The 115,343-nt window shown below is 50.8% G+C and carries 109 protein-coding genes, 3 tRNA genes and 2 pseudogenes (1 of these 114 running past the window's edge); 44 read left to right on the top strand and 70 right to left on the bottom strand.

All coding sequences use genetic code 11. The annotated features are described in order from the left end of the window. From nuoF to lrhA, 6 genes are all read right to left on the bottom strand, one after another. Positions 1–694: the 5' portion of an NADH-quinone oxidoreductase subunit NuoF gene (gene nuoF / locus OGY01_RS02870; RefSeq protein WP_003839356.1), read on the bottom strand. It extends 644 nt beyond the left edge of the window; only the first 694 of its 1,338 coding nucleotides appear in the window; its start codon is at positions 692–694; its stop codon lies off the left edge, out of view. Beyond that, complete coding sequence (gene nuoE, locus OGY01_RS02865; RefSeq protein WP_003028069.1) at positions 691–1,191, bottom strand: NADH-quinone oxidoreductase subunit NuoE; 501 nt, start codon at positions 1,189–1,191, stop codon at positions 691–693. The genes nuoF and nuoE overlap by 4 nt, the downstream gene beginning before the upstream one ends. A gap of 2 nt (positions 1,192–1,193) precedes the next feature. Next, on the bottom strand, positions 1,194–2,996 hold the full coding sequence (nuoC, locus tag OGY01_RS02860) for an NADH-quinone oxidoreductase subunit C/D (RefSeq protein WP_286492353.1): 1,803 nt from the start codon (positions 2,994–2,996) through the stop codon (positions 1,194–1,196). Between the two features lie 85 nt (positions 2,997–3,081). After that, positions 3,082–3,744: an NADH-quinone oxidoreductase subunit NuoB gene (nuoB, locus tag OGY01_RS02855; RefSeq protein ID WP_003028075.1), complete on the bottom strand. Its 663-nt coding sequence runs from the start codon at positions 3,742–3,744 to the stop codon at positions 3,082–3,084. A gap of 15 nt (positions 3,745–3,759) precedes the next feature. Further along, positions 3,760–4,203 (bottom strand): NADH-quinone oxidoreductase subunit NuoA, encoded by a 444-nt coding sequence (gene nuoA, locus OGY01_RS02850; protein WP_003028077.1) that lies wholly within the window; start codon positions 4,201–4,203, stop codon positions 3,760–3,762. Between the two features lie 626 nt (positions 4,204–4,829). Beyond that, positions 4,830–5,768, bottom strand: a complete 939-nt coding sequence (lrhA, locus tag OGY01_RS02845) for a transcriptional regulator LrhA (protein ID WP_045445582.1) — start codon at positions 5,766–5,768, stop codon at positions 4,830–4,832. 926 nt (positions 5,769–6,694) lie between these two features. Here lrhA and alaA point away from each other — a divergent pair. Both alaA and yfbR read left to right on the top strand, forming a co-directional pair. Continuing rightward, the gene (gene alaA, locus OGY01_RS02840; RefSeq protein ID WP_003028082.1) at positions 6,695–7,912 is read left to right on the top strand and encodes an alanine transaminase AlaA; all 1,218 of its coding nucleotides are present in this window, start codon (positions 6,695–6,697) and stop codon (positions 7,910–7,912) included. 84 nt (positions 7,913–7,996) lie between these two features. Then, positions 7,997–8,596 carry a 5'-deoxynucleotidase gene (gene yfbR, locus OGY01_RS02835; RefSeq protein WP_045445585.1) on the top strand — a complete coding sequence of 200 codons (600 nt, stop codon included), beginning with the start codon at positions 7,997–7,999 and terminating at the stop codon, positions 8,594–8,596. Positions 8,597–8,665: 69 nt separating this feature from the next. Here the strand turns inward: yfbR and OGY01_RS02830 are convergent, their stop codons facing one another. From OGY01_RS02830 to yfbV, 4 genes are all read right to left on the bottom strand, one after another. After that, a complete protein-coding gene (locus OGY01_RS02830) occupies positions 8,666–10,498 on the bottom strand; it encodes an SLC13 family permease (RefSeq protein ID WP_045445588.1) in 1,833 nt (610 codons plus the stop codon). A gap of 77 nt (positions 10,499–10,575) precedes the next feature. Further along, complete coding sequence (locus OGY01_RS02825; RefSeq protein WP_075261759.1) at positions 10,576–11,253, bottom strand: sugar phosphatase; 678 nt, start codon at positions 11,251–11,253, stop codon at positions 10,576–10,578. Next, positions 11,246–11,740: a YfbU family protein gene (locus OGY01_RS02820; RefSeq protein WP_045445594.1), complete on the bottom strand. Its 495-nt coding sequence runs from the start codon at positions 11,738–11,740 to the stop codon at positions 11,246–11,248. Before OGY01_RS02820 ends, OGY01_RS02825 begins: the two co-directional genes overlap by 8 nt. Before the next feature lie 82 nt (positions 11,741–11,822). Next, a complete protein-coding gene (yfbV, locus tag OGY01_RS02815) occupies positions 11,823–12,278 on the bottom strand; it encodes a terminus macrodomain insulation protein YfbV (RefSeq protein WP_045445597.1) in 456 nt (151 codons plus the stop codon). Between the two features lie 339 nt (positions 12,279–12,617). Between yfbV and ackA the strand changes: the two genes are divergently transcribed. The 3 genes from ackA (at position 12,618) to yfcC (ending at position 17,778) form a co-directional block, all read left to right on the top strand. Next, on the top strand, positions 12,618–13,820 hold the full coding sequence (gene ackA / locus OGY01_RS02810; RefSeq protein WP_045445600.1) for an acetate kinase: 1,203 nt from the start codon (positions 12,618–12,620) through the stop codon (positions 13,818–13,820). A gap of 76 nt (positions 13,821–13,896) precedes the next feature. Beyond that, positions 13,897–16,041, top strand: coding sequence for a phosphate acetyltransferase (gene pta, locus OGY01_RS02805; RefSeq protein ID WP_045445603.1), 2,145 nt, complete (start codon positions 13,897–13,899; stop codon positions 16,039–16,041). 216 nt (positions 16,042–16,257) lie between these two features. Then, on the top strand, positions 16,258–17,778 hold the full coding sequence (gene yfcC / locus OGY01_RS02800; RefSeq protein ID WP_286492351.1) for a putative basic amino acid antiporter YfcC: 1,521 nt from the start codon (positions 16,258–16,260) through the stop codon (positions 17,776–17,778). Between the two features lie 38 nt (positions 17,779–17,816). Here the strand turns inward: yfcC and OGY01_RS02795 are convergent, their stop codons facing one another. The 5 genes from OGY01_RS02795 to OGY01_RS02775 form a co-directional block, all read right to left on the bottom strand. Further along, positions 17,817–18,770: a transketolase family protein gene (locus tag OGY01_RS02795; protein ID WP_045445608.1), complete on the bottom strand. Its 954-nt coding sequence runs from the start codon at positions 18,768–18,770 to the stop codon at positions 17,817–17,819. Further along, on the bottom strand, positions 18,763–19,593 hold the full coding sequence (locus OGY01_RS02790) for a transketolase (RefSeq protein WP_045445611.1): 831 nt from the start codon (positions 19,591–19,593) through the stop codon (positions 18,763–18,765). The genes OGY01_RS02795 and OGY01_RS02790 overlap by 8 nt, the downstream gene beginning before the upstream one ends. Further along, positions 19,590–20,981, bottom strand: coding sequence for a PTS ascorbate transporter subunit IIC (locus OGY01_RS02785; RefSeq protein ID WP_048220983.1), 1,392 nt, complete (start codon positions 20,979–20,981; stop codon positions 19,590–19,592). Before OGY01_RS02785 ends, OGY01_RS02790 begins: the two co-directional genes overlap by 4 nt. Positions 20,982–21,053: 72 nt before the next feature. After that, positions 21,054–21,326 carry a PTS sugar transporter subunit IIB gene (locus OGY01_RS02780; RefSeq protein ID WP_045445618.1) on the bottom strand — a complete coding sequence of 91 codons (273 nt, stop codon included), beginning with the start codon at positions 21,324–21,326 and terminating at the stop codon, positions 21,054–21,056. Positions 21,327–21,403: 77 nt separating this feature from the next. Then, complete coding sequence (locus OGY01_RS02775; protein ID WP_045445621.1) at positions 21,404–21,847, bottom strand: PTS sugar transporter subunit IIA; 444 nt, start codon at positions 21,845–21,847, stop codon at positions 21,404–21,406. Between the two features lie 249 nt (positions 21,848–22,096). Here OGY01_RS02775 and OGY01_RS02770 point away from each other — a divergent pair, with 249 nt between their 5' ends. Beyond that, positions 22,097–23,116 (top strand): LacI family DNA-binding transcriptional regulator, encoded by a 1,020-nt coding sequence (locus OGY01_RS02770; protein ID WP_045445624.1) that lies wholly within the window; start codon positions 22,097–22,099, stop codon positions 23,114–23,116. A gap of 4 nt (positions 23,117–23,120) precedes the next feature. Here the strand turns inward: OGY01_RS02770 and yfcD are convergent, their stop codons facing one another. Genes yfcD through yfcF form a run of 3 tightly spaced genes read right to left on the bottom strand, consistent with a single transcriptional unit; the run spans position 23,121 to position 25,001 of the window. After that, complete coding sequence (gene yfcD, locus OGY01_RS02765; protein WP_045445627.1) at positions 23,121–23,693, bottom strand: NUDIX hydrolase YfcD; 573 nt, start codon at positions 23,691–23,693, stop codon at positions 23,121–23,123. A gap of 56 nt (positions 23,694–23,749) precedes the next feature. Next, on the bottom strand, positions 23,750–24,301 hold the full coding sequence (yfcE, locus tag OGY01_RS02760; protein ID WP_045445630.1) for a phosphodiesterase: 552 nt from the start codon (positions 24,299–24,301) through the stop codon (positions 23,750–23,752). Positions 24,302–24,356: 55 nt separating this feature from the next. Further along, positions 24,357–25,001, bottom strand: a complete 645-nt coding sequence (yfcF, locus tag OGY01_RS02755; RefSeq protein ID WP_048220981.1) for a glutathione transferase — start codon at positions 24,999–25,001, stop codon at positions 24,357–24,359. A gap of 130 nt (positions 25,002–25,131) precedes the next feature. Between yfcF and yfcG the strand changes: the two genes are divergently transcribed. From yfcG to OGY01_RS02735, 4 genes are all read left to right on the top strand, one after another. Continuing rightward, positions 25,132–25,758 (top strand): GSH-dependent disulfide bond oxidoreductase, encoded by a 627-nt coding sequence (gene yfcG / locus OGY01_RS02750; protein WP_045445636.1) that lies wholly within the window; start codon positions 25,132–25,134, stop codon positions 25,756–25,758. 64 nt (positions 25,759–25,822) lie between these two features. Beyond that, a complete protein-coding gene (folX, locus tag OGY01_RS02745; protein ID WP_045445639.1) occupies positions 25,823–26,185 on the top strand; it encodes a dihydroneopterin triphosphate 2'-epimerase in 363 nt (120 codons plus the stop codon). A 19-nt stretch (positions 26,186–26,204) separates the two neighbouring features. Then, complete coding sequence (locus OGY01_RS02740; protein ID WP_045445642.1) at positions 26,205–27,098, top strand: TIGR01777 family oxidoreductase; 894 nt, start codon at positions 26,205–26,207, stop codon at positions 27,096–27,098. An 83-nt stretch (positions 27,099–27,181) separates the two neighbouring features. After that, a complete protein-coding gene (locus OGY01_RS02735; RefSeq protein ID WP_200010375.1) occupies positions 27,182–27,697 on the top strand; it encodes a GNAT family N-acetyltransferase in 516 nt (171 codons plus the stop codon). Between the two features lie 46 nt (positions 27,698–27,743). Here the strand turns inward: OGY01_RS02735 and hisP are convergent, their stop codons facing one another. From hisP to pdxB, 15 genes are all read right to left on the bottom strand, one after another. Further along, positions 27,744–28,517, bottom strand: coding sequence for a histidine ABC transporter ATP-binding protein HisP (hisP, locus tag OGY01_RS02730; protein ID WP_003028114.1), 774 nt, complete (start codon positions 28,515–28,517; stop codon positions 27,744–27,746). Positions 28,518–28,530: 13 nt separating this feature from the next. Further along, positions 28,531–29,238: a histidine ABC transporter permease HisM gene (gene hisM, locus OGY01_RS02725; RefSeq protein WP_045445661.1), complete on the bottom strand. Its 708-nt coding sequence runs from the start codon at positions 29,236–29,238 to the stop codon at positions 28,531–28,533. Next, positions 29,235–29,921: a histidine ABC transporter permease HisQ gene (locus tag OGY01_RS02720; RefSeq protein WP_045445664.1), complete on the bottom strand. Its 687-nt coding sequence runs from the start codon at positions 29,919–29,921 to the stop codon at positions 29,235–29,237. Before OGY01_RS02720 ends, hisM begins: the two co-directional genes overlap by 4 nt. Positions 29,922–30,108: 187 nt before the next feature. After that, positions 30,109–30,891, bottom strand: a complete 783-nt coding sequence (hisJ, locus tag OGY01_RS02715) for a histidine ABC transporter substrate-binding protein HisJ (RefSeq protein WP_045445667.1) — start codon at positions 30,889–30,891, stop codon at positions 30,109–30,111. 246 nt (positions 30,892–31,137) lie between these two features. Beyond that, positions 31,138–31,920: a lysine/arginine/ornithine ABC transporter substrate-binding protein ArgT gene (argT, locus tag OGY01_RS02710; protein WP_045445670.1), complete on the bottom strand. Its 783-nt coding sequence runs from the start codon at positions 31,918–31,920 to the stop codon at positions 31,138–31,140. 287 nt (positions 31,921–32,207) lie between these two features. Further along, positions 32,208–32,777, bottom strand: a complete 570-nt coding sequence (locus OGY01_RS02705) for a UbiX family flavin prenyltransferase (RefSeq protein WP_286492348.1) — start codon at positions 32,775–32,777, stop codon at positions 32,208–32,210. Positions 32,778–32,872: 95 nt separating this feature from the next. After that, a complete protein-coding gene (purF, locus tag OGY01_RS02700) occupies positions 32,873–34,390 on the bottom strand; it encodes an amidophosphoribosyltransferase (RefSeq protein WP_045445676.1) in 1,518 nt (505 codons plus the stop codon). A gap of 35 nt (positions 34,391–34,425) precedes the next feature. Continuing rightward, positions 34,426–34,914: a colicin V production protein gene (gene cvpA, locus OGY01_RS02695; protein WP_045445679.1), complete on the bottom strand. Its 489-nt coding sequence runs from the start codon at positions 34,912–34,914 to the stop codon at positions 34,426–34,428. Positions 34,915–35,183: 269 nt separating this feature from the next. Then, positions 35,184–35,846: a cell division protein DedD gene (dedD, locus tag OGY01_RS02690; protein WP_045445682.1), complete on the bottom strand. Its 663-nt coding sequence runs from the start codon at positions 35,844–35,846 to the stop codon at positions 35,184–35,186. Continuing rightward, positions 35,836–37,104: a bifunctional tetrahydrofolate synthase/dihydrofolate synthase gene (gene folC, locus OGY01_RS02685; RefSeq protein WP_045445685.1), complete on the bottom strand. Its 1,269-nt coding sequence runs from the start codon at positions 37,102–37,104 to the stop codon at positions 35,836–35,838. The genes dedD and folC overlap by 11 nt, the downstream gene beginning before the upstream one ends. Positions 37,105–37,295: 191 nt before the next feature. Next, positions 37,296–38,210, bottom strand: a complete 915-nt coding sequence (gene accD / locus OGY01_RS02680) for an acetyl-CoA carboxylase, carboxyltransferase subunit beta (protein WP_045445687.1) — start codon at positions 38,208–38,210, stop codon at positions 37,296–37,298. Positions 38,211–38,359: 149 nt separating this feature from the next. Further along, positions 38,360–39,019 carry a DedA family protein gene (locus OGY01_RS02675; protein WP_045445690.1) on the bottom strand — a complete coding sequence of 220 codons (660 nt, stop codon included), beginning with the start codon at positions 39,017–39,019 and terminating at the stop codon, positions 38,360–38,362. A gap of 23 nt (positions 39,020–39,042) precedes the next feature. After that, positions 39,043–39,855, bottom strand: coding sequence for a tRNA pseudouridine(38-40) synthase TruA (gene truA, locus OGY01_RS02670; protein WP_045445694.1), 813 nt, complete (start codon positions 39,853–39,855; stop codon positions 39,043–39,045). Then, positions 39,855–40,868 carry an aspartate-semialdehyde dehydrogenase gene (locus tag OGY01_RS02665; RefSeq protein WP_045445697.1) on the bottom strand — a complete coding sequence of 338 codons (1,014 nt, stop codon included), beginning with the start codon at positions 40,866–40,868 and terminating at the stop codon, positions 39,855–39,857. The genes truA and OGY01_RS02665 overlap by 1 nt, the downstream gene beginning before the upstream one ends. Before the next feature lie 67 nt (positions 40,869–40,935). Beyond that, a complete protein-coding gene (pdxB, locus tag OGY01_RS02660) occupies positions 40,936–42,072 on the bottom strand; it encodes a 4-phosphoerythronate dehydrogenase PdxB (protein WP_048220973.1) in 1,137 nt (378 codons plus the stop codon). 108 nt (positions 42,073–42,180) lie between these two features. On the opposite strand from pdxB, the gene flk reads away from it, so the two are divergent. Beyond that, entirely contained in the window at positions 42,181–43,182 is a 1,002-nt protein-coding gene (gene flk / locus OGY01_RS02655; RefSeq protein ID WP_048222582.1) for a flagella biosynthesis regulator Flk, read from the top strand. Here the strand turns inward: flk and OGY01_RS02650 are convergent. Both OGY01_RS02650 and fabB read right to left on the bottom strand, forming a co-directional pair. Next, entirely contained in the window at positions 43,179–44,357 is a 1,179-nt protein-coding gene (locus OGY01_RS02650) for an MFS transporter (protein ID WP_045445703.1), read from the bottom strand. The two genes, flk and OGY01_RS02650, sit on opposite strands and share 4 nt — an antisense overlap. A 240-nt stretch (positions 44,358–44,597) precedes the next feature. Next, positions 44,598–45,818 (bottom strand): beta-ketoacyl-ACP synthase I, encoded by a 1,221-nt coding sequence (gene fabB, locus OGY01_RS02645; RefSeq protein ID WP_045445705.1) that lies wholly within the window; start codon positions 45,816–45,818, stop codon positions 44,598–44,600. A gap of 159 nt (positions 45,819–45,977) precedes the next feature. Here fabB and mnmC point away from each other — a divergent pair, with 159 nt between their 5' ends. Beyond that, the gene (mnmC, locus tag OGY01_RS02640; RefSeq protein WP_286492345.1) at positions 45,978–47,981 is read left to right on the top strand and encodes a bifunctional tRNA (5-methylaminomethyl-2-thiouridine)(34)-methyltransferase MnmC2/FAD-dependent 5-carboxymethylaminomethyl-2-thiouridine(34) oxidoreductase MnmC1; all 2,004 of its coding nucleotides are present in this window, start codon (positions 45,978–45,980) and stop codon (positions 47,979–47,981) included. A gap of 60 nt (positions 47,982–48,041) precedes the next feature. Here mnmC and OGY01_RS02635 read toward each other — a convergent pair whose 3' ends face one another. Genes OGY01_RS02635 through prmB form a run of 6 tightly spaced genes read right to left on the bottom strand, consistent with a single transcriptional unit; the run spans position 48,042 to position 52,594 of the window. Then, positions 48,042–48,320 carry a YfcL family protein gene (locus OGY01_RS02635; RefSeq protein ID WP_045445709.1) on the bottom strand — a complete coding sequence of 93 codons (279 nt, stop codon included), beginning with the start codon at positions 48,318–48,320 and terminating at the stop codon, positions 48,042–48,044. A 32-nt stretch (positions 48,321–48,352) separates the two neighbouring features. Continuing rightward, positions 48,353–48,901 carry an elongation factor P hydroxylase gene (locus OGY01_RS02630; RefSeq protein ID WP_045445711.1) on the bottom strand — a complete coding sequence of 183 codons (549 nt, stop codon included), beginning with the start codon at positions 48,899–48,901 and terminating at the stop codon, positions 48,353–48,355. Further along, positions 48,901–49,710: a sulfite exporter TauE/SafE family protein gene (locus tag OGY01_RS02625; RefSeq protein WP_045445713.1), complete on the bottom strand. Its 810-nt coding sequence runs from the start codon at positions 49,708–49,710 to the stop codon at positions 48,901–48,903. The genes OGY01_RS02630 and OGY01_RS02625 overlap by 1 nt, the downstream gene beginning before the upstream one ends. After that, on the bottom strand, positions 49,710–50,534 hold the full coding sequence (mepA, locus tag OGY01_RS02620; RefSeq protein WP_045445715.1) for a penicillin-insensitive murein endopeptidase: 825 nt from the start codon (positions 50,532–50,534) through the stop codon (positions 49,710–49,712). The genes OGY01_RS02625 and mepA overlap by 1 nt, the downstream gene beginning before the upstream one ends. 3 nt (positions 50,535–50,537) lie before the next feature. Next, positions 50,538–51,623: a chorismate synthase gene (aroC, locus tag OGY01_RS02615; protein WP_045445717.1), complete on the bottom strand. Its 1,086-nt coding sequence runs from the start codon at positions 51,621–51,623 to the stop codon at positions 50,538–50,540. Positions 51,624–51,661: 38 nt separating this feature from the next. Then, a complete protein-coding gene (gene prmB / locus OGY01_RS02610) occupies positions 51,662–52,594 on the bottom strand; it encodes a 50S ribosomal protein L3 N(5)-glutamine methyltransferase (protein ID WP_045445719.1) in 933 nt (310 codons plus the stop codon). 166 nt (positions 52,595–52,760) lie between these two features. Between prmB and smrB the strand changes: the two genes are divergently transcribed. Continuing rightward, positions 52,761–53,312, top strand: a complete 552-nt coding sequence (gene smrB / locus OGY01_RS02605) for an endonuclease SmrB (RefSeq protein ID WP_286492343.1) — start codon at positions 52,761–52,763, stop codon at positions 53,310–53,312. A gap of 96 nt (positions 53,313–53,408) precedes the next feature. Here smrB and sixA read toward each other — a convergent pair whose 3' ends face one another. The 4 genes from sixA to OGY01_RS02585 all read right to left on the bottom strand — a co-directional run bounded on the left by sixA (position 53,409) and on the right by OGY01_RS02585 (position 58,021). Next, on the bottom strand, positions 53,409–53,894 hold the full coding sequence (gene sixA, locus OGY01_RS02600) for a phosphohistidine phosphatase SixA (RefSeq protein ID WP_045445723.1): 486 nt from the start codon (positions 53,892–53,894) through the stop codon (positions 53,409–53,411). 208 nt (positions 53,895–54,102) lie between these two features. Next, the gene (fadJ, locus tag OGY01_RS02595; RefSeq protein ID WP_286492341.1) at positions 54,103–56,250 is read right to left on the bottom strand and encodes a fatty acid oxidation complex subunit alpha FadJ; all 2,148 of its coding nucleotides are present in this window, start codon (positions 56,248–56,250) and stop codon (positions 54,103–54,105) included. Next, positions 56,250–57,560: an acetyl-CoA C-acyltransferase FadI gene (gene fadI / locus OGY01_RS02590; protein WP_045445730.1), complete on the bottom strand. Its 1,311-nt coding sequence runs from the start codon at positions 57,558–57,560 to the stop codon at positions 56,250–56,252. The genes fadJ and fadI overlap by 1 nt, the downstream gene beginning before the upstream one ends. A gap of 176 nt (positions 57,561–57,736) precedes the next feature. Further along, positions 57,737–58,021, bottom strand: a complete 285-nt coding sequence (locus OGY01_RS02585) for a YfcZ/YiiS family protein (protein WP_045445733.1) — start codon at positions 58,019–58,021, stop codon at positions 57,737–57,739. Positions 58,022–58,392: 371 nt separating this feature from the next. Between OGY01_RS02585 and fadL the strand changes: the two genes are divergently transcribed. Continuing rightward, positions 58,393–59,673 carry a long-chain fatty acid transporter FadL gene (gene fadL, locus OGY01_RS02580; protein WP_045445736.1) on the top strand — a complete coding sequence of 427 codons (1,281 nt, stop codon included), beginning with the start codon at positions 58,393–58,395 and terminating at the stop codon, positions 59,671–59,673. Positions 59,674–59,731: 58 nt separating this feature from the next. Here fadL and mlaA read toward each other — a convergent pair whose 3' ends face one another. Further along, a complete protein-coding gene (gene mlaA, locus OGY01_RS02575) occupies positions 59,732–60,487 on the bottom strand; it encodes a phospholipid-binding lipoprotein MlaA (RefSeq protein ID WP_045445738.1) in 756 nt (251 codons plus the stop codon). A 285-nt stretch (positions 60,488–60,772) separates the two neighbouring features. On the opposite strand from mlaA, the gene OGY01_RS02570 reads away from it, so the two are divergent. Both OGY01_RS02570 and OGY01_RS02565 read left to right on the top strand, forming a co-directional pair. Continuing rightward, positions 60,773–61,714 (top strand): formate/nitrite transporter family protein, encoded by a 942-nt coding sequence (locus OGY01_RS02570; protein ID WP_048220966.1) that lies wholly within the window; start codon positions 60,773–60,775, stop codon positions 61,712–61,714. Between the two features lie 74 nt (positions 61,715–61,788). Next, positions 61,789–61,863 (top strand) — tRNA-Arg (locus OGY01_RS02565). Here OGY01_RS02565 and hpaR read toward each other — a convergent pair. After that, positions 61,823–62,305, bottom strand: a complete 483-nt coding sequence (gene hpaR / locus OGY01_RS02560) for a homoprotocatechuate degradation operon regulator HpaR (protein WP_136345349.1) — start codon at positions 62,303–62,305, stop codon at positions 61,823–61,825. The two genes, OGY01_RS02565 and hpaR, sit on opposite strands and share 41 nt — an antisense overlap. Before the next feature lie 283 nt (positions 62,306–62,588). Here hpaR and OGY01_RS02555 point away from each other — a divergent pair, with 283 nt between their 5' ends. The 12 genes from OGY01_RS02555 to OGY01_RS02500 all read left to right on the top strand — a co-directional run bounded on the left by OGY01_RS02555 (position 62,589) and on the right by OGY01_RS02500 (position 73,895). Next, the gene (locus OGY01_RS02555) at positions 62,589–63,221 is read left to right on the top strand and encodes a fumarylacetoacetate hydrolase family protein (protein ID WP_225761229.1); all 633 of its coding nucleotides are present in this window, start codon (positions 62,589–62,591) and stop codon (positions 63,219–63,221) included. Continuing rightward, positions 63,218–63,982, top strand: a complete 765-nt coding sequence (locus OGY01_RS02550; protein ID WP_048220884.1) for a fumarylacetoacetate hydrolase family protein — start codon at positions 63,218–63,220, stop codon at positions 63,980–63,982. The genes OGY01_RS02555 and OGY01_RS02550 overlap by 4 nt, the downstream gene beginning before the upstream one ends. Then, positions 63,979–65,445: a 5-carboxymethyl-2-hydroxymuconate semialdehyde dehydrogenase gene (gene hpaE / locus OGY01_RS02545; RefSeq protein ID WP_286492338.1), complete on the top strand. Its 1,467-nt coding sequence runs from the start codon at positions 63,979–63,981 to the stop codon at positions 65,443–65,445. Before OGY01_RS02550 ends, hpaE begins: the two co-directional genes overlap by 4 nt. A 1-nt stretch (position 65,446) precedes the next feature. Beyond that, positions 65,447–66,304: a 3,4-dihydroxyphenylacetate 2,3-dioxygenase gene (gene hpaD / locus OGY01_RS02540; RefSeq protein ID WP_045445753.1), complete on the top strand. Its 858-nt coding sequence runs from the start codon at positions 65,447–65,449 to the stop codon at positions 66,302–66,304. Positions 66,305–66,316: 12 nt separating this feature from the next. Next, positions 66,317–66,697, top strand: coding sequence for a 5-carboxymethyl-2-hydroxymuconate Delta-isomerase (locus OGY01_RS02535; RefSeq protein ID WP_045445756.1), 381 nt, complete (start codon positions 66,317–66,319; stop codon positions 66,695–66,697). 144 nt (positions 66,698–66,841) lie between these two features. Beyond that, positions 66,842–67,645, top strand: coding sequence for a 2-oxo-hept-4-ene-1,7-dioate hydratase (hpaH, locus tag OGY01_RS02530; RefSeq protein ID WP_045445759.1), 804 nt, complete (start codon positions 66,842–66,844; stop codon positions 67,643–67,645). Positions 67,646–67,655: 10 nt separating this feature from the next. Further along, the gene (gene hpaI / locus OGY01_RS02525; protein WP_045445762.1) at positions 67,656–68,447 is read left to right on the top strand and encodes a 4-hydroxy-2-oxoheptanedioate aldolase; all 792 of its coding nucleotides are present in this window, start codon (positions 67,656–67,658) and stop codon (positions 68,445–68,447) included. A 69-nt stretch (positions 68,448–68,516) separates the two neighbouring features. Further along, positions 68,517–69,893: a 4-hydroxyphenylacetate permease gene (gene hpaX / locus OGY01_RS02520; protein ID WP_045445765.1), complete on the top strand. Its 1,377-nt coding sequence runs from the start codon at positions 68,517–68,519 to the stop codon at positions 69,891–69,893. Positions 69,894–69,902: 9 nt separating this feature from the next. Then, positions 69,903–70,793: a 4-hydroxyphenylacetate catabolism regulatory protein HpaA gene (hpaA, locus tag OGY01_RS02515; protein WP_045445768.1), complete on the top strand. Its 891-nt coding sequence runs from the start codon at positions 69,903–69,905 to the stop codon at positions 70,791–70,793. 174 nt (positions 70,794–70,967) lie between these two features. After that, on the top strand, positions 70,968–72,530 hold the full coding sequence (hpaB, locus tag OGY01_RS02510; protein ID WP_045445771.1) for a 4-hydroxyphenylacetate 3-monooxygenase, oxygenase component: 1,563 nt from the start codon (positions 70,968–70,970) through the stop codon (positions 72,528–72,530). A 19-nt stretch (positions 72,531–72,549) separates the two neighbouring features. Continuing rightward, positions 72,550–73,062 carry a 4-hydroxyphenylacetate 3-monooxygenase reductase subunit gene (locus tag OGY01_RS02505; protein ID WP_045445773.1) on the top strand — a complete coding sequence of 171 codons (513 nt, stop codon included), beginning with the start codon at positions 72,550–72,552 and terminating at the stop codon, positions 73,060–73,062. Between the two features lie 293 nt (positions 73,063–73,355). After that, positions 73,356–73,895 (top strand): DUF2058 domain-containing protein, encoded by a 540-nt coding sequence (locus OGY01_RS02500; RefSeq protein WP_048220880.1) that lies wholly within the window; start codon positions 73,356–73,358, stop codon positions 73,893–73,895. Between the two features lie 115 nt (positions 73,896–74,010). On the opposite strand, the gene pgtA is transcribed toward OGY01_RS02500, so the two are convergent. From pgtA to pgtC, 3 genes are read right to left on the bottom strand one after another with little or no spacing between them, the layout of a single operon-like run. Next, complete coding sequence (pgtA, locus tag OGY01_RS02495; protein ID WP_045445779.1) at positions 74,011–75,258, bottom strand: two-component system response regulator PgtA; 1,248 nt, start codon at positions 75,256–75,258, stop codon at positions 74,011–74,013. After that, positions 75,248–77,242 carry a two-component system sensor histidine kinase PgtB gene (gene pgtB / locus OGY01_RS02490; RefSeq protein WP_286492809.1) on the bottom strand — a complete coding sequence of 665 codons (1,995 nt, stop codon included), beginning with the start codon at positions 77,240–77,242 and terminating at the stop codon, positions 75,248–75,250. Before pgtB ends, pgtA begins: the two co-directional genes overlap by 11 nt. An 11-nt stretch (positions 77,243–77,253) precedes the next feature. Then, on the bottom strand, positions 77,254–78,408 hold the full coding sequence (gene pgtC, locus OGY01_RS02485) for a phosphoglycerate transport regulator PgtC (protein ID WP_190284579.1): 1,155 nt from the start codon (positions 78,406–78,408) through the stop codon (positions 77,254–77,256). A gap of 461 nt (positions 78,409–78,869) precedes the next feature. Here pgtC and pgtP point away from each other — a divergent pair, with 461 nt between their 5' ends. Next, positions 78,870–80,261 carry a phosphoglycerate transporter PgtP gene (pgtP, locus tag OGY01_RS02480; protein WP_045445785.1) on the top strand — a complete coding sequence of 464 codons (1,392 nt, stop codon included), beginning with the start codon at positions 78,870–78,872 and terminating at the stop codon, positions 80,259–80,261. A 117-nt stretch (positions 80,262–80,378) separates the two neighbouring features. On the opposite strand, the gene OGY01_RS02475 is transcribed toward pgtP, so the two are convergent. Continuing rightward, positions 80,379–80,621, bottom strand: a complete 243-nt coding sequence (locus tag OGY01_RS02475) for a YfdY family protein (RefSeq protein WP_048220878.1) — start codon at positions 80,619–80,621, stop codon at positions 80,379–80,381. Between the two features lie 439 nt (positions 80,622–81,060). On the opposite strand from OGY01_RS02475, the gene lpxP reads away from it, so the two are divergent. Then, positions 81,061–81,981, top strand: a complete 921-nt coding sequence (gene lpxP / locus OGY01_RS02470; protein ID WP_045445791.1) for a kdo(2)-lipid IV(A) palmitoleoyltransferase — start codon at positions 81,061–81,063, stop codon at positions 81,979–81,981. A 41-nt stretch (positions 81,982–82,022) separates the two neighbouring features. Here the strand turns inward: lpxP and OGY01_RS02465 are convergent, their stop codons facing one another. Beyond that, positions 82,023–82,622, bottom strand: coding sequence for a lysozyme inhibitor LprI family protein (locus OGY01_RS02465; protein ID WP_048220877.1), 600 nt, complete (start codon positions 82,620–82,622; stop codon positions 82,023–82,025). 357 nt (positions 82,623–82,979) lie between these two features. Here OGY01_RS02465 and ypdK point away from each other — a divergent pair, with 357 nt between their 5' ends. Next, the gene (gene ypdK, locus OGY01_RS02460) at positions 82,980–83,051 is read left to right on the top strand and encodes a membrane protein YpdK (RefSeq protein WP_010723117.1); all 72 of its coding nucleotides are present in this window, start codon (positions 82,980–82,982) and stop codon (positions 83,049–83,051) included. Positions 83,052–83,117: 66 nt separating this feature from the next. Here the strand turns inward: ypdK and alaC are convergent, their stop codons facing one another. Next, complete coding sequence (alaC, locus tag OGY01_RS02455; RefSeq protein ID WP_045449736.1) at positions 83,118–84,356, bottom strand: alanine transaminase; 1,239 nt, start codon at positions 84,354–84,356, stop codon at positions 83,118–83,120. Between the two features lie 387 nt (positions 84,357–84,743). Here alaC and OGY01_RS02450 point away from each other — a divergent pair, with 387 nt between their 5' ends. The 3 genes from OGY01_RS02450 to OGY01_RS02440 are packed head-to-tail and all read left to right on the top strand — an operon-like array spanning position 84,744 to position 88,069. Beyond that, positions 84,744–86,441, top strand: coding sequence for a sensor histidine kinase (locus OGY01_RS02450; RefSeq protein ID WP_136345336.1), 1,698 nt, complete (start codon positions 84,744–84,746; stop codon positions 86,439–86,441). A gap of 14 nt (positions 86,442–86,455) precedes the next feature. Then, positions 86,456–87,190, top strand: coding sequence for a two-component system response regulator YpdB (ypdB, locus tag OGY01_RS02445; protein WP_045445801.1), 735 nt, complete (start codon positions 86,456–86,458; stop codon positions 87,188–87,190). A 24-nt stretch (positions 87,191–87,214) separates the two neighbouring features. After that, entirely contained in the window at positions 87,215–88,069 is an 855-nt protein-coding gene (locus tag OGY01_RS02440; RefSeq protein WP_048220876.1) for an AraC family transcriptional regulator, read from the top strand. Positions 88,070–88,099: 30 nt separating this feature from the next. On the opposite strand, the gene OGY01_RS02435 is transcribed toward OGY01_RS02440, so the two are convergent. The 11 genes and pseudogenes from OGY01_RS02435 to glk form a co-directional block, all read right to left on the bottom strand. After that, positions 88,100–88,696 (bottom strand): dienelactone hydrolase family protein, encoded by a 597-nt coding sequence (locus tag OGY01_RS02435; RefSeq protein ID WP_286492335.1) that lies wholly within the window; start codon positions 88,694–88,696, stop codon positions 88,100–88,102. 69 nt (positions 88,697–88,765) lie between these two features. Beyond that, positions 88,766–89,254 (bottom strand): TrmO family methyltransferase domain-containing protein, encoded by a 489-nt coding sequence (locus tag OGY01_RS02430; protein ID WP_048220874.1) that lies wholly within the window; start codon positions 89,252–89,254, stop codon positions 88,766–88,768. 785 nt (positions 89,255–90,039) lie between these two features. After that, positions 90,040–90,687, bottom strand: coding sequence for a formate dehydrogenase-N subunit gamma (gene fdnI / locus OGY01_RS02425; protein ID WP_225761235.1), 648 nt, complete (start codon positions 90,685–90,687; stop codon positions 90,040–90,042). Beyond that, positions 90,680–91,563, bottom strand: a pseudogene (gene fdxH / locus OGY01_RS02420) (formate dehydrogenase subunit beta). Before fdxH ends, fdnI begins: the two are co-directional and overlap by 8 nt. A gap of 12 nt (positions 91,564–91,575) precedes the next feature. Further along, positions 91,576–92,112: pseudogene (locus tag OGY01_RS02415) on the bottom strand (molybdopterin dinucleotide binding domain-containing protein); the annotation flags it as partial. A 60-nt stretch (positions 92,113–92,172) separates the two neighbouring features. Then, positions 92,173–94,668 carry a phosphoenolpyruvate--protein phosphotransferase gene (gene ptsP, locus OGY01_RS02410; protein WP_286492333.1) on the bottom strand — a complete coding sequence of 832 codons (2,496 nt, stop codon included), beginning with the start codon at positions 94,666–94,668 and terminating at the stop codon, positions 92,173–92,175. Positions 94,669–94,691: 23 nt separating this feature from the next. Beyond that, positions 94,692–95,732 (bottom strand): aminopeptidase, encoded by a 1,041-nt coding sequence (gene ypdE, locus OGY01_RS02405; RefSeq protein WP_045445823.1) that lies wholly within the window; start codon positions 95,730–95,732, stop codon positions 94,692–94,694. Continuing rightward, the gene (gene ypdF / locus OGY01_RS02400) at positions 95,732–96,814 is read right to left on the bottom strand and encodes an aminopeptidase (RefSeq protein ID WP_286492331.1); all 1,083 of its coding nucleotides are present in this window, start codon (positions 96,812–96,814) and stop codon (positions 95,732–95,734) included. Before ypdF ends, ypdE begins: the two co-directional genes overlap by 1 nt. Before the next feature lie 17 nt (positions 96,815–96,831). Then, positions 96,832–98,079, bottom strand: coding sequence for a PTS fructose transporter subunit IIC (locus OGY01_RS02395; protein ID WP_045445829.1), 1,248 nt, complete (start codon positions 98,077–98,079; stop codon positions 96,832–96,834). A 19-nt stretch (positions 98,080–98,098) separates the two neighbouring features. After that, positions 98,099–98,425, bottom strand: a complete 327-nt coding sequence (locus OGY01_RS02390; RefSeq protein ID WP_045445832.1) for a PTS fructose transporter subunit IIB — start codon at positions 98,423–98,425, stop codon at positions 98,099–98,101. A 190-nt stretch (positions 98,426–98,615) separates the two neighbouring features. Then, on the bottom strand, positions 98,616–99,581 hold the full coding sequence (gene glk, locus OGY01_RS02385) for a glucokinase (protein ID WP_045445835.1): 966 nt from the start codon (positions 99,579–99,581) through the stop codon (positions 98,616–98,618). Positions 99,582–99,785: 204 nt separating this feature from the next. Between glk and OGY01_RS02380 the strand changes: the two genes are divergently transcribed. After that, positions 99,786–101,021, top strand: a complete 1,236-nt coding sequence (locus OGY01_RS02380) for an ion channel protein (protein WP_045445838.1) — start codon at positions 99,786–99,788, stop codon at positions 101,019–101,021. Here the strand turns inward: OGY01_RS02380 and OGY01_RS02375 are convergent, their stop codons facing one another. Next, positions 101,022–102,674 carry an alpha-keto acid decarboxylase family protein gene (locus tag OGY01_RS02375; protein ID WP_286492329.1) on the bottom strand — a complete coding sequence of 551 codons (1,653 nt, stop codon included), beginning with the start codon at positions 102,672–102,674 and terminating at the stop codon, positions 101,022–101,024. 181 nt (positions 102,675–102,855) lie between these two features. Here OGY01_RS02375 and mgrA point away from each other — a divergent pair, with 181 nt between their 5' ends. The 6 genes from mgrA (at position 102,856) to OGY01_RS02345 (ending at position 109,413) form a co-directional block, all read left to right on the top strand. Further along, entirely contained in the window at positions 102,856–103,854 is a 999-nt protein-coding gene (mgrA, locus tag OGY01_RS02370; RefSeq protein WP_286492327.1) for an L-glyceraldehyde 3-phosphate reductase, read from the top strand. A 128-nt stretch (positions 103,855–103,982) separates the two neighbouring features. Next, on the top strand, positions 103,983–104,309 hold the full coding sequence (ypeC, locus tag OGY01_RS02365) for a DUF2502 domain-containing protein YpeC (protein WP_045445847.1): 327 nt from the start codon (positions 103,983–103,985) through the stop codon (positions 104,307–104,309). Positions 104,310–104,585: 276 nt separating this feature from the next. After that, complete coding sequence (locus OGY01_RS02360) at positions 104,586–105,791, top strand: PfkB family carbohydrate kinase (protein ID WP_045445849.1); 1,206 nt, start codon at positions 104,586–104,588, stop codon at positions 105,789–105,791. 45 nt (positions 105,792–105,836) lie between these two features. Further along, the gene (locus OGY01_RS02355) at positions 105,837–106,799 is read left to right on the top strand and encodes a sugar ABC transporter substrate-binding protein (protein ID WP_045445852.1); all 963 of its coding nucleotides are present in this window, start codon (positions 105,837–105,839) and stop codon (positions 106,797–106,799) included. Positions 106,800–106,880: 81 nt separating this feature from the next. Then, complete coding sequence (locus tag OGY01_RS02350) at positions 106,881–108,407, top strand: sugar ABC transporter ATP-binding protein (RefSeq protein WP_045445855.1); 1,527 nt, start codon at positions 106,881–106,883, stop codon at positions 108,405–108,407. A 13-nt stretch (positions 108,408–108,420) separates the two neighbouring features. After that, complete coding sequence (locus OGY01_RS02345) at positions 108,421–109,413, top strand: ABC transporter permease (protein ID WP_045445858.1); 993 nt, start codon at positions 108,421–108,423, stop codon at positions 109,411–109,413. A 49-nt stretch (positions 109,414–109,462) separates the two neighbouring features. On the opposite strand, the gene OGY01_RS02340 is transcribed toward OGY01_RS02345, so the two are convergent. Both OGY01_RS02340 and OGY01_RS23735 read right to left on the bottom strand, forming a co-directional pair. Next, positions 109,463–110,701 carry an Nramp family divalent metal transporter gene (locus tag OGY01_RS02340; protein WP_045445861.1) on the bottom strand — a complete coding sequence of 413 codons (1,239 nt, stop codon included), beginning with the start codon at positions 110,699–110,701 and terminating at the stop codon, positions 109,463–109,465. Beyond that, complete coding sequence (locus OGY01_RS23735; protein WP_420808581.1) at positions 110,698–110,772, bottom strand: hypothetical protein; 75 nt, start codon at positions 110,770–110,772, stop codon at positions 110,698–110,700. Before OGY01_RS23735 ends, OGY01_RS02340 begins: the two co-directional genes overlap by 4 nt. Before the next feature lie 273 nt (positions 110,773–111,045). Here OGY01_RS23735 and nupC point away from each other — a divergent pair, with 273 nt between their 5' ends. After that, entirely contained in the window at positions 111,046–112,248 is a 1,203-nt protein-coding gene (nupC, locus tag OGY01_RS02335) for a nucleoside permease NupC (RefSeq protein WP_045445864.1), read from the top strand. A 140-nt stretch (positions 112,249–112,388) separates the two neighbouring features. On the opposite strand, the gene OGY01_RS02330 is transcribed toward nupC, so the two are convergent. Next, a tRNA-Ala gene (locus tag OGY01_RS02330) sits at positions 112,389–112,464 on the bottom strand. A 38-nt stretch (positions 112,465–112,502) separates the two neighbouring features. Next, positions 112,503–112,578, bottom strand: a tRNA-Ala gene (locus OGY01_RS02325). Positions 112,579–112,799: 221 nt separating this feature from the next. Here OGY01_RS02325 and OGY01_RS02320 point away from each other — a divergent pair. Together OGY01_RS02320 and OGY01_RS02315 are read left to right on the top strand one after the other, a co-directional pair. Continuing rightward, positions 112,800–113,162, top strand: coding sequence for a YfeC-like transcriptional regulator (locus OGY01_RS02320; RefSeq protein WP_045445867.1), 363 nt, complete (start codon positions 112,800–112,802; stop codon positions 113,160–113,162). A 1-nt stretch (position 113,163) separates the two neighbouring features. Beyond that, a complete protein-coding gene (locus OGY01_RS02315) occupies positions 113,164–113,556 on the top strand; it encodes a MerR family transcriptional regulator (RefSeq protein ID WP_045445869.1) in 393 nt (130 codons plus the stop codon). A 56-nt stretch (positions 113,557–113,612) separates the two neighbouring features. Here the strand turns inward: OGY01_RS02315 and gltX are convergent, their stop codons facing one another. Next, complete coding sequence (gene gltX / locus OGY01_RS02310; protein ID WP_284096360.1) at positions 113,613–115,028, bottom strand: glutamate--tRNA ligase; 1,416 nt, start codon at positions 115,026–115,028, stop codon at positions 113,613–113,615. Positions 115,029–115,343 lie beyond the last annotated feature (315 nt).

Here is a 115,343-nt window from a genome sequence, read left to right as displayed (position 1 = left end):
CGTTGGCGAGAATTGCCGGCACGTTACATAAGGTTTCGACGTTGTTAACGCAGGTCGGCTTACCCCATGCGCCAGAGCTTGCCGGGAACGGCGGCTTCGAGCGCGGATTAGCACGGCGACCTTCGAGGGAGTTAATCAGTGCGGTTTCTTCACCACAGATGTAACGCCCTGCCCCGGTGTGCACGAACAGTTCGAAGTCGAAACCGGTGCCCATGATGTTCTTGCCAAGCAGACCCGCTTCGGTTGCTTCGGCAATCGCACGGCGCAGATGCACAGCCGCTTCAATATATTCACCGCGCAGGAAGATGTAACCACGGTACGCTTTCAGCGCAAACGCAGAGATCAACATACCTTCCACCAACAGGTGCGGCAGTTGTTCCATCAACAAACGGTCTTTATAGGTACCCGGCTCCATTTCATCCGCGTTACACAGCAGGTAACGGATGTTCATGGATTCGTCTTTCGGCATCAGGCTCCACTTCAGCCCAGTGGAAAAGCCCGCGCCGCCGCGCCCTTTCAGGCCAGCGTCTTTTACCTGGTTGACGATTTCATCCGGTGACAGCCCGGTCAGGGCTTTACGCGCACCTTCGTAGCCGTTTTTGCTACGGTATTCGTCCAGCCATACTGGCTGTTTGTCATCACGCAGACGCCAGGTCAGCGGATGTGTTTCGGGAGTACGGATAATGTCTTTCATTTATACCGCTCCAGCAGTTCGGGGATGCCTTCCGGGGTCAAGTGAGCGTGAGTGTCCTCATCGATCATCATGTTTGGCCCTTTATCGCAGTTCCCCAGGCAACAGGTTGGCAGCAGCGTAAAGCGACCGTCAAAGGTCGTCTGCCCCGGCTTGATGTTGAGTTTTTTCTCAAGCGCGGCCTGGATCCCCTGATAGCCGTTGATATGGCACACCACGCTGTCGCAATAGCGGATCACATGGCGGCCAACTGGCTGGCGGAAGATCTGGCTGTAGAATGTCGCAACACCTTCAACGTCGCTTGCCGGGATACCCAGCACGTCAGCGATCGCATAGATCGCCCCATCCGGCACCCAGCCACGCTGCTTCTGAACAATTTTCAGCGCTTCAATGGACGCCGCACGCGGGTCTTCGTAGTGGTGCTTCTCGTGCTCAATCGCTTCACGCTCAGCCGCACTCAGCTCAAAAGCCTCGGTTTGTGGTTGTTGATTCTCGTGCATAATTAGCGGTCCACATCTGACATAACAAAATCGATACTACCCAGATGGACGATCAGGTCGGACACCAGGCTGCCACGTACCGCTACCGGAATCTGCTGCAGATGCGCAAAGCTCGGCGTACGGATACGAGTACGGTAACTCATGGTGCTGCCATCGCTGGTCAGGTAGTAACTGTTGATACCCTTGGTCGCTTCAACCATCTGGAAGGACTCGTTCGCCGGCATGACCGGACCCCACGATACTTGCAGGAAGTGGGTGATCAGGGTTTCGATATGTTGAAGCGTGCGCTCTTTCGGTGGCGGCGTGGTCAGCGGGTGATCCGCTTTGAACGGGCCTTCCGGCATGTTGTTGAGGCACTGCTCAAGGATGCGCAGACTCTGACGCAGTTCTTCAACTTTCAGCATTACGCGGGTATAGCAGTCGGATACACCACCACCAACCGGCACTTCAAAGTCAAAGTTTTCGTAGCCAGAGTACGGACGTGATTTACGCACGTCGAAATCAACACCTGTCGCACGCAACGCGGCACCGGTACAACCCCAGTCCAGCGCTTCTTTCTTGCCGTAAGCGGCAACGCCCTGCGAACGACCTTTCAGGATGGTGTTACGCAGCGCCGCTTTCTCGTAAGAATCCAGACGCTTCGGCATCCAGTCCAGGAAATCACGCAGCAGTTTGTCCCAACCGCGCGGCAGATCGTGCGCAACACCGCCAATACGGAACCAGGCCGGGTGCATACGGAAACCCGTGATCGCTTCCACCACGTCATAGATTTTTTGACGGTCGGTAAAGGCGAAGAATACCGGAGTCATTGCGCCGACGTCCTGAATAAACGTCGAGATATACAACAGGTGGCTATTGATACGGAACAGTTCGGAAAGCATTACGCGAATCACGTTGACACGATCCGGTACGGTAATGCCCGCCAGTTTTTCTACCGCCAGCACATAAGGCATTTCGTTGACACAGCCGCCGAGATATTCGATACGGTCAGTGTACGGAATGTAGCTGTGCCAGGACTGACGTTCACCCATCTTTTCAGCACCACGATGGTGGTAACCGATGTCAGGCACACAGTCGACAATTTCTTCGCCATCAAGCTGCAGAACAATACGGAATGCACCGTGAGAAGACGGGTGGTTAGGACCGAGGTTGAGGAACATAAAGTCCTCATTTTCGGTACTACGCTTCATGCCCCACTCTTCAGGTTTGAAGGTCAGTGATTCCATTTCCAGATCCTGCTTGGCTTTGGTCAGCTCAAACGGATCGAATTCAGTGGCACGCGCCGGGTAATCTTTACGCAGCGGATGTCCCTGCCAGGTATGAGGCATCAGCAGGCGCGTCAGGTGCGGGTGGCCTTCGATATCGATGCCAAACATTTCCCAGGTTTCGCGCTCATACCAGTTAGCGTTCGGGAACAGTTTGGTGAAAGTCGGTACGCGTAGATCGTTTTCAGACAATGCCACCTTGAGCATGATATCGCGATTGCGTTCAATGGAGATCAGGTGATAGAAAACGGAAAAATCCGCGGCAGGTAACCCTTCGCGGTGCGTACGCAGACGTTCGTCCATGCCGTGTAAGTCAAACAGCATGACGTAAGGTTTCGGCAGTCTCTTTAAGAAATCGCCAACTTCCAGTAATTGTTCACGCTTGACCCAAACAACGGGTACCCCGGTGCGAGTCGCCTGAACGGTAAAGGCATCCGGCCCAAAACGGTTGCGCAGTTCGCCAATGACCGGGTCATCGAGATGATCCCGTGTCTGCCATGCAGGTTCTTGCGCGGTTAAGTCGGTCATATTGTTCACCATTGCAAATGGTCCGTGGTGGTCGGCAGTGCTTCGCGCTATTTATGTAGTAATAAGCGAAGGAAGTGCTGCTGCCGACAGGCGCATATTAAATCTCGTCTGGTGTACGAAGATTCGTTACAGCAATACGTTCGCCGCGCTTACGCTCGCGCTCTGACTGCATATTGGCGCGATAAACGCCCTGATCGCCAACCACCCAAGAGAGCGGACGGCGTTCTTTGCCAATGGAGTCTTGCAGCAGCATTAGCGCCTGCATATACGCTTCCGGGCGCGGCGGACATCCCGGGATGTACACATCTACCGGAATAAATTTATCAACGCCCTGCACGACAGAGTAGATATCGTACATACCGCCGGAGTTAGCGCATGCGCCCATGGAAATAACCCATTTTGGTTCCAGCATCTGATCGTAGAGGCGCTGAATAACCGGGGCCATTTTGGTAAAGCAAGTTCCGGCCACAACCATCAGGTCAGCCTGACGCGGAGAAGCACGCAGTACTTCCGCACCAAAGCGGGCCACATCATGCACGGCGGTAAACGAGGTCACCATCTCAACGTAGCAGCAGGAAAGGCCAAAGTTGTATGGCCAAATTGAGTTTTTACGGCCCCAGTTAACCATGTCATGCAGTTTGCCCATGAACACGTTTTTGTTAACTTCTTGCTCCAGGGGGTCGGTTACGATCTCCTGTTTTTGCAGGGGGTAACGGTCGTTCTCACCGTTAGGATCTATGCGGGTGAGCGTATAATCCATCTTAATGCCTCGCGGTTAGCGTTGACGATTAGCGATACTGTTCGTTTCCGGGTTCATACGCTCGCGGCGTGAACGCGCGGGCGTCCAGTCCAGCGCGCCAATACGCACCAGATAAACCAGACCTGCCAGTAACACAAAAATAAAAATTGCAGCTTCCACAAAGCCAATCCAGCCGCTTTCACGGATAGAAGTTGACCATGCGAACAGATACAGCGCTTCAACGTCGAAGATAACGAAGAACATGGCTACCAGATAAAACTTGGCAGACAGGCGCAGGCGGGCGGTGCCGACCGAGTCGATACCTGATTCAAACGGCACGTTTTTAGATCTCGCGCGCGCGCGACCACCTAAAAACCAGCCGCCAACAAGCATCAGGCAGCACAGGCCAATGGCAACAATAAGAAAGATAGCGAATGCCCAGTGATGAGCGATGATTTCAGTGGATGTTGACATACTCATTGCTTACTCATCAAAAGTAGCGCCAAATTCTCTGCTCTTTTCGGCAGATGAACGCCACATCGATTCATGGGGAGGAATAAAAAAAACCTTACAATCACTGTAGAAAATCATTTAAACAGCCAATTGATGGGGTTTTTTACTCCTTTCTATAACCTTTTGTCAACTTTAACAAAAGTTCCCTCACATTATTTTACACCAATCCAATTTCATTAACATAAAGTGCTATTTAGACTAATTTCGATCGTTTCATTAGTCATTTTCAATGTTGTTGAATCGTGTCCGTAGTGAAGTAAAAAAGATAATACTGCTCTATTTTGACAGGATTTCACTCAGATGCCTCCCCCTAAATGGGAGTATTTTCTTGATCTGTGACACGCTTTTGTTAATTCACCATAAAAAACAGCAACAATTTCTCTAGTTTTTTAACATAGAAACAGATGACACTCCTGTTGTTTGTTTTTCATTCAATTTTAAGGCAAGTTTTTTACCGGCTGATTTTGTTAAGTTTTAGTATACAAAATGGTATCAAGCGCCATTATTTGTATAAAAAAAGAGCCGCTGGATGTTTTTTCACCATTAGCGGCTCTTTTTTACACTTACATTTTATAACGATTATTTGTGACACATTACTCAAAGTCACCTTCAACGATCAGCGAATCATCTCCCCCTTCGGGAGTAAACTGGTTGTATTGCCAGGGGTTTTGATATGTCTGCATCGACTTAAAGATAACCTGAGCCAATTCATTTTTCGTGGTGGGATCGCAGCACAACAGGTATTCCGTTTCAGGTAACGGCGGTAGCCCGTCCACAGCCCCGAGAACGCGCAGGTCCGGACTCATCATTTCTACCGGACGAGCAGTGACGCCCAGTCCCGCTTTCACCGCAGCACGAACCGCTGGTAATGTTGATGCTACATAGGCCAGACGCCACGGGATCTGTGCGGCATTCAGTGTCTCCAGTACGATATCCCGAAACGGACTAGGATCGTCGAGCAGAACCAGAGGAACTGGTTCGCCTTTTTGCAGGATATACTCAGCCGCGCAATACCAGTGTGTCGGTGAGGTGCGCAGATTCAGGCACTCAAAATCACCTGGACGGTTGGTGGTGACCACCAGATCCACTTCCTGCGACTTCAACATATCCACCATGTAAGCGTTACGCTTCACTCTCACATCAAGAGCAAGCTTCGGATATACCGAGCTTATTCGATTGAGCAGGAAAGGCAGTATTGTATCGGCCGATTCATCGGAAGCGCCGATAGTTAACACTCCCTGAAGATTGTTAAACATTAATGATGAGCAGGCCTCATCATTAAAACGCAGTATTTTTCTGGCGTAACCCAAAAGCTGAATACCATGTTCAGTCAGCAGTTTGTTGCGACCATGGCGCGCGAACAACTCTTTCCCCACTAGTTGTTCAAGGCGTTGCATTTGCTGACTCACCGCAGACTGTGTGCGACATACCGCAGCAGCCGCAGCCGCGAAGGTATTCAGGTCGGCAACAGCAACGAAGGTTCTCAGCAGATCGAGGTCGAGGTTAATTATCGGACGATTTGCATTTATCATAATTTTTCACTTACTCGCGGGTCATACCGGGTTAATGCTGTGCATTCAGAAACAAACAATTCCATTTGTAATGTGCTTCCCTCGCAGTTTCACTTAGTGTAACCAAGTGAAAATAAGGATGTATTTGGTGTACAAACGAAACAATTCTCTTTCTGCGCTTTATAATATCCGGGACTCTAATCGGAATATAGTAACGAGAAACAGTCAATTTTTTAGCTTTTGAATGATTCTGACTAATGGGGAAACATGTAAATTTTGTAAATATTGAAAATAGTTAGCAAACATTAATTTACACATTAAAAGCCAAATTTTCAGTATGTTAGAAACAATCAACCAACATGAGAATTATCGCAAAACACGTACCGCACACCATTTCATGAGACTTATCTTAACCTAAAACCACTATATTTATAAGTGTTATCGTGAATAATTCGAAGCAAAATGGTGTTATCTTGAACTTGCGCTTTTACTATTATTAACGCATTCAATAAATGCTGTTTAAATATTAAATAATAATTAATTAAGACTGACACTATTCATTAATTATACTTAACAATAGATTCACACCCTGCCGTTGGCGGATCATACCGATAACAGTCGGACAGCATCAGGACTCAGTATTTTCGAATTACGCCATTTGAGTGATGAGACGATTGCAGACCGCCTGGCCCATCTAACTATTTTTAACCAGACAAATCACCACCACCAAAGGATAACTACAAAATAAAAACCCATTAAATACATTATTAATAGAATTAAGCACTATAATTAATATATTAATTAGTCGTTAACAGTGAATTATAACTTCATGCCGGATCGAAATCTTCTACTAAAGACCCTTCAAAACTCACCGTCGTGGGAGTACATTGTTCTGTGCTGACTTCCACGGCAGGGAGTGGCATTCACAGCTAAAAAGGTCAAGATTCATGTCCCCCATTGAAAAATCCAGCAAATTAGAAAATGTCTGTTATGACATTCGTGGCCCGGTTCTGAAGGAAGCAAAGCGCCTGGAAGAAGAAGGCAATAAAGTTCTAAAACTGAATATCGGCAACCCCGCGCCATTCGGATTTGAAGCGCCAGATGAGATTCTGGTTGATGTGATCCGCAATTTACCAACAGCGCAGGGATATTGCGACTCCAAAGGCCTTTATTCCGCCCGTAAAGCGATCATGCAACATTACCAGGCTCGTGGAATGCGCGATGTTACCGTCGAAGACATCTATATTGGTAACGGCGTTTCCGAGTTGATAGTCCAGGCGATGCAGGCGTTGTTGAACAGTGGGGACGAAATGCTGGTACCTGCGCCCGATTATCCGCTGTGGACAGCTGCGGTATCGCTCTCCGGCGGTAACGCCGTGCATTACCTGTGCGATGAGTCTTCAGACTGGTTCCCGGATCTGGATGATATTCGCGCCAAAATCACCCCACGCACGCGTGGGATCGTCATCATCAACCCGAACAACCCCACCGGTGCCGTTTATTCCAAAGAACTGCTGATGGAGATTGTTGAGATTGCGCGCCAGAACAATCTTATTATCTTTGCCGACGAAATTTACGACAAGATCCTCTATGATGACGCCGAGCACCATTCGATCGCCGCAATGGCTCCGGACCTGCTGACCATCACCTTTAACGGCCTGTCAAAAACCTACCGTGTTGCTGGTTTCCGCCAGGGCTGGATGGTGCTGAATGGACCGAAGAAACATGCCAAAGGGTATATCGAAGGTCTTGAAATGCTGGCATCTATGCGTTTGTGCGCCAACGTTCCTGCACAGCATGCCATCCAGACCGCACTGGGAGGCTACCAAAGCATTAGCGAATTCATCATGCCGGGCGGACGCCTGTATGAACAGCGCAATCGTGCCTGGGAATTGCTGAACGATATTCCCGGCGTCTCCTGCGTCAAACCGCGCGGCGCACTGTATATGTTCCCAAAAATTGATGCGAAGCGGTTCAATATTCATGACGACCAGAAGATGGTGCTCGATTTCCTGCTCCAGGAAAAAGTCCTGCTGGTACAGGGAACCGCATTCAACTGGCCGTGGCCGGACCACTTCCGTATCGTAACGCTGCCGCGTATTGACGATATCGAAATGTCGCTGAGTAAATTCGAACGTTTCCTGTCAGGCTATCGTCAATTGTAATAACGTTGAGCGCCGCCGGGATTTGCATCCGGCGGCACTCTCTGCGCACAATACCTTTACTGAAGTCACTGAGTAAGGGTCGTTATGAAGCAGAGCCATTTTTTTGCCCACCTCTCCCGTCTGAAGCTCATTAATCGCTGGCCATTGATGCGCAACGTGCGCACCGAAAATGTGTCTGAGCATAGCCTGCAGGTTGCGATGGTTGCTCATGCGCTGGCCGCTATCAAGAATCGTAAATTTGGTGGTCAGGTTAATGCCGAACGCATTGCCCTGCTGGCGATGTACCACGATGCTTCCGAAGTGCTGACCGGTGATCTCCCTACCCCGGTTAAATATTTCAACTCGCAAATCGCTCAGGAATATAAAGCCATTGAGAAAATTGCCCAGCAGAAGCTGGTCGATATGGTCCCAGATGAGCTGCGTGATATTTTTGCGCCATTAATTGATGAACACGCTTACAGCGATGAAGAGAAATCTATTGTTAAACAGGCCGATGCCCTTTGCGCTTATCTGAAGTGTCTGGAGGAACTCTCGGCCGGTAACAACGAATTTTTGCTGGCGAAAACACGACTGGAAAAAACACTGGAGTCACGTCGTAGCGAAGAGATGGATTATTTTATGGATATGTTCGTGCCAAGTTTCCACTTATCTCTTGACGAGATTAGTCAGGATTCTCCGCTATAAGACGCGTTGCCAGATAGCGTAAAGGCGTTGTTGGCCCGGTAGCGCAACGCCACCGGGCCATACCATCCGTCAAAACGGGAACAGCATCGGGATCATTACTACGCACACCGCCATGACAATAACCGTAAATGGCACACCAATCTTCACGAAGTCGCTGAAAGTGTAGTTTCCCGGTCCCAGCACCAGCGTGTTGACCGGTGAGGAGACCGGCGTCATAAAGGCCGCGGATGCCGCCATCGCAACCCCCATCGCAAAAGGATACGGCGAAACCCCCATAGACTTCGCTGCCGCCAGCGCAATTGGTGCCATCAGAACTGCCGTCGCGGTATTTGAGATAAATAATCCAATGGTTGCACACAGTACGAACAGGCAACCCAGCATCATGTACGGGCCATACCCTCCACCGACATCCATCAACCCTTTCACCACCAGATCGACACCGCCTGTTTTTTGCAGGGCCAGCGCAAAAGGCATCATCCCGACAATCAAGATAATACTCGGCCAGTGAATCGCTTTATACGCGCTCTCAGCATCAATACAACGGAATTTGCCCATCAGCAGGCACGCGATGAGAGCGGCAACCGTGTTTGGTATTTCATCGGTCAGCATCAGAGCGACCATAAGAACCAGGCAGAAAATCGCATGCGGTGCCTGACTGTGTGCCGGGGAAGCTTCACTCACTTCCACTGGCATATTCAGCACCACAAAGTCACGCCCCTTTTTCCCCATCAAGGCAATGACCTTCCAGTTTCCCACTACCAGAATAATATCCCCCATCAGCAGCGGCTCATCCACAACCGCCCCGGCAAGCGCAGTACCATCACGCTTTAATCCAACAACATTCAGCCCATAACGGGTACGAAATCCTATTTCCCGTACCGTTTTACCAATTAACTCCGATTCCGGGATCAGTGAAATCTCAGCCATGCCAACATCAAGCGCCTGTTCGGAGAAATATTCACCACGCAGCACCATTGGCTCCAGCAGTTGTTCGCTACAAAATTCACGCAAATCCACATCGGCAGCGGACATGTCTATCAACAAAACATCACGCGCCCGAAACTCAGAAACCCCGTTAACGTCCACGATAACGCGACGAAAGCGACGCCAGCGTTCAACGCCAATCACATTCGCCCCGTAACGTTCACGTAATTTAAGGTCATCCAGGCGCTGGCCAATCATCGGCGATCCAGGACGAATAGCCAGCCGACGGGCACGCCCGGTGAGGCGATATTCTTTAATGAGATCGCGAAAGGTCCGGCGTTTCCATCCGTCACCCTGCTGCCCGGCAACGTCCCCTTTGAGCATAAAACGCATCAACAGCATATAAATAATGCCGAGTACGAGAACAACCAGCCCCAGAGGCGTAACGCTGAAGAAACTGAAGCCGTTAAGCCCTTCACGCAGCAACTCACTGTTAACGACTAGGTTAGGTGGTGTTGCCACCAACGTCATCATCCCGCTGATCAATCCGGCAAAGCTCAGCGGCATCATCAGGCGTGAGGGGGATATTTGCATGCGCATGGATACGCTTAAGACAACCGGAATAAAAATGGCGACCACGCCGGTAGAGCTCATAAATGCCCCGAGACCGGCAACGGTTATCATCAACAGCACCAGCATTTTGACTTCGCTACTGCCGGCGACCTTAACCAACCAGGCCCCCATCACCGTCGCCACCCCGGTACGCACCAGGCCGTCGCCAATAATAAATAAGGCCGCTATCAAAATAACGTTAGGATCGCTAAAACCGGAAAAAGCTTCTGTGATGCTCAGTGTTCCACTCAGAACAAAGGCAATAATAACCAGCAAAGCGACCGCGTCCATACGCACTCTGCCAGTTGCAAACAAAACGACGGCGATAGCCAACAATGAGAGAACCCATACCAATTCACCGTTCACAACATATCCTTGTTAAATGAGAGGGATAGACCGATTCTGCCATAAAAAAGCCCCAACAATCTGGGGCTAAATCACGATCAGGTATTTCTTACAACGCTCACATTTCCGTTAGGTTGTTTGGTCACGGAAATATGTTCCAGACTGGTCAGCGAAAAGTCGACCTCATCCAGACGCGGTGTGTCTGCGGGGGCATTCACGGCAATAACATGACACCCTGCCGCCAGACCAGAGAGCACACCAGCTGGCGCATCCTCTACAACAGCACACTCTCGCGGTGCAAGGCCGAGCAGTTGCGCTCCCAAAAGATATGCATCTGGCTCCGGCTTACCTCTTTTTACCCGTTCGGCAGTGACAAACACTTCAGGGGCCGGCAGACCCGCGACACGATGACGTGCCCGCGCCACCGGCATTGATCCGGAGGTCACTATCGCCCACGGGATCCCCGCTTTATTGAGGTGATTCAGTAAATCAACCGCCCCGGGTAGTGCGATGATCCCGTCAGTCTCAGTCGCCTCTATTTGCTCCAGGCGCGTAAACTCCGCTGCGATCTCCGCTTCGGATTTCCCGACCATAAAGTGCCGCAGAGAGGTTATCGCCTGCTTGCCATGAATAAAGCCCAGCACTTCGTCGTGATCAAGGCCAAAACGATCGGCCCAGTTACACCATGCACGTTCTACTGCTGGTAAGGAATCGACAAGCGTTCCATCCAGATCAAACAGAAAGCCTTTGCACTGCACGCTCGCCCCCTCAGGCATTAATGATTTGGTTAATTTCGTTCGCGCTCAGGTGATACTGACGTGGGCAAGAGTGCCAGACATTCAGCATGCGCTGATATTTTTCCCACATTGGCGTCTGGGCGTTGAAGCCATGCGTACCCGCATCAAAATGGGTATAACGCCCTTCTACATTGACCATAAAACGAACGTATCCCAGGAAGCGCGCTTCCGTTGCGGCATCAAAGCCGAGGAACGTGACGCGACGTTCGTCAATAGTCTGCGCGTCTTTAAGGTTAGTCCAGGAGACGTGCAATGCATGATACATCTCCATAATATCGATAATTGTGCGACAGGTTTCTTCCGTCAGCTCGCCAAACTCACGATCAAGCTCGCGCATCTGTAAACCGTAACCGCGTTCAATAATCGTCTGCAAACGACGATAGCGTTCGGCATTACCAGGATCGAGCATAGTCATCATTTTGTACTGGTTGGACAAAATAAGACGTTGAGCGTTGGTCATTTCCATTTGGGACTCCTGTATCACTACTGCTGCAATGAAAAAAAGAAGGCATCTTGTGCCTTCTTTTATATGCGTAATCCGGGGTCAATTACAAATCATCAAGAAAAGTTTTATCCAGTTGTTTGAAGGCGCGCTTAAGCGTGTCAGCTAGCGCCTGATAATCCGGCTTTCCTTCCACCGGTGCCAGCGCTTGTCCGGCCTCTTGTAATTTTCCCCGAACCTCATAGAACCAGTTGAGTATGGATGGTGGCAACGGCGTGACAGAACGTTTACCTAACCACCACATACCCTGCATCGGCAGGCTAAGCGCAAACAATGCGGTCGCCACAGCCGGTCCCAACTGCCCCCCCAGCGCAATTTGCCAGCATAAGGTAAATACGGCGATAGGCGGCATAAAACGGGTAGCATAACGCGTCATGCGAATCACGCGGTTCTCAACAAATACTGGCGCAAGGCGCTTTTCCATCGGCCACGTCTTTGCGTAGTGCTGCCCCCGGCGAAACAAACTGAAAAAATTTACGGAGCGATTATCCGGTGTCGACATGGCGGTTACCTCAACTTCACATATAAAATTTAAAAAATTTGTGCAAAACAACAACTACAGAGGACATCGTTCAAAACATTTTGTCTTCGATACCCACAATCAGGTATCCTGTGTCGGCCTGTAAGGCCTTTAGTCCAAAATCATTGAGTCGTCAAACTGGCATACAGTATGCCATTGGCTGAAAATTACGCAAAATGACATAGACTCAAAGGTATTTATTCCATCGTGCCCAAAAAGACAATGGCGCATGATGTTAATCATAAACGTCGGTGTCATCATGCGCTACGCTCTATGACTCCCTGACGTTTTTTTAGCCACGTATCATAAATAGGTACTTCCATGTCGAGTAAGTTAGTACTGGTTCTGAACTGCGGTAGCTCCTCACTGAAATTTGCCATCATCGATGCAGTAAACGGTGAAGAATACCTTTCTGGTTTAGCCGAATGTTTCCATCTCCCAGAAGCACGTATCAAGTGGAAAATGGACGGCGGTAAACAAGAAGCGGCTTTAGGTGCAGGCGCCGCTCACAGTGAAGCGCTGAACTTCATCGTTAACACTATTCTGGCACAAAAACCGGAATTGTCTGCGCAACTGACCGCAATTGGTCACCGTATCGTACACGGCGGCGAGAAGTATACCAGCTCCGTGGTTATCGACGATTCCGTTATCCAGGGCATCAAAGATTCTGCCTCTTTCGCACCGCTGCATAACCCGGCTCACCTGATCGGTATTGCTGAAGCGCTGAAATCCTTCCCGAATCTGAAAGATAAAAACGTGGCTGTGTTTGACACTGCGTTCCATCAGACTATGCCGGAAGAATCTTACCTCTACGCCCTGCCGTACAGCCTGTACAAAGAACACGGCGTTCGTCGTTACGGCGCGCACGGTACCAGCCACTTCTTCGTAACTCAGGAAGCGGCAAAAATGCTGAACAAACCGGTTGATGAACTGAACATCATCACTTGCCACCTGGGCAACGGCGGTTCTGTATCTGCTATCCGTAACGGTAAATGTGTTGATACCTCCATGGGTCTGACCCCGCTGGAAGGTCTGGTGATGGGTACACGTTCCGGTGACATCGACCCGGCGATCATCTTCCACCTGCACGACACGCTGGGCATGAGCGTTGACGCTATCAACAAAATGCTGACTAAAGAGTCCGGCCTGCTCGGCCTGACCGAAGTCACCAGCGACTGCCGTTATGTTGAAGACAACTACACCACCAAAGAAGACGCTAAACGTGCAATGGACGTTTACTGCCACCGTCTGGCGAAATACATCGGTTCTTACACTGCGCTGATGGATGGTCGTCTGGATGCGGTTGTCTTCACCGGTGGTATTGGTGAGAACGCAGCGATGGTTCGTGAACTGTCTCTGGGCAAACTGGGCGTTCTGGGCTTTGAAGTTGACCACGAACGTAACCTGGCCGCACGTTTCGGCAAATCTGGTTTCATCAACAAAGAAGGTACCCGTCCTGCGGTGGTTATCCCAACCAACGAAGAACTGGTTATCGCGCAAGACGCGAGCCGTCTGACTGCCTGATTTCACACCGCCAGCCTAGCTGGCGGTGCTGTTTTGTAACCCGCCACATGTCGGCGGTAACGAAAGAGGATAAACCGTGTCCCGTATTATTATGCTGATCCCTACCGGAACCAGCGTCGGCCTGACCAGCGTCAGCCTTGGCGTTATCCGCGCAATGGAACGCAAAGGCGTTCGTCTGAGCGTCTTTAAGCCGATTGCTCAACCGCGTGCCGGTGGCGATGCGCCAGACCAGACCACCGCTATCGTACGTGCTAACTCTTCTTTACCAGCTGCTGAGCCGCTGAAGATGAGCCACGTTGAATCTCTGCTCTCCAGCAATCAGAAAGATGTGCTGATGGAAGAGATCATCGCGAATTACCACGCGAACACCAAAGATGCAGAAGTCGTACTGGTTGAAGGCCTGGTCCCAACCCGTAAACATCAGTTCGCACAATCTCTGAACTACGAAATCGCGAAAACGCTGAATGCGGAAATCGTATTCGTTATGTCTCAGGGTACTGACACCCCGGAACAGCTGAACGAGCGTATTGAACTGACTCGCAGCAGCTTCGGCGGCGCAAAAAATACCAACATCACCGGCGTTATCGTTAACAAACTGAACGCACCGGTTGATGAGCAAGGCCGTACTCGCCCGGATCTGTCCGAGATTTTCGACGACTCTTCCAGAGCGAAAGTGATCAAAGTTGATCCGGCTAAACTGCAAGAGTCCAGCCCGCTGCCGGTTCTGGGCGCGGTGCCATGGAGCTTTGACCTGATCGCTACTCGTGCAATCGATATGGCGCGTCACCTGAACGCTACCATCGTTAACGAAGGCGATATCAACACCCGTCGCGTGAAGTCTGTGACTTTCTGCGCACGCAGCATTCCACACATGCTTGAGCACTTCCGTGCTGGTTCTCTGCTGGTGACTTCTGCCGATCGCCCTGATGTGCTGGTTGCAGCATGCCTGGCGGCAATGAACGGCGTTGAAATCGGTGCTCTGCTGCTGACTGGCGGTTACGAGATGGACGCGCGCATCACCAAACTTTGCGAACGTGCATTCGAAACCGGCTTGCCGGTATTTATGGTGAACACCAACACCTGGCAGACCTCTCTGAGCCTGCAGAGCTTCAACCTGGAAGTTCCGGTTGACGATCACGAGCGCATTGAGAAAGTTCAGGAATACGTTGCTAACTATATCAACGCTGACTGGGTTGAATCCCTGACTGCGACCTCTGAGCGCAGCCGTCGTCTGTCTCCGCCAGCGTTCCGCTATCAGTTAACCGAACTGGCTCGTAAAGCCGGTAAACGCGTTGTTCTGCCGGAAGGCGACGAACCGCGTACCGTTAAAGCGGCAGCCATCTGTGCTGAACGTGGTATCGCAACTTGCGTACTGTTGGGTAACCCGGATGAAATCACCCGTGTTGCAGCCTCTCAGGGCGTTGAGCTGGGTGCTGGCGTAGAAATCGTTGACCCGGATGTGGTTCGCGAAAGCTACGTTGCTCGTCTGGTCGAACTGCGTAAAAACAAAGGGATGACCGAAACCGTTGCCCGCGAACAGCTGGAAGACAACGTGGTTCTCGGTACCCTGATGCTGGAACAGGACGATGTTGACGGTCTGGTTTCTGGTGCTGTTCACACCACAGCGAACACCATTCGCCCACCGCTGCAGCTGATCAAAACTGCACCGGGTAGCTCTCTGGTATCTTCTGTGTTCTTCATGCTGCTGCCGGATCAGGTATACGTTTACGGCGACTGCGCGATCAACCCGGATCCGACTGCAGAGCAGCTGGCAGAAATCGCAATTCAGTCTGCAGATTCCGCAGCTGCTTTCGGTATCGAACCGCGCGTAGCGATGCTTTCCTACTCCACCGGTACTTCTGGTGCAGGTAGCGATGTTGAGAAGGTACGTGAAGCAACTCGTCTGGCGCAGGAAAAACGTCCAGACCTGATGATCGATGGCCCGCTGCAGTACGATGCCGCTGTTATGGCTGACGTTGCGAAATCCAAAGCGCCGAACTCTCCGGTTGCGGGTCGCGCTACCGTGTTCATCTTCCCGGATCTGAACACCGGTAACACCACCTACAAAGCGGTACAGCGTTCTGCCGACCTGATCTCCATCGGGCCGATGCTGCAGGGTATGCGCAAGCCGGTGAACGACCTGTCTCGTGGCGCGCTGGTAGACGATATCGTCTACACCATCGCACTGACCGCGATCCAGTCGTCTCAGCAGCAGCAGTAATCTGCTTTGTACGCCAGATGGTGACGTGAACGCGTCCAGTCTGGCCTACAGATAGTGGTTCTTTAAACCGGAAATAGCTGATATTTCCGGTTTTTTTATGCCTGTTATTCCAATTAGTAATTTCTGAAATATTTGCTTAACTGCGCTGCATCAATGAATAACTATTCTCCTGTTTGCATACTTAGCCTCTTTGCTTTGCAACAGGGATAGCTCTTCATGTCTGCAGTAACAGAATCACAACCCGCTAAGAAATGGGCAATGCCCGATACGCTGGTGATCATATTTTTCGTTGCCATTTTAACCAGCCTGGCGACCTGGGTTGTACCCGTCGGCATGTTCGACAGCCAGGAGGTGCAGTACCTGGTTGATGGGCAGACCAAAACCCGGAAAGTGGTCGATCCCCACTCGTTTCGTATACTGACCAACGATGCGGGTGAAGAGCAGTACCATCGGGTTAAGTTTTTCACCACCGGCGATGAAAGTCCCGGACTGATGAACTTTCCGTTTGAAGGTTTAACCTCCGGCTCAAAATTTGGCACTGCCGTTGGCATCATTATGTTTATGCTGGTAATTGGCGGCGCATTTGGCATTGTTATGCGTACAGGAACCATTGATAACGGCATCCTGGCGCTTATCCGTCATACGCGGGGTAACGAGGTCTTGTTTATCCCGGTGCTGTTTATTCTCTTCTCATTAGGTGGTGCTGTATTTGGCATGGGAGAAGAGGCTGTCGCTTTTGCCATTATCATTGCACCGCTCATGGTACGCCTGGGTTACGACAGTATCACCACTGTGCTCGTTACCTACATCGCCACCCAAATTGGCTTTGCCAGCTCGTGGATGAATCCGTTCTGTGTGGTTGTCGCGCAAGGCATTGCGGGTGTACCGGTGCTCTCCGGCTCTGGCCTGCGTATCGTGGTATGGGTCGTTGCGACCCTGATTGGTCTCACTTTCACCCTCGCCTACGCATCACGCATCAAAAAGAATCCTCTACTTTCACGCGTTCATGAATCCGATCGTTTCTTCCGCGAGCAGCAGGATGACGTCGTGGAGCGGCGTTTCACTCTGGGCGACTGGCTGGTATTGTTAGTACTCACCGGCGTGATGATTTGGGTTGTCTGGGGCGTGATTGTCAACGCATGGTTCATTCCTGAAATCGCCAGCCAGTTCTTCACCATGGGTCTGGTGATAGGCATTATTGGCGTTATCTTCCGGCTCAATGGTATGACGGTCAACATTATGGCCTCGTCGTTTACCGAAGGTGCGCGGATGATGATTGCCCCTGCCCTGCTGGTTGGTTTTGCCAAGGGTATTTTACTGCTTGTGGGCAATGGAGAGGCGGGGGATGCCAGTGTGTTAAATACTCTCCTGCACAGTATTGCCAACGGTATCAGCGGTCTCGACAATGCTATCGCTGCATGGTTTATGCTGCTATTTCAGGCAGTATTTAACTTCTTTGTCACCTCCGGCTCAGGCCAGGCGGCGCTGACTATGCCGTTATTGGCGCCTCTCGGTGATTTAGTCGGTGTAAACCGCCAGGTTACCGTTCTCGCTTTCCAGTTTGGTGATGGTTTCAGCCATATTATCTATCCAACATCCGCGTCACTTATGGCGACATTGGGCGTTTGCCGGGTGGACTTCCGCAACTGGTTGAAAGTGGGAGCAACGCTGCTGGGGCTGCTGTTTATTATGTCCAGCGTGGTGGTGATAGGCGCACAGATAATGGGATATCATTAAAAATAAGCCCCTTGTCACCTATGACAAGGGGCGTTCCTTCACATTAATGATTTCGCTGCCTCAACAATCGCCGCGGCGGTGAGTCCATATTCTTCCTGTAAAAAATCCTGTGTCCCAACCTGACCATAACGTTCTTTGACACCAACCCGACGCATCGGTACCGGGCACGTTTCCACCAGCACTTCAGCCACTGCTGACCCCAGTCCATTATGAATACTGTGGTTTTCACAGGTCACAATTCGTCCCGTTTTCTCGGCATAGTTCTTCACCAACATCCTATCGATAGGCTTCAGAGTAAACATATCGATGACTGCCGCATTTACCCCTATGTGCTCCAGTTGTCGTGCGGCTTCCAGCGCTTCTGCAACCATAATCCCGTTGGCTATTAGCGTGACATCTTCGCCTTCGCGTAGAACATTCCCTTTGCCGATCGTAAATGTCGATCCTGGCGCGTAGATACTCGACGCCTGCTTACGGATTGTGCGTACCCAGTAGAAGCCCTCAAGCTCCAGAAGCTGGCGTAAGATATCGTCGAACATCACCGCATCCGTCACTTCCAGTACCACCGAATGCGCCAGGCCGCGCACAATCCCCATATCTTCAAAGGACATGTGCGTACCTCCGTTGTGACAAGCGGTAACCCCGGCATCTGAAGCGATCACCTTCACGTTATTACGCTGATAGTCCAGTGACATAAACAGCTGATCGAAACAACGACGGCTGGCAAATGCAGTGAAAGTGTGCACAAACGGTTTACGCCCCGTTAATGCCAGTCCAGCGGCAGTACCAATCACATTGGCTTCCATGATGCCGCAGTTAATAACGTGCTGCGGGTAATCCCGCGCCACACTGTCCATTGCCATCGAACTCATCAGATCGGCTTCAAGAGCAATAATCGGGCTTCCTGCTGCCACTTCTTTCGCCACGAATCCGGCATATACCTTACGCATCTCTACGTTATCTTTTTGCCCTGCGGGCGCGAGCTTAATCATGCGTGGCCTCCAGATGATGAACGGTTTCATTCAACGCCTGTCTCATTTCTTCCGTCAGACGCAGGTGATGGGAATTGCTGAGATGTTCCAGATATGGCACACCCTGTCCTTTGATACTGTCGAGAATAACAATCCGAGGTCGAGTCTCTTCATTCAGACGCGACTGCACTGCAGTCAGCAGGCCTGCAATATCATCCCCTTTCACCGTGATCGCCTCAAAACCAAAGGCCGTGAATTTGTCCTCCAGGCTAAACGGGCGAATGATGTCATCCAGTTCGCCATCTAACTGTTGTTTATTCCAGTCAACAAACACCGTCAGGTTATTCAGCTTATGGTGCGCAATAAACTGAAACGCCTCCCAGCACTGACCTTCGTTCAGTTCGCCATCGCCAACAATGCAAAATACCCGATTCGGACGCTTTGCCAGCTTATGGGATAACGCCATCCCAGCGGCGATAGATATGCCCTGTCCTAACGAGCCAGTGGTAGCGTCTACACCACGCGTTTTAAGCCTGTCCGGATGGCTGGGCAAACGAGTACCGTTTTGGTTCAGCGTGCTCAATTCTTCAATCGGGAAATACCCCTTGATCGCAAGAGTACTGTACAGTGCCGGCCCCGCATGACCTTTGGATAAGACGAAATAGTCACGTTCCGGCCAGTCCGGATCGGCGGGGTCGATTTTCATCACTGCACCATACAGGACGGCCAACGTTTCCACGACCGACATACTGCCGCCGAAATGGCCAAACCCCAGATGCGTCAGCGATTTCAGCGTGGCGATGCGGATCTCTTTCGCCAGTTGTGTAACTTCATTCACATTCATGATTTGGCTCCATTATTTTCCGGCGCATTACCCGCTGCCGTTCTGTTTTTAGCGAACACGTTCCAGGCAACCAGTAACGCAAAGAGCGCGACAACCAGACCAGTGATAGCGAGAGGGGACAAATAGCGAGCAAGGTTGCCAAGGACAATGCCTACCACACCAAAGTCAGCATCTGAAAAGGTCGTGTTGGCAAAGCCGATTGCACCCAGTACAGGTAGAAGAAGTACGGGCAGGAAAGTGATTAGCAGGCCATTAGCAAAAGCACCAATCATTGCCCCACGACGCCCACCGGTGGCGTTACCAAATACCCCCGCAGTTGCCCCAGTGAAAAAGTGTGGCACCACGCCCGGCAAAATTAACACCAGCTTCATCTGCCCAAGCAAGAACAGCCCCACCAGACCACCGAGAAAGCTGAACAGAAAACCAATTAATACAGCGTTAGGGGCGTAGGGATAGACTACCGGACAGTCAAGTGCAGGGCGGGCATTAGGCACCAGTTTTTCAGAAAAACCGGTAAAGGCCGGCACGATCTCCGCCAGAATCAGGCGCACCCCTTGCAGAATGATAAACACCCCTGCAGCAAAGGTAATTGCCATGATGATGGCGTAAACCAAATAGTTCTGCCCACCACTGAAGGTACTTTCAACGTATTCCCGCCCGGCGCTAATTGCCATAATCAGGTAGATGATCATCATGGTCAGGGAAATAGAGATAGAACTGTCACGCAGAAAGCTTAAATTCTTCGGCAGATTCATCTCTTCTGTTGAGCGAGAGCCTTTACCGCACACGCTTCCAATCCAGCCTGAGAGCACATATCCCAACGTGCCGAAGTGACCGAAAGCAATCTCATCGTTGCCTGTGATACGGCGCATATAACGCTGCGCCAGTGCAGGGAAAAAGGCCATGACCAGCCCGAGAATCAGTGACCCCGTAAAGACCAACCCCGCCCCGTCAAATCCTGCCACAGTCAGGATTACGCCGATCATACAGGCCATATAAAAGGTGTGATGCCCAGTCAAAAAGATATATTTCAATCGAGTAAAACGGGCGACAATAATATTGGCCACCATCCCAAATGCCATAATAAGCGCCGTCGAGGCACCGTATTTTTCTAGCGCAATAGAGACAATCGCTTCGTTATTGGGAATAATACCCTGGATATTAAAAGCGTGCTCAAACATCCCGCCCAATGGATTTAATGAACCAACCAACACGGTAGCCCCACCACCAAGCACAATAAATCCAAGAATAGTTTTAATGGTACCTTTAACAACATCAGAAAAAGCCTTTTTCTGCGCAACCAGGCCAATTAAGGCAATTAATCCTACCAGCACAGAGGGTACTTTCAGTATATCAACAACAAAATTTAGCGTTTCAAGGATAAACATATCCACCTCGCTTTATGCACATGGGCAGTCAAACTGCCGAAATGCAGTCTGAGTGATTACGCACATATACAGTTATTGTTTATCGAACCATGCGCATAGCTGCGCTTCGAGTTCATTGATATCGATAATATTATTAATCACTACCAGTTGTGCTTCTGGTACGCTGGCGCTGGCAGCAATATCTTTAGCCATGACGAACAGGTCGGCGGCCCCTGGCGTGGCGGAGGAGAGATCGGAGTGTTCGACTTCCGCCTCAATATTGAGTTTTTTGAGGACTTTTTTAATATTCATTTCAACCATAAAACTGCTGCCCAGGCCAGAGCCACAAATAGCCATGATTTTCATTGTTATCACCTTTTTAGTAGAGTACACCCGCATCACGCTCACGCGTAATGTTTCATAACATTCAATCTGGACTTAAATCAGAAGCGTGAAATAATTTTTTTAATTTCCTCCCGTGTTGTAGCACTATGTAATTGCGCAAGTTCTTTATCACTTGAAAATAACTCAGCAAGGGCAGAAATCATGGCAATATGGCTGTGTTTATCTGGAGCGGCCAGCATAATAATAATATCAACTGGATCAAACTCTCCTGCACCAAATGAAACACCTTGCTTTAATTTCAGCAGCGACAAACCTAAGTCTTTCGCTCCTTCTTCTGGCCTGGCATGGGGCATCGCAAGACCCGGAGCCAGCACATAATAAGGGCCTAACTTATGGTGCTGCGCGACAATGGCAGTGAGGTAATCAGACGTAATGACTCCCGCATTCAGCAAGGGTCTGGCACAAAGCTCCAGAGCCTGCGGCCAATCCTCTACGCTTTCGCACAGCATAATGGTTCTATCCGTTAACCAGGTACTCAGCACTTTTCCTCCTTAGCATTCGCTTAATATGGACAAACTTTATTCAACCACTGAAACCATATCTGCGATCGTAGTCACAAAGATAGCGCTATCAAAAGATATCGTTCGGTTATGTGATAGCGCTATCAAAATACGATTACTGAGTGAAATCACAGCAAAAAAAATGATTTAAGGCGTATACTGCCCTTTACGCGAAGCAAAGAATGACAATAAAAAAACAGCTCAACTGGTTGTAATTAAGCAGGAATTTGTATGTCTCTAACTCGAAAACGGCGTAGTACAGGAAAAGTGACCATCGCCGATGTTGCTCAGCTTGCTGGTGTTGGCACTATGACCGTCTCCCGTGCATTACGCACCCCTGAACAGGTATCCGATAAACTCAGAGAAAAAATTGAAGCGGCGGTGCATGAGCTCGGGTATATGCCTAATCTTGCGGCAAGTGCGCTGGCATCAGCTTCATCACGCACAATTGCCATGGTGGTGCCTAATCTGGCTGAGGCAGGTTGTTCAGAAATGTTCGCGGGGTTGCAGGAAATTTTACAGCCAGCCGGATACCAGATAATGCTGGCAGAGTCCCGCAATCGTCTTGAGCAGGAAGAAAAACTACTGGAAACACTGCTTGCCTCAAATATTGCAGCCGCAATATTGCTTAGCGTCGAACACAACGACACCGTGCGGCACTGGCTGAAAAATGCGTCTATTCCGGTTATGGAAATCGGTGCCATTCGTAGCGACCCCATCGATATGAATATCGGCATTGATAACGTCGCGGCTATGTTTGAACTGACTGAGATGCTGATTCAGCGTGGCTACCAGAACATTGGCCTGTTATGTGCCAATCAGGAGCAGTGGATTTTTCAGCAACATTTACAAGGCTGGTATAAAGCGATGTTGCGTCATCATATGTCACCAAATCGGGTGATTAATGCCGCATTACCCCCGGTTTTTTCTACCGGAACGTCACAACTTCCCGAATTTATTCTCGCCTGGCCGGAGCTGGACGCGCTGGTCTGTGTGTCAGATGAACTGGCCTGCGGCGTATTGTACGAATGTCAGCGGCGACGTATTAAAGTTCCTGATGATCTTGCTGTCGTGGGGTTCGGCAATAGCGATGTGAGCAAAGTCTGCCAACCGCCACTGACAACAATGGCTGTACCACATCGTAAGATTGGTCTTGAGGCCGGACGCGCATTGCTGGCGAGAATTCAGGATGGAAACTGGAGCGATCAAAAACAGATCGCCTCCAGTTTATGCATGCGAGATAGCTGTTGAGGTTCTACTCCGCCTCTTCCTGCTTTTCTTGTTGGGTCTCTGACGACTTAGTCGCGGACTCATTCTTGGCGTTGCGGGTCATCCACAACGCCAGCGCCTTCAGTGAATCCGGCGTGAATTCGTCGCAGCGCGCCGTAATTTCTTCCGGTGTCAGCCAGCAAACCTCGCTAACCTCTTCTTCCTGCAACGCGAACGGCCCATGAGATACACAACTAAACAACGCCCCCCAAACCCGACAATTTTTATCTTCAAAATAAAACTGCCCGTGGTCGGCAAACGGTACGCCCGCGATGCCTAACTCTTCTTCTGCCTCGCGACGGGCCGATTCGAGAAGTTGCTCATCTGCCTGAACGACGCCACCTGCTGTGGCATCCAACATGCCAGGCAAAAAGTCTTTTGTCTCGGTGCGGCGCTGAACCAAAATTTTACCCATACCATCATGCACAACGATATACGTTGCACGATGACGTAAGCGTTCCGCCCGCATCTGTTCCCGGCTGGATTGTGCGATGACTTCGTTGTCTTCATTCACAATATCCACCCATTCCGTACTTGCCAAACGACGCTGTTCCACCATCAGGAAACCTTCTTTTTTCTAGCGCTCTTACGGCGCGTTTACGTTTGTGGGGTAAATTACGGATTAATCTCGACCTGCGCAATGATACTTTGATCATTGAGTGCCATTACTCTGAGAACATTATCATCCAGAATCCCGTAGCTTGCCGTAAAACCCCCTTTCGGGATGCTGACCGAACCAGGGTTAAAGTGATAAATCTCCCCACGCTGTTCTGCAACCGGCAAATGAGTATGCCCATAAACCAGCACATCTCCGGCACTCAGGGGCGGAAGATTTTCCGGGCCAAAAAGATGTCCGTGCGTCAAAAAGAGGCGCTGATTATCTGTCAGAATTTGCTGCCACGGTGCAGTTATCGGAAATTGCAGGAGCATCTGATCCACTTCGCTGTCACAGTTGCCACGCACCGCAATAATACGCGATGCCTGCTCATTCAAACGCTCGGCAACCTGCGCCGGCGCATAGCCTTCCGGCAACGCATTACGCGGCCCGTGGTTTAAAACATCACCCAATATCACCAGCCATTGCGCACCGCTTTGGGTAAACCTCTCGAGTACGCGCTCCGTGGCTGGCAACGAACCATGAATGTCCGATGCGAACATCAGTTTCATCACTCACTCCTCGTTGAAAATTACCTTTCAATGATACTGGATTACGCCCCGATGATCAGCAGGAACGCTTCGCGGAAAGCGCGATAAAACGTTGTACCGATGCACGCTGCCACTGGAACGCTGCATATTCCGCTAACTGCTCAGGAACATCATCTCCGTTAAGGACCAGACGATTAAGCATGAGCGCTAAATCGCAATCTGCAATACACCATTCACCAAATAAATTCTGTTTCCCATGGGCCAGTAAGTTGCCCGCTGTGGCAAACAATTTTTCCGCACTCGCCTTCCCCGCTTCACTCAACGGCGGTTTTTTTACACCGGCAAAGACCACGTCCGTTGAACGCTCTTCACGAATCGGCATGAGATCGCTACGGATCCAGGCCTGAACCTGGCGGGCGCGAGCGCGTTTCTGGATATCGTGAGGGTAAATCCGCTCCCATTGCGGCGGCGCGAAGCTCTCTTCAAGAAACTCGGCAATTGCCGATGATTCACTCAGTTCAAAACCGTCGATCTCGAGAACCGGTACACGGCGCGTGAGCGCATACCCTTGCCATGAAGGCTGTAAGTGTTCGCCATGGTTGAGATCTACTGTTTTCAGCGTAAAAGGCAGCCCTTTCTCTTGTAGAGCAACATATACGGACAACACGTACGGGGAGAAAAAGTTTGCATCTGACCACAGCGTAATTGCAGGTTTGCTCATAATATCCTCAGAGATGTATTGGCTTACTTTCAAAATATAGAGTCTTTCTCACTCTGTCACTTGATGAAAACTCACGCTCGTCAGCAGGTTCTATACTTGTAGTGACCAGGTGACAAAACGGACGCTGAAAATGATCGACCTCTACTACACACCAACGCCCAACGGACATAAAATCACGCTGTTTCTGGAAGAGGCGCAGTTGAAGTACCGTTTAATTCATGTGGATATCAGCAAAGGTAATCAGTTTCATCCCGATTTTCTGGCTATTTCGCCAAATAATAAAATTCCTGCAATTGTCGATCATGCCCCGGAAGATGGCGGAAGACCGATCAGTCTGTTTGAATCTGGTGAAATTTTGCTCTACCTGGCGGAGAAGAGCGGAAAGCTGCTAAGTGGTGAATTGCGAGAACGCCATACCACGCTACAGTGGCTCTTCTGGCAGGTCAGCGGATTAGGTCCTATGCTTGGCCAAAATCACCACTTTAATCACTTCGCACCGCAGACGATCCCTTATGCCATTGAACGATATCAGGTTGAGACCCACCGATTGTATAACGTGATGAATAAGCGTCTGGAAACTTCACCCTGGCTGGGTGGCGATCATTATAGTATTGCGGATATTGCTTGCTGGCCCTGGATTAACGCCCACCAGCGGCAACGTATCGATCTCGATACTTATCCGGCAGTCAATAACTGGTACGAGCGTATCCGTACGCGTCCCGCCACGGAACGCGCGATGCAGCAAACAGCTCAGTGAGAAGAAGTAACGCGATTAGGTTCTCGTGTATCATGCAGAGGTTCATACATGGAGGAAACCTGCAATGTCACAACCTGACGCTATTATTCGTATAAAAAACCTTCGTCTGCGCACCTTTATTGGCATCAAAGAAGAGGAGATCCTCAACCGGCAGGATATCGTCATCAACATAGCCATCCACTATCCGGCAGACATAGCCCGTACCAGTGAAGATATCAACGATGCGTTGAATTACCGCACGATCACCAAGAGCATAATTCAACATGTGGAAAGTAACCGCTTCTCATTATTAGAAAAATTAACTCAAGATGTGCTCGATATCGCACGCGAACATCACTGGGTCACTTATGCTGAAGTAGAGATCGATAAACTTCACGCATTGCGTTATGCCGACTCCGTTTCCATGACGCTGAGCTGGCAGCGCTAATCGTTACCCGGGAGGCGACATGCAGATTCTGATTACTGGCGGTACTGGCCTGATTGGACGCCATCTGATCCCCCGTCTGCTGGAATTGGGGCATCAGATAACCGTAGTGACACGTACCCCCGATAAGGCCCGCCAGATCCTGGATTCACGGGTCACGATTTGGAAAGGGCTTGAGGACCAACACAACCTCAATGGAATTGAAGCTGTCATTAACCTTGCCGGTGAACCTATCGCGGATAAGCGCTGGACTGCTGAGCAAAAAGAGCGACTGTGCCAGAGCCGCTGGGTTATTACACAGAAACTGGTCGATCTAATCAGGGCCAGCGACACACCACCAGCGGTATTGATATCGGGTTCCGCGGCAGGATATTACGGTGACCTTGGCGAGGTAGTCGTCACAGAAGAAGAGCCACCGCATAACGAGTTTACCCATAAGTTGTGCGCTCAATGGGAAAACATTGCCAGCAGTGCGCAAAGCGACAGAACACGCGTGTGTTTGCTACGTACAGGGGTTGTGCTGGCTCCTGCTGGCGGGATCCTGGCAAAAATGGTTCCACCATTTCGTCTTGGCCTGGGCGGTCCTATCGGTAACGGACGCCAATATCTTGCCTGGATCCATATTGACGATATGGTGAACGGTATTATCTGGCTGCTGGATAACGATCTGCACGGCCCCTTCAATATGGTTTCACCATACCCGGTACGTAACGAGCAGTTCGCCCACGCGCTGGGTCATGCCCTGAACCGACCTGCTATCGTGCGCGTCCCTGCGACGGCCATGCGGTTACTGATGGGGGAATCATCGGTGCTGGTCCTCGGCGGGCAGCGAGCGTTACCCAAACGCCTGGAAGCCGCTGGTTTTGCATTTCGCTGGTATGATTTGGAAGAAGCGCTGGCGGATGTCCTTCGATAATCTCTGCTGACTGTTCACTGTCGCTATTGTGGTGGTAAGGTTATAAAACTGACTACCTCAATGGCGACATTAATAGCGACTTTATGGCGATAATAACGACTCCCCGACTTATCCTCTCTGCATATCAACTCTCTGACTGGTCATTTTTCCTCAGGCTGCGTGAAAGCCCGGAAATAATGCGTTATATGGCTGACATCTCCACGGCAAAAGAAACGCGCTTACTGTTTGCCAGACGCCTTTCCGCTAAGCATTCCTTCGTTATCCGTGAACATAATAACAATACGCCGTTGGGCGATATTGGCTTACAAATTAGTCATCTTTATCCTCAGGAAGCAGATATCGGCTACGCCGTCGTCCCACAGGCACAGGGAAAAGGTATCGCCAGCGAGGCAGTCCGTGCTGTGTGCGATTACGCCTTTCAGCAGGCAGGAGTCACCGCGATAAACGCATATGTGTTAGCCGAGAATACGGGGTCAGTACGCATTTTGGAAAAGACAGGTTTTGTACTCACCCAGGTACTCGAGCAAGCATACGAAGTGAATGGCATACGGTATGACGACTGTGTCTATCGTCTGGAGTGTCCAGCACGGGGTTTATAAGCCCGGAAGTGAGGTGCCCCCGGGCATTTTGGACGGTACAGCAGTACTACTTCAATGACCCTTTCAGGAACTGCTGCAAACGTGGACTCTGCGGGTTGCCGAATACCTGCTCCGGATCGCCTTCTTCTTCGATTTTCCCCTGATGCAGGAAAATAACGTGCGTGGAGACATGCCGGGCAAATCCCATTTCATGGGTGACGACCACCATGGTTTTTCCCTCTTCGGCCAGTTGCTGCATAATGCGCAGCACTTCACCGACCAACTCCGGATCAAGGGCTGAAGTCGGCTCATCAAATAGCAGCACTTCCGGCTCCATTGCCAGCGCGCGAGCAATAGATACACGCTGCTGTTGCCCACCGGACAGATGTACCGGATATTTACCCTGGGCGCGTTCATCAATACCGACTTTGGCCAGATACTTCACCGCGCGATCGCGAGCTTCCTGTTTGCTTAAACCTAACACCTGAATCGGCGCTTCCATGACGTTTTCCAGCACCGTCATATGGCTCCACAGGTTGAAGTGCTGGAAGACCATAGTCAGTCGCGTACGTAACAGACGAAGTTGGTTTTTATCCGCCACCTTGAGTTGACCGTCTTTGTCGCGTACCAGGCCAATATTCTGACCACTGACCACAATTGACCCAGCGCTCGGTTTTTCGAGAAAGTTAATGCAGCGCAGGAACGTACTTTTACCGGAACCTGACGAGCCAATAATACTGATAACATCACCCGCGTTGGCCTGCAGCGATACCCCTTTCAGCACTTCATGTTCGCCGTAGTGCTTATGTAAATCGATAACGTTTAATTTATTTTCAGACATCGTGTTACTCGAATCATTTAGAGGAGACATGCTGCAACCAGCGTTTTTCCGCTTTACGGAACAGACTGATCAGGACATACGAAATCATCAAATACAGTACGGCGGCAATACCGAATGCGGTAAACGGCTGGTAAGTTGCCGAGTTGATATCGCGGGCGATTTTCAACAAATCCGGCACCGTCGCCGTAAATGCCAGCGCCGTTGAGTGCAACATTAAAATGACTTCATTGCTGTATGCTGGCAGCGCAATACGCAATGCTGAAGGCAAAATAATACAGCGATACATTTTAAATGAAGAGAAGCCATAGGCACGCGCGGCTTCAATCTCGCCATGAGGTACCGAACGGATTGCCCCGGCAAAAATCTCTGTGGTATAGGCACAGGTGTTTAGCGTTAGCGCCAGCACGGTACAATTAAGGCCACTGCGGAAAAACGCGTTGAGGAAGTCTGTCCCTTTAACGATTTCCAGCGTGTACATTCCGGAATAAAACACCAGCAACTGAACGTAAAGCGGTGTTCCACGAAAAATATAGGTAAATAGCCAGATGGGAAACTGGATAAACTTATTGCTGGAAACACGACCAATCGCCAAAAACAGCGCCAGGATGCCACCCATTACCACAGATGAGATCAGCAACCACAGCGTTATCGCCACGCCGGTGAAGCGATAGCCGTCGGTCCATAGCAGGGATTTCCAGTACTCCTGAATAATCTCAATCACAGGTCAGCCCTCTTCACACCCACGGAGTAGCGGCGCTCAAGGTACAGCAGCACACCGTTAGAAACAGTGGTAAACACCAGATAGATAGCGCCGCACACCACGGCAAAGTAGAACGGCTCCCAGGTGCTCTTACCCGCAAGCTGAGTGGCTTTCACCACGTCTTCAAGTCCGAGCAGAGAAACCAGCGCCGTGGCTTTAAGAATAACCTGCCAGTTATTACCAATTCCCGGCAATGCATAGCGCATCATCGCCGGAAACATAATGCGGCGGAATATCTGTGAACTGGTAAAACCGAATGCAGTTGCCGCTTCAATATGGCCTCTGGGCACAGCCATAAACGCACCGCGAAAGGTTTCGGTAAAATAGGCCCCGTAGATAAAACCGAGCGTGATAATACCCGCCACCATCGGATCGATATCAATCTGGCTGATACCAATTGCGTCGGTTATGGTGTTAAGCGCAATCTGCAACCCGTAGAATATGAGCAGCATTAAGACAAGATCGGGTACTCCACGTATTAACGTCGTGTACCCTTCGAAAATTAGCCCCATTGCCCGACTTTGCGAAAGCTTAGCTCCCGCGCCGACAAGACCTATCAGGACCGCCAGCACTACTGAGCTGAGAGCCAGCTCGAGCGTAACAATCGCGCCCTGTAAAATAACACCTGAAAAGCCATACAACATGCTGCCTGTCCTGTTGTGTGTGGTGAAGTAATGAGCCTCTTTTGATATGTTGTCTCGACACGTTTTATGCCTGATGTCGCTTCGCTTATCAGGCCTACATGCTTTCGTCGTAGGTCTGATAAGGCGCAGTCGCCATCAGGCAATAAGTCGATCAACAATCTACGGGCTTTATCAGCACCTGCGGTGATTAACCGCCGTAAACATCAAAATCAAAGTACTTTTTCGCCAGTTTCTCGTAAGTACCGTCAGCACGCATTTCTGCAAATGCTTTATTCAGTGCTTCGCGCAGTTCGTTATCGTCTTTGCGCAGCCCCATTCCGGTACCCACGCCGAACAGTTTCTCATCTTTCACAGACGGGCCACCGAATTTGTAATCTTTACCTACAGGTTGCTTCAGGAAGCCTTCACTGGCAGCGACTTCATCCTGGAACGCGGCGTCGATTCGTCCGGCAGTCAGGTCAGAATAGATATTGTCCTGCCCCTGATAGGAGACAATTTCAATGCCTTTTGGCGCCCAGTGCTCGTTACCGAATGTTTCCTGGGTAGTGCCCTGCAGAACACCGACACGCTTGCCTTTCAGCGACTCGATTGTCGGCTGGATATCAGAATCTTTAGCAACTACCAGACGAGAATCCGCTGCATAAAGTTTGTCGGTAAAAGCAATTTCCTGCTGACGTTTTTCAGTAATGGAAAGCGAAGACATGATAGCGTCGATTTTCTTCGCTTTTAACGAAGGGATCAGCGCATCCAACGGGTTTTCCACGAAGGTACATTGTGTATTAATGCGTTTGCAGAGTTCTTTTGCCAAATCAATATCAAAACCAACCAGTTCACCCTGCGCATTTTTCGATTCAAACGGGGCATAAGTAGGATCGGTACCGATACGGACTTTTTGCGGAATGGCTGCAAATGCTGCGGTGGCGCTGGAGAAAGCCAGGACCAGAGAAAGAGACAACACCAGTTTTTTCATAACTATCCTCAACAGACTGTCTTTTATAGGGGATCTTTACAGGACCAGGTGCAGTTATCGTGCCATTAATCAGGCCGACAAGGCAAAGCATTCTACCTTGCCGGCAATATTTTTTTGCATGAAAAGCGCTTAAGTATGCAATCATGCTCATTAAGACAGCGATAAAAGCACCAAAACAGTGCACTGGATTTATTATGCACCGTAATGGTTAGCCTCTATGGTGCAATCAATTCCCGTTTCAGCGTATCAGTCGCCGTAGACATTAAAGTTAAAATACTTTTTCGCCATTTTGTCGTAGGTGCCATCCTGACGCAGCTCACCCAACGCTTTATCAAAAGCAGCTTTCAGTTCCACATCATCTTTGCGTAAACCAATTCCGGTTCCGTCACCGAAATACTTTTTATCTTTTACCGAAGGACCAGCAAACACATAGTCTTTACCTGCTGGCTGTTTCAGGAAGCCTTCGCTGGCAGCAACTTCATCCTGCAATGCCGCATCGAGGCGCCCTGCTGTCAGGTCAGAATAGATAAGGTCCTGGTTCGCGTAGGCGACTACATCCACGCCTTTGCTGCGCCAGGTGTCATTGGCATAGGCTTCCTGTGTGGAGCCTTGCAGTACCCCAACGTGTTTACCTTTCAGAGAATCCAGAGTCGGCTGGATTGGGGAACCTTTCGCCGCGATCAGACGTGAGTCTGCTGCGTAGAGTTTGTCTGAGAAAGCAATCTCTTGCTGGCGTTTCTCGGTGATAGAAAGCGAGGAGATGATGGCATCAATTTTTTTCGCTTTCAGCGATGGGATCAGCGCATCAAAGTCACTGGCAACCCAGGTACATTTGATTTGCATACGCTTACACATCTCATTTCCGAGATCGATATCAAACCCGACAAAATCCCCTTTCGCATCTTTAGAGGAAAAAGGGGCGTAGGTTGTATCTGTACCAATACGAACTGTCTGCGGAAGTGCTGCGTAGCTGGCCGCGGTTGCGGAAAGTCCTACCAGCAAAGACAAAGCAAGAACCGTCTTCTTCATACATAACCCTCAAGTGGCGTAATTTTATTATGTTTTACGTTGTGTTGTGTGTTTGCAGACTTTTTCATGCAGGTCTTATGCCATTTTCGCGTCGATGAGGATATTCGACGTTAAATATGTTAATAAAACGTTGCAATATTGTCCTGATTTTGAAGATAGCAGGTATGACGGTTGAACCGCAGCGTTTCGTTGAGTTTTAACGAATTAAATGTTGAGGATATGATCGCGGTTACAAAATTGCCCTGAAACAGGGCAACGAATACAGAGTTGCACGCTGACAGAGCAGCTTATGCCCCCTGCCAGCGGGTAAACAGGTCCTGAGGGAGAGAGATATCAAACTGGTCTAACACACGGTTAACCGTTTGATTAATCACGTCATCAAGCGTCTGAGGGCGATGGTAAAACGCCGGTACGGGCGGCATAATCACAGCACCAATTTCCGCCGCCTGCGTCATGAGACGCAGATGTCCCAGATGCAGAGGTGTTTCACGCACGCACAGCACCAGATGGCGGCGCTCTTTTAGCACAACATCAGCTGCACGGGTGAGCAGCCCATCGGTGTAGCTGTGGACAATGCCAGATAGCGTTTTAATTGAACATGGCAGGATAACCATTCCAGCCGTCTGGTACGAGCCGGATGAAATACTGGCGGCGATATCACGCGCATCATGATTTACATTCGCTAATGCCTGCACGTCGCGTACAGAGAGGTCCGTTTCAAGTGCCAGCGTCTGTCGCGCCGCCTGGCTCATCACCAGATGGGTTTCCACATCAGCAACGTCACGCAACACCTGCAACAAGCGCACGCCATAAATTGCGCCGCTTGCGCCGCTGATCCCTATGATGAGTCGTTTCATGTTTAACCGCCCTTTCTTGTTTCAGGGCTGACTTTGCAGGATTTTACGGGGAGTTGCAAGCAAGGGAACTTCTCCCCCTTGCTTGCTGTAGAGCATTAGCCTTCGTTGTGCATCTCGAGGTTTTCAGCTTCGTTCTGACGCAGTACTGCTTTGGCGTCATCATTACGCAGGGAATCAAGAAAATCGAGGTACTTCTGGTCGACGTCTTTAGTGACATACACACCGTTAAACACCGAGCATTCAAACTGCTGAATATCCGGGTTCTCAGCGCGCACGGCTTCAATCAGATCGTTCAGATCCTGGAAGATAAGACCGTCAGCACCAATTATCTGGCGGATCTCGTCCACTTCGCGCCCGTGAGCAATTAGCTCCGTCGCCGTTGGCATGTCAATACCGTAGACGTTCGGAAAGCGGATTTCCGGTGCGGCAGAGGCCAGGTACACCTTCTTCGCCCCGGCTTCACGCGCCATCTCGATAATCTGTTCTGAGGTGGTGCCGCGCACGATAGAATCATCCACCAGCAACACGTTCTTATCACGGAATTCAGCACGGTTAGCATTCAGCTTACGGCGTACAGATTTACGGCGCAACTGCTGACCCGGCATGATAAAAGTGCGCCCCACATAGCGGTTTTTCACAAAACCCTGGCGATACGGTTTGCCAAGAATACGGGCTATTTCCAGCGCGATGTCACAAGAGGTTTCCGGAATCGGGATGACGACGTCAATATCCAGATCTTCCCACTCGCGGGCAATTTTTTCGCCAAGCTTAGTCCCCATATTCACACGGGCGCTGTAGACGGAAATTTTGTCGATGAAAGAATCGGGACGCGCAAAGTAGACGTATTCGAACAGACACGGATTACTGACCGGATTATCCGCACACTGACGGGTAAACAACTGGCCTTTTTCAGTGATATACACCGCTTCGCCAGGTGCAACGTCACGCAGGAATTCAAAACCAAGCGTATCCAGCGCCACGCTTTCGGAGGCAACCATGTATTCGGTACGACCATCGCCAATATCGCGTTTGCCAAGCACCAGTGGGCGAATACCGTTAGGATCGCGGAAAGCGACCATCCCGTGACCGATAATCATCGCCACGCAGGCATATGCGCCGCGGATCTGGCGGTTAGTTGCGGCGATAGCCGCAAAAATATTATCGGCTTCCAGCGGATAGTGACGGAAGTTATCCAGCTCGCTGGCGAAAATATTCAGCAGAATTTCAGAATCTGAAGTGGTGTTGATGTGGCGACGCTTTTCTTCAAACAGCTTTTTACGCAGCTCATGCGCATTGGTCAGGTTGCCATTGTGGGCAAGCGTAATGCCATATGGTGAGTTGACGTAAAAAGGTTGAGCTTCGGAGGCGCTGGAGCTGCCAGCCGTTGGGTAACGCACATGGCCAATGCCCATATTGCCCTGCAAACGCTGCATATGGCGAGCTTCAAAAATGTCGCTCACCATTCCGTTTGCCTTTCGCAAACGGAAGCAGTTGTTGGCATCAATGGTGATGATGCCAGCGGCATCCTGACCACGATGCTGGAGCACCGTTAACGCGTCATAAATCGACTGGTTTACCGGCATAACACCGGCGATACCGACAATACCGCACATACGTCTTTTCCTCGTTAAGCCACATCTCAGAACCGTTAGGGTCTGGGCAAGAAACTTGACGAGCTTTGCAGATAGTCAAAGAACCATCTGATGATGAAACTGAACTGCGGGATCAACTGTGACTTGCTCCAGTCTTCACTTTTCGACACACCGGTAAACGTATCGAGAAAAAACAGAATGGCGGCGACGATCAACGCTCCTCGCAGAGCACCAAAGCAGATCCCCAACACCCTGTCGGTACCCGACAGGCCTGTTTTCTCCACCAGTTGGCCTATCACAAAATTAACGATAGCGCCGACGATAAGTGTCGCGATAAACAGTATCGCGATAGCAATCCCATTTCGAACCAGTTCGTCTTCAAAGCCCGTAAACCAGACAGACAGGTAAGTGTAGTAATGGCTGGCGACAAAGAAAGCACAACCCCAAGTCACCAACGATAATGCTTCACGAACAAAGCCACGGATCAGGCTAACCAGACAGGAAAAACCAATCACCGCGATAATGGCGTAATCAATCCAGACCATAAGTGTCCCACGATTTTACGCCCTGTCGTCCTGTTCGGGGCGCATTCTAACAGAAAAAGAAAACGTTTGCGTAGGGATTTCCTTTCCACGCGTAAATAAAAATGGCGCTGAAAAAATCTTCAACGCCATCGAACTTTTTGCCTCTTCGGGCACTGCCGGATGGCGGTGCAAGCACCTTATCCGGCTCACAACACAGCAACACTGTAAGCCTGCCAGCACACCGCCATCAGGCACAATCCCGTGCAGGATAGCGATGCTGGCACCACGGTTTAGTTCGGGGTGTAACCCATCACGACCCCACTCAAACCGGAGATCTTTTGCAGTTCGCCGAGCGAGTTTTTCAGCTTATCTCTGGAGGCGTCAGGCCCGACAAGAATGCGGGTTATTTTACCCTGTACTGGCGTTGACGGGGAAGTATATACCCGGAAGCCAGCTCCCCGAAGTTTACCAACGATCTCATTGACCTTATCGGCGTTTTTCAGCGCACCGAGTTGCACGACGTACGCTTTCCCGGTTGGGGCCGGAGCCTCCGCAACTGCTGGTTTAGGCGTTGGCGCAGGTGCAGGTGCGGGTGCAACAGGCTGTGGTTGCGGCTTCGGTTTTGGTTTCGGCTGTTCGACAGGCGCAGGTATGGGATCAAACTCCGCACTGTTTGCCGCAGTCAGGCGTGACGGATCCAGTGACGGCGCAGCAGCATCACCTGCACGCACCTCTTCTGCCGCGCCTTCTGGCGGTTGCGTCGGCAGCGCCTGCGTTGCCGCAGGCATCATGTCTGGCTCATCGCGATCGCCAGGTTTAGGCACCAGAGGGATCGCCGCAAACTCATCCTGATAATGTTTTTTTTGCCCGTCAAGCAACCCGGGAAGCACAATCACCCCAAGCGCCACCAGCACAATTGTGCCAACTAATCGATTCTGAAACTTACTCGCCACCGCTTCTCCCCACGTCTATCACTTCCATGACATGTGCGACAGTGTGAAACGATCCACACACCAACACGGTATCTTCTGGTTTTGCATCTGCCAGCGCAGCATGCCATGCCTGAGCAACGCTGCCATAGGCTTCGCCTTTGCCCAAATGCTCCAGCAGTTGTTCTGCTGTCGCGCCCCGCGGACCTTCCAGGGGAGCACAATACCAGGCGTCAACCACGCTTTTCAACCAGGCCAGCGTACCTGCAATATCTTTATCATGTAGCATACCGATAACCGCCAGTACGCGCCCGTTTTTCACTAACTTTTTCAGACACCCGGTCAGATATTCCGCCGCATGAGGATTATGGGCGACATCAAAAATAACACGTGGCGACTCGCTCACAATCTGGAAGCGTCCCGGCAAAATAGCCAACTCGATACCTTCACGAATCGCCTGCTCGCTCACATTAAGTCCACTTGCCCGCAGGGCAGCCAGTGCAGTTGCGGCATTTGGTTGTGGAACCTGTGGTAACGGCAGGTGCGCCAGCGTACCGTGACAGTCCGTAAAGGACCAGTCATTGTCCGTTACAGCATAGCGCCAGTCCACGCCATATCGTTGCAAATTCGCTCCGGTCTCTTGCGCGACATCTGCAATGGTGTAAGGCATTTCAGGTTCGCCAACAATAGCCGGTTTTTCGGCACGGAAAATGCCGGCCTTCTCACGACCAATACTTTCACGATCAGGTCCCAGCCAGTCAGTATGGTCGAGCGCAATACTGGTAACCACCGCGACATCAGCATCGACAATATTCGTGGCATCCAGACGCCCACCCAGGCCAACCTCCAGAATCACCACATCAAGCTGTGCCTGTTTGAACAGCCACAGCGCCGACAGCGTGCCATATTCAAAATAGGTCAGGGAAATGTCACCGCGTGCGGCTTCAATCTCAGCAAATGAGGCTGTGTGGGCCGCTTCCGGTAACTCATTTCCCTGCACACGAACACGTTCTGTGTAGCGCACCAGATGGGGAGAGCTGTACACACCGACTTTATATCCGGCTGCCGTCAGTACGGACTCCAGCGTGCGGCAGGTTGTACCCTTACCGTTGGTTCCCGCCACCGTGAAGATGAATGGAGCCGGTTTAAGAATACCCAGCCGCGCCGCAACCTGGCTGACACGCTCAAGGCCCAAATCGATGGTTTTACTGTGCAGGTTTTCCAGATAAGAAAGCCACGACGCCAGGGGCGACGTGGCTTGAGGGATACGTTTATTGTCCATGATTTATGTAATTCGCTACGGTGAGAAAAGAAAAAGGCAGCGCCGACCGGCCCTGCCCTTTTATACTCGTCGCCTTTCAAGTTGCAGGGATATTGGCTGCACTCGCTCACCCGAATCACTTACTAGTGTAAGTTCATCGGAATTCACTCTCTTGCCGCCTTCCTGCAACTCGAAATCCATAGAGTAAACTATCAGGCCTCTGATTCCTGATCGGGTACCGGAGGTACCACCACGCCTTCACGTGGCTCATCCGGATTCGGCGCAGGAAGATTCATTAGCTTCGCCAGGATGCTCGCCAGTTTCAGGCGCATTTCCGGGCGGCGAACGATCATATCGATAGCGCCTTTTTCAATCAGGAACTCACTGCGCTGGAATCCCGGCGGCAATTTCTCACGTACGGTTTGCTCGATAACACGCGGACCAGCAAAGCCGATCAGTGCTTTCGGTTCAGCAACGTTGAGATCGCCCAACATCGCGAAGCTTGCTGAAACCCCACCCATGGTTGGGTCGGTCAGTACAGAGATGTACGGTAAACCACGTTCCTGCATTTTCGCCAGTGCAGCAGAGGTTTTTGCCATCTGCATCAGTGACATCAGCGCTTCCTGCATACGCGCACCGCCGGAAGCGGAGAAGCAGATCAGCGGGCAGTTGTCTTCCAGCGCCTGTTCAACGGCACGGACAAAACGGGCACCAACCACAGACCCCATGGAACCGCCCATAAAAGCGAATTCGAATGCTGCAGCAACGACCGGCATACCGTGAAGTGTACCTTTCATTACCACCAGCGCATCTTTCTCGCCGGTTTCTTTCTGCGCAGAAGCCAGTCTGTCTTTGTATTTCTTGGAATCACGAAACTTCAGCACGTCTTTCGGCTCAAGCTCGCTACCCAGTTCCACAAGAGAACCTTCATCTAACAGGCTATGCAGGCGATTGCGCGCCGACATGCGCATATGATGGTCACACTTCGGACAGACCTCAAGATTACGTTCCAGCTCAGCACGGTATAAAACCTGACCGCAGCTATCACACTTGGTCCACACCCCTTCAGGAATGCTTGCCTTGCGGGTGGGAGTAATGTTGCTTTTAATTCGTTCAATCCAGCTCATTGGTGACCTTTCTGCCTGAACCTTAGTCAGCTTTGTTATAAGGGGCGCATAATGCCATTTTTGCCCCCAACAGACCATGAATGTTGCACATTAAAACATAACAGCCCGAAACTTTGGATAAAAAAGTGGTCGAACCGCTGAGTTACTTTCTATTTTGCAGCACGTGACGCAGCACGCTTGTGACGAATCACTTCAATAACGCCGGGCAATACGGAGAGGACGATAATCGCCACAATCAATAATTTCAGGTTCTCCTGTACCACCGGCAGATCGCCAAACAGATAGCCTGCATAGGTAAACAGCAATACCCACAGCAGCGCGCCTGCGACGTTATACATTGCAAAATGGCGGTAGGACATATGCCCCATACCTGCCACAAACGGCGCAAATGTACGCACGATAGGGACAAAACGCGCCAAAATAATTGTTTTGCCACCATGACGTGCATAAAACGCATGGGTTTTATCCAGGTAGCTGCGGCGAAAAATTTTGGAATTCGGATTGCTAAAAAGTTTTTCGCCGAACAGTCGACCGATAGTGTAGTTCACCGCATCGCCAACAATCGCCGCCACAATCATTAACGCCACCATCAGATGAACATTCAAATCATTGGTTGGCAACGCAGAGAGCGCTCCGGCGACAAACAGCAGAGAATCGCCCGGCAGGAACGGCGTCACTACTAGTCCTGTTTCACAAAACAGAATCAGAAACAGAATGGCGTAAACCCAAACACCGTATTCCGCTACCAGTTCAGCCAAATGCACATCTATGTGCAGGATAAAATCGATCAGAAAGTAAATCAGGTCCATATTTATGCCTTTTACGACTCGAATTAGTCCGCCAGGAACAGCGGGCCCATTGGCGGTTTAGGCAGGTCAAACCGATCTGGATAATCTACCGCAACCAGATACAGTCCTTCCGCCTTCGCCGTTGCCGCTGCCAGCGTTCTGTCCTTCGCCGCTAACAACTCTGCTATCCAGCTCTCCGGCTGGTTGTGGGCACCTACTTCCATCAGGCTACCGACAATATTCCTGACCATATGATGTACAAAGGCATTTGCTTTGATATCGACCACCACATATGGGCCGTGACGCGTGACGTTGATGTGCATCACGTTGCGCCACGGTGTGCGCGACTGGCACTGCACTGCCCGAAACGAAGTGAAATCATTCTCACCAATCAGACACTGAGCCGCACGATGCATACGTTCAGCATCCAGCGGTTCATAGTAATGCGTCACACCGTTCCCCAGAACCGCCGGGCGTAACCGATGATTGTAGATGATGTAGCGATAACGGCGAGCCGTGGCGCTAAATCGTGCATGAAAATCATCCGGCACAGCCTTCACCCAGCGCACGGCAATGTCACCAGGTAAATTCGCATTTACACCCAGTGTCCATGCCGCATCTTTACGTTGCGCGGTGGTTTCAAAATGCACCACCTGCCCCGTTCCATGAACGCCTGCATCCGTTCGCCCCGCACAAAATACATTAATGCGTTCATTGGCGACTTGTGAGAGCGCTTTTTCCAGTTTTTCCTGAACGCTACGCACTTCGTTCTGGCGCTGCCAGCCATAATATTTGCTGCCATCATACTCTATACCCAGCGCAATTTTATGTGTTGGCAGTTGTTGCAGGTCAGACATTAGTACAGATACTCCTGCACCAGTTTTTCAGCAATTTTTACCGACATTAACGCGCCACCAAAGCGCACATTATCGGCTACAGACCAGAACTGAATCTGCTCCGGCATACCATAATCGTTATGTACGCAGCCGACCGAAAGATGGGGAGTACCAGAAGCATCGCCAACCTGAGTAGGATAATCCGTCTCTTCCGACAGAACGATGTCTTCGCCGCGGGTAAACGCATCACGAGCCTCTTCTGCCGCCAGCGGCCGCAGGGCTTCAAAGTTCACCATTTGTGCATGGCCGTAAAACACTGGCGACTGCACTATGCTTGCGGAGACCAGCAGACCATCGTCCTGCATAATTTTCCGCACTTCATCGACGATCCGACGTTCTTCACGCACGCTGCCTTCACGATCCGGCAGTAATGGCAACATATTGAACGCCAGTTGACGCCCGAAGAAATCATCGTCATCGACAGGGATCCCGTTGAGCAGCTTCGCACTCTGCCCTGCCAGCGCATCCACCGCCTTTTTACCGCGTGCAGAAGCTGAAATAATATTGGTGACCGTTATACGAGAAAGCCCACCGTCATCAATCAGTGGTTTCAGCGCAGTCAGCAACTGGCTGGTCAGACTATCCGGGACGGCAATCACATTGCGGTTGCGATAATCCGCCAGTACGAACGGGTTAACATCCGGTACGACCAGCGGGACATCCGGCTCAAGAGCAAACAGCCCGCTACTGTCAATAACCAGGCAACCTGAGTTGGTTGCTTCTTCCACCCACGCGGCTGTTGCCTCCACTCCAGCAACAAAAAATGCCAGTTGCGCTTGTGTCCAGTCAAAATCAGCAACATCCTGAACAACGATCGATTTACCATTAAAACGCAGGTGCTCACCGGCGCTTTCGTTACGTGCCAGCGCATAAATCTCACCGACCGGGAACTGGCGTTCAGCCAGTGTATCGAGCAGGGCTTCGCCGACGGCGCCCGTTGCGCCCAGAATGGCAATATTCCAGCCTTCAGACATGGTGATTTACTCCAGAAATACATAAGCGTCCCTGTCGTATTATTCGACAGGGAGCATTAAGAAGACATTAATGTGCCGGGTGATGAACAGCGTTAAAACCCAGCTTACACAACAAGGTAGCTGCAGCAGCGTCATCACACATTACGTATAAAGACGACCATTCACGGCGCTCAAGGTAATTCTTACGCAGTTTATCAAACTCACCCGGAATTCCAGCGACTTTACGCAGCGGCGCATCATCGCGGCGCACATCATACACTAAATGCACCAGCCTTTTCAGCGTTGGCTGATCTAACGGACCATGCAATGTGATACGACCGAATTCCGGCGCGGGTAACAGGGTGTTCAGCGCTACGTGCTGTTCGCGACCAATAAACTTGCTGTAGGCCTCAAAGACCTGCGTGGTCCCGCGCGCTTTTCCTTCAAGGGTATAACCGGCAATGTGCGCCGTGCCGATGTCGGCTTTCTCCAGCAACGCCACATTCAGATCCGGCTCACCTTCCCAGACGTCCAGCACAACGCTCAACGACTGCCCGGCATTCAGACGATTCAGTAATGCGCCATTATCAATGACCGGCCCACGGCAGGCATTAATCAGGATGGTTCCCGGCTTGAGTCGGCTTATGAGCGCCTCATCAGCCAGATGCAGCGTCTTGTACGGACCGTCTTTAAACAGCGGCGTATGGAAAGTCAGTACATCAGCTTGCTCAACCAGTTCCTCCAGCGAACGAAAGTCGCCCTCATCCCCCCGGTCAGCACGCGGTGGATCGCAAAGCAAAGTACGAATTCCCAATGCTTCCAGTCGCGCTTGCAAACGCGCCCCCACATTACCGACACCCACGATACCTACGGTCCTATCGCGTAATGCAAAACTGTCGCGTTCCGCCAGCATCAACAGCGCAGAAAAGACATATTCAACCACTGCAATGGCATTGCACCCAGGCGCTGCGGAAAAGCCGATCCCCGACTGCGCAAGCCAGGCTTCATCCACATGATCAGTACCTGCAGTTGCCGTCCCGACAAATTTTACGGGTTTTCCGCTGAGCAGTGATTCGTTTACTTTCGTCACCGAGCGCACCATTAAGGCATCCGCATCTTCGAGTTCTGAGACGGGAATCGGGCGACCGGGAACCGCTTTGACCTCCCCCAAACGACTGAACAGTTCGCGGGCATAGGGCATATTTTCATCAACGAGGATTTTCACGTCTTTCGCACCTGTTTGAGAACGAGAGTTAACCGGGCAAGTGTGCCATAATCTCGCCGCCAGGCATACTGCGAGACCTGGTTAGCTCAGATTTAAGGAATAGAGATGATGCAGCCCATTTCTGGTACTCCCGCGCGCCCTCCCGGTGAAGGCCCAAATGCCCCTGCCGTTGCGGGTGAGCAACCGTTATCCACGCAGCAACGTACTGTGCTGGAACGACTTATCACGCGTTTAATTTCACTCACTCAGCAGCAAAGTGCCGAGGTATGGGCTGGAATGAAGCACGATCTGGGGGTCAAAAGTGATACACCGTTGCAGTCGCGTCACTTTCCTGCCGCTGAGCAAAACCTGAACCAACGGCTTGGCATTGCTCAGCAGAATCATGCTAACCGTCAGGTACTGTCACAACTCACAGAATTGCTGAGTCAGGGGAATAATCGCCAGGCTGTGAGTGATTTTATTCGCCAGCAGTACGGACAAACAGCGCTCAGTCAACTCACACCAGAACAGTTAAAAAATGTGCTGACACTGTTACAGCAGGGGCAACTTTCGATCCCGCAGCCACAACAGCGCCCGGCAACCGATCGCCCTTTGCTCCCGGCAGAGCACAACACGTTGAATCAACTGGTGACAAAACTGGCTGCGGCCACCGGAGAATCCGGCAAGCTAATCTGGCAATCCATGCTGGAACTGTCCGGCGTAAAAAGCGGAGAACTGATCCCCGCGAAGCAGTTCACCCATCTGGTGACCTGGCTGCAAGCGCGTCAGACGCTAAGCCTGCAAAATGCACCAACGTTGCAAACGCTTCAGGCAGCGTTGAAACAACCGCTGGAACCGAATGAGTTCGCGGCGATAAAAGACTACGCGCAGCAGACCTGGCAGATCCAACCGCAAACAATTTTGACCACTGTGCAGGTACAGGATTTGCTCAATCAGATCTTCTTGCGGCGCGTAGAGCGGGACAAAGAATTAAACGATCCTCGACATCTTCAGCCGATTTACAGCCCGTTCGCACCGGTGATTGAAAACATTAAATCACTGTCGGCGCGACCGGGACTGATGTTTGTGGCGTTGATGATTGCATTAGCCATTTTCTGGCTCGTCACTTAACCTTTTCGCAAGGTAAGCAGCGTAACGACAATTCCGACCACCGCGGAAATCGCCCCGGCAAGAAATACCGAGGGATAGCCATAAGCGGTGGCCAGAACCCCAGCTAAAGGACCGCTTACGCCGTAGGAGATATCCTGGAATGCGGCGTAACCACCCAGCGCCGTACCACGAACCTGTGCAGGAACACGCTTCACGACCTCCACACCCAGTGCCGGGAAAATGAGCGAACACCCTGCCCCGGTTAATGCCGCCCCCAACAAAGCAAACCAGGCCGTTGGTGCCAGCCACAGCAGTACCAGACCCGCTGTTTCAACTAGCAAAGAGACAACCGCGACCTTAACCCCGCCAAACCTGTCCGGCATCCAGCCAAACAGAATACGCATCAGCACAAAAGCACCACCAAACGCGGTCAGGGTGAATCCTGCCATGGTCCAGCCGTTGCTGACAAAATAGAGGGAGATAAAGGTGCCAATCACCGCAAAACCAACGCCTTGTAGCGCCAGACCCACACCAGGTTTCCAGATAAGCCCCACAACGCTCCACAAAGAAGGCCGTTCTCCAGCGTGAGCAGGCACTTTACGGACGGTACCGTTGAATGCCCATGCCAGCAGCGGTAATGCCATCGTGGTTCCCGCCAGCGCGGCGAAACCAAAGTGGCTGTGGATCAGCAGCCCCAACGGTGCACCGGCGGCCAGTGCGCCGTAAATCGCCATCCCGTTCCACGACATCACCTTACCAGAACGCGTTGGCCCAACCAGCCCCAGCCCCCAGGTCAGGGTTCCGGTAAGTAACTGGCTTTCACCAAAACCGAGGATCAGACGTCCCACAATTAACAACGCGAACTTAACGGGAACAGAGACTGGTAATAGCGCAGCCAATAGCCACGCCGCGCCCGCCAGCGCACAGGCAAACATCCCCTGTAGCGCAGAACGTTTGGCACCATACTGATCGGCTAACCGTCCCGCGTAACCACGCGTTAATACCGTCGCCAGAAACTGAACGCCCACAGCAATGCCAACCATGGTGTTGCCATAGCCCAACTCATGGTGGACAAACAGCGGGATGACAGGCAAAGGCAGGCCGACCGTCATATAGGTCAGGAAAACTGCAAAAGCGATACGAAATAGCGAAACATTCGCCGAAGATGTTTTTTCTTGTTGGGTTACTGCTGTCATGCGTTACTCCAGAATGCAGAGTAAGGCGAGGAAATGCCACGCCCCCTCTACCTGACTATCAGGATTAAGGTGCGTTGGATAACGTTAAACGCTTACGCATTATCATGAGGATAATGTTGAGCGGGGAGTCTGCCTGTAAATTGCCCCCATTGTCAATGCCATAAAAAAGGGAGCCTGTTGGCTCCCTTTTAACCCGATCAGCGAAACGCCATCAGGCAATGACTGGTGTTAGTACCAGACTTACGCTTTCAGCTTACGCATCACCAGCGTGGCGTTAGTCCCGCCAAAGCCGAAGCTGTTGGACATAACGGTAGTCAGTTCTTGCTCAGTCGGCTTGGTTACGATGTTCAGACCAGCAGCTTGTTCGTCCAGCTCTTCAATGTTGATGCTTGGCGCGATAAAGCCATGTTCCAGCATCAGCAGAGAGTAAATAGCTTCCTGCACACCCGCAGCACCCAGGGAGTGACCGGTCATTGCTTTGGTTGCAGAGATTGCCGGGCTGTGATCGCCGAACACTTCACGGATTGCACCCAGCTCTTTCACGTCGCCTACCGGAGTAGAAGTACCGTGTGAGTTCAGGTAGTCGATTGGTGTATCAACGCCGTGCATCGCCATCTGCATGCAGCGCACTGCGCCTTCACCTGACGGAGCAACCATGTCTGCGCCATCAGAAGTTGCGCCGTAACCGACGATTTCCGCGTAGATGTGTGCGCCACGAGCCAGAGCGTGTTCCAGCTCTTCGACAACAACCATACCGCCGCCGCCTGCGATAACGAAACCATCGCGGCTTGCATCATAAGTACGGGACGCTTTGTCCGGAGAGTCGTTGTATTTGGTAGACAGCGCGCCCATTGCGTCGAATTCGCACGCCATTTCCCAGCACAGCTCTTCGCCGCCGCCAGCAAAAACGATGTCCTGCTTGCCCAATTGAATTTGTTCAACAGCGTTGCCGATACAATGTGCAGACGTCGCACAGGCAGAGCTGATGGAGTAGTTTACGCCGTGGATTTTGAACGGTGTTGCGAGGCAGGCAGAAACGCCGGATGCCATCGCTTTAGTCACCACATACGGACCAACGGCTTTCAGACCACGCGGGCTACGCATTGCGTCAGCGCCGAAGACCTGAAAACGCGGGGAGCCGCCGCCAGAACCTGCAATCAGGCCAACGCGCGGGTTGTTCTGGTAAACTTCTGCAGAGAGGCCAGCATCAGCAACTGCCTGCTCCATAGAAAGGAATGCATAGATGGATGCGTCGCTCATAAAGCGCACAACTTTGCGGTCAATGAGGCCAGTGGTATCCAGTTTTACGTTGCCCCAAACGTGGCTACGCATGCCGGAGTCCTTCAGCTCCTGAGAGAAAGTGATCCCTGAACGTCCTTCACGCAGAGATGCCAGGACTTCCTGCTGGTTATTACCGATGCTGGAAACGATGCCCAAGCCAGTAATCACTGCACGTTTCATTCAATACCTCTGTAGTTCGCACTATTTTAAAGTTTCGAGTGGCACAATAGCGTACACTTGTACGCCGAACAAGTCCGATCAGCCATTTAATGTGGAAATTTGCGCAGTCAGGCACTCATCGTTAAGATCGGGACACAGCCTGCCAGACGAGTAACTTACGTGAAACAATACGCTATACAACCTGCCGACCTCGAATTCAACGCTGAGGGTACACCTGTTTCCCGAGATTTTGACGATGTCTATTTTTCTAACGATAACGGGCTGGAAGAAACTCGTTATGTTTTTCTCGGCGGTAATCATCTCGCAGAACGATTTCCCACTCATTCACGGCAATTATTTGTAGTAGCAGAAAGTGGTTTTGGTACCGGACTTAACTTCCTGACGCTATGGCAGGCATTCGCCACTTTTCGCGACGCACATCCTGACGCTATCCTGGAAAGGTTACATTTCATCAGTTTTGAAAAATTTCCTCTGACGCGTGAAGATCTGGCCTTAGCCCATCAACACTGGCCTGAACTCGCACCATGGGCAACAGCGTTACAGGAGCAGTGGCCACTACCACTGGCGGGTTGCCATCGGCTGCTTCTTGATGAGGGGCGAATTACGTTGGATCTCTGGTTTGGCGATATTAACCAACTCATCAATACACTGGATGAATCTTTGAATCAGCAGGTCGATGCCTGGTTTCTGGATGGGTTCGCGCCGGCAAAAAACCCTGATATGTGGACGCCAACGCTGTTTAACGCAATGGCCAGACTGGCTCGCCCTGGCGGCACGCTGGCGACCTTTACCTCCGCTGGTTTTGTACGTCGTGGGTTGCAGGAAGCAGGTTTCAGCATGCGTAAATGCAAAGGTTTCGGTCGCAAACGCGAAATGTTATGTGGGGTTATGGAGCAAAATATTGCCCCCCCTTCCCCGGCGCCGTGGTTTGCACGCACAGGTACTAAAAAACGTGAAACGGCTATTATTGGCGGAGGTATTGCCAGCGCCTTGCTGTCGCTGGCTCTGTTGCGTCGCGGCTGGCAAGTGACGCTCTATTGTGCTGACGACAAACCAGCACAAGGCGCTTCTGGCAATCGTCAGGGGGCGCTCTATCCTTTGCTCAATAAACATGATGCGGCTATTAATCTTTTTTTCCCTGCTGCCTTTACCTTCGCACGACGTTTGTATGACGCGCTACCCGTAGATTTCGCACACGACTGGTGCGGGGTGACTCAGTTAGCCTGGGATGAGAAAAGCCAACAGAAAATCACCCAAATACTGTCACTTGACTTACCCGACGCACTCGCGGTCGCGGTTGATGCAAAACAGATCCTGCAAACGGTGGGCGTGGATACCGAATGTGATGGCATTCAGTATCCTGCCGGAGGATGGCTGTGTCCTGCGCAGTTAACTGCTGCTGTGCTGGACTATGCCACAACGCTGGGATTACGCACGCACTACCAGCACGATCTGGTTTCACTGTCGCATCAGGCGGATAGCTGGCAGTTGCAGTTCGCTACTGGCGAAACCGCTACGCACGAAGCGGTGGTGCTGGCAAATGGCCACCGCATTAACCGCTTTAATCAGACGCAGCCGTTACCGGTTTATTCCGTTGGCGGTCAGGTGAGCCATATTCCTACCTCGCCTTCACTCTCTGCTCTGCGTCAGGTGCTGTGCTACGACGGCTATCTCACACCGCAAAATCCGGTGAATCAGCATCATTGTATCGGGGCGAGCTATCATCGCGGTTGTGAAGAGACGGTTTATCGCGAGGACGATCAGCAACAAAATCGCCAGCGTTTAATCAACTGTTTGCCAAATGCCGGATGGGTGAAAGAGGTGGATATCAGTGACAATGCCGCCCGCTGTGGCGTTCGCTGCGCCACACGCGATCACTTACCGATGGTCGGCAATGTACCGGACTATCACGCCACGCTCAGTCAGTACGCACATCTTGCAGAAGACAAAGAGACTGCTGCGAGTGCGCCAGTTTACCCTGACTTATTTATGCTGGGCGCACTGGGTTCGCGAGGACTGTGTACCGCCCCGCTGTGCGCAGAAATCCTTGCGGCGCAAATGAGTCATGAACCTATCCCGATGGATGCAGGAACTCTGGCTGCGTTAAATCCGAATCGTTTATGGGTGAGAAAATTATTGAAGGGAAAAGCAATAAAGTCATGAGGTAATGATTGTGCCGGATAAGACACTCCTGCGTCAGCATCCGGCACAATCCACCGTAAATTATTTTACTGTGGCCTTCTGGAACAGAGCATCCCACATCTCTTTCACTAGCGCCTGGTCACGAGGCGAGAGTTCGCCAGCACCGATAGCTTTTTCCAGGCTGCTGGTGACATTGGCGTACAATGCCTCAGCGGAATGGTCCTCGCCACCGTCCAGTTCAGCAACGGCCAGCGTCAGGTGCCCACGCAAATACCCACTGGCAAAAAGCTCATCATCGCTGGCGTGCTCTACCATATCGTCGATTAATGCCAGAATGCGTGATTCAAACTCCGCGATCATCTTCTTTCCTCATTGTAAACGTGGCATCGGCTTCAGTTGAGCGCTTCGGGCCACGGGAATTGTTCCGCCTTAAGCTCAGGCGTGTGATAATAATTTTGTAACGCTTTAATGAAGCGCGCCGGACGTTCGGGGATCCCCTTTTCCAGATACTCCATCACCTGGGCATGAACACGACGCTGGAATACCACGCGATCCGGCTCAAAGTCCCCTTCCAGGTTGTCGCAACTGACGTTAAACGGATACCCCGCCGCCATGCAAAACAACCAGTCAAATGCCTGTGGCTTCACTTCTACATCTTCAAACTGACACTGTGTTTTCGCATCCCGCCCGTCCGGGCAGTACCAGTAACCAAAATCAACCAGCTCACGACGCGCTTTTCCAGCAATACACCAGTGTGAAATTTCGTGTAACGCGCTGGCGTAAAAACCATGGGCGAAAACAATACGGTGATACGGTAATTCCGCATCAGCTGGAAGATAGATGGGTTCATCGTCGCCTTTAATCAGACGGGTATTAAATTCATCGGCAAAGCAGCCGTTAAAAATATCAATTAACTGTTGGTAGTGATGGGTATTGTTCATTAGTTCATCCCCAGCCAGTGGAGAATCTCCTGTCCATGATTATCGTAAATTAGCTTGGCACTCATCACTGCAGAGACAATGACGATCATTGGTCGAATGAGCTTCTGTCCCTTACTAAGCACCAGTCGAGATCCCATCCGCGCACCAAGAAACTGGCCGATAAGCATCACAAAACCGGTCGCCCAAATCACTTTGCCGCCAAGGGCGAACAGTAACAGCCCACCGAGATTAGAGGTGGCATTGAGTACTTTGGCATGCGCCGTTGACTTCGCCAGGTTGTAGCCACACAGCATGACGAAGGACAGTGCGTAAAACGACCCGGCTGCCGGCCCAAAGAAGCCATCATAAAAACCGACACAGCCCCCGGCAACCAGTGCAAACGGCAAGCCATAAAGCCGACGCTGCCGGTCTTCTTCGCCCAGTTTAGGCATCATGAGAAAGTAGAGGCCAATACAGAGCACCAGAACCGGCAGGATTTGGCGCAAGATGTCCGACTGCATATGCTGAACCAGCAACGCGCCGCTCATTGAACCGATAAAGGTCATGGCGATATTGAGCTTCTGCTCCGCCAGATTGACCACGCCACGACGAATAAAATAGAGAGATGCGGAGATCGATCCCCCACAGGCCTGAAGCTTATTAGTTGCCAGCGCTTGTGCTGGCGGCATGCCTGCCGCCATTAACGCAGGGATAGTGAGTAAGCCACCGCCCCCCGCCAGCGAGTCAATAAATCCAGCCAGAATTGCCACAAAAAAAAGTACGCCCAACAGCAGCGGAGACACCATAAACAGATCGGCGAAAATATCCATTAGAGTACATGCTCGTCCAATAGCGCCTGGCAGGAAGGCGGCAACGGAGGCGGTGTCTTCTTCTCAGGCTTTGTTGTTCCAGGTTTAGGAGGTTCGAACCAGCTTTGCAGCTCCGCGCCACAGCCATCACCTGGTGGAGGTAAAGGTTGGTCTTCGCACTCAAGACTGTCGGCAGGGCAACGTAACCGCACATGCATATGAGCACGATGCTGGAACCACGGTCGCACTTTACGCAACCAGTCCCGGTCAGTTCCCGCATCCAGACAAAGTTGCTGTTTAATCGCCGGATTCACGAAAATACGCGTTACATCATTATCTTTTGCAGCCAGCCTGATCAGGCTGAAAATCTCCGGCTTCCACAGTGACGATACAACACGTTTACCATCCTGAGAGACCAGATCCAGCGCCTGTGGTCGCAGCAGTTGCGACTGCGTCCAGCGCGTTTTTGGCAGTTGCAGGAAAATATCGACATCCAGTCCTGTCTGGTGACTGGCGTGCCCACCATTGAAACGTCCGCCAGCAGGCATTCCCATATCACCAATTAACACCGTGCCCAGCTCCAGATTATTGGCCTGGGTACTCAGACGCTGAATAAACCTCACCAGATCAGGATGACCGAAATAGCGCCGTTGATCGGTGCGCATCACCTGATAATGTTCTGATTGCACGGGCAGTGTATCTGCCCCGACAATGCAACCATTCGAGAAAGCACCGATCGACTGTGCGCTACCCGCAACCGGGTGGGTAATTTTCTGCCAGGGCGTCGCCGCCAGACAGGCGGAGCTGGCGAACAGAGCCAGTGCCGCAAGTGCCGTTTTTTTCATGTCTTACCAGCGTGGAATGTCAGTCTTCACATCCGCATTTTGCGCCCGCTGACGCAGCAGGTGATCCATCAGTACAATCGCCAACATCGCTTCTGCGATCGGCACTGCGCGGATCCCAACGCACGGATCGTGACGTCCTTTGGTTACCATTTCGACTTCTTCGCCAAATCGGTTAATAGTGCGCCCAGGAACGGTAATACTGGAAGTCGGTTTCAGCGCCATATGTGCAACAATTTGTTGCCCGCTGCTGATCCCCCCCAGGATGCCACCAGCATGGTTGCTCTGGAAACCTTCTTTGGTGATTTCATCACGGTTCTGACTACCACGCAGTGCGACAACGTCAAAACCATCGCCAATCTCCACGCCTTTTACCGCGTTAATGCTCATCAGCGCATGAGCGATGTCTGCATCCAGGCGGTCAAAAACAGGTTCACCGAGGCCCGCTGGCACACCACTGGCGACAACGGTCACTTTTGCCCCGATGGAATCACCCTCTTTTTTAAGCGCGCGCATCAGTTCATCCAGCGCTTCAATTTTATCCGGATCGGGGCAAAAGAACGGGTTAAGTTCCACCTGAGACCAGTCTTTAATCTCCAGGGGAATATCGCCCATCTGGGTCAGACAGCCGCGAATTTCGACACCAAATTTTTCCGCCAGGTATTTTTTGGCTATAGCCCCGGCCGCCACGCGCATCGCCGTTTCGCGAGCGGATGAACGCCCGCCGCCACGGTAATCACGCAAACCGTATTTCTGCTCGTAGGTATAGTCAGCATGACCCGGACGGAAAACATCTTTAATCGCGCCGTAGTCCTGCGAACGCTGATCGGTATTTTCAATCAACAAACCGATGCTGGTCCCGGTGGTTACGCCTTCGAACACGCCAGAGAGGATTTTCACCTGATCCGGCTCACGGCGCTGGGTCGTGTAACGCGAAGTTCCTGGACGGCGTCTGTCGAGATCGTGCTGCAGATCGGCTTCGGTCAGAGAAATACCAGGCGGAACACCATCAACAATACAACCGAGCGCCAGCCCGTGTGATTCGCCGAAGGTCGTTACGCGAAAGAGTTGTCCAATTGTGTTTCCTGCCATCACGGCTCCGTTATGAATGTTGTGTTTGTGCGCGTGTATTAATCTTTATAGATGCTGAAGTGTTCGCGAGCGGCAATCAGCTGCTCTTTAGTCAGCATAAATACGCCGTCACCACCGTTGTCGAATTCCAGCCAGGTAAACGGTACATCCGGGTATTGTTCCATCAGATGTACCATGCTGTTTCCGACTTCACAAATCAGAATACCGTTATCCGACAGGTAGTCTGGGGCGTTACCCAGAATGCGACGGGTAAGTTTCAGCCCATCACTACCGGATGCCAGACCCAGCTCCGGCTCGTGACGATATTCGTTAGGCAGATCGGACATATCTTCTGCGTCGACATACGGTGGGTTGGTCACAATCAGGTCATACTGGACTTTCAACAGGTCGCGGAACAGATCGGAACGGATCGGCGTGACGTGATGGATCAAGCCATGCTCTTCAATATTGTGTTCAGTGACTGCCAGCGCATCAGTGGAAATGTCCACAGCATCCACTTCAGCTTCCGGGAAGGCATACGCACAGGCGATAGCAATACAACCACTGCCGGTACACATATCCAGAATATGCTGCGGCTGTTCGTTGATAAGACCAGCAAAGCGATTGTTGATAAGCTCGCCAATCGGTGAGCGAGGAACCAACACGCGTTCATCGACATAGAATTCATGTCCACAGAACCAGGCTTTGTTGGTCAGGTAAGCAACCGGGATACGTTCGTTGACGCGACGAATAACACGCTCAACAATACGGTGGCGCTCGCTGGAAGTCAGACGCGCAGTACGCATATCTTCAGGAATATCCAGCGGCAGGTAAAGAGACGGCAGCACCAGCTGTACCGCCTCATCCCATGGATTATCCGTGCCATGGCCATACCAGATATTCGCCGCGCTAAAACGGCTGACCGCCCAGCGCAACATGTCCTGAATGGTATGCAGTTCACTCACTGCTTCATCAACGAAAATTTTATCCACGTATTCCTCCAGGGCATGCTCGCATTAAATTCGGCGGCTAGTTTGCCACGAAGACGGCGATAAATCAGCATTCACACAGAGCCTGAGCGTTAAAATTGCGTTTTAAGCGATCGGATGCCTGCCGAGTCGGGTTAAACTAACGAAAAATAAAAGATGAGACTCTCGAATGAAAAAGAAAACATCGCTTAGCGAGGAGGATCAGGCGCTGTTTCGCCAGCTGATGACCGGCACTCGCCAAATAAAGCAGGACACTATAATCCATCGGCCACAACGTAAAAAAATTACCGAAGTTCCGGTCAAGAGACTGCTGCAGGAACAGGCTGATGCCAGCCACTATTTCTCTGATGAGTTTCAACCGCTGCTGAATACGGACGGTCCGGTGAGGTACCTGCGTGCCGATGTCAGCCATTTTGAGCTGAAGAAAATGCGCCGTGGCGATTACTCCCCGGAGCTGTTTTTAGATTTACACGGACTGACGCAGCAGCAGGCTAAGCAGGAGTTAGGCGCGCTTATTGCCGCCTGTCGTCGTGAACATGTGTTTTGCGCCTGCGTAATGCACGGTCACGGCAAGCACATTCTTAAGCAGCAAACGCCACTATGGCTGGCGCAACACCCGCATGTAATGGCCTTCCATCAGGCGCCAAAAGAGTATGGCGGTGATGCCGCACTACTGGTACTGATTGAAGTGGAAGAGTGGTTGCCGCCAGAACTTCCCTGACCAACAGAAACAGAAAGAGCCGCATCTGCGGCTCTTTTTATTTTTCCAGATGGCGACTTCGCCTTATGCGGCTTACGACACCTGACACGACTTCGATTAAATCGCTTTTGCCATTTTCAAATTACACGGGCTCATTTGCCAGTTGAAAATGCCTTTACCGCTCTCATCAAGCGTTACGCTGGCAATCGCAGATGTGGTAAACATCGGCGGTGTTTCACCAGGGCAAAGCTCAGACACGAGGTATCCCACTAAAGGCAAGTGAGAGATCACCAGCGCCGTTGCGATACCTTCGTTGGCCAGTGCCTGCAAATAGGCGCTGACCAGACCGACATCGCCACAGGGAGTCAGCTCCGGCAAAACATCCACACTAGCTGGCAGGTTCATACACTCCCCTACCACATCCAGCGTCTGTTCGGCTCGTAGAAACGGGCTCACCAGAACACGTTCGATATCCACTTTTTGACCTTTCAGCCAGTTCGCCATCAGGCGAGATTCGTCACAACCACAGGAGGTTAAGGGACGAACCGAATCACTGGCGGCATCGAGGGCCGCGTCGCCGTGACGCATGATAAAAACTTGCATATTGCACCGCTTTTGTTAACCAGAATCACCAACACGTTGACGCAAAGCCCCTATTGGCCGTCGCAACTATGTGGTGGCCGGCATTGTGCCTTATCCATTCACTGAATGAAACGCTGTTTTTTACCTCAACGGCGTAAGTATAGTCAATCTTTGTTTACATTTTGAGCACGACCCATACATTCAGTGCGGATTCATCCTACCTTTGACCTCAAGTATTCAGGTCAGTTTCCCCATACTTCCAGAAACCTTCACCACGTTCCGCCATCTGCAATAACTGCTCACACGGTGTAAACCGGGAGCCATATTGCGTAGCCAACCGTTGCAGAGTTGCAACCACTTCACCCGCCCCGAGAGAGTCCATATACCGGAACGGGCCGCCGAGGAATGGCGGGAATCCAATACCAAATACAGCGCCGATGTCACCATCACGCGCACTGCGGATAATCCCCTCACCGAAACAGCGCGCTGCCTCGTTGAGCATTAACATGACGCATCGCTCTGCAATTTGCGAGGCGGTATGTCGACTCTGCCCCTGCGCACCAATAAGCTCATAAATGGCAGGGTCAACCTGTTTTTTGCTTTTACGCCCTTTCGCACCATAAAGATAGAAACCTCTACCATTTTTTCTACCTTTGCGATCGTCATTCAAAATTGAAGCGACAACATTTGCAGGTGCGCTAAAACGTTCACCGTAAGCGGCTTCCAGCACTGGTATAATTTTAGTGCCTGTATCTATTCCGACCTCATCCAAAAGTTGGATTGGTCCTACCGGGAAACCAAATTTCACCAGCGCGGCGTCAATATTATCGACACGCTCACCTTCGGTCAGCATACGAATCGCTTCGTTGATATAAGGCGCTAAAATACGGTTAACGTAAAACCCGGCCTTGTCCTGAACCACAATCGGCGTTTTGCCCTGTTTTTTCGCTAATTTAACGGTCGTGGCAATCGTCTGCTCAGAGGTCGTGGCATGCGGAATGACCTCCACCAGCGGCATTTTTTCCACCGGGCTGAAGAAGTGCAAGCCAATAACCTGCTCCGGCCTGGCGGCATTTGCAGCAATGTCGCCAATCGGTAAAGATGAAGTGTTAGAGGCAAAAATAGTATGAGGGGCACAATTCTTCTCAACTTCTTCCACCATCTGTTGTTTTAACAACAGATCTTCAAACACGGCCTCAATAACAACATCGCGATGAGCAAAACCGTGAAAATCGGTTGAACCCGAAATCAGCGCCAACTGTTTGTCACGTTCACCCGCTTTGATATGCCGGCGGCGAACTTTTGTATCAAGTTGATCCCAGCTGTACTTCAGGGCGTGATTGATTCCTTTAGTATTGATATCTTTAATGCGCACTGGCAAACCGCCCTTACAGGCTGTCACGTACGCAATACCACCGCCCATCAGACCGCCTCCCAGGATCCCAACACTGTTCAACGAGCCGGGCCGGGCATCGCTACCAGGATCTTTTTTCACTTCAGTGTTAGCAAAAAAGATATTACGCAATGCCTGTGACTGCGACGTCATCGCCAGCTCACCAAACGCACGGGCTTCAGCGTCGTACCCGCTACTGCTCCCCTGAGCCAGGCCAATTTCTATTACCTCGAGGATTCGATCCGTCGCGGGGTAGTTGCCTGACGTTTTTTGCGCCGTTTTTTTACTTACCATACGAAACAGCAGCGTCCGACCCAACGGCCCAGCTAAAATTCGTTCGCGCACAGGCAAGTTTCGGTGCGCCAGACTGTCCTTTTTAGCCCGTTCAACGGCCGCTTCAAGCAGAATAGTCTGCGGCACGACTTCATCCACTAATCCAACTTTCAGCGCCTGTTTTGCACGTAACTGTTTACCCGTCAGGATCATGTCCAGCGCGGTGCTTACGCCAATCAGACGTGGTAATCGCTGCGTACCGCCAGAACCCGGCAGCAAACCCAGTTGAACTTCTGGCAGCCCCAGTACAGTTTTTGCGTCATCAGTACAGATGCGACTGTGGCACGCCAGAGCCATCTCGAGTCCGCCCCCAAGACACGCACCGTGAATGGCGGCGATAACCGGGATCGGCAACGCATTAATTTCCGCCATAATCTGCTGCCCCTGACGGGCCAGTGTTTCAGCTTCCTGCGCGCTGCGGCAGTTACCAATCATGTTGATATCCGCCCCGGCGATAAAATTATCGGGTTTCGCTGAAATGAACACGACACCGCGCAGATCTTTGTTTTCGCGAATTTGTTTCAGGATGGCCCTAACCTGAGTAGCAAACTCAGCTTTCAGGGTATTCATTTTTTCTCCGGGCACATCAATGGAGACAACCGCCACGTTATCCAGACGTACATGTAGCGTAAAAGCCGATGTCATTTCCATTATTCTGCCTCCAGAACCATTGCTGCACCCAGACCACCTGCCGCACACGCGGTCACTAAACCAAATCCACCGCCACGACGTCGTAACTCATGGAGGGTTTGGGTGATCATCCGTGCACCGGTGGCGGCAAAGGGGTGCCCGTAAGCAATAGAGCCGCCCAGTACATTAAATTTGCTGTCATCCACTTCACCTGTCGCATGCGATCGACCCAGTACTTCCCGGGCAAAACGTTCACTACCCAGAAGCTGGATATTCGCCAGTGTTTGAGCGGCAAAAGCTTCGTGCATGTCGATAAGCGTCAGGTCGGCCATTGTCAGACCCGCCCGCTCCAGAGCCAGTGGCGTTGACCATGCCGGACCAAGCAGCATGTCCTGCCAGACATCGATGGCAGTGAAGGCAAAACTGCGCAAATAGCCCAGTGGCACCAGACCCAGCTCTTTTGCCCTCGATTCCGTCATCAAAATCACGGCGGCCGCACCGTCAGTCAGCGGCGTACTGTTTGCTGCCGTTACGCTGCCATGTTTTCTGTCAAACGCGGGGCGCAATTTCGCGTAATCCGCCAGTGTAGAGTTACCACGAACGTTGTTATCTTCTGAAATGGGATCTTTAAACGGTGGGACATAGGCGGTCATCACTTCCTCCGCCAGCTTACCTTCCGCCCAGGCCTGAGCAGCTCGCTGATGGGAACGATGCGCCAATGCATCCTGTTGCTCACGCGTAATGCCATAGGTTTTTGCCATTTGTTCAGCCGTGTCCCCCATGCGTAAGCCAGTGGAATACTCAGCGACAGCTGGTGGAACCGGCATCAGATCACGCAAACGCAGTCGGGAAAAGAGTTTAAGGCGCTGACCGGTGGTTCGGGCTTTATTGACATCCACCAGCACCCGCGCCAGCTTTTTACTCACGCCAATAGGCAGGACTGACGAGGAGTCCGCGCCGCCGGCAATTCCCGCACGAATCGTGCCCGCCATCAGACTTTCCGCGACATTCGCCACCGCCTGGAAACTGGTAGCACAGGCTCTGCTTACGCTATAAGCATCCGTATGAACATTCATTCCGGTGCCCAGCACGATTTCCCTGGCAATATTGGGCGCTTCAGGCATTTGTACTACCTGACCAAAAACCAGTTGCTCAATGACATCTGCAGGTATTTCGCTACGTGCCAGCAGCTCACCTACGACCATTTTCCCCAAATCAACGGCGGGAATGCCATGAAACGCAGTCGCCTGACGGGCAAATGGCGTGCGCAGCCCGCTTACAATGGCGATGCGATCGCCCTGACGGGTAACCAGCGGTAAAGCCTGACTCATAACACTCCCCTGTAAAAAATAAAAATAAGTGGTCTGACCTGATCACAGTCTTAACCAATTTTTTACATTTAGCCAAGCGGAGAGAAAAGAAAGTGGGAGCTATGACACAGTGAATAATCACTGGTTGTTACGAAAATGCCCTTGTCTGGAGGTGACAAGGGCATTTGAAGAAGGGATTAACGCAGACCCAGCTGGAAGATCAGGGTTTCGGCCTCACAGGCGAAGACAAAATCGATATCCAGACGTACACCTTCAGCCTCTTCAGTAAAAGTAGAGGTGATTTGGCAAGGTTCAGATTCTACACCACGGGCCTTCTCGGTCAGAGCGGCCAGCGTTTCTTCTGCCTGAGCGCGATTCGCGAAAACACGGCTGTATGACGCGGTGCAATCGGAGTTGTCCATGATGGTGCCAACATCCATACAGCAGCAAACCGGGGTTTCATCAGCACTGCATTTACTCATTGTAGATTTCCTCTGTATTCGCACCTGAGGTGCCAGATAAACGATGGGGATATTTTACGCTCCCATTATTCACCTCTCCAGTCGTTAATTGTGCGAAATGAGATAAGTGACCGAAATCACACTTAAAAATGATCTAAAACAAAAATCGCCCAAACAGGTGAGTGCGCATCTCCGCATTTTTGCCAGCTGGATCGCGTTTTTAAGATCATAATTGAAAAATTTTATAAACATACTTGCAACATTCTATCTGGTCAGACCTATACTCACGCCACTGGTCTGATTTCTAAGTAGTACCTCAGACCCTACACTTCGCGCTCCTGTTACGGCATGTAACATTGTTTGTATAAAAATAAATCGATGAGGTTATGGTCATGAGCCAGAAAACCCTGTTTACAAAGTCTGCTCTCGCAGTCGCAGTGGCAATTATCTCCACACAGGCCTGGTCTGCAGGCTTTCAGTTAAACGAATTTTCTTCCTCTGGCCTTGGCCGGGCATATTCGGGTGAAGGCGCTATCGCAGATGATGCAGGCAACGCCAGTCGTAACCCGGCACTGATTATGATGTTCGATCGCCCCACTTTCTCAGCGGGTGCGGTGTATATCGATCCTGACGTTAATATTTCAGGTAAATCACCGTACACCGGTCGTAGTACCGACGCGGATAATATCGCCCCTACGGCTTGGGTCCCCAATGCTCACTTTGTGATGCCTATTAACGAACAGTTTGGTTGGGGGGCTTCTGTTACATCAAACTACGGCCTGGCAACTGAATTTAACGACAGCTATATCGTTGGTGAATACGGTGGGAAGACCGACCTGAAAACGGTCAACCTTAACCTGAGTGGTGCCTACCGTCTGAATGATAGCTGGAGTTTCGGTGTCGGCTTTAATGCCGTGTATGCCGACGCAAAAATTGAACGTTATTCCGGTGAGCAGACCGCCGCATTGCCGAAGGTCAGCAACAAAATTGCCAGCCTGAAAGGGGACGAATGGGGTTATGGCTGGAACGCCGGCATCTTGTATGAGCTGGATAAAAATAACCGCTACGGTTTAACGTATCGCTCTGAAGTCAAAATTGATTTCGATGGCGATTACAAAAGCGGCATCCGCACCCAGGCAAATGCTTTACCTGGTGCAGGCACCGCGTTCCCATGGGGAACAACCAATGCTACCGTCCCAGGCTCTCTGACACTTAACCTGCCGGAAATGTGGGAACTGTCTGGCTACAACCGTGTCGCACCACAGTGGGCTATCCACTACAGCATGGCTTATACCAGCTGGAGTCAGTTCCAGGAACTGAAAGCGACAGGTTCAAATGGACAGACCCTGTTCTATAAAGAAGAAGGCTTTAAAGATTCTTACCGCATCGCGCTGGGTACCACATACTATATGGATAAAAGCTGGACCTTCCGTACCGGTATTGCCTATGACGATAGCCCGGTTCCTGCGAGCAAGCGTTCCATCTCCATTCCAGACCAGGATCGCCTGTGGCTGAGTGCGGGAACGACTTATGCATTCAATGACGATGCCTCTATCGACGTCGGCGTTTCTTATATGCACGGACAGAAAGTGACCGTCAAAGAAGGCCCGTATACTTTCGACTCTGAAGGTAAAGCCTGGCTGTTTGGTACCAACTTCAACTACGCATTCTGATTCTCTTCAGACGTAAAAAAGGTGAGCTTTTTAGCTCACCTTTTTATTTGTCTCATTCCTACTCGGAATCAATGTCTTTTAAGTCATCCTGAATGTCTTTCGCGTTCGGGTTTTCTTCTGGTTTGAGTTTCCCACCGTTAGCGATAAAGTCATGACGCTGGAAGTAAGCTTCACGCACCATGATGTAAGGATCAGAAGACTGGCGCAGCAGGCCGTCGGAATCGAGCAGTTGCGCGCGGGTTTCAATCCCTTCGATTGTCCATTTACCCACCGACAGCGGCCAGGTCAGCCAGGACAGTACCGGATACAGGGTATCGACCATATCACCACCATCATCACGAACGGTGAAACTTCCGTAGAACGGAAGCTGCATATACGGTCCGTAACCGACGTCATAGTGGCCTAATGTACTACCGAAACGATGTGGTTCAACGCGCTGCAGTTTTGGATTCGCCATACCCGCAACATCAATAAACCCACCCATACCTAACAAGGTATTCAGGAAGAAACGGGTAAAATGCACCATTCCCTGATAGGGGTCGCCTTGCAGGAAATAGTTGACCATTACGGCTGGTTCTTCAAGGTTGCCAGTAAAGTTGCTTAAACCATTTCGTGCCGGCTGAGGAACATAATCACGCCAGGCGACTGCCACCGGTCTAACAACATACGGATCCAACACATTAAAGTTGAAGTTGTACATGGTGCGGTTGAACCCTTCAAACGGATCCGAGCGCCCTTGCTGTTCTGTACCGGAGCTCGCACACCCCACCAAAAGTGTGGTTCCCAGCGCAAGCGCCGACAGGCGAAGCTTCATAAGTGTCTCCCTGTATATTATGGCTATCGCTGATTGCCATCCGTGACGGAACGATAACGTATCCGCCTGTATAGATGTGAGCGATTGTAACAGCACGTCAAACGATGTCTATATACCCTGTCTTACTGATTTGATCATAGCCTGGTAACACAGACACCGGGCCTTCTATTCTATCGAACCCGATAAAAACAAACGTTACCATTTTTGCGATTTCAGATTTTCTCCCGCGAATAACAGGATAAAACCGCTACGCTTTAGCTATACGTGCTTTTTCAGGATCCTGGTATGAATGACATCGAAAAAGAAAAAATCGATCGACACAGTGACGAACTCGAAGTTGAAAGCGAAGAAAAAATGAGTGGTAAGAAAATCGAACTCGATGAGGATCGACTTCCCTCCCGCGCAATGGCAATTCACGAGCATATCCGCCAGGACGGAGAAAAAGAGATGGAACGTGACGCGATGGCGCTGCTGTGGTCAGCTATTGCGGCCGGGTTGTCGATGGGCGCCTCATTACTGGCAAAGGGTATTTTTCACGTACAGCTTGAGGGCGTTCCCGGTGGATTTTTACTGGAGAACCTGGGCTATACCTTCGGGTTTATCATCGTAATTATGGCTCGCCAGCAGCTCTTTACCGAGAATACCGTTACTGCCGTATTACCGGTAATGCAAAATCCCACCATCGGTAATTTTGGCCTGTTGATGCGCCTGTGGAGCGTAGTGCTACTAGGTAATATTCTCGGCACAGGGATTGCGGCGTGGGCGTTTGAATATATGCCAATTTTTGATGAAACCACCCGCGATGCTTTCGTCAAAATTGGTATGGATGTGATGAAAAACAGCCCCGGAGAGATGTTTGCTAACGCAATTATTTCCGGCTGGCTAATTGCAACGATGGTCTGGATGTTCCCCGCAGCAGGAGCGGCAAAGATTGTGGTCATTATCCTGATGACCTGGCTTATTGCACTGGGTGATACCACGCACATCGTCGTTGGCTCAGTTGAAATCCTTTATCTGGTCTTTAACGGTACGCTGCACTGGGGAGACTTCGTCTGGCCCTTCGCCTTACCGACGCTTGCCGGAAATATCTGTGGCGGGACATTTATCTTCGCACTAATGAGCCACGCACAGATTCGCAATGACATGAGCAATAAGCGAAAGGAAGAGGCCCGAATGCAGGCCAAACAGCGAGAGCAACAGCAGAAAAACCAGAAAAAACAGTCTTAATGGCGACTGTTTGAGCAGTCGGGCGGCCTGAGACTTACCGTTGGAAGTAAAAAACGCTATACTCGTGCCGCTTCGTCCCCTTAGTTAAATGGATATAACGAGCCCCTCCTAAGGGCTAGTTGCAGGTTCGATTCCTGCAGGGGACACCAGAGACTCCTCTTCACTATCTCCCCCAGTCCCATTACCCAGCGTAATAAACTCTTGCAGTAGCGCGGTAAGTTGTCGCATTTTTTCGACAGTAAATTCAGCTTCGATCAGGCGATAGGCCTCTTCCACCTCGGACCTCGCCCTTTCATACAGCGTCGAACCCGCAGGCGTGAGCGAAATGTACAGCTTACGCTGATCGTTCACCGGCTTTAAGCGCAACACCAGACCATCGCGTTCCATGCGGGTCAGAATACCGGTCAGGCTCGGGCGTAAAATACAAGCGCGAAAGGCCAGATCGTGAAAATCCATCGACGGGTTTTCGGCAAGGATACGCACGATACGCCACTGCTGCTCGGTAAGATTATGGCGTTTAACGATGGGGCGAAAGTGTGTCATCGCCGCTTCCCGCGCCTGCAGCAGCGCGATAGTTAATGAATCATGCATGACTTACCTCTGAACCTCATACCTGTTTGTTAATAAGTTAATAAATAGCGTTAATTGCACCAGATCGCAACCAGCTTCTGTCCCTGAAAAGTACAACACAACACACAAAATAATTTATCCATTGATTTATATGGAATAAATTTTATTTGTGTAAATTTATTGTTAATCCGCTCACAAAACATTCACTTCTGTTTGCCAAACCTTTCCACAAAGCATAAAAGATAATCGTTAACATATTAATGAATTTTCTTTGATTCCTTAATCCATACCAGAGGAGTGGTAAATGAAAGGTACCATCTTCGCCGTAGCCCTTAACCATCGCAGCCAGCTTGATGCCTGGCGCAATGCGTTTCAGCAGGCTCCCTACAAAACGCTGCCGAAGACCCCGGTCTGGTTTATCAAACCGCGCAACACCGTTATCGGTAACGGCGAGACCATCCCCTACCCGAAGGATGAAACAGTACAGAGCGGGGCGACCGTGGCGCTGATTGTCGGCAAAACCGCCCACAAAGTAGCCGCAGAAGAAGCTGCTGCTTATATTGCAGGATACGCGCTGGCTAATGACGTCAGCCTGCCGGAAGAGAGCTTCTATCGCCCGGCAATTAAAGCCAAATGCCGCGATGGTTTCTGTCCGATTGGCGCTCTCGCTACGCCGAGTAACGTCGATGAACTGACCATCATCACTGAAATCAACGGTCGCGAAGCAGATAGCTGGAACACCGCAGACCTCCAGCGCTCCTCTGCCGAGCTACTGAGCGCCCTGAGCGAATTCGCCACCCTTAAACCCGGCGACGCTATTCTGATCGGGACCCCGCACAACCGCGTAACGCTGAGACCCGGCGATCGCGTACGCATTCTCGCCGAAGGCTTCCCGACGCTGGAAAACCCGGTGGTTGCTGAAGGAGAGCTGGCATGAAACAAGCACGTATTGAGTGGCAGGGACAACATCACGATGTTCAGGTTGATGAACGCGGCCAGGTACAGTTAGAGAACGGCAAGCTGCTAAATGAGGGCGAATTCCGCTGGCTCCCCCCCGCCGACGGCACGCTGTTCGCGCTGGGTCTGAACTACGCCGATCACGCCAGCGAGCTGGAGTTTAAGCCACCAACCGAACCATTGGTGTTTATCAAAGCGCCAAACACCTTTATCGGCCACCAGCAGGAGTCGGTGCGCCCGGACAACGTCGAGTACATGCACTACGAGGCTGAACTGGTCGTGGTGATCAGCAAAACCGCGCGTAAAGTCAGTGAAGCCGACGCCATGGAGTACGTCGCCGGATACACCGTATGCAATGACTACGCCATCCGCGACTATCTGGAAAACTACTATCGCCCCAATTTACGGGTAAAAAGCCGCGATACCCTGACGCCGATAGGTCCCTGGATCGTCGATAAAGCGGATATTCCAGACCCACATAATCTGGCACTGCGCACCTGGGTCAACGGTGAACTGCGCCAGCAAGGCACCACCGCCGATCTGATCTTCAGCATTCCATTTCTGATCGCTTACCTGAGCGAGTTTATGACCCTGCAACCTGGCGACATGATCGCTACCGGCACCCCGAAAGGGCTGTCGGACGTGGTACCAGGTGATGAAGTGATCGTCGAAGTGGAGGGCGTCGGCCACCTGGTCAACCACATCATCAGCCAGCAGACATATGAGGAGAAGCTGTCATGAAAAAGATTAACCACTGGATCAACGGCAAAAATGTCGTGGCCACCGAGTATTTCCACACCACTAACCCGGCGACCGGCGAGGTGCTGGCGGAAGTGGCCTCCGGCGGTGCAGACGAGGTGAATCAGGCAGTTGCGGCGGCAAAAGAGGCATTTCCGAAATGGGCCAACCTGCCGATGAAAGAGCGTGCGCGTCTGATGCGTCGTCTGGGCGATCTGATCGACCAGAACGTGCCGGAGATCGCTGCCATGGAAACCGCCGATACCGGTTTGCCTATCCACCAGACCAAAAACGTACTGATCCCGCGGGCGTCGCATAACTTCGAGTTCTTCGCCGAAGTATGCCAGCAGATGAACGGCAAGACCTATCCGGTCGACGACAAGATGCTGAACTACACGCTCGTGCAACCGGTCGGCGTCTGCGCGCTGGTGTCACCCTGGAACGTGCCGTTTATGACCGCCACCTGGAAGGTCGCGCCGTGCCTGGCGCTAGGCAATACCGCAGTGCTGAAGATGTCTGAGTTATCACCGCTGACCGCTGACCGCCTGGGCGAGTTGGCGCTGGAAGCCGGTATTCCGGCGGGCGTACTGAACGTGGTTCAGGGCTATGGTGCGACGGCGGGCGATGCGCTGGTTCGCCACCACGACGTACGCGCGGTGTCGTTTACCGGCGGAACCGCCACCGGTCGCAATATCATGAAAAATGCCGGGCTGAAAAAATATTCCATGGAATTAGGTGGGAAATCGCCGGTGCTGATTTTTGAAGATGCTGATATTGAGCGTGCACTCGACGCCGCACTGTTCACTATCTTCTCGATCAACGGTGAACGCTGCACCGCTGGCTCGCGTATCTTCATTCAGCAGAGCATCTACTCCGAGTTCGTTAAACGCTTTGCCGAACGCGCAAAACGTCTGCGCGTCGGCGACCCGAACGATCCGAACACCCAGGTGGGCGCACTGATTAGCCAGCAGCACTGGGAGAAAGTCTCCGGCTATATCCGCCTTGGTATTGAAGAAGGGGCGACCCTGCTGGCAGGAGGCCCGGATAAACCCACTGACCTGCCTGCACATCTGAAAAACGGCAACTTCCTGCGACCAACTGTGCTGGCGGACGTCGACAACCGCATGCGCGTGGCACAGGAAGAGATTTTTGGCCCGGTAGCCTGTCTGCTGCCGTTTAAAGACGAGGCGGACGGTCTGCGCCTGGCCAACGATGTGGAGTACGGCCTCGCCTCTTATATCTGGACCCAGGACGTCAGCAAAGTGCTGCGTCTGGCACGCGGCATCGAAGCCGGAATGGTGTTCGTCAACACCCAGAACGTCCGCGACCTGCGTCAGCCGTTTGGCGGCGTGAAGGCTTCCGGCACCGGCCGCGAAGGCGGCGAATATAGCTTTGAAGTGTTCGCTGAAATGAAAAACGTCTGCATCTCGATGGGCGACCATCCGATCCCAAAATGGGGAGTCTGATATGGGAAAGTTAGCATTAGCAGCAAAAATCACTCACGTGCCGTCAATGTATCTCTCTGAACTGCCGGGTAAAAACCACGGCTGCCGTCAGGGAGCTATCGATGGGCACAAGGAAATCGGCAAGCGGTGTCGTGAGCTGGGCGTCGATACAATCATCGTTTTTGATACCCACTGGCTGGTCAACAGCGCCTACCACATTAACTGTGCTGACCATTTTCAGGGCGTCTACACCAGTAACGAACTGCCGCATTTTATCCGCGACATGACTTACGATTACGACGGCAACCCGGCGTTGGGCCACCTTATCGCCGACGAAGCGGTCAAGCTCGGCGTGCGTGCCAAAGCGCACAACATCCCAAGCCTTAAGCTGGAGTACGGCACGCTGGTTCCGATGCGCTACATGAACAGTGATAAACATTTCAAAGTAGTGTCGATCTCCGCGTTCTGCACCGTCCACGATTTCGCCGACAGCCGCAAACTGGGCGAAGCCATTCTGAAAGCGATTGAGAAATATGACGGCACCGTGGCAGTTCTGGCCAGCGGCTCACTGTCACACCGCTTTATCGATGACCAGCGCGCCGAAGAAGGGATGAACAGCTATACCCGTGAGTTCGACCACCAGATGGACGAGCGCGTAATCAAGCTGTGGCGCGAGGGCAAATTCAAAGAGTTCTGCGACATGCTGCCGGAGTACGCCGACTACTGCTACGGCGAAGGCAATATGCACGACACGGTGATGCTGCTCGGTCTGCTGGGCTGGGACAGCTATGACGGCAAAGTAGAGTTTATTACCGAGTTATTCGCCAGCTCCGGTACCGGCCAGGTCAACGCCGTATTCCCACTGCCCGAACAGGCATAAGGAGGATTCAGAATGCCGCATTTTATCGCCGAATGTACCGATAACATCCGCGAACAGGCCAACTTACCGGGACTGTTCGGCAAAGTGAACGAAGCGCTGGCGGCGACCGGCATCTTTCCCATCGGCGGCATTCGCAGCCGCGCCATCTGGCTGGATACCTGGCAAATGGCAGACGGTCTGCATGATTACGCCTTTGTACACATGACGCTAAAAATCGGCTCCGGACGCAGCCTGGAAAGCCGTCAGGACGTGGGCGATATGTTGTTTACGCTGATTAAGGCCCATTTCGCCACGCTGATGGAGAGCCGCTACCTGGCGCTGTCGTTTGAAATCAGCGAGCTGCACCCGACGCTGAATTACAAACAAAATAACGTACACGCATTGTTTAAATAGTACGCCTTTTCGCCCGGTGGGGCTGCGCTTACCGGGCCTGCAAAAGGCAAAAAAATACGAAGCAATATCAAACCGTAAGCCGGATAAGACACACCTGCGTCTTATCCGGCGCAGCAGCACCGAATGACGTAACAGGAAGCAATTATGCTTGATAAACATACCCATACTCTAATCGCCCAACGGCTGAACCAGGCGGAAAAACAGCGCGAACAGATCCGTGCTATCTCGCTGGATCACCCGACGATCACCATTGAAGACGCCTACGCTGTGCAGCGCGAATGGGTAAACATGAAAATCGCCGAAGGTCGCGTGCTGAAAGGACATAAAATCGGCCTGACTTCAAAAGCGATGCAGGCCAGCTCACAGATTAGCGAACCGGACTACGGCGCACTGCTGGATGATATGTTTTTCCACGACGGCAGCGATATTCCTACTGACCGCTTTATCGTCCCACGCATCGAAGTCGAACTGGCCTTCGTGCTGGCAAAACCATTGCGCGGGCCAAACTGCACCCTGTTTGACGTCTACAACGCTACCGACTATGTGATCCCTGCGCTGGAGCTGATCGACGCCCGCTGCCACAACATCGACCCGGAAACCCAGCGTCCACGCAAAGTCTTTGACACGATTTCCGATAACGCTGCCAACGCCGGGGTGATCCTCGGTGGTCGCCCCATTAAACCCGACGAGTTGGATCTGCGTTGGATCTCCGCCCTGCTCTATCGCAACGGCGTGATCGAAGAGACCGGCGTCGCTGCTGGAGTGTTGAATCACCCGGCCAACGGCGTGGCCTGGCTGGCGAATAAGCTGGCACCGTACGACGTCCAGTTGGAAGCCGGGCAGGTTATTCTCGGCGGCTCCTTCACTCGTCCGGTACCCGCGCGCAAGGGCGATACCTTCCACGTCGACTACGGCAACATGGGCGCGATTAGCTGCCGCTTTGTTTAAGGGGAACATAATGAATAACGCTTTTAAAGAAGCCTTAAAAGCGGGCCGTCCGCAGATTGGCCTGTGGCTGGGGCTAACCAGCAGCTACAGCGCTGAACTACTGGCCGGGGCCGGATTCGATTGGCTGTTGATCGATGGCGAACATGCACCGAATAACGTGCAAACGGTATTGAGCCAGCTTCAGGCGATCGCTCCCTACCCCAGCCAACCGGTGGTGCGACCATCGTGGAACGACCCGGTACAGATTAAACAACTCTTGGATATCGGTGCGCAAACCCTGCTGATACCGATGGTACAGAACGCCGACGAAGCCCGGCTGGCGGTGAAAGCCACCCGCTATCCGCCCGCTGGCATTCGCGGCGTCGGCAGCGCGCTCGCCCGCGCTTCGCGCTGGAACCGCATCCCGGATTACATCCATCAGGCCAACGACGCGATGTGCGTACTGGTGCAAATCGAAACCCGTGAAGCGCTGAAAAACCTGCCGCAGATTCTCGACGTTGACGATGTCGATGGCGTGTTTATCGGCCCGGCAGATCTTAGCGCCGATATGGGTTTCAGCGGCAATCCGCAGCATCCGGAAGTACAGGCAGCCATTGAACACGCTATCGCACAAATTCGCGCTGCGGGTAAAGCACCAGGGATCCTGATGGCCAATGAACAGCTGGCAAAGCGCTATCTGGAGCTTGGCGCACTGTTTGTAGCCATCGGTGTCGATACCACCCTGCTGGCACGTGGCGCAGAAGCCCTCGCCATGCGATTCGGATTGGAAATAAACGCGCCAGGTTCATCAGGCGTCTACTAATGCCAGGTGGCACAGCGCCCCCCGGCAACCCGCAGTACCCTACATAATTCCCATTAGAGGAAAATGATAATGAGCGACACATCATCTGCCATCCCGGAAAAGTTTGATCCGGCAAATCAGCACAAGCAGCTGACTGCGCAACAGCAGTCGGTTATTAACAAATTGTTTCGCCGCCTGATCGTATTTTTGTTCGTGCTGTTTATCTTTTCATTTTTAGATCGCATCAATATTGGATTTGCCGGATTAACCATGGGGCAGGATTTGGGCCTTAACGCCACCATGTTTGGCCTTGCTACCACCCTGTTTTATGTCACCTACGTGATTTTCGGCATCCCCAGCAACGTGATGCTTAGCATCGTCGGCGCTCGCCGCTGGATTGCCACTATTATGGTGCTGTGGGGCATCGCCTCCACCGCCACCATGTTTGCCACCGGCCCGAACAGTCTCTATCTCCTGCGTATGCTGGTGGGGATAACCGAGGCCGGTTTCCTTCCCGGTATTCTGCTGTACCTGACTTTCTGGTTCCCGGCCTTCTTCCGCGCTCGCGCCAACGCGCTGTTTATGATTGCCATGCCGGTCACCACCGCACTGGGGTCAATCGTCTCCGGTTATATTCTGTCGATGGACGGTATGCTTGATCTGCGCGGCTGGCAGTGGCTGTTCCTGTTGGAAGGCTTCCCGTCAGTGCTGCTCGGTATTATGGTCTGGTTCTGGCTTGATGATTCACCGTCGAAGGCAAAATGGCTGACGTCAGAGGACAAAAAGTGCCTGCAGGAGATGATGGATAACGATCGACTCACGTTGGTACAACCGGAAGGGGCGATCAGTCATCACGCCATGCAGCAGCGCAGCCTGTGGCGGGAGGTGTTTACGCCAATCGTGTTGATGTATACGTTAGCCTACTTCTGTCTGACCAATACGCTCAGCGCCATCAGTATCTGGACACCTCAGATCCTGAAAAGCTTTAACGAAAGCAGCAGCAATATCACCATCGGCCTGCTGGCGGCGATCCCGCAGATTTGTACTATCCTCGGGATGATCTACTGGAGCCGCCACTCCGATAAACATCGAGAACGTAAGCATCATACAGCCCTGCCGTTTCTGTTTGCCGCTGCGGGCTGGCTGTTAGCTTCTGCCACCGATCACAACCTGATCCAATTGCTGGGGATCGTGATGGCTTCTACCGGATCGTTTAGCGCAATGGCCATTTTTTGGACCACTCCGGATCAGTCGATCAGCCTGCGCGCCAGAGCTATCGGTATCGCGGTAATCAACGCTACCGGCAATATCGGATCGGCAATCAGCCCGTTGATGATCGGCTGGCTGAAGGATGTTACCGGCAGCTTCAGCAGCGGCTTGTGGTTCGTTGCCGCCCTGCTGGTCATTGGTTCGGTGATTATCTGGCTTATTCCGATGAAAGAATCGCGTCCTCGCGCGACGCCGTAAGGAGCCACTATGTGCCAGAGCCCTGTCGCCAATATCGATATCAACAAAGAGTACGATGAGAGTCTGGGGACGGAAGATGTGCATTATCAGTCGTTTGCCCGCATGGCCGAGTTCTTCGGCCGCGATATGCAAGCGCACCGTCATGACCAGTATTTTCAGATGCACTTCCTCGATACCGGGCAGATTGAACTGCAGCTCGACGATCATCGTTACTCGGTTCAGGCACCGCTGTTTGTCCTGACGCCACCCTCGGTGCCGCACGCCTTTATCACCGAGCCTGATAGCGACGGTCACGTGCTGACAATGCGGGAGGATCTGGTCTGGCCGCTTCTGGAAGTACTTTACCCCGGCACGCGGGAAGCTTTCGGCCTGCCGGGTATCTGCCTGTCGCTGGCCGATAAGCCCGACGAGCTGGCGGCACTGGCGCACTACTGGCGGTTGATTGAACGCGAATCAACCTCGCAACTGCCGGGACGTGAACACACTCTGACGCTGCTGGCGCAGGCGGTGTTCACCCTGCTATTACGTAATGCGAAACTTGACGATCATGCCGCCAGCGGGATGCGCGGCGAGCTAAAACTATTCCAGCGTTTTAACCAGCTTATCGATACCCATTATCACCAGCACTGGACGGTGCCAGCCTACGCCTGTGAGCTGCATCTTACCGAATCAAGGCTGACCGATATCTGCCGACGCTTCGCTAATCGCCCGCCCAAGCGACTGATTTTCGACAGGCAGCTGCGCGAGGCCAAGCGGCTGCTGCTGTTTTCCGATAGCGCGGTAAACGAGATAGCCTGGCAGTTGGGTTTTAAAGACCCGGCTTATTTCGCCCGTTTTTTCAACCGTCTTGTCGGCTGTTCACCAAGCGCGTTCAGAACAAAAAAAATACCGGTGTCGTGATTCCCCTCGCCCTAACAAACTAAACGACACCCGGATCACAGAACGCTATCTCACCTGAAAAGTACCCACTGTTGACTTAAAAGTCTCTTCACGAAAACCTCGTTAACCGCCTTAATTGAGCAACAAAAACAAAACATAAATTTAACACTCTGATTAATACTGAAGAGGTCCCCTATGAAACCTGAAAATTTCCGTGCAGACGTTAAACGCCCGTTAACCGGTGAAGAGTATTTGAAGAGCTTGCAGGACGGTCGCGAAATCTATATCTACGGCGAACGCGTTAAAGATGTGACCACACATCCAGCTTTCCGCAACGCCGCCGCTTCCGTTGCCCAGATGTACGATGCGCTGCATAAACCCGAGTTACAGGACACCCTGTGCTGGGGTACCGATACAGGCAGCGGCGGCTACACCCACAAGTTCTTCCGCGTCGCGAAAAGCGCCGACGATCTGCGCCAGCAGCGCGACGCCATCGCCGAATGGTCACGTCTGAGCTACGGCTGGATGGGCCGCACCCCGGACTACAAAGCCGCATTTGGCTGTGCGCTAGGCGCGAACCCAGGATTTTATGGTCAGTTTGAACAGAACGCCCGCAACTGGTACACCCGTATTCAGGAAACCGGCCTGTACTTTAACCATGCCATCGTCAACCCGCCTATCGACCGCCATAAGCCAGCCGACGAAGTGAAAGACGTCTACATCAAGCTGGAGAAAGAGACCGACGCCGGAATCATCGTCAGCGGCGCGAAAGTCGTGGCCACCAACTCAGCGCTGACTCACTACAACATGATTGGCTTCGGATCTGCACAGGTGATGGGCGAAAACCCGGACTTCGCGCTGATGTTCGTCGCGCCAATGGATGCTGAAGGGGTCAAGCTTATCTCCCGCGCCTCCTATGAGCTGGTGGCCGGAGCAACCGGATCGCCATACGATTATCCCCTCTCCAGCCGCTTCGACGAAAACGATGCGATCCTGGTGATGGATAACGTGCTTATCCCATGGGAAAACGTACTTATTTATCGCGATTTTGACCGCTGCCGTCGCTGGACGATGGAAGGTGGCTTCGCGCGTATGTATCCGTTACAGGCCTGCGTACGCCTGGCGGTGAAACTTGATTTTATCACCGCCCTGCTGAAGCGCTCGCTGGAGTGCACCGGTACCCTGGAGTTCCGTGGCGTACAAGCCGAGCTTGGCGAAGTGGTAGCCTGGCGCAATATGTTCTGGGCGCTGAGTGATTCGATGTGCGCCGAAGCAACGCCGTGGGTCAATGGCGCGTATCTGCCGGATCATGCTGCGCTGCAAACCTATCGGGTGATGGCGCCGATGGCCTACGCCAAAATCAAAAACATTATTGAACGCAGCGTAACCAGCGGTCTGATCTACCTGCCGTCCAGCGTACGTGATCTCAACAACCCACAGATAAACGAATACCTGGCAAAATACGTGCGCGGTTCGAACGGCATGGATCACGTCGAGCGCATTAAGATCCTCAAACTGATGTGGGACGCTATTGGCAGCGAATTTGGCGGTCGGCATGAGCTGTATGAAATCAACTACTCCGGCAGCCAGGATGAAATTCGTCTGCAGTGCCTGCGTCAGGCCCAAAGCTCCGGCAACATGGACAAAATGATGGCGATGGTGGACCGCTGCCTGTCTGAATACGACCAGAACGGCTGGACAGTACCACACCTGCACAACAATACCGATATCAACATGCTGGATAAACTGCTGAAGTAACCAGCAGCGGGAGGTCACAATGCAATTAGATGAACAACGTCTGCGTTTTCGCGATGCCATGGCCAGTCTGTCGGCCGCCGTTAACGTCATCACCACCGAAGGCGAGGCGGGCCGTTGCGGTATCACCGCCACAGCGGTCTGTTCGGTGACCGATACGCCACCATCACTAATGGTCTGTATCAACGGCAATAGCGCGATGAACCCGGTGTTTCAGGGCAACGGTAAGCTGTGTATCAACGTGCTGAACCACGAACAGGAAGTGATGGCCCGCCACTTCGCCGGGATGACCGGTATGGCGATGGAAGACCGTTTCAACCTTTCATGCTGGCAGAAAGGCACACTGGGCCAGCCGGTTCTGAAAGGCTCGCTGGCGAGCCTCGAGGGTGAGATTAGCCAGGTGCAGACCATCGGCAGCCATCTGGTCTATCTGGTGGAAATCAGGAACATTACCCTGGGCCAGCAAGGACACGGTCTGATTTACTTTAAACGCCGTTTCCATCCGGTGAAGATGGAAATGGAAATGGTGGTGTAGTTTCCGCCGCCTTAGCCCTCTCCCACCGGGAGAGGGTACTGTATGGCATCCTTCACAAACCCCACGCCTTATTTATCACTCAGTTTCCAGTCATCTCAATCACATAATTACGCCTACTCGCCCTCATACCTGACAGCGTACTCCGGCAAATGGGATTGAGGTGAGAAGATCTGCAGGTTACCTGGCTCTGGCCTCCGCTTCAGAAGCGGACTGGCGAAGCTACCGCATCTGGCATCCCGTCGAACGTTGAGGTTATAATCCTGACAACGATTTTATTGGATTCAGAAACGAACATGACAAAACTCACCCTACAAGAGCAGATGCTGAAAGCTGGCTTAGTCACCAGCAAAAAAATGGCGAAAGTGCAAAGAACGGCTAAAAAATCGCGTGTTCAGGCTCGCGAAGCCAGAGAAGCGGTAGAAGAAAATAAAAAAGCGCAAATTGAGCGTGATAAACAGCTTAGTGAACAGCAAAAACAAGCTGCCTTATCTAAAGAATATAAAGCGCAGATTAAGCAGCTAATTGAGATGAACAGAATTACCATTTCTCATGGCGATATTGGCTATAACTTTACCGATAATAATCTTATTAAAAAAATATATGTTGACAAGGTTACCCAAACCCAGTTGATCAAAGGACGTCTTGCCATTGCACGTCTGGTTGCTGAAAGTGACCGCGATAGCGAATACGCGATTATACCAGCAGTTGTGGCTGATAAGATTGCGCAGCGCGATGCAAGCTACATTGTATTAAATTGCGAATTGAGCCAGGAAGCGAAAGACGAGGACGATCCGTACGCTGATTTTGTCGTGCCTGATGATTTGATGTGGTAAACCCAATACTCAGATATTAATTCGCAAATCTGGCATATTTTGGTGATCATTAAAACGATCACCAAAATATGCCAGAAGATAGAACCAGAGACCGGCAGGTCAAACCAACAATACGTTAAAACTTATAGTGTTCTTTGCTAAGTCCATATTTCCTCATCCGCAAATACAGTTTCTTACGCGGTATTTGCAGATACTCTGCCACCTCATTAATTCGCCCCTGATGAATATTTAACGCTTCGGTTATTATTTGCCGTTCGTACTCTTCGATCCGACGGTCCAGGGGTGTCGGTTCAGACATATGCATCTGCGGATTGGCGGTTTCTGCCAGTGGAAGCAATCCAACGGCAAAAAGCTCCGCGGCATTCGCCAGTTCCCGGACATTACTTAGCCATGCTCGACGCCGCATAGTTTTCAATAGCTCGGTGTCTACCTGTGGAACAGGATGGTTCAGCCGCAGGCAGGCTTTATGCAGGTAGTGGCGAAACAATGGCTCGATATCGTCCGGGCGCAATGACAGTGGCTGGCAACCAATTTGCGTCATGGCAAAACAATAATAGAGCTCCGCGACAATTTGGTTTGTTGCTGCCAGTTCTACCAGCGATGTCGCCCCAATGCCAATTAAGCGAAAAGGACGCTGATCCTGACTTTGCAGGTGAACCAGATGGTGTTGTTGTTCGCGCGTCAGACACTCAAGATGGCTCAATACCAGCGTCCCTCCCTGCGCCCTGGCGATGAGTTCATTAAGTTGATCCGCTTTCCCGGATGTCAGCTCTTCCCGAATAAATGGTCCCTGGGCGTTACGCCCCAGTTGATGCAAATACCGTGCACCCGTCATGCGACCCGTACCAGGCTCACCATAAAACCAAACGGCAATATCTGTTTCTGCCAGTTGTTGTAAACGCTGCCGATACTGATTTGCCCAGTCACTGTACCCGACCAGTTCAACCTGTAGCTTTTGCTGGCAATAGTGACGACGGGCAATCACCGATTGCCGGTGCCGCAAGGCCTCCTCGACCTGCACCAGCAGTTTGCCGGGATCGATCGGTTTTTGCAGGAAATCCCATGCGCCTTTTTTCACCGCATCCACCGCCATCGGCACATCGCCATGTCCGGTGATCAACAGAATTGGCAGTTGATTATCATCCTGATGAAATAGGGTCATCAGATCGATCCCGGAACACCCCGGCATACACACATCACTTAATACGACCCCAGGCCAGTCAGCCGGTACCCAATTTCTTGCGTCAAAGGGATTATTACAGGCTTGTACGCGGTAACCCGCCTGTTCAAGCAACAGCGTGTAAGCGTCAAGTACATCGGCATCATCATCAATTAGCAGAACAGAATATTCATCACTCAACATCTTTTATATCCGTCAGGTTGAATTGCAGTACTACGCAGGCATTGCGCCTCAACGTCGACGCCAGGCGCAACTCGCCTTTCATCTGCGTCATCAACGATACACAAATCGATAAGCCAATCCCGAGTCCAACATCCTTACTGGTGGTGAACGGCTTCAAAAGAGACGGCAGCAACGCCACAGGCCAGCCGGGACCATTATCACTGATAATTACGCTCAGCGTGTCGCCCTGCACTTGCCAGGACACCTCAATTTCGGCGGCTATCGGGCAGGCATCCAGCGCATTTGCCAGCACGTTAACCAGCACTTGCTGAATTCTCACTTCATCACCCAGTACCCATACGGTTTCTTCAGGCAGTGTAAGCGTGCCCTGCTGTGGCTTATGCCGCATAGCTAACAGCTCCCAGGCTGCACTGAGATTTTGGCGCAAATCGACCGGATGTAGCGGAGCTCCCGGTTCAGCCCGCCGCGCAAACTGCCGCAGTGAGCGGATAATGGCATCAATACGGGTAATCAGCCCTTCTGCTTTGGTTAAGGTGCTCCTTGCCTGGGCTAACTGACCTTGTTCGATAGCCCTTCCCGCGGTAAACAGATACATCGACAGCGCGTTCAGCGGTTGGTTAATCTCATGCGCCAGCGTGGTCATAGTCTGGCCGACCACCGCCAGTTTTGCCGTCTGAATAAGCTCGTCCTGCGTCGCGCGTAAATCGGACTCAATCTCCTTACGCTCCGCGACTTCCTGCTCAAGCTGCCTTTTTTGCGTCCCAAGCTGACCCAGCGTGTGACGCAGTAAACGCGCGATGCGTCCTAACTCATCACGCCCATAAACCGGGATGGTCGCATCGGTTCTACCCAGACCTATTTGCACCACAGCCTGATTGAGCGCAGTAAAACGCTTCACCAGTCGCGAGCGGATAAAATAGTGGTTTAATCCCCAGGCCAGCAGCAGCGCCAGAAGAGTCGCCAGCAGAATAATTCCACCGCTGACGCGAACAATCTGCTCCAGCCGCTGGTTAAACATCTGCATTTGCTGATGGCTGCTACCCAGTTGTGCTTCAAGCAGCGTTCTGAAGCGTCCGAGCGTAGCTTCTCTGGCGTGACTGGCATCCACGAGTGCTTTCTGCGCGGCGACATAGTCGCGCATGGTATCGGGCATTTTATTTTTCATCATCCCGATCTCCAGCAATTCATCGATAGTTTGCCGCAACGTTATCGTACTGGGCCAGTCATCAAGGGTTCGAATATTTTCATCTGCCGTTTTCTTCAGATTCTCCAGATAGCGAATGTGAGTCTCCACCAGCATTCCATCATCGCTACCTGACTTCAGCTCATTCAGCCTGTCGCGCAAGTCATCAACGATTTGATTCTCAATTCTCGCCAGTGTGTAGACCTGCTGCTGTTCATTTTGCACTTCCCTGGCGCGTTTCAGATATTGAGCCTCATCACCGTTCTTCGCTTCAATCTGATCCAGCAGTGTTCCTTGCTGCCAGGTAAAATCCTGCACCAAGGAATTCAGCTCCGTCGTAAAATCATCATGCAGCCAGTCAATGCGCGCGGAAAGTTCGCTAACTTTTTCGCGAACCAGGAACATGTTGTAGAGCACCCTGTCCAGCTCCGCCATCAAAGCACGGCTGTCCTGCAAAATAACGACCAGTTGCTGTTGCTCCTCTGACTGTAACCCCAGGCTCAACGCCTCAATCTTATCCAGATGCTGAATTATCTGGTTGCGCAGTTGTAGTCTTACCGTTGTGTTGGGTGCCAACAGGAACTCATTAAGCTGATCAACCACCAGATTGAGATTCCCTTCAATCAAAAAAGCGGAATGGACACGCGGAAAATAGTCATTAAGCGAATAACGGATCTGCGAACTCTGCTCGTGCCAGGAATACAAACTGACACAGCTCACGCTTAACGTCAGCAGCGCTCCTGTCAGGAAAGCGCCTCGCAGACTGCTGCTGATGCTGAGCTGGCGAAGGCGTTGTAATATCGAGCCGGTTTTCATTTTAATTCTTCCAGTTTCGATATGGCCTGACGCTGATTTTTAAGAAACCAGAGTTGCCACTCCATCATCTGCTGTTCCGCAAAGCTTTTATTATCAAACCGGGCAAGCCATGCTTCATCTTCGCTACTCTGCGGATCGATCGGAACACTGGTCAACAACGCTCTAATTTCAGGTAGCGGGTGTTTCAGGCGCGCTTCCGCACTGTATAACGCCCGCCAGGCATCCTTCAGTTGCGCGAGACGGAAACTAATAGCGGTATCAAACATCCGCTGTACCAGCTGTTGTCGTTTCAGGATAAGACGATAATTTAACGGTGACTGATTCAACAGGAACGCCTGCTGACTCGCGCGCGGGTTATCAGCAGCCAGCTGCGTTACCGGATATTTCCCCGTATTGGCATCCGCGAGGATCCTTTGTCCTTCCGGACTCAATAGATAGCGAATGAAGCGGCGTGCTTCATTCGCGTGCTGACTGTTCTTCAGCACGGCCACGTAAGTAGGCGAAACCGCAGAATGCGGGAAATAGGTAAAGGCCAGATGCGGATCGTTAAGCAGCAAATTAGCGTAGTTATCAATGACCGGCCCAGCGACGCCCAGTCCGCTCTTAATTTTGTCTGCGACACCAAAACTCCGTGACGAAATTGTCACCAGATTTCCGGCACTTGCCAGCAACGTCGCCCACCCCTGCTCCCACCCTTTTTGCTGAAGCAGTGATTCTATCATCAGGTGATTGGTATCGGAGCGCGACGGGCTACTCATCAGCAATGCCCCCTGATATCTGGGGTGCGTTAAGTCCCCCCAGTCAGTCGGGGGCGGCAGGTGTCGCGCAGCCAGCGCAGAACGGTTAATCAGCAGACCAAAGCCCGATATTGCCACCGCCACGGACGTTGAGCGGATCGACTCTGGTACCAGCCGCTGGCTTTCCGGTAGCGCATTATCAAAAGGTGCAAGCTTTTGATGCTCCTGAAGATGCTGCAAAAGCATGGGAGATGAAGTCAAAATAAGATCGACATTTTCCGCATTCGCGGTATCAAGCAGTTGCTCAAGAGAGGAACTGGTCCGGTTGAGCGTACGAATCATCACTGACCCAGGCTCCGTTTGCCAGCGCTGGATAATCCAGGCCGTGGCCCCTGGCGAGAACGTTGTCGCCATTACCAGCTCTTTCCCCTGCGCAAGGCTGGCCGCCGACAACGGTATAAAAAAGAGCGAGATGGCAAAAATCCATCCCCGACAGAAAAACCTGTTTGTGATCCCGTTCATAAATACCAACATATTCGAAAAATAATATTGAGACAAAAGTTACCCGTTTGATAGCACCGCGAAGGGAGGATAAGATTGTTATCAAAATAACCAATCAGTAAGCTAAAACATGAGCAAAGAATACCTTAAAACACCTGTCAATTTTGTTAATACCCGCACACGCTGATAATAAAAACCAACTGAAAATAACAAAAATAAAGACCACTTAATTTAAATGGGTCAAATCCAGTCGCATTCCAAACAAAATGAGTCAATATTGACACATTTCATCAACTTGAGTTTCTTCATCATCTATTTCACTCTTCTCGCCGAACCTCCCTGATATTCACATCAATATAAATTTAGGTGATGATATGTTTTCAATATTCAAGACAGGGCCATCGGCAAATAAAGTCCCGACGGAAAAAATCCACGAGACATATAGTCGATACCGAATGCAAGCTCTACTTAGCGTATTTCTCGGTTATCTTGCGTACTATATTGTACGTAATAACTTCACGCTCTCCACTCCATATCTGAAAGAGCATCTGGATCTCAGCGCAACGCAGATTGGTTTACTCAGCAGTTGCATGCTTATTGCTTACGGGATCAGTAAAGGCATTATGAGTAGCCTGGCTGATAAGGCCAGTCCTAAGGTCTTCATGGCATGCGGCCTGATACTGTGCGCGATTGTGAATGTAGGGTTGGGATTCAGCACCGGATTCTGGATTTTTGCCGCGCTGGTTGTCTTCAACGGATTATTCCAGGGGATGGGTGTTGGCCCATCGTTTATTACCATCGCAAACTGGTTCCCGCGTAAAGAACGTGGACGCGTTGGCGCATTCTGGAATATCTCTCACAACGTTGGCGGTGGTATTGTCGCGCCTATTGTTGGCGCAGCCTTTGCCATTCTGGGCAGCGAACACTGGCAAAGCGCCAGTTATATCGTCCCTGCCTGCATTGCTGTACTGTTTGCCTTTATTGTTCTGATGCTGGGAAAAGGTTCACCGCGCGAAGAAGGTTTGCCAACGCTGGAACAAATGATGCCGGAAGAAAAAGTGGTGCTCAATACCCGGCACGTTACCCAGGCTCCGGAAAATATGAGCGCCTTCCAGATTTTCTGTACCTATGTTCTGCGTAATAAGAATGCCTGGTATGTTTCACTGGTTGACGTGTTTGTCTACATGGTGCGCTTTGGCATGATCAGTTGGCTGCCTATTTATCTGTTAACCGAAAAACATTTTTCGAAAGAACAAATGAGCGTTGCTTTTCTGTTTTTCGAATGGGCAGCAATTCCTTCCACGCTACTGGCAGGCTGGCTCACCGATAAACTGTTTAAAGGCCGTCGTATGCCGTTGGCAATGATTTGTATGGCGCTGATATTCGTCTGTCTGATCGGCTACTGGAAAAGCGAATCCCTGCTGATGGTAACCATTTTTGCCGCAATTGTTGGTTGCCTGATTTATGTTCCACAGTTCCTGGCATCCGTGCAAACCATGGAAATCGTCCCCAGCTTCGCAGTTGGCTCTGCCGTAGGATTACGCGGATTTATGAGCTACATTTTTGGCGCTTCACTGGGAACCAGCCTGTTTGGTGTGATGGTTGACAAAATGGGCTGGCATGGTGGTTTTTATCTGCTGATGGGCGGGATAGTGTGCTGCATCCTGTTCTGCTATCTGTCTCACCGCGGTGCGCTAGAGCTGGAGCAACAGCGAAAAAATGCCCAGCAAGAAGAAGCGTCATTACAGCTTGCTGATGCCCGCTAATCCACTTTAGATCGGCAAAAAAGTGCCAGCAATGCTGGCACTTAAGAATCATCGCATGAAAGATCAGAAAAACCATCAACGTGATACTAATTTTATTTTCAATCGTGTCGCATCAAGCTAATGCTTACTGTCTCCCACCATAAAGCGAATGATCAGACCACATGTTGGGGCAAGAAAAAGAAATAACCCAGTGACCATTTCATCACCGGTAGTCAACCACATGGTAACGAAATATATTAATGCCGAAAGGATGGCCATACCGATAAAAGAACTGATTGACGCCCAAACGCCCATAACCTGCCAGATGTAGCAGCTGACGCTCAGAATACACAATACGAGAAAGGTCCAGAAATAGAGCATAGCGGTACCTCCTGTCTGCCGTAAAACTTCACGTAAGTCCTTACGCTCCTTGTATTTATATTCTAAGACAATTCCTATCGGCACGCAATTCAGGCAACAATTATGTAACAATGATTGAATCATCCCTTGTTGAATGTAGTTTCATCGTATTTTATTTAACCATCATAAAAACAACGCATTATATCTGGCTTCATTGTTCTTCTTGTCCACCTGAAAACATTTACTCTTCTTGATTATTTATCTCTGGCTGACATTAATCTCCAGGTGGTACATTATACGTCCGATCATTAATGCTCCCCGTGGTTTTGTCCTGACTCAGTTTTACACTCTTTACAGGAACCATCGTCGCTCATGGTGGCCTAACGATCAGTATCAGAGTGTACCGCTGTAGATAAAGAATCTTCGCGATACAACATTTTCGTATCAACAGCAGGTGCTTATGTTCCCCCAATGTAAATTTTCACGCGCGTTTTTGCATCCGCGTTACTGGCTCACATGGTTTGGTGTCGGTGTGCTCTGGTTACTGGTGCAACTCCCCTACCCGGTTTTGTGCTTTCTGGGCACTCGCACCGGTACGCTTGCACGCCCGTTTTTAAAACGTCGTGAATCTATTGCACGTAAAAATCTCGAACTCTGTTTCCCGAATTTATCCCAGCAAGAGAGAGATAAACTGGTCGAAGAAAACTTTCGCTCACTTGGGATGGCTTTGCTTGAAACAGGTATGGCCTGGTTTTGGCCTGACAGCCGGGTACGTAAATGGTTTGACGTTGAAGGGCTGGATAACCTGAAACGTGCTCAAACTCAAAACCGTGGCGTGATGGTAGTAGGCGTACACTTTATGTCGCTGGAGCTGGGTGGTCGCGTAATGGGACTTTGCCAACCGATGATGGCAACCTATCGCCCACACAACAATAAGTTAATGGAGTGGATACAAACTCGTGGACGTATGCGCTCAAACAAAGCCATGATCGGCAGAAATAATCTGCGAGGCATTGTCGGTGCACTGAAAAAAGGAGAGGCCGTATGGTTTGCTCCCGATCAGGATTACGGTCGCAAAGGAAGTTCATTCGCCCCATTCTTCGCGGTGAAAGATGTAGCAACGACCAATGGTACCTATGTACTGTCACGGTTGTCCGGTGCCGCAATGCTGACTGTCACGATGGTGAGAAAAAAGGATAACTCCGGTTACCGTCTGTTTATTACGCCAGAGATGGAAGGCTACCCGGCTGATGAGAACCTGGCGGCGGCTTATATGAACAAGATTATCGAAAAAGAGATCATGCGAGCACCCGAGCAGTATCTCTGGATCCACCGTCGTTTCAAAACAAGGCCCATGGGCGAAGCTTCGTTATATATCTAAAAAGAAAGGCCATTCGGCCTTTCTTTTTTTCTGCGACGGAATTACCTGACACCCCATTTGTTCTGTAATTCAGACATCCGCTGGCTATATTCGCGGGAGAGACAGGCAGGCTTATCCTGCTCTTTCCAGCACTCGTTGCGTCCTTTTATCCAACCGCGCTGCTCCGCTTTCAACATCGGATCATTCTTCGATTTAACCAGCGCCTGCTGGTATACAGCATTCAACTTCACATCCATCGCGGAAAGTGACGGGCTGTGGCAAATAATCTCTTCCATGCTTCCCTTGTCGACTGCAGAACATGAAAAGGTCGGGCCAGCATTAGATGATTTTTTTACCGGAGCATAACTCTTATTATCTTCCGGCAGACAGACCCCGTGTTTACGATTAGGACCAGTCCAGGAAACATCCGGGTTCCCGTCATCTTTACGGGAAATGGAGACGGTATTTTTACCGCTTTTTGCCTCCCAGTAATTTTCATTGAATGTTTTAACGATCGCTTTTTCGCCGTTAATCCAAACATTACCTGTACCGTCACTATTCACGCCACCAATACTTGCACAGCTGAAATTCAGTGCCAGCGGAGCCGCTGCCATCGACGTCAGTGGCGTAATAATGAGTGCTAACATCATTAGTCTGGTCATATCTAACCTTTCTTATCGAAATTTTCGCAAAAAATATCCGCATTTATATCATGGGGATATGAGAATTATCTGAGTAAACATTGCGTCGCCCAATAGCAATTCATTACAGATAGAAATCAAACTGTCGCCGAATCACGACACTCGTAAGTTACTAAAATTAAATAAAAAAATGCCTCTTGTCTCACCTCATTTTTAGGCGTACATTAGCGCCGTCTGGAGCATTAAAGCTCAGAATTCTGAGGTGATGCAGCGTAGAAAACGAGGGGTATTCTCTGGTTTGCTCACAGTGGCATCAGCTCTCTGTCAGGTAAGTGTATGTTCATTTAGGCGTGCTTTTGGTACGCGGAGAGATGAAAAGTGAAATATTTCTTTATGGGCATTTCATTTATGGTCATCGTTTGGGCCGGTACTTTTGCCCTGATGATCTAAATAAAAAGATGCAGCAAAAAAACAGGAGCCATCAGGCTCCTGTTTGCTTTTGTATCTGAACGATCTTTAGTCAGCGTTTTCAGTTGCTGATTTCGTACCGGCAGGCAGTAAGCCATCCGCACGGAACATCGCTTTAATTCCTCTGATCGCCTGGCGAATACGATCTCGGTTTTCAATCAATGCAAAACGCACGTGAGTATCGCCATAGTCGCCAAAGCCAATCCCCGGCGAAACACATACTTTTGCTTCGTTCAGTAGTTTCTTGGCAAATTCCAGTGACCCCATAGCGGCATATTGCTCCGGGATTTTCGCCCAGACGTACATCGACGCTTTTGGCATTTCTACCATCCAGCCAGCTTCGTGCAGCCCTTTGACCAGTACGTCACGGCGCCGCTTATACTGCTCAGCGATATCCCGCACACACTGCTGGTCGCCTTCCAGCGCAGCAATCGCCGCAACCTGTAATGGCGTGAACGTGCCGTAATCGTGATAGCTCTTAATGCGTGCCAGCGCGTTAACCAGCGTTTTGTTGCCAACCATAAAACCAATGCGCCAGCCCGCCATGTTATAGCTTTTCGACAAAGTGAAAAACTCAACCGCTACGTCACGCGCCCCCGGAACCTGCATGATAGACGGCGCTTTCCAGCCATCATAAACAATATCAGCATAGGCCAGGTCGTGAACCACCAGCACGTCGTAACGTTTAGCCAGTGCAACCACTTTTTCGAAGAACTCCAGCTCCACGCATTGCGCAGTCGGGTTGGACGGGAAACCCAGAATCATCATCTTCGGTTTCGGGTAGCTTTCGCGGATCGCACGCTCCAGCTCATTAAAGAAGTCGACCCCTTCCACCAACGGCACAGAACGCACCTGTGCTCCGGCAATCACAGCACCATAAATATGGATTGGGTAACTTGGGTTTGGTACCAGAACTGTATCACCGTGATCCAGTGTCGCCAGCATAAGATGCGCCAGCCCTTCTTTGGATCCAATGGTCACAATGGCTTCGGACTCAGGATCGATATCAACGTCATAGCGTTCCTGATACCAGCGGGAAATCGCCCGACGCAGCCGTGGAATACCGCGAGAAGTTGAATAACCGTGCGTATCCGGGCGCTGAGCCACGGTGCACAATTTTTCGACAATGTGAGGAGGCGTAGCCCCATCCGGATTCCCCATGCTGAAATCGATAATATCTTCGCCACGCCGACGCGCAGCCATCTTCAGTTCAGCAGTGATGTTGAAAACGTAAGGGGGAAGGCGATCAATACGCGTAAAGCGACGTTCAGGGCGGGAGTCAGCCATAATATCCTCAGGATTAACGTTAGCGCCCGGACCGTCCGAGCGACGCTGCCACGATGGTGGCACGTTTAGAAAATAGCCTGAATAAATTCCTTCTGTCGAGAGGCAAACAAAAATATTTTTTACTACATAAAAGAGGAACTGAAAAAATAAAAAGGGAAATGGACAGTTTTGACTAATTGACAAAATCACCATCCATTAACATTTTGATGTTATAAATTTTACCTCGTAAATCAACCAATCCTCGATATGTATTGTAAACTCACCTCTTCTTTACAATCCCCTTTTAATATTATGGTTTTTCCTCATTAGACGGGTCTTACGGGTATGCTGGTCATCCAGCCTCAGGTTACCTATCATAGAGGTTTAATCCTTTCGCAAGAGTCACCCGTGCACGAAATATTCAATATGCTGCTGGCGGTCTTTGATCGGGCAGCGCTGATGCTGTTTTGTCTGTTTTTCCTGATTCGTATCCGCCTGTTCCGCGAACTGTTGCACAAGTCTGCACACTCCCCGAAAGAGCTACTCGCCGTTACCGCGATTTTCTCCATGTTTGCTCTGTTCAGTACCTGGTCCGGCGTACCGGTAGAAGGTTCTCTGGTTAACGTACGTATTATCGCTGTAATGTCAGGGGGAATTCTGTTCGGTCCGTGGGTCGGCATCATTACAGGTGTTATCGCGGGTATTCATCGCTACCTGATCGATATTGGCGGCGTAACCGCCCTTCCGTGCTTTATTACCAGTATTCTGGCGGGCTGTATTGCTGGCTGGATCAACCGTAAGATCCCCAAAGCGCAGCACTGGCGCGCAGGTATTTTAGGCGGGATGCTGTGCGAAACGCTGACCATGATCCTGGTCGTCGCATGGGCCCCCACCACCGAACTGGGGCTGGATATTGTCTCAAAAATCGGTATCCCAATGATCCTTGGCAGCGTCTGCATTGGCTTTATTGTCATGCTGGTACAAAGCGTTGAAGGAGAGAAAGAGGCCAGCGCCGCAAAGCAGGCCAAGCTGGCACTGGATATCGCTAACAAAACCCTGCCACTCTTTCGTCATGTGAACAGCGAATCGTTACGTCAGGTGTGCGAAATTATTCGCCATGACATTCATGCAGATGCGGTCGCAATTACCAATACCCAGCACGTTCTGGCCTACGTTGGTGTTGGGGAACTAAACTATCGCGACAATGATGATTTCGTCAGCCCCACCACTCAACAGGCGATAAATTACGGAAAAATCATCATAAAAAACAATGATGAAGCACATCGTACACCAGAAATACACTCCATGCTGGTGATCCCTTTATGGGAAAAAGGTGTTGTGACCGGCACGCTGAAGATCTACTACTGTCACGCTCACCAGATCACCTCCTCGTTACAGGAGATGGCAATCGGTCTGTCGCAAATCATCTCCACTCAACTCGAAGTATCCCGTGCAGAGCAACTGCGCGAAATGGCAAATAAGGCAGAGCTACGGGCGTTGCAAAGTAAAATCAATCCCCATTTCCTGTTTAATGCGCTAAACGCTATTTCCTCATCCGTGCGGTTAAATCCGGACACCGCACGTCAGCTCATTTTTAATTTGTCACGTTATCTTCGCTATAATATTGAATTAAAAGACGATGAGCAGATTGATATCAAAAAAGAGCTGTATCAAATCAAAGATTACATCGCCATCGAACAGGCCCGTTTTGGCGACAAGCTGACTGTTATTTATGATATTGATGAAGAGGTCAGTTGCTATATCCCCAGCCTGCTGATTCAGCCGTTGGTAGAAAACGCCATCGTCCATGGCATTCAACCCTGCAAGGGGAAAGGCGTGGTTACTATCAGCGTCGCGGAGTGCGGTAATCGGGTCCGGATCGCCGTCAGGGATACAGGCCATGGTATTGATCCGAAAGTTATTGAACGGGTCGAATCCAACGAAATGCCGGGCAATAAAATTGGTCTGTTGAATGTACATCACCGCGTGAAGCTGCTCTACGGCGAAGGATTACATATCCGCCGCCTGGAACCAGGCACAGAAATAGCGTTCTATGTGCCCAATCAACACTCGCCCGCCGCAGCACCGGCTACCTTATTGCTTTAACCAGGAGTGAAGTTGTGAAAGTCATCATTGTTGAAGATGAATTCCTGGCCCAACAGGAACTTAGCTGGCTGATAAAAGAGCACAGCCAGATGGAGATTGTCGGGACGTTTGACGATGGTCTGGACGTGCTGAAATATCTGCAGCATAACCGCGTCGACGCTATTTTTCTGGATATCAATATTCCCTCGCTGGATGGCGTACTACTTGCGCAAAATATCAGCCAGTTCGCGCATAAACCCTTTATTGTGTTTATTACCGCCTGGAAAGAGCATGCCGTTGAAGCGTTTGAGCTTGAAGCGTTTGACTACATTCTGAAACCATACCAGGAATCGCGGATCGTTGGCATGCTACAAAAGCTGGAGGCGGCCTGGCAGCAACAGCAAGCAGGTACGACGCTCACCAGTCCCGTAACACGTGAAAATGACACGATCAACCTGATCAAAGATGAGCGGATCATCGTGACTCCAATCAACGACATTTATTACGCTGAAGCCCATGAAAAGATGACCTTTGTCTATACACGACGCGAATCGTATGTCATGCCGATGAACATCACCGAATTTTGCAGCAAACTGCCCGCTTCACATTTTTTCCGCTGTCACCGTTCCTTCTGCGTAAACCTCAACAAAATTCGCGAGATCGAACCGTGGTTCAATAACACCTACATTCTGCGGTTAAAAGATCTGGAATTTGAAATCCCGGTCAGTCGGAGTAAAGTGAAAGAGTTCAGACAGTTAATGCATTTATAGCGCTTATCCTACAGAGATAGAGTGATGAAAGAACCAGGCTTGCCCGCAGACCAACAGTTTTTTGCCGATCTGTTCAGCGGCCTGGTGTTAAACCCACAGCGGTTGGGTCGCGTATGGTTTGCCACTCAGCCAGCCAATTTACCGACCAGCAGTTTGTGCATTGACCTCCCGCGCCTCGATATCGTGCTACGTGGGGAGTACAGCAATCAACTGGAAAAAAAACAGCACAGTCTGCCGGAAGGCGACATGTTGTTTATCCCTGCCAGAGCGGCCAATTTACCCGGAAGCGATAAACCGGTTATGTTGTTGAGTCTGGTGTTTTCTCCGGCGTGGCTGGGGTTGTCTTTTTACGACAACCGCACCGCCTCACATTTGCGTCCGATTCGCCGCATTGAGTTGCCACATCCACAGCGTGGTGAAGGTGATGCAATGCTTACTGCTTTAACCCATTTGAGCCGCTCTCCTCAGGCACAGGATATCATTCAGCCCCTGGTGCTCAGCTTGCTGCATCTGTGCCGAAGCGTGGTCAATACCCGGCCGGACACACAGCGACCGCGCTCAGAATTTCTCTATCACAGCATGTGTAACTGGGTACAGGACAACTATACTCAACAGTTGACCCGGGAAAGCGTGGCACAATTTTTCAACATCACTCCGAATCACTTATCCAAGCTGTTTACCCAGCACGGCACGATGGGATTTGTCGAGTATCTCCGCTGGGTCAGAATGGCGAAGGCACGCATCATCTTACAGAAGTATCATCTGCCAATTAGCGAAGTGGCACAGAGGTGCGGATATCATGACAGTGACTATTTTTGCCGCCTGTTCCGGCGTCAGTTTGGCATAACTCCAGGAGAATACAGCGCGCGTTTTCAGTAGTTCGGGTACGAATTAAATGTTGAAAGAAGTTCACTTTACAATTCTGCTGATAAAATCAGCAACCAGATCTCTGGCAATTTCCGCGTTCCTGCAGTCAAAGTTTTCCCCGTAAGGATCACTAAAGCCATGGTGGCTGTTGAGTATATGACATGTGACGGATGCTTTGTCGCTCAGTTGACGTTGCACTAAAACAGGATCAAAAGACTGTTCAAACTCAGCAAAAATAACCAAACAAGGACAAGGTGGAATAATATCAGCATAGTCCCTGATGCGAGAGCCATAGTAACAAACAACACCATCACACAATTTACTTTCAGCAGATAACCAGGCAATTGTGGCCCCCACGCTGAAGCCTATTACTATGATTTTCCTGTAGCATGGGCGAATCGTACTGAGCAAAGAAACGACTCCTGAAGGATTAAACCCAGAATGGTTTATAAAGTATCTGTAAGCTTCATCTTGTTGTGAGTATAAAAAAGGTGCTTTATTTTCCAGTAGAGAGGGGCAATAAACATCAAATCCTTTGTTATGATACTCATTACATACCTTTTTTATATGATCGTTAACACCATATATCTCATGCAAAACAACGATGGCATTTTTTTGTTTTTTAATGAATTTTAACATTACCCCTCACTACCTATTCTTAGCTAAAGATTCTCAACTGCAGTTTAAAGTCGGGTATTGGGTGAGATTTCAGCATGACTTGTCAGATGTAAATACATTTTCCCAGTCATAATCACCTGATTCTTCATATGAGTGTGGCCAGTGACGACACCACTCTGGGACGTTTGGAATTTCGACTCTATCAATACCCGGTATATAAGGTTTGATATCCAGTATCGGAGAACCATTAAAAGCATCCAGCCATGCTAAACCAATGACTCCTTTATCATGATCTATATATGTCACTTGTGAACAATCGAGTGCGACAGGGTTTGGACGATAAGGAGACCGTGTTGCAAATGTTCCTAATACATCAGGACCATTTTTATAGGGCTGATGCTCTGTCATTTTACTTCGGTCCATAGGATTGTCACAGGAGGATAGCCACCATAGGACCTGTATGTGACTAAACCCATCAAGGCCAACGAGGGCAGGAATATACTTATGTTCCAGTACCAACTCCACTGTGCCATTTTCAATGCTGATGACTCCAATTGTATCCAATCTAAGGTTTGCCATATCAAGCTCCATTTTTAGCATTGGTTTACGAAAACATCACAACATCCATACCCATAGTGGCAGTACTTTTTTTATACTTAAAGGACTTTTTTCGAGATCGTTTAGCTTTTGATCCATATCTTTTTACCCAGGTTATGTAAGCACAATCATTCAACTTTATTTTGACGAATTTCAGGAATTTATTGGAAGATGCCATCAATAATGATGGCAAAAAGAAGAATTAGATGCATAGCTAACATCAGCATGTCATGCTTTCATAAAAATAATCAGTTGAGGATGTCGTCAGTAACTTTTCTTTAGAGTAGCTTTGTAAGTCATTGCTTGTTATAACCACTACGACCAGTTGAGGAAATGGAAGATAAGAATGAATAATATCAATTGTGTTTTGGAAAATTATCTCAATACATACAGCACATTGCTTACAAAAATATTTCTTGTACTCCTTCTGATACTTTGGTTCCGCACTCTTCTATTAAGACGAAGAAAAAAACAAAGTTCTGTAGCTGCAATCGCGGCAGCCGACGCCAGAGAGCGTTACCAGTGGCGTTATTTTCGATGGTCATTACAATCAATACAGATCGCATTCTATCTGTATCTTACTTGGTCAATAATCAAGTATCTATTGACATGATTAATCCATCTCTTAATGGATATGATGAGAATCAGACACTGCAATGCTTGCAGTGTTGTTAACCAATACCGTAAACAGCCAATGTAATTTTGGCTGTTTACGGTTTGTTCATAAACGATACTGATGAAAAAACCACTAAAAATAGTGACTGGCTCTATTTTGTACCTTCACTTTGGTTCTCTGAACGCTCTATCTCACGATACCAGCGTGGATGGTGCTTCTTCGCCCAACGTCGGCTGACTTTTCCTTCGATCATGCCTTCTATAGATCCTTTCACCCAAAATGCCATATACATGTGGATTAGAATAGCGTGGATCAGAACGATAGCTGCAGTAGCGTGAATAAGTAAGCTCCAGCGAACAACGTTAATCGGGAAATAGTGGGCAAAGTAGGGCCGCCAGATAATGACCCCAGTGGCCAACAGCACAAAGATCAGACTCATTATGCTCCAGAACATCATTTTCTGACCGGCATTATATTTGCCGACATCAGCGACTTTATGTTCATTCCCCTTCAGTACTTCAACAATACCTTTAATCCAGGGAAGATCCTGTTTATCGGGGATGTTGTGATGTACAAAGCGAACGAACATAAACATCAGCACGATAAAAATCACCACTCCAAAGAATGGATGTAGGATCCTGCCCATTTGCGGCGTACCAAAGGTTTCGGTGAGCCATTGCAACGTCGGGAAAAACAGCGCAACACCAGAGAGTGATACCAGGAAGAAGCTAATTACTACCGTCCAGTGGCAGGCACGGTCGATAAATTTAGTACGAAGTATCATTTTGCTTTTACTCATGACCGCTATCCTCCTCATCATCAACCTCTTTGTTCGGTCCGACACCTATGTAGTGGTAAATCAGTCCAGCAAAAGTGGCGATAAATCCAGCAGCGGAGAGTGGTTTGAGAATACCTTTCCAAAGGTTCACCGGCGCGGCAATTTTCGGGTCATCCGGCAGATTGTGGTAGAGCGAAGGATGGTCTGCATGGTGCAGAACGTACATCACATGAGTGCCGCCCACGGATTGTGGGTTGTATACCCCCGCCTGGGCATAACCACGTTTTTTAAGCTGCATCACGCGGGTTTCTGCCACATTGAGCATCTCTTTTTTGGTACCAAACTGGATAGCGCCGGTTGGACAGGTTTTCACGCAGGCTGGCTCCTGACCGACACTAACCCTGTCGACACACAGTGTACATTTGTAGACGCGATTATCCTCTGGATTGAGTCGCGGAATGTTGAACGGGCAGCCGGCAATGCAGTAGCCGCAACCAATACAGTGCTCAGACTGAAAGTCGACAATTCCGTTAGCATACTGAATGATAGCTCCGGCAGACGGACATGCTTTCAGGCATCCTGGATCCTCGCAATGCATACAACCATCTTTGCGAATCAACCATTCCAGCTTGTCGTTATGAGTGGTTTCGCTAAAGCGCATCACCGTCCATGACTTGGCGCTGAGATCAGTTGGATTGTCATAGACGCCGTTGCAATAGCCCACTTCATCGCGGATATCGTTCCATTCTGAGCAGGCTACCTGACAGCCTTTGCAGCCAATGCAGGTGGTGACATCAATTAATTTTGCTACTTCTGCACGGTAATCGCGTGCGTGCGGCGGCGGCGTGATGCTATTGGTCGCCGAGCGTTGATAATATCTTGTGATTGCATAGCCATGAGTTCTTTCCCTTATGCCCTCTCGATGTTGACCAGAAACGCTTTATATTCCGGTGTTTGCGAGTTGGCATCGCCAACAGATGGCGTTAACGTGTTGGCGAGGAAACCTTTGCGCGTTGCACCTTCAAATCCCCAGTGGCAAGGGATACCAACGGTATCGACCTGCTTACCATCTATCGTCAGCGTTTGCAGGCGTTTAGTTACCACCGCCTTCGCTTTGATAAAGCCTCGTTTTGACATCACTTTCACAGTATCACCCGCTGCAATGCCTTTTTTGCTCGCCAGCGTTTCACCAATTTCGATGAACTGGTCAGGCTGGGCGATAGCATTCAGCAATGCATGCTTGGTCCAGTGGCGGAAAAGTTCAGTAATGGAATAAGTCGTGGCGACATACGGGAAGGCGTCAGCTTTACCCATATTGTCGATATCGCCACGGTAGATACGCGCAACCGGGCTGGAGATAACCTCAGGATGCAACGGATTGGTGCCAATAGGTGACTCAATGGGTTCGTAATGTTCCGGGAACGGCCCATCGTTCATTTTGTCTAGTACCCGTCTCTAGACCGGATTCGACGTCGTTTGCGTCTCTACCCGGCATTTATCACAAACTCAAAACGTCAATTCGGCCTCCAGCAAGGCCAGAATGCTTTCGGCATCTTGCGCTGCAAACAGTGACTGGCGAAACTGCTTATTTACCAGCTTGCGCGCCAGCTGCGAAAAGACCTTCACGTGGTTAATACCCTCATCGGCTCCCAGCGTTAGCATGATCACCAGTTCAACGTCCCCCATCTCCGACTGCCAGTCGACCGGCTGCGCAAGCCGGACAATGCTGATGCTGGAGTGACGGATCCACTGGGATTTTGTATGTGGAATAGCCACGCCAAAACCAACGGCGGTCGTGACAATCTCTTCCCGCTGCCAGACATCCTCTTCAAGCTCAAACGGGTGTTCCGTTCGCCCATTTACGCCGAGATTGCCGCACAGGAACTGAATCGCCTGTTCTTTATTGCTCAGTGGTTCGCCTACAAAAATGTTCTCCAGCGCCAGCAACGGACGGACATCTTTTTGCGGTGCAAACTGATTCAGCAACGCTTCGATCTCCTGCGCGCTGCGACATTCGCAGGCCCGCAGAGCGAGCTCCCGGCACGCCTGGCTGTCCAGTTCACGTAGCTGGCTTTTCACGGCCGGAATACGCGGGCTACTCATACTCAATTCGTCGAGTCCTAAACCCAGCAACAGCGGTAAATAGCGCCCTTCTCCGCCTAGCTCACCACAGATCCCCACCCATTTGCCGCGATCGTGCGCCACGCTGACGATTTGTTGCAGCATCCGCAGAAACGACGGCGTAATCGGGTTATACAACGGCGAAACTCGCGGGTTATTACGATCGACCGCGTACAGATACTGGGTCATGTCGTTTGAGCCGATGCTGAAGAAATCGACTTCGTCACAGAAGTGATCGATGATGTAACACACTGACGGCACTTCAACCATAATCCCCAACGGAATGGCCGGGGCATGGCGTAATCCCTCAAGTTTCAACTCAGCTATCGCTTTTTGCAGTTCACTTTTCACCCACAGGATCTGGTCAAGACTGTGCACCATCGGAATCATCAGTTGCGCGTTACCAAAGGCCGCTGCACGAAAAATGGCGCGTAGTTGAGTACGGAACAATCCGGCAAATTCGGGATAAATTCGCACCGCGCGATAACCAAGGAACGGATTGTCTTCCTGAGGAATATTGAGATAACGGATATTTTTATCGCCTCCAATATCCATGGTGCGAAAAATGACCGGTTTGTCGCCAGCGGCCAGTAACACCTGCTGGTAGGCTTCAAACTGCTCCTGCTCGTCAGGCGCGCTGTCTCTGTCCATAAACAGCATTTCAGTACGAAACAGCCCAATACCCTCCGCACCATTAGCAAACGCTCCTGGCGCTTCCAGCGCAGTACCGATATTCGCTGCGACATCAATGCGCTGATTATCTTTGGTGAACGCAGGCTGTGCGGCATCAAGCGCCTGCCTCCGCTGGCATTCATCCGCCAGCTTTTGTGCAATCCCATAATACCCACGCACAGCATCGTTTGGGTTAATCGCCAGTACACCGCAGCGGGCATCCAGTACCGCATGCTGACCCGTATAGCGGCTAATTGCCTCCAGAGGCAGGCCGCTGAGCACAGGGATCGCCGACGCGCGAGCCAGAATCAGGGTATGCGATGTGCGGCCCGTTTTCTCAAGGATCATGCCGGACAGATGCTGCAAATTGAGGCTTAAAAACTGACTGGGGGTCAGGTCTTCGGCAACCAGTATTGTCGGTTGTTCCAAAATCAGTGCATTACGCGGACGTCTTTCGGGCCAGGTAATGTGCAGCAACTGCTCGCTGATATCACGGATATCGCTGACCCGTTCACGCAGGTAGTCATTGCCGGAGGCTGACAGCTTGTCACACACCTGTTCCATATTGGCGATAATCGCCGCACCTAATCCCAGATGCTGCTCAAGCATCAGGCGACGGATATTGCCGGCAAACCCATCATCCTGAATCAAGGACAGGTGTGCACTCAGTATGGTTTTACTCTCACCGTCACGCTCTCGCAGCTGCTGATTAAGCTGTTCAGCCAGCGTCACCAGGCTATGCTCCAGCCGGGTATTATCCTCCGCGCTCGCCGCTATTGCCCGATAGACTTCCAGATTATCGCTCTGCCAAAGTGTTAACGAACCAGCCCCTACGCCACCAGCCAGCACATTGCCATACAGCAAATCCGGGTTAAGGCGAATCAGCGAACGTGGCAACGGATGAGCTGCCAGCTCTGAGAACGTGGGCTGGACACTGTCACTGTCAATAAACCGGTGCTGGAGATACTCTTCCAGCGCCCGCCTGGCCTGTTCTTCATCGCTACCGGTGATGGTTAAACTGCAACTGTCGTTAAACAGCGTTCCGGTGCCAATCAGTGCCAGCGAACTTTTCGCATCTGCCCGGGTATTCTGGCGATGATTGATAAATATCACCTCACTTTGCCACTGGCTACAGTGCTCTTTTAGCTCCCATGCCGGACGTGCATGCAGGCCATTGGGTAACGGGCAAAAAAATTGAATCGTGAGCATAACAACTCCTGGTTAGCGCAAAATCAGCACCTGAAATCCGTCAGATGAACAACGGTTTCGCGCGTAAGATGTGAAATAAGAGCCGACAGCAGTTGTTGCGTTTGGCTGATGTCACGGCAATCTGCAATCGACGCAGCGCAGTGCCCATGGCGTGTAGCTGGCCCCAGCACAACCGTCGGGATCCCTGTGCCGCTGACATGAACAGCCCCACCGTCGGTGCCACCGTTACTGAACATATCCAGCTGTAGCGGTATACCCGTTTCATAAGCGACGTTTTCAACCCATGCTGTCAGTTTTGGTGGGGCAATAAGTGACTTATCGCTCAGCACCAGCATCGGCCCTTTGCCGAGCTGTCGATGATTCGCCGCACCATAATCAAAGTTTTTTGCCCAGCAGGCCGTGTCCAGCACAATGGCTATGTCCGGTGCAACCGCACGCGCCGCCGTTTGTCCTCCACGTAACCCAACCTCTTCACTGGAGCTGGCCACCAGCCAGACTTCACAAGGCAGTTCAGCGCCATGCCATTCACGTAACAGCGCTATCAGCAGATAACACCCGAGCCGATCATCAAAGGCTTTTCCCATTACCCGCTGGTGTGGCAAAACCTGAAAAGTAGTGTCATAAGTGACGCGATCGCCCGGACGGACGCCAGCCTGAATGACCTCGTCATATGAGCGCGCGCCAATATCCACCCGCATCGCGCTAACATCATTGCCACTACGTTCTCCGTCAAGCAGCCCAGGGATTTTGCTCTCCTCTCGGGTGGTAATCCGCACCAGTTGCAGTTGCCTGGCCGCCATCCGCACATTTCCTACCGGTAAAACATCAATCGCCCCTTCGCTGGAGATACTGCGTACAATAAATCCCACTTCATCCATATGCGCGCAAATCATCACTTTCGGACCTGTCGATTCATTGAGTCGAATCAGTACCGAGCCAAGGCCATCAAAGCGCACCTCTTTATGCAGACGATCAGCCTCATCAAGTAAGATCTGACGAACCTCTTGTTCTGAAGACGCGATGGCATCCGCCTCACTCAGCGCTTTCAGCAGCGATAAATCCATTACGCCTCTCCCGTATGTAACAATGTTTTCGACATGCTGTAGAGCACCTCACCGCCGTCTGGCGTAACCAGCACAACATCCTCAATACGCACTCCCCCTTGCCCCGGCAGGTAGATACCCGGCTCAACGGTAAGCAACATGCCAACCGCCAGTGAAGTCGTATCTGTCGGGGAGAAGCGAGGGTTTTCATGGACCTCAATACCGATAGCGTGTCCGGTGTTATGGCCAAAGTAATCACCATACCCCGCGTCGGTAATGACCTGGCGAGCGGCGGCATCCACCTCATGGCAGCGCACTCCTGGGCGAATTGCCGCCACCGCTGCACGGTGTGCAGCCAGAACAATTTGATAAACGGGAAACAGAGCGCTTTCTTCTGCCGGTCCCGCACCAGGGACGCGAAACGTTCGCGTCATATCCGAACAATATCCCTGGTACTGTGCGCCAAAATCCAGCGTGATAAATTCGCCCGCTTCGACAAGCTTGTCGCTGGCTTTTCCATGTGGCAACGCGCCGCGCCAACCGCTGGCGACAATGGTGTCAAAAGAGGCCTTTTCCGCACCAAGTGTGCGCATATACCATTCCAGCTCAGCGGCAATGGCTCGTTCACTGAAGCCTGGCTGAATAAATCGACGAATGTGTTCAGCACCGAGATCGGCAACCCGGCAGGCCTCGCGGATACAGGCAATCTCCTGTGCCGTTTTAACCTGCCGAAGAACATCCGGTACCACGCTCACCAGTCGGGCGCGCAATTTACCTGACCACACGTGCGCCGTTTGCCAGCTAACCTGCTCTCCTTCGAAGCCCAGCGTATCCAGGTTTTCGTCATCAATGATTTGATTCACCCGTGAATACAGCGTCTGCGCCCCATCCAGTAAATGGAGCTGGTAGCCACATGTACGCGCCGCGATATCGGTGTAGTAACGGGAATCCACCAGGATATGTGCTTTTTTATGGCTGATAAGCACAAACCCAGAACTGCTGGAGATACCCAGATGCGGCTGTTTATTCTGCCGCGATGAAAGCAGCACGGCGTCCAACCTTTGCGCCGTTAGCCATTCGCGCAATGAGGCAAGTAAACTCATGATGACAATCCTTATATTCAGAGGCTTTCAATCAGCAGTTTGCCTTTGCGATACATCATGTGGCGCAGGAACACGACCATTAGCGCCGTAATAACCGCCCCTAATAAGATCCCCGCCATATAGACGCCGAGATTAGTAACCAGAGGCCATGCCCAGATGGCGGATTCAGGGAACCACTGTACCGCGCCCAGCCAGACAGCAGCCGTCGAGCCGACAATTGCTCCAACCATATATGAAGGGATCGCCGTAACAGGGCTTTCCAGCGCAAAGGGGATCGCGCCTTCGCTAATGCCCATAAACGCAAGGAACATCGCCGTTTTCCCCTGCGGGTAAAGCTGCGCACTAAACAGTCGTTTACCGGTTAAACGGCGGTCGATAAGCGTTGCCAGCCCAAGACCAATAGGTGGAATGACAATCGCAATAGAGCGTGCAGTCACCGGCAGGACGTGATCGGTGGTAAAGCTAAAGGCAACAAATCCTGCGGCCTTATTGATAGGGCCACCGAGGTCAATTGCAGTCGCTGCGGAGATGCCCATCGCATACATCAGCGTACCTTTCTCTCCCGCGGCCGTCAGCAGAGTACGGATACCACCGTTAATCCAACCTCCGAACGGGGTTATCACGTAATACATCGCCAGCATGACGAAAATCGCGGAGAGAATCGGCAGTAAAAAAGTGGTTTTGAATGCCAGCAGAAAATCAGGAAGCTGGATTTTCTGGTTCATCCACTTCACCAGATATCCGGCAACAATCGAGATAATCAGCGCTCCGATAAAGGTCGAAGGTACCGGAGCGGCCGTCGCCCATTGCAGAGTGGTTGGGTCAAAATTCAGCACCTGCGTGGGCTGAGTAGACATCAGCCCGCCGATGAATCCTGCCGGAAACGCCAGCTTACCGCCGATAGAGTTAGCAACGAACGCTGCAAACATGGGTATAGCAAAACCAAACAGCACGCCGCCAAAAGACTGTGACAGCCAGGCAAACTTCAGTAATGAAAGATTAAAACCATCGAACTTCCCGCTATTCAGCGCATCCATGATGCCGGTATCAGCAGGAATTTTTAGCCAGCTATAGGCAATCAGTTGAGAGAAAGCGAGGATCACCCCACCCATGATTAACGTGGGTACCATACGCGAAATACCCGACATTACATGCTGCGGGAGTTCGCCCCAAAAGCTATTGCGGGAGGCCTGAGGATTTTTTATTACCGCTGCCGCACCAGATGCGCCAGGCACAACGGTTGCACTGCGTTTTTTAATGGCCATACGTGTTTCCCTTCGACAATTATTGTTGTTCTGCGGCAACCATTTCTTCGATCTCTTTAATGATGCCAGCAGCGTTTTTTATTGCGTCCTGCAAAGTAATTTCGTACACATCGCGTGTTTCAAACCGCTCGTTATCTTCCGGGGTGACGGCAACGGAGTGGATAATTAACGTCGCTTCGGCAATGTCCTGCGCCGTCAGGCGGTTTTGAATGCCATCTGCGCCCTGCGTTTCAATTTTCACTTCGTATCCCGCTTCAACCGCCGCTTCTTCCAGCGCCTGAGCTGCCATAAAGGTGTGAGCCAGCCCCATCGGGCATGCACAGACTGCAATCAGTTTTTTACTCATAACAGACTCCTCGTAATAGTTAACGAGTGAAATTATGGATGCAGGAAAGCAACGACCGTTACCAGATAAATAATGCTTCTACTGGATAAATAATCCCGCAATTCGGAAATGTGACGAGCGTCGGAATGGCTGGCAACAGACGAAAAAAAACCGCGTGATTAGCGCGGTTTCGCAGGGTATAGCAGTGTAGTTACAGAACATGCCCTAAAGTCTGGCGCAAATGCGCACCTGAGCCAAGCAGTCCTGGATTATCATGTACAATCAGATACACCGGAATGTCCTGAACATAGGATTTAAACCGCCCTTTATCTTCAAAGCCGCCGCGAAAACCAGACGCTTTAAAGAACTCGAGGAAGCGCGGCACGATGCCACCGGCAATATAGACACCGCCAAAGGTGCCCAGCGTTAGTGCCAGATCGCCGCCAAATCGCCCCATAATGACGCAAAATAGCGACAGCGCGCGGCGACAGTCGATACAGGAATCGGCCAATGCACGTTCAGTGATATCTTTCGGCTGCAGGTTTTCCGGCAGGCGCCCATCTGACTTCACAATAGCGCGGTACAAATTCACCAGCCCAGGGCCGGACAGCACGCGTTCCGCTGAGACATGACCAATCTCTGCGCGCAGCACTTCCAGAATAATGCCTTCTTCTTCACTATTAGGGGCGAAATCCACATGCCCCCCTTCTCCCGGCAGGCTCACCCAGCGTTTATCCACGTGCACCAGATGCGCAACGCCTAAGCCAGTACCCGCACCATAAACCGCAATAGGTTTCCCTTCGACAGGCTCTGCACCACCAAACTGAATCAAGTGCTCTTTTTTCAACATGGGGATCGCCATCGATACAGCGGTGAAATCGTTGATGATTTCCAGATGACTGAAGCCAAGATTCTTTTTCATTTCAGCAATAGAAAATGCCCAGGTATGGTTGGTCATTGCCACCCAGTCACCGGTGATCGGGCAGGCAATGGCAATACACCCGTCTTCAACGCTAACGCTATGCTCATCCAGGTACACACGCACAACGGCTTCAAGGCTTGGGTAATCCAGCCCGGAATAGGTCTTTGCCTGCGAAATCTCACCACTGGCAATGTCACACAGAGCAAGACGCGCGTTAGTGCCGCCGACATCACCTACTAAAGCATATTTTGTCATTCTTCTACTGCTCCGCTAAAGTCAGAATAAATCTTTAGCACACTGTAAATTCATGGGGGCATAACAACAACGCCCCAAAGGCTGATGCCCGTGGAAAATCGATCCAGGTCACATAATTACTTTATCGTTTCAGCACCATTTGCAGCAATGCCACAAGGCAGGCTGTGCAAACTACCTCTATGACTCTGTTTGAAGGAATAGAAAATGCTCCATCCGCGTGCCAGAACGATGCTGTTATTATCAACCCCCGCGCTGATTATTGGCATCGCCTCCAGTCTGGTGTTGATCGCAGTAATGAAAGTGGCCTCTGTTTTACAGCAATTTTTATGGGAGCGTCTGCCCGTCAGTATTGGCATTGCCAATGACTCTCCGGTTTGGATCATCGGCATGCTTACGCTTACCGGGATAATGGTCGGCTTAGTGATTCGCTACAGCCAGGGTCATGCAGGCCCGGATCCGGCCTGTGAACCACTGATCGGTATGCCAGTATCAACTTCAGCACTGCCGGGCCTGTTGGCCGCACTGATCCTCGGCCTCGCGGGCGGGGTCAGTCTGGGGCCAGAGCATCCGATTATGACCGTGAATATCGCGCTGGCAGTGGCCATTGGCGTTCGGCTGTTTCCCCGTGTTGATAAGCTGGACTGGACCATTCTCGCTTCTGCTGGCACCATTGGCGCGCTGTTTGGCACCCCTGTCGCCGCAGCGCTGGTGTTCTCGCAAACATTGAACAACTCTAACGATGTACCCTTGTGGGATCGTCTGTTTGCACCATTGCTGGCCGCAGCAGCGGGATCACTGACAACCAGCCTGTTCTTTCATCCTCATTTTTCGTTGCCCATTGAACACTACTCACAGATGCATCTTACCGATATTTTTAGCGGTGCCATTGTCGCCGCCATTGCTATTGCGGCAGGTATGGTGGCGGTCTGGTGTTTGCCACGTTTGCACCAGTTGATGCATCAATTGAAACACCCGGTGCTGATCCTCGGTGTTGGGGGATTTATCCTCGGCATATTAGGCGTTATTGGTGGGCCACTTACTTTGTTTAAGGGGCTGGATGAAATGCAGCAAATGGCGTTTAGCCAGACTCTGGGTGCCTCAGACTATTTTATGCTCGCGGTGATTAAACTGGCCGCGCTGGTGGTTGCCGCCGCCAGCGGTTTTCGCGGTGGGCGTATTTTCCCGGCGGTATTCGTGGGTGTGGCGCTGGGACTTATGCTACACGCCCATGTTGAAACCGTACCGGCAGCAATCACCGTCTCCTGTGCCATTCTGGGGCTGGTCTTGGTTGTCACACGCGATGCCTGGCTGAGTCTGTTTATGGCCGCAGTGGTGGTGCCAGACACCACCCTGCTGCCGCTGTTGTGTATCGTTATGCTTCCCGCCTGGTTGCTGTTGGCAGGTAAACCGATGATGATCGCCAATCGCCCGGATAAATAGCTATCCGCCGTTACGGACTTCCAGCGCACGGGTCACCGTGCGCAACAGTTCAGGCAGATCGGCTTTCGGCAACACCACTTCAATCAACGAAAGCCGTTGCGGTGATGCCAGCCGAGCCAGAACTTCCTCCAACTGTACAGCCTGCGCCACGCGCCAGCATTCCGCCTGACATTCCCGACTCAGAGCCTGCGGCACCTGCGTCCAGCTCCAGCCGGCAATATCGTTGTAACGCTGATTCGCCCCGTGAATAGCACGCTCTACGGTATAACCGTCGTTATTGAGCAGTAAAACAACGGGTGACTGACCCTCTCTGAGCATTGACCCCAGTTCCTGAATTGTCAGTTGCGCCGCACCATCACCAATAATCAGGATCACCCGGCGGTCCGGGCAAGCCATTTGTGCACCGAATGTGGCAGGTAAAGCATAGCCAATAGAGCCCCACAACGGTTGTACCAGCACCTCCGCCCCGGAAGGTAACGAGAGCGCCGCAGCACCAAATGCGGCAGTCCCCTGATCTACGAGGATAATGTCGTCAGGTGCCAGATAATGCTGCACCGTATGCCAGAAGTTTTCCTGTGTCAGCGGCCCCTTTTCAACCGGAATACGATTAACAGGAGGACGTTCAGGTGGGAGAGAGAATGACAATTCCAGGCATAATTCTCGTAGCGTGGTGACCGCCTGTTCCATGGGGACGTTAAACCAGCTTGTTCCTACGCGCGAAGCATGAGGCTGGACCTCAATAGTGCGTTCCTGCGGTAGCCGTTGCGTAAAACCGGCAGTCAACGTGTCAACAAACTGAGTGCCAACACAGATGATCGTGTCGGCATCCTCTATCGCCTGGCGTACATAATCATTGCTGGCCCCAGCGCTGTAAGTGCCAACAAACGCCGGATGACGCTCATCAAAAAGCCCTTTGCCCATCAATAGTGTGGCGTGGGCCATCGGCGTTTCCGCCATCCAGCGCTGTAAAACCGGCTGTAAACCAAAACGCAGCGCGAGAAAATCAGCCAGCAGCGCCACCCGCGGACTGTCGATTAACCGTTCGCGGGCCTGAAAACGAAACGCGGCAGCCACGCTGCTTTCCGGTTCGTTCAGGGGAATAATGAGGATATCTTGCGGGGGCGTGGCGGGGTGTTTGGCAATATCAGCAGGTAGCATCAGATAACCTGGTCTGCGCTCGGACAACATTGCCCGCAGAACCCGGTCAATTTCATAGCAGGCGTTTTGTGCATCCAGCACCGCACTGGCAGAGGTAATCGCCTGGTGCATACGGTAAAAATGCTGAAAATCACCGTCACCAAGGGTGTGATGCATCAGTTCCCCACGCCGCTGAGCACTGCTACACGGAGCCCCCACAATATGCAGTACAGGAACATATTCTGCATAGCTTCCGGCTAATCCATTGATTGCGCTTAATTCCCCAACGCCAAAGGTGGTGAGAAGCGCTCCTGCCCCCGCCACTCGGGCATATCCATCCGCAGCATAAGCCGCATTCAATTCGTTCGCGCACCCGACCCAGCGCACGCTGGGATGTTCAATCACATGGTCCAGAAACTGCAAATTATAATCACCCGGCACACCAAAAAGGTGGCCAATTCCACAACCTGCCAGCCTGTCCAGCAGATAATCAGCAACTGAATACGGGGTTTGCATGACAGCTATCCTTCTGACGGTAACCTCATGTTGAGTATCGAAGAACTGTGATACCTGTCCAGAAAACTCGCCGTGAAGGGGGTGGAAAGCTGAATTTACAGTTTCGGCGGTGAAATTTCATTGAGGCCTGACTTGTGTAAACGTATACACTGAAACTCTCACTATCTGGAATGGGGGCTACATGGTTTATCGCGCTGATGAAAATCGCTATCAGACAATGGAGTACCGCCGCTGCGGTCAAAGCGGGTTAAAACTACCGGTTATCTCTCTTGGCCTGTGGCACAATTTTGGTGACACCACGCAAGTCGAGAACAGCCGGAGCCTGTTACAGCGCGCTTTCGATCTGGGGATCACCCATTTTGATCTCGCCAATAACTACGGGCCACCACCAGGCTCGGCTGAGCGAAATTTCGGACGCATTCTGCAGGAAGATTTTTTGCCGTGGCGGGATGAACTCATCATTTCCACCAAAGCAGGCTACACCATGTGGGATGGTCCCTACGGCGACTGGGGTTCGCGTAAATATCTGATAGCCAGCCTCGACCAAAGCCTGAAACGCATGGGTCTGGAATATGTTGATATCTTCTATCACCATCGTCCCGATCCTGAAACACCGCTTCCAGAAACCATGAAGGCACTGGATCATATTGTCCGTCAGGGCAAAGCGCTGTATGTCGGGCTGTCTAACTATCCTGCCGACCTTGCCAGACAGGCCATTGAAATCCTCGACGATTTAGGGACTCCATGCCTTATCCACCAGCCCAAATATTCCATGCTTGAACGCTGGGTTGAAGGAGGTTTACTCTCACTGCTGCAGGAGAAAGGAGTTGGCAGTATCGCCTTCTCACCGCTGGCAGGTGGACAATTAACCGATCGCTACCTGAACGGTATTCCTGCGGATTCTCGTGCAGCAAGCGGCAGCCGTTTTCTTAATCCGGACCAAATTACTGCGGAAAAATTAAACAAAGTTCGTTTGTTGAATGAACTGGCTGAGCGGCGAGGACAAAAGCTCTCCCAGATGGCGCTGGCCTGGGTGTTACGGGAAGACAAAGTCACCTCAGTGCTGATTGGTGCCAGCAAACCGGCGCAAATTGAAGACGCTGTCGGCATGCTGGCAAACCGTCATTTCTCACCGGCAGAATGTGCAGAGATTGATGCCATTCTGGGTCGGTTGAAATAAAGACACATTTATTAACAAAAAGTGCTCTCTCTCAGGATTTAAGAGTTAAGGCGATGAAACGGGGCTTTACTGCCCCGTAATATTGCGTTAACAGGCCGGCTACGGCTCGATCGTGAAGGAGAGAAAGAATGTTCAGGTCACTGATTCTGGCGGCAGTCTTAATGGCTTTTGCACCGCTGGCCGCAAACGCTGGCGAAATCACCCTGCTACCGTCGATTAAATTACAAATTGGCGATCGCGACAATTACGGCAACTACTGGGACGGCGGGCGCTGGCGCGACCGGGATTACTGGCACCATAATTATGAGTGGCGCAAAAATCGTTGGTGGCGTCATGACAATGGCTACCATCGTGGCTGGGATAAACGCAAAGCTTACGAGCGCGGTTATCGTGAAGGCTGGAACGATCGTGATGACCATCGTGGTCGCGGGCGAGGCCACAAACACCATCATTAATGTAACAAATCCCCCATCATCCGGGGCAGTATTCACACAAACCATCGATATACATAGGGTTCATGTTTGTACATGGACCCTTTTTGCGTAACACTTTCCTAAACGCTGGATTACGTACAGCCACAATAACCCCCCCAGAGCGTCCTCCATCTTTCCGGTTCATTTCACAAATTCACAAAATCGGAAAAAAAAATTCCGATTAATCGTGTTTTTTTTGAACTTTACGCGATAAACGTTAACATTAATTTAATAATATAAAACCTGGGGTGAGCGCCAATGAAAAAACAAGAAAGACAAAAGGCCATTCGGGTTAAGCTGGTAACCGATAAAAAGGTTTATGTTAGCGAATTAGCAAAGGAATTATCAGTTACGACTCGCACGATCCGTAATGACTTAAATGAGTTAAGTCAGAATACTCTTTTTTCATTATTCCATGGCGGCGCGCAATTAAACAACACACCTGATGAATCTTTATTTGAACAATCTTTCACAAATACAATATTGAACGGGTTCAAAAGCCATAAGGAAATCACAACGATTTCTACCCGTACCAAACAAAATAACTATATTGATGAAAGCATTTACATACTGGGTTCATTTAATATAGATATTGTCTCTGAAACTTCAACGTTCCCTCAGATTGGCCAGACCATACGCGCCTCTGCAACCCATTTTTATGCCGGAGGGAAAGGTACAAACCAGGCAGTTGCTGCAGCCAAAATCAATAACAATGTTCATCTTACTGTTAAATTAGGTACAGATGAGTTTTCGAAAAAAGCAAAAAGATACTTAACGAACACTGAAATTTCATCTTTCTCTTTTTTTGAAAATGAAATGTCCTCCACTGGAATTGCAATGGTTTGGGTTTCAGGTGCCACTGGAGACAATATGATCAGTATCGATCTTGGGGCCAATGAAACATTCACTCAGGAAGATATTTTATTGGATATTGATACCATTCGTAATTGCAAAGTTTTTTTAACCCAACTGGAAAATAATTTTCCTATCACTCGCTTTGCCGTCATGCAGGCAAAACTCGGAAAATCTCTGGTTGTTCTGAATCCCGCACCCTATGTTTCCGAGATCAAAGAAATATTGCATTTAATCGATATTATCACACCGAATAAAATTGAAGCTGAAGCGTTGTCAGGTATCAACATAGTTGATATTTATTCAGCAAAAAATGCCGCCAAAAGCATTCATATCCAGGGCGCAAAATGCGTCATTATCACGTTAGGTAGCGACGGTTGTCTGATCTTTGATGGCAAAACTTATACTCATATTCCTGCCTATAAATCAGCCGTTGTCGATACCAGTGGAGCAGGCGATGCCTTTACCGGGGCACTGGCTGCATGTATTGCAAACGGTAAAGGACTCATCAATGCAGCGCAATATGCTTCTGCGTTTGCATCGTTGAAAGTTGAACGTAAAGGTGCATCAAACATGCCCAGTAATTCGCTCGTTTATCATCGTATGCAGTAACTGTCTAGAGCATTATTTAGCCCCCTACACCTATAGGATAATTTCATGAAAAATAAAATGTTTTATCGTGTGATCGGTGCAACTGTCGGCTTAGCGCTTTCCGCCACCTTCACCGTACCTGCTTTTGCCGCCGATACGCAGACACATAAACCTAAAGTCGCGCTGGTCATGAAATCACTGGCAAATGAGTTTTTCCTGACAATGGAAACAGGAGCAAAAGATTATCAGAAAAAAAACGCCGACAAGTTTGACTTGATTTCTAACGGCATCAAAAACGAAACGGATACGGCAAATCAAATCCAGATCGTAGAGCAAATGATCGTCTCTAAAGCCGATGCTATCATCATTGCGCCATCAGACTCTAAAGCCCTTGTGCCTGTCATTAAAAAAGCGATTGATGCAGGTATCATTGTCATCAACATTGATAATAAATTTGATGACGGTGTACTCAAAGATAAAAATCTCAACATTCCTTTTGTTGGCCCGGATAACCAAAAAGGCGCAAAAGAAATTGGTGATTATTTAGCGAAGCACCTTAAACCAGGCGATCAGGTCGGTATTATTGAAGGCATCCCAACCTCCAGTAACTCTCAGCAACGTACCCTCGGCTTCCAGAACGCAATGGCACAAGGCGGAATGAAAGTAGTTTCCGTTCAATCTGGTCAATGGGAAATTAACAACGCTAATGCAGTGGCCGCTGCAATGCTGAGTGAATACCCCGATATCAAAGCTCTGTTGGCAGATAACGACAATATGGCATTAGGCGCAGTTTCTGCAATTCGCTCTGCCGGGAAAAAAGGCCAGGTTCTGGTGGTTGGTTATGACAATATCGAAGCGATTAAGCCTATGTTAAATGATGGCCGTGTTTTAGCAACCGCAGATCAATTTGCTTCGCAACAAGCCGTATTTGGAATTGATGCCGCACTTGATGCGTTAAAAAATGGCAAAAAACAGAGTGAGCTCTCCAGCAACGTTGAAACGCCAATAAAACTTATCGTTAAACAATAAGTTAATAACCGTAAAACAGTGTGCCGCTGTGGTATTGCAATTATTTGGGTATCAGAGCGGCTTACCGGATAAGGCCAGAATATGAAAAGTGGGCAAGAGATCCTCACAATACAGGGAGTAGGTAAAACCTATAGTGAACCTGTCCTGGTAGATGTGACGCTAGCATTATATCCAGGAAAAGTATTGGCCCTGACGGGAGAAAACGGTGCCGGGAAAAGTACATTATCAAAAATTATTGGCGGACTAACTAGCGCAACTACCGGGCAGATGATTTATCAGGGTCAACCTTACGCCCCCGCTACCCGAAAAGAAGCAGAAAAGTTGGGTGTTCGCATGGTTATGCAAGAACTCAATTTGTTGCCTACATTGTCGGTCGCGGAAAACCTGTTTCTCGAACAACTTCCCCATCGGTTCGGCTGGATCGATCGGAAAAAGTTAACAGAAATGGCTCGCCCGGTGATGGCAATGGTTGGACTTCAATCTGTCGATCCTAATACGCTGGTAGGTGAATTGGGTATTGGTCATCAACAGATGATCGAAATCGCACGAAACTTAATTGGTGAAAGTCGGGTGCTTATTCTGGATGAACCGACGGCCATGCTCAGTAGTCGTGAAGTTAAACTCCTGTTTAAACAGATAGCGCTGTTTAAAGCCCGTGGGGTTTCAATCATTTATATTTCTCACCGTCTCGATGAGTTAGCGATAATTGCTGACGATATTGCCGTACTCCGAGATGGCCATTTGGTTTGCGTGGACGATATCAAACGTTATACCAGCGATCAGCTTGTTTCGCTGATGGTCGGGCGCGACTTAGAAAGTTCATTTGATTTAAGTGGACGTCAGGCAGGTCATCCCATCCTGAAAGTGGAAAATTTTAAGCGTGGGAAAATCATTCGGGATACGTCATTTACATTGTACAGCGGTGAGGTGTTAGGGATCAGCGGTCTGGTCGGCTCCGGCAGAACAGAGCTTCTGCGTGCTATTTTCGGCGCTGATAAAATCGACAGTGGCACCTTGCTGATTGGCTCCCCATTAAAGCCCGTAGCGATCCGTTCTCCTGCTGAGGCTATTCGACACGGTATCGCATTAGTCACGGAAGATCGTAAAGGTGAAGGGCTTTTATTACCCCAGTCGGTTGCAGCAAATATTTCATTGGGCAACAGCGACAAAATAAGTCATCTGTCGGTCGTTAACGCATTGAGTGAAACCACGTTAGCAAATAAACACATCAAAAGTTTAGCGGTTCGTACAACAAACACAGCACAGGCAGTGGAGAGTTTATCGGGCGGCAACCAGCAAAAAGTTTTGATTAGCCGATGGCTGGAACGAGACTGCGAAGTTGTCCTATTTGATGAGCCCACTCGCGGTATTGATGTCGGCGCTAAACAGGATATTTACCAGTTGCTGAATACGTTGACGTCTAAGGGAAAAGGCGTTGTTGTCGTTTCCAGTGATCTGCGCGAACTCATGCTCGTTTGCGATCGTATTGCGGTAATTTCAGATGGCAAGTTAGTGAACACATTTACGCGTGATGACTGGAGCCAGGATCGCATTTTAGCGGCAGCATTTTCGGCATATCAACATGCAGAAGATACCGTCAGCGAGTAGCCGGGGATAAAAAATGAAAAACAACTTTGCGACAAAACAAGCAGCAGCAGAGAAAGGTAAGGCCCAGACGTCATGGAAAGGATTAAGTAGCTACATCGGGCTGCTCGGAGCATTATTGGCGATGATAGTCCTGTTTTCATGCCTCAGTACACATTTTCTGAGTATGAATACCTTTAGTACTATTGCGAATCAGATCCCCGATTTAATCGTCATGTCGGTAGGGATGACGTTTATCTTAATTATTGCCGGTATCGACCTTTCGGTTGGCTCGTTGCTGGCTCTTGCCGCAGCGGTCGTCAGCGTCACCTATTTAAATTTCCAGTGGTCGCCATGGCTGGCCGCGCTTTCTGGCATAGCACTCGCTACATTAGTTGGAGCACTGACGGGACTGATTACCGTTGCCTGGCGTATTCCAGCCTTTATCGTCTCACTGGGCGTACTGGAAATGGCCCGCGGGGCGGCATACCAGTTAACTGACTCCCGAACTGCCTATATCGGTTCTATTTATGATTATTTAGCCGACCCGATTCTCTTTGGCGTCTCCCCTTCTTTTATTATCGCGATCGTCGTCATTATTGTCGGACATTTGGTACTGACCCGAACCGTTTTTGGCCGCCATTTAATTGGTATTGGTACCAATGAAGAAGCTGTCCGGTTATCAGGCATCAATCCCGGGCCCTACAAGATCGCAGTCTTTGCCCTGATGGGTGGATTATCTGGTCTGGCATCACTCTTTCAGGTGGCCCGTCTCGAGGCCGCAGACCCGAATAGTGGCGTGGGGATGGAGCTACAGGTTATTGCTGCTGTCGTGATTGGAGGCACGAGTCTGATGGGGGGACGCGGCTCGATTATCTGTACTTTTCTTGGCGCGTTGATTATTTCCGTACTGGCAGCAGGGCTGGCGCAAGTTGGCGCCAGCGAGCCCACAAAACGTTTTATCACAGGAGCCGTTATTATCGTTGCAGTGGTACTTGATACCTATCGTAGCCATTTAAATAAAAAATAAGCGAGATGGTTACCCGGCGCGACCGGGTAACCGCAGGAAATGATAACCGCTACAATCCGATCGCGGTCCCTATCAGCAGCCAGATATTCAGTGCCACAACCAGCAGCACAATCACCCAGCCAACCTGTTTTACCCAACGGCTGTTAACCAAATCGCCCATCAGTTTACTGTCGCTGGTAAATATCAGCAGCGGCACCAGAGCCAGTGCAATCCCAAAACTGAGCAATACCTGGCTCATCACCAGAATACGGGTAGGATCAAGTCCCATCAGGATAACAATAAACGACGGCATCATGGTGACGGTGCGGCGTACCCAAAGCGGAATGTGAAAGCGAATAAACCCTTGCATCACAACTTGTCCCGCCAGTGTTCCGACAACCGTAGAGGAAAGCCCAGCAGCCACCAGACTCAAACCAAAGACCGTCGCCGCAGCGTGACTCAACAACGGTTCAAGCGTCAGGTAGGCCTGATCGAGGTCAGCAATACCGGTATGCCCGCTAAAGTGAAATGCCGCTGCCGCCGTCGCCATCATCGCCAGATTAACAAATCCGGCAATTGTCATGGCGATAGCCACATCCCATTTGGTTGCCGTGTATCGCTGCTGGCGTGTCCCACCATGCAGATGCTGGGTTAAGGATGAGTGCAGATAAATAACGTGCGGCATAATGGTGGCGCCGAGCACACCGGCCGCCAAAAATACCGCTTCAGAATTGGGCAGGCTGGGGATAATCATTCCCTTACTCAGCTGTGCCAGGTTCGGCTGAGAAAAAACCAGTTCTACAATGTAAGCCGCAGCAACGAACAATAATAATCCGCCAATCACTTTCTCCAGCGGCTTTTGCCCACGACGTTGCAGCATCAGGATCAAAAAAGTCGCAATCCCAGTAAGCACAGCCCCCTGCAACAGAGAAACACCAAGGATCAGCTTGAAGCCAATTGCAGCCCCAATAAATTCGGCAAGGTCTGTCGCCATGGCGATAATTTCAGCCTGCACCCAGTAGAACCAGACCACGGGGCGCGGATAATGATCGCGAATTTGCTCCGCCAGATTTTTGCCAGTGGCAATGCCCAGCTTAGCTGATAGCACCTGAATCAACATTGCCATCAGGTTTGCCCAGACAACGACCCACAGCAGTTTATAGCCAAAGCTGGCACCTGCCTGGATATTCGTAGCAAAGTTACCCGGGTCGATATACCCGATAGCCGCGATGAACGCAGGTCCCATTAATGCGAGCTTCAACTTGCGCGCTGCCCGTCCACTGCTACTCTCAACGCGATCGTTCGTCATTTTAGTGCCTCAGAAACATAGCCTTTGCTATGTTTTAAGCTACGCTTATTGAGAATGATTATCAAATTCATTTTGATGGGTTGAATTGATTTCTCTGATAGCGTTGGTCTATGGGTTGATAAGAAATCTGGAAATACCGGCGAGATGTTTAATTATTGTTATGAGATTAGCACAATGACATAACTTTTCACTTCCATACTAAACATAACGGAAGTGTATCGCGGATCACTAATTTTGAATCTCGTCACAGGTCCTTATTATAGTGTGTGTTTGATCTCGTTTTCTTTGGTGTTGTTACATAGAATGTGCACGGAAACTAAACCTGCCTCATATTTGGAGCAAATATGGACCGCGTTCTTCATTTTGTCCTGGCCCTTGCCGTCGTTGCGGTACTCGCACTGCTGGCAAGCAGTGACCGTAAAAAAATCCGCATTCGTTATGTTATTCAATTGCTTGTTATCGAAGTGTTACTGGCATGGTTCTTCCTGAACTCTGATGTCGGCCTGGGCTTCGTGAGAGGCTTCTCCGAAATGTTTGAAAAACTGCTCGGATTCGCTAATGAAGGGACAAACTTTGTCTTTGGCAATATGAACGACAAAGGTCTGGCATTCTTCTTCCTGAAAGTGCTTTGCCCGATCGTCTTCATTTCCGCCTTGATCGGTATTTTGCAGCATATCCGTGTTCTGCCAGTTATCATCCGCGCTATTGGTTTCCTGTTATCCAAAGTGAACGGTATGGGCAAGCTGGAATCCTTCAACGCCGTCAGCTCCCTGATCCTGGGTCAGTCTGAAAACTTTATTGCCTATAAAGATATCCTGGGCAAAATGTCACGCAACCGCATGTACACCATGGCTGCAACGGCGATGTCTACCGTTTCCATGTCTATCGTGGGCGCGTACATGACCATGCTGGAACCGAAATACGTCGTTGCGGCGCTGGTTCTGAACATGTTCAGCACCTTTATCGTACTGTCGCTGATCAACCCTTACCGTGTTGATGCCAGTGAAGAAGATATCCAGATGTCCAACCTGCACGAAGGGCAGAGCTTCTTCGAAATGCTGGGGGAATACATTCTGGCGGGCTTCAAAGTGGCGATTATCGTTGCAGCAATGCTGATTGGTTTCATCGCGCTGATTGCAGCTCTGAACGCCCTGTTCGCCACCGTTACCGGTTGGTTTGGCTACAGCATCTCCTTCCAGGGTATTCTGGGCTACATCTTCTACCCTATCGCATGGGTAATGGGTGTTCCGTCCAGCGAAGCACTGCAGGTAGGTAGTATCATGGCGACTAAACTGGTTTCTAACGAATTCGTTGCGATGATGGACCTGCAGAAAATCGCTTCAACGCTCTCTCCGCGCGCTGAAGGCATCCTCTCTGTGTTCCTGGTATCCTTCGCTAACTTCTCTTCAATCGGTATTATCGCAGGCGCAATCAAAGGCCTGAACGAAGAGCAAGGCAACGTGGTCTCCCGCTTTGGTCTGAAACTGGTATACGGCTCCACGCTGGTGAGCGTACTGTCCGCTTCCATCGCAGCACTGGTGCTGTAAAACAGCCACGCAGTGACAAAGCCGGGGAGATTCTCCCCGGCTTTTTTATGCCTGTTACTCAGCAATCTGAATGGAAAAAAGAGAAATCGGGCTGGAAGTAGAAACAAAAAACCCCCGCTTTTCAGCGAGGGCTTCAATTTTGGTGGAGCTAAGCGGGATCGAACCGCTGACCTCCTGCATGCCATGCAGGCGCTCTCCCAGCTGAGCTATAGCCCCACGATGCTTTTACGTACCAAATTTATTGGGATTAAATTTGGTGGAGCTAAGCGGGATCGAACCGCTGACCTCTTGCATGCCATGCAAGCGCTCTCCCAGCTGAGCTATAGCCCCGTCACGTAAAGCTTGTCGAGTTGACGGGCGGCATCATATGAATTCCCTTCGCATGTGTCAACGGCAAAATCAATTCACAGAATTCAATCGCTGAAAAAGCAGTCAAATGAAGAACATTGCGCAACAACTCGCATTCAGTAGTTAAACGCGTCACGGTTTCGACTAAAATGGTGCTATAAAATGAACCACTAATTAACCCCACGACTATTCAGGGAATCGTTATGTTCAAGGAACGGATGACGCCAGAAGAACTTGCTAATCTGACCGGTTACAGCCGACAAACCATCAATAAATGGGTGCGCAAGGAAGGCTGGGCTACATCACCCAAACCAGGCGTTCAGGGTGGTAAAGCCCGTCTGGTTCACGTTACCGAACAAGTTCGTGAATACATCCGCAGTGCCGAGCGTTCAGCTGAAGGCTTATCAGATAATTTATCTTTATCAGGTGACACCTCTATCGAAGCACTGCTGATAAGGCTGGCTAAAGAAATGACGCCATCAGAACAGAAAATGTTTACGTCACTGATCCTGCGTGAAGGCATTACGGGTTTATTACAACGCTTAGGGATCCGCGACAGTAAATAATATGAAAAAATTACGCAGCAAAATGACCACCGAAGAGCTGGCTGAATGTCTCGGGGTCGCCAAACAAACCGTCAATCGCTGGATCAGAGAACAAAACTGGAAAACCGAAAAGTTTCCCGGCGTGAAGGGTGGCCGCGCAAGGCTTATTCATATTGATGGCGGTGTGCGAGAATTTCTTCTCAATATTCCTGCATTTCGCAAAGTCCCTGAGTTTTATCAGGCAGAAGAACCCATTGCTGAATACACACACGTTACTCGCAGCCCTGCATTTCGCCAGATAATTGGTGCAGTAGAAAACATGTCCCCGACGGAACAAGAAAAGCTGGCGCTTTTTCTTTCACGTGAAGGCATCCGCAGTTTTCTCGCCCGTCTCGGCATTGATGAATCGGAATAAGCACAAAAAAAAACGGCAGGATATTTTCCTGCCGTTTTTCTATGTATCAACCCGCCTTACTGCTGACTTTCACGCTCAGCAATAAACGCCAGGGCTTTGTTAATACGTTCAATGCTACGAGATTTTCCAATCGCATGCACCGTTACGTCTAACGCCGGAGACTGGCCTGCGCCGGTTACTGCAACGCGCAGTGGCATACCCACTTTACCCATACCCACTTCCAGCTCATCAGCGGTTGCCTGAATCGCGTGGTGGACATTTTCAGCCGTCCATTCGCTAATTTCAGCCAGCTTGTCGCGAACCACTTCCAGTGGCTGACGTGCAACCGGACGCAGGTGTTTCTTCGCCGCATCAGCATCGAACTCGGCAAAGTCTTCGTAGAAATAGCGGCAGCTCTGCGCCATCTCTTTCAGTGTTTTGCAACGCTCACCCAGCAGTTTCACCAGTTCGGAAAGTTGCGGACCAACGCGAGTGTCGATATTTTCCTGCTCAATGTGCCATTGCAGATGCGTTGCCACATATTCCGGAGCCAGGGCGTTAATATAGTGATGGTTCAGCCACTGCAGTTTCTCAGTGTTGAATGCACTCGCAGACTTGCTCACCGCGCCAAGGGAGAACAGCTTGATCATCTCTTCGCGGGTAAAGATTTCCTGATCGCCGCTGGACCAGCCCAGACGCACCAGGTAGTTCAGCAGCGCTTCCGGCAGGTAGCCATCATCGCGATACTGCATTACGCTGACTGCTCCGTGACGTTTGGAGAGCTTTTTACCGTCGTCGCCGTTGATCATCGAAACGTGTGCATAAACCGGCACTGGCGCGTTCAGCGCTTTCAGGATGTTGATCTGACGCGGGGTGTTGTTGATATGGTCTTCACCACGAATAACGTGGGTGATTTCCATATCCCAGTCATCGACCACAACACAGAAGTTATAAGTCGGAGAACCATCGGTACGGCGAATGATCAGATCGTCCAGCTCCTGGTTACTGAATTCGATCGGCCCACGGATCTGGTCGTCAAAAATAACGGAACCGTCCAGCGGGTTAGCAAAACGTACCACGCAAGGCTCATCGTCCGCATGATGTTCGTGACCATGACGGCAGCGACCGTCGTAACGCGGCTTTTCACCTTTCGCCATCTGCTCTTCACGCAGTTGTTCCAGACGCTCTCTGGAGCAGTAGCATTTATAGGCTGTACCCGCTTCCAGCATCTCATCGATAACTGCGTTGTAGCGATCAAAACGTTTGGTCTGGAAGTACGGACCTTCATCCCACTCAAGGTTCAGCCAGTTCATGCCATCCATAATGGCTTCGATAGCTTCCGGTGTGGAGCGTTCGAGATCGGTGTCTTCAATACGCAGCACAAACTCACCGCCATGGTTACGTGCAAAAAGCCAGGAATAAAGAGCAGTACGCGCACCGCCGACGTGCAGGTAACCTGTCGGGCTTGGCGCGAAGCGAGTTTTGATTTTCATGAAATGGCCTTACGTTTATAAAGATGCCGACAACCGGCAAACCTGGGAAGATTATCAGGGTGGTATTCTATCACCGTGGTCTGATTCCTCAATGTTGATCAGGTTGGAACATCACGCTTTACCATTTTCGTATACAAATCATGCCGCATGGCCTGTTTTGCGATCGTTTTGTTTAAATTTACGACGAACGAACAATTTCTTTTGAAAATGCGTTGACTCATTTTCAACTCTCCCTATAATGCGACTCCACACAGCGGGGGTGATTAGCTCAGCTGGGAGAGCACCTCCCTTACAAGGAGGGGGTCGGCGGTTCGA

Source organism: Citrobacter sp. Cm038, assembly GCF_030333105.1.
GTDB lineage: Bacteria > Pseudomonadota > Gammaproteobacteria > Enterobacterales > Enterobacteriaceae > Citrobacter > Citrobacter murliniae.
The sequence above is the reverse complement of the archived record's forward strand: the minus strand, read 5'-3'. Positions and strand labels throughout refer to the sequence as shown.

Bases quoted from the DNA above. Each gene is read 5' to 3' on its own strand.
- hpaR (WP_136345349.1), bottom strand. From the start codon at position 62,305: ATGCATGATTCATTAACTATCGCGCTGCTGCAGGCGCGGGAAGCGGCG.
- OGY01_RS02505 (WP_045445773.1), top strand. From the start codon at position 72,550: ATGCAATTAGATGAACAACGTCTGCGTTTTCGCGATGCCATGGCCAGT.
- pgtP (WP_045445785.1), top strand. From the start codon at position 78,870: ATGTTTTCAATATTCAAGACAGGGCCATCGGCAAATAAAGTCCCGACG.
- fabB (WP_045445705.1), bottom strand. From the start codon at position 45,818: ATGAAACGTGCAGTGATTACTGGCTTGGGCATCGTTTCCAGCATCGGT.
- OGY01_RS02585 (WP_045445733.1), bottom strand. From the start codon at position 58,021: ATGAGTAAATGCAGTGCTGATGAAACCCCGGTTTGCTGCTGTATGGAT.
- OGY01_RS02375 (WP_286492329.1), bottom strand. From the start codon at position 102,674: ATGCAAACCCCGTATTCAGTTGCTGATTATCTGCTGGACAGGCTGGCA.
- lrhA (WP_045445582.1), bottom strand. From the start codon at position 5,768: ATGATAAATGCAAATCGTCCGATAATTAACCTCGACCTCGATCTGCTG.
- yfbR (WP_045445585.1), top strand. From the start codon at position 7,997: ATGAAGCAGAGCCATTTTTTTGCCCACCTCTCCCGTCTGAAGCTCATT.
- nuoE (WP_003028069.1), bottom strand. From the start codon at position 1,191: ATGCACGAGAATCAACAACCACAAACCGAGGCTTTTGAGCTGAGTGCG.
- mgrA (WP_286492327.1), top strand. From the start codon at position 102,856: ATGGTTTATCGCGCTGATGAAAATCGCTATCAGACAATGGAGTACCGC.
- hpaI (WP_045445762.1), top strand. From the start codon at position 67,656: ATGAATAACGCTTTTAAAGAAGCCTTAAAAGCGGGCCGTCCGCAGATT.
- yfbV (WP_045445597.1), bottom strand. From the start codon at position 12,278: ATGTCGACACCGGATAATCGCTCCGTAAATTTTTTCAGTTTGTTTCGC.
- mepA (WP_045445715.1), bottom strand. From the start codon at position 50,534: ATGAAAAAAACGGCACTTGCGGCACTGGCTCTGTTCGCCAGCTCCGCC.
- OGY01_RS02340 (WP_045445861.1), bottom strand. From the start codon at position 110,701: ATGACGAACGATCGCGTTGAGAGTAGCAGTGGACGGGCAGCGCGCAAG.
- hpaA (WP_045445768.1), top strand. From the start codon at position 69,903: ATGTGCCAGAGCCCTGTCGCCAATATCGATATCAACAAAGAGTACGAT.
- OGY01_RS02780 (WP_045445618.1), bottom strand. From the start codon at position 21,326: ATGAAAATCATGGCTATTTGTGGCTCTGGCCTGGGCAGCAGTTTTATG.
- OGY01_RS02360 (WP_045445849.1), top strand. From the start codon at position 104,586: ATGAAAAAACAAGAAAGACAAAAGGCCATTCGGGTTAAGCTGGTAACC.
- OGY01_RS02630 (WP_045445711.1), bottom strand. From the start codon at position 48,901: ATGAACAATACCCATCACTACCAACAGTTAATTGATATTTTTAACGGC.
- purF (WP_045445676.1), bottom strand. From the start codon at position 34,390: ATGTGCGGTATTGTCGGTATCGCCGGTGTTATGCCGGTAAACCAGTCG.
- truA (WP_045445694.1), bottom strand. From the start codon at position 39,855: ATGTCTGACCTGCAACAACTGCCAACACATAAAATTGCGCTGGGTATA.
- OGY01_RS02795 (WP_045445608.1), bottom strand. From the start codon at position 18,770: ATGATTAAGCTCGCGCCCGCAGGGCAAAAAGATAACGTAGAGATGCGT.
- ptsP (WP_286492333.1), bottom strand. From the start codon at position 94,668: ATGCTCACGATTCAATTTTTTTGCCCGTTACCCAATGGCCTGCATGCA.
- OGY01_RS02395 (WP_045445829.1), bottom strand. From the start codon at position 98,079: ATGGCCATTAAAAAACGCAGTGCAACCGTTGTGCCTGGCGCATCTGGT.
- fadL (WP_045445736.1), top strand. From the start codon at position 58,393: ATGAGCCAGAAAACCCTGTTTACAAAGTCTGCTCTCGCAGTCGCAGTG.
- OGY01_RS02430 (WP_048220874.1), bottom strand. From the start codon at position 89,254: ATGGCAAACCTTAGATTGGATACAATTGGAGTCATCAGCATTGAAAAT.
- OGY01_RS02320 (WP_045445867.1), top strand. From the start codon at position 112,800: ATGTTCAAGGAACGGATGACGCCAGAAGAACTTGCTAATCTGACCGGT.
- OGY01_RS02735 (WP_200010375.1), top strand. From the start codon at position 27,182: ATGGCGATAATAACGACTCCCCGACTTATCCTCTCTGCATATCAACTC.
- hpaH (WP_045445759.1), top strand. From the start codon at position 66,842: ATGCTTGATAAACATACCCATACTCTAATCGCCCAACGGCTGAACCAG.
- hpaE (WP_286492338.1), top strand. From the start codon at position 63,979: ATGAAAAAGATTAACCACTGGATCAACGGCAAAAATGTCGTGGCCACC.
- accD (WP_045445687.1), bottom strand. From the start codon at position 38,210: ATGAGCTGGATTGAACGAATTAAAAGCAACATTACTCCCACCCGCAAG.
- fdnI (WP_225761235.1), bottom strand. From the start codon at position 90,687: ATGAGTAAAAGCAAAATGATACTTCGTACTAAATTTATCGACCGTGCC.
- OGY01_RS02390 (WP_045445832.1), bottom strand. From the start codon at position 98,425: ATGAGTAAAAAACTGATTGCAGTCTGTGCATGCCCGATGGGGCTGGCT.
- OGY01_RS02770 (WP_045445624.1), top strand. From the start codon at position 22,097: ATGTCTCTAACTCGAAAACGGCGTAGTACAGGAAAAGTGACCATCGCC.
- OGY01_RS02550 (WP_048220884.1), top strand. From the start codon at position 63,218: ATGAAACAAGCACGTATTGAGTGGCAGGGACAACATCACGATGTTCAG.
- OGY01_RS02380 (WP_045445838.1), top strand. From the start codon at position 99,786: ATGCTCCATCCGCGTGCCAGAACGATGCTGTTATTATCAACCCCCGCG.
- OGY01_RS02500 (WP_048220880.1), top strand. From the start codon at position 73,356: ATGACAAAACTCACCCTACAAGAGCAGATGCTGAAAGCTGGCTTAGTC.
- OGY01_RS02720 (WP_045445664.1), bottom strand. From the start codon at position 29,921: ATGTTGTATGGCTTTTCAGGTGTTATTTTACAGGGCGCGATTGTTACG.
- fadJ (WP_286492341.1), bottom strand. From the start codon at position 56,250: ATGGAAATGACATCGGCTTTTACGCTACATGTACGTCTGGATAACGTG.
- folX (WP_045445639.1), top strand. From the start codon at position 25,823: ATGTCACAACCTGACGCTATTATTCGTATAAAAAACCTTCGTCTGCGC.
- aroC (WP_045445717.1), bottom strand. From the start codon at position 51,623: ATGGCAGGAAACACAATTGGACAACTCTTTCGCGTAACGACCTTCGGC.
- nuoC (WP_286492353.1), bottom strand. From the start codon at position 2,996: ATGGTGAACAATATGACCGACTTAACCGCGCAAGAACCTGCATGGCAG.
- nupC (WP_045445864.1), top strand. From the start codon at position 111,046: ATGGACCGCGTTCTTCATTTTGTCCTGGCCCTTGCCGTCGTTGCGGTA.
- OGY01_RS02535 (WP_045445756.1), top strand. From the start codon at position 66,317: ATGCCGCATTTTATCGCCGAATGTACCGATAACATCCGCGAACAGGCC.
- OGY01_RS02570 (WP_048220966.1), top strand. From the start codon at position 60,773: ATGAATGACATCGAAAAAGAAAAAATCGATCGACACAGTGACGAACTC.
- ackA (WP_045445600.1), top strand. From the start codon at position 12,618: ATGTCGAGTAAGTTAGTACTGGTTCTGAACTGCGGTAGCTCCTCACTG.
- OGY01_RS02465 (WP_048220877.1), bottom strand. From the start codon at position 82,622: ATGACCAGACTAATGATGTTAGCACTCATTATTACGCCACTGACGTCG.
- yfcE (WP_045445630.1), bottom strand. From the start codon at position 24,301: ATGAAACTGATGTTCGCATCGGACATTCATGGTTCGTTGCCAGCCACG.
- OGY01_RS02785 (WP_048220983.1), bottom strand. From the start codon at position 20,981: ATGTTTATCCTTGAAACGCTAAATTTTGTTGTTGATATACTGAAAGTA.
- OGY01_RS02790 (WP_045445611.1), bottom strand. From the start codon at position 19,593: ATGAATGTGAATGAAGTTACACAACTGGCGAAAGAGATCCGCATCGCC.
- yfcF (WP_048220981.1), bottom strand. From the start codon at position 25,001: ATGAGCAAACCTGCAATTACGCTGTGGTCAGATGCAAACTTTTTCTCC.
- OGY01_RS02635 (WP_045445709.1), bottom strand. From the start codon at position 48,320: ATGATCGCGGAGTTTGAATCACGCATTCTGGCATTAATCGACGATATG.
- OGY01_RS02440 (WP_048220876.1), top strand. From the start codon at position 87,215: ATGAAAGAACCAGGCTTGCCCGCAGACCAACAGTTTTTTGCCGATCTG.
- hisP (WP_003028114.1), bottom strand. From the start codon at position 28,517: ATGTCTGAAAATAAATTAAACGTTATCGATTTACATAAGCACTACGGC.
- yfcD (WP_045445627.1), bottom strand. From the start codon at position 23,693: ATGGTGGAACAGCGTCGTTTGGCAAGTACGGAATGGGTGGATATTGTG.
- hpaD (WP_045445753.1), top strand. From the start codon at position 65,447: ATGGGAAAGTTAGCATTAGCAGCAAAAATCACTCACGTGCCGTCAATG.
- OGY01_RS02555 (WP_225761229.1), top strand. From the start codon at position 62,589: ATGAAAGGTACCATCTTCGCCGTAGCCCTTAACCATCGCAGCCAGCTT.
- nuoA (WP_003028077.1), bottom strand. From the start codon at position 4,203: ATGAGTATGTCAACATCCACTGAAATCATCGCTCATCACTGGGCATTC.
- alaA (WP_003028082.1), top strand. From the start codon at position 6,695: ATGTCCCCCATTGAAAAATCCAGCAAATTAGAAAATGTCTGTTATGAC.
- hpaX (WP_045445765.1), top strand. From the start codon at position 68,517: ATGAGCGACACATCATCTGCCATCCCGGAAAAGTTTGATCCGGCAAAT.
- ypdE (WP_045445823.1), bottom strand. From the start codon at position 95,732: ATGGATTTATCGCTGCTGAAAGCGCTGAGTGAGGCGGATGCCATCGCG.
- fadI (WP_045445730.1), bottom strand. From the start codon at position 57,560: ATGAGTCAGGCTTTACCGCTGGTTACCCGTCAGGGCGATCGCATCGCC.
- folC (WP_045445685.1), bottom strand. From the start codon at position 37,104: ATGGACAATAAACGTATCCCTCAAGCCACGTCGCCCCTGGCGTCGTGG.
- hisJ (WP_045445667.1), bottom strand. From the start codon at position 30,891: ATGAAAAAACTGGTGTTGTCTCTTTCTCTGGTCCTGGCTTTCTCCAGC.
- lpxP (WP_045445791.1), top strand. From the start codon at position 81,061: ATGTTCCCCCAATGTAAATTTTCACGCGCGTTTTTGCATCCGCGTTAC.
- OGY01_RS02315 (WP_045445869.1), top strand. From the start codon at position 113,164: ATGAAAAAATTACGCAGCAAAATGACCACCGAAGAGCTGGCTGAATGT.
- OGY01_RS02475 (WP_048220878.1), bottom strand. From the start codon at position 80,621: ATGCTCTATTTCTGGACCTTTCTCGTATTGTGTATTCTGAGCGTCAGC.
- OGY01_RS02355 (WP_045445852.1), top strand. From the start codon at position 105,837: ATGAAAAATAAAATGTTTTATCGTGTGATCGGTGCAACTGTCGGCTTA.
- yfcG (WP_045445636.1), top strand. From the start codon at position 25,132: ATGATCGACCTCTACTACACACCAACGCCCAACGGACATAAAATCACG.
- hpaB (WP_045445771.1), top strand. From the start codon at position 70,968: ATGAAACCTGAAAATTTCCGTGCAGACGTTAAACGCCCGTTAACCGGT.
- sixA (WP_045445723.1), bottom strand. From the start codon at position 53,894: ATGCAAGTTTTTATCATGCGTCACGGCGACGCGGCCCTCGATGCCGCC.
- OGY01_RS02665 (WP_045445697.1), bottom strand. From the start codon at position 40,868: ATGTCTGAAGGCTGGAATATTGCCATTCTGGGCGCAACGGGCGCCGTC.
- ypdF (WP_286492331.1), bottom strand. From the start codon at position 96,814: ATGAGTTTACTTGCCTCATTGCGCGAATGGCTAACGGCGCAAAGGTTG.
- pgtA (WP_045445779.1), bottom strand. From the start codon at position 75,258: ATGTTGAGTGATGAATATTCTGTTCTGCTAATTGATGATGATGCCGAT.
- OGY01_RS02350 (WP_045445855.1), top strand. From the start codon at position 106,881: ATGAAAAGTGGGCAAGAGATCCTCACAATACAGGGAGTAGGTAAAACC.
- OGY01_RS02345 (WP_045445858.1), top strand. From the start codon at position 108,421: ATGAAAAACAACTTTGCGACAAAACAAGCAGCAGCAGAGAAAGGTAAG.
- OGY01_RS02705 (WP_286492348.1), bottom strand. From the start codon at position 32,777: ATGAAACGACTCATCATAGGGATCAGCGGCGCAAGCGGCGCAATTTAT.
- OGY01_RS02625 (WP_045445713.1), bottom strand. From the start codon at position 49,710: ATGGATATTTTCGCCGATCTGTTTATGGTGTCTCCGCTGCTGTTGGGC.
- argT (WP_045445670.1), bottom strand. From the start codon at position 31,920: ATGAAGAAGACGGTTCTTGCTTTGTCTTTGCTGGTAGGACTTTCCGCA.
- mlaA (WP_045445738.1), bottom strand. From the start codon at position 60,487: ATGAAGCTTCGCCTGTCGGCGCTTGCGCTGGGAACCACACTTTTGGTG.
- OGY01_RS02435 (WP_286492335.1), bottom strand. From the start codon at position 88,696: ATGTTAAAATTCATTAAAAAACAAAAAAATGCCATCGTTGTTTTGCAT.
- flk (WP_048222582.1), top strand. From the start codon at position 42,181: ATGCAGCCCATTTCTGGTACTCCCGCGCGCCCTCCCGGTGAAGGCCCA.
- glk (WP_045445835.1), bottom strand. From the start codon at position 99,581: ATGACAAAATATGCTTTAGTAGGTGATGTCGGCGGCACTAACGCGCGT.
- OGY01_RS02740 (WP_045445642.1), top strand. From the start codon at position 26,205: ATGCAGATTCTGATTACTGGCGGTACTGGCCTGATTGGACGCCATCTG.
- ypeC (WP_045445847.1), top strand. From the start codon at position 103,983: ATGTTCAGGTCACTGATTCTGGCGGCAGTCTTAATGGCTTTTGCACCG.
- gltX (WP_284096360.1), bottom strand. From the start codon at position 115,028: ATGAAAATCAAAACTCGCTTCGCGCCAAGCCCGACAGGTTACCTGCAC.
- OGY01_RS02820 (WP_045445594.1), bottom strand. From the start codon at position 11,740: ATGGAAATGACCAACGCTCAACGTCTTATTTTGTCCAACCAGTACAAA.
- alaC (WP_045449736.1), bottom strand. From the start codon at position 84,356: ATGGCTGACTCCCGCCCTGAACGTCGCTTTACGCGTATTGATCGCCTT.
- nuoB (WP_003028075.1), bottom strand. From the start codon at position 3,744: ATGGATTATACGCTCACCCGCATAGATCCTAACGGTGAGAACGACCGT.
- yfcC (WP_286492351.1), top strand. From the start codon at position 16,258: ATGTCTGCAGTAACAGAATCACAACCCGCTAAGAAATGGGCAATGCCC.
- pgtC (WP_190284579.1), bottom strand. From the start codon at position 78,408: ATGGCGACAACGTTCTCGCCAGGGGCCACGGCCTGGATTATCCAGCGC.
- smrB (WP_286492343.1), top strand. From the start codon at position 52,761: ATGAAAAAGAAAACATCGCTTAGCGAGGAGGATCAGGCGCTGTTTCGC.
- OGY01_RS02675 (WP_045445690.1), bottom strand. From the start codon at position 39,019: ATGGACCTGATTTACTTTCTGATCGATTTTATCCTGCACATAGATGTG.
- cvpA (WP_045445679.1), bottom strand. From the start codon at position 34,914: ATGGTCTGGATTGATTACGCCATTATCGCGGTGATTGGTTTTTCCTGT.
- OGY01_RS02825 (WP_075261759.1), bottom strand. From the start codon at position 11,253: ATGCCTGAGGGGGCGAGCGTGCAGTGCAAAGGCTTTCTGTTTGATCTG.
- OGY01_RS02650 (WP_045445703.1), bottom strand. From the start codon at position 44,357: ATGACAGCAGTAACCCAACAAGAAAAAACATCTTCGGCGAATGTTTCG.